Raw genomic sequence first — 115,343 nt, 5'->3', positions numbered from 1 at the left:
TCGTTATTTGTGTGACATTACTCTTGTTCACATGGATAACAAGGGGTTCACTCTGTAAACTCCATATCAAACGAGGTAATACCGAGGTTGCGGCAATCATGGCTTACGAATCCAGCGACAGGTAAGGCAACCTTAGGCGGGAGATTTTTACTCCCGCCCTTTTAGATGTTGTTATAACTTAGTTCTCAGGCACCCTTCATATTTCGGTGGAATTAAACAGTAATTAAAACCACTGAAATTTTAGCATTAATTGATATATACTGGCGTTTACAGATTTGAATAAATATTTGCAATTAGATTTCCCCCTATTTCAATATTAATTTTTTAATATAATTACGCAATTAACTCAAACAACCCATAATATTATAAAAATATCGATAAACTCCATAAACATCTATACTTCTTAAATGTTATTGCAACTCAATTCAATTACCGTAAATAATAACTTTTTCACTTAAATAGTAGGTTATTCTACATCAACAATCTACTTCTAATTTTTTTATATTTTATCCAAGAAAACCTGATATGGTTAGTCAAGAGTAAGAGGATATATACTGATTAACGCAAGACAAAAGCACAAAAAGTTCATCAGAAATACTATTGATGCGAGCTTAGATATACAGGAAAATGGCTCCATCCCCTGAATGAGGACTTCTATTTAATCAATATAATTAATTAAACGCATTAAGAATGCCATTTTATCTATATATTCCATTTTCAACATCCCTCTATATTTTTATTAATAGCTTTACTCGCTGGCTAATTTAAAGGTATTACTTGGCCATAATAAATATTTTCAAGATATTACATCTTATATGAATAAACGTATACTGCCCCCGAGTGCTTGAGATTTTCTGTCTTGAGCATGATATTCAAAGCAAAAATTATGTTTCAGGCAGAAAGAGAAAAGCCCCATCCGATTATTAATCGAAATGAGGCTACTCCTATGCACCAACAACATAAGGTTAGCCTCTTACCTGATAAAAAGCAAGGAGAGAAAAGCCATGAAGCCGCAAAAATCGTAATATTTAGTTTGATCGTTATTTGTGTGACATTATTCTTGTTCACATGGATAATAAGAGATTCACTCTGTAAACTCCATATCAAACGAGATAATACCTAACCATTATGATTATAATATATGAAAATAGAACTTCTATTTAATCGACGCAATTAATTAAACGAATTAAAAAATAATTTAATCTATATATCCCATTTTCAACATTCCTTCCTTTTCTTATTAATAGCTTCACTAGCTGGCTAATTTAATTTGAAGGTATTACTTGACCATAATAAATCTTCTCAAGATATTGCATCCCATATGAATAAACGTATACTGCCTCCGGGTGCTTGAGACTTTCTGTCTTGAGCATGATGTTCTAAGCAAATATTATGTTTCAGGCAGAAAGAGAAAAGCCCCATCCGACTATAAATCGAAATGAGGCTACCCCTAATGCAAGACAACATAAGGCTAGCCTCTTACCTGAAAAAAAGCAAGGAGAGAAGGCGATGAAGCCGCAAAAAATCGTAATATTTAGTTTGATCGTTATTTGTGTGACATTACTCTTGTTCACATGGATAACAAGGGGTTCACTCTGTAAACTCCATATCAAACGAGGTAATACCGAGGTTGCGGCAATCATGGCTTACGAATCCAGCGACAGGTAAGGCAACCTTAGGCGGGAGATTTTTACTCCCGCCCTTTTAGATGTTGTTATAACTTAGTTCTCAGGCACCCTTCATATTTTAGTGGAATTAAACAGTAATTAAAGCCACTGGAATCTTAGCATTAATTGATATATCGGCATTTACAAATTTAAGTAAAATTTTTTAATTAGTTATTTATCTATTCCAATATAGATCTCCTTAATATAATTCAACATTTAAATTCATCGAATATATATAAGAAACTCAAACAACCCATAATATTATAAAAATATCGATAAACTCCATAAATATCTATACTTCTTAAATGTTATTGCAACTCAATTCAATTACCGTAAAAAATAAATTTTTCACTTAAATATCAGGTTATTCCACATCAATAACCTACTTCTATTTTTTTATATTTTATTCAAGAAAACCTGATGTGGTTAGCCAAGAGTAAGAGGATATATACTGATTAACGCAAGACAAAAGCACAAAAATTTATCAGAAATACTATTGATGCGAGCTTTCAGATACACAAGAGAATGACTTTATCCTCGGTATAAGAGTTTCAATTTAATCGACGCAATTAATTAAACGCATTAAAAAACAATTTAATCTATATATCCCATTTTCAACATTGATTACTTTTTTTATTAATAGCTTCACTAACTGGCTAATTTAATTTTAAGGTATTACTTGACCATAATAAATATTTTCAAGATCTTGCATCTGATATGAATAAAAGTATACTGCCTCCGGGTGCTTGAGACTTTCTGTCTTGAGCATGATATTCCAAGCAAAAATTATGTTCCAGGCAGAAAGAGAAAAGCCCCATCCGACTATTAATCGAAATGAGGCTACTTCTATGCGTAAACAACATAAGGCTAGCCTCTTACCTGACAAAAAGCAAGGAGAGAAGGTGATGAAGCCGCAAAAAATCGTAATATTTAGTTTGATCATTGTTTGTGTGACATTACTCCTGTTCACATGGATAACAAGGGGTTCAATCTGTAAACTCCATATCAAACGAGGTAATACCTAACCATTATGATTATAATATATGAAAATAGAATTTCTATTTAATCTAAGCAATTAATCAAACGCATTAAAAACCATTTTATCTATATATTCCATTTTCAATATTCCTTCCTTTTCTTATTAAGAGCTTTACTCGCTGGCTAATTTAATTTGAAGGTATTACTTGACCATAATAAATCTTATCAAGATATTGCATCCCATATGAATAAACGTATACTGCCTCCGGGTGCTTGAGACTTTCTGTCTTGAGCATGATGTTCTAAGCAAAAATTATGTTTCAGGCAGAAAGAGAAAAGCCCCATCCGACTATAAATCGAAATGAGGCTACTCCTAATGCTGAACAACATAAGGCTAGCCTCTTACCTGATAAAAAGCAAGGAGAGAAAAGCCATGAAGCCGCAAAAAACCGTAATATTTAGTTTGATCGTTATTTGTGTGACATTACTCTTGTTCACATGGATAACAAGAGGTTCACTCTGTAAACTCCATGTCAAACGAGGTAATACCGAGGTTGCGGCAATCATGGCTTACGAATCCAGCGACAGGTAAGGCAACCTTAGGCGGGAGACTTTTACTCCCGCCCTTTTAGATGTTGTTATGGCTTAGTTCTCAGGCACCCTTCATATTTCAGTAGAATTAAACAGTAATTAGAACCACTGAAATTTTAGCATTAATTGATATATCGGCATTTACAAATTTAAGTAAAATTGTTCAATTAGTTATTTATCTATTTCAATATTAATTTCCTTAATATAATTCAACATTTAAATTCATCGAATATATATAAGAAACTCAAATAATCCATAATATTATAAAAATATCGACAAGCTCCATAAATATATATACTTCTTAAAGATTATCGCAACTCAATTCAATTACCATAAATAATAACTTTTTCACTTAAATAGTAGGTTATTCCACATAATAACCTACTTTTACTTTTGTTTTATATTTTATCCAGGCAAAACTGATGTGGTTAACCGAGAGGTACAGCACAAATGTTGCCGCTCATCAAAAATATCAATTCGCCACACTTGGTGATTGCGGCCAATATGAAGAGGTTTACACACACCTTTCACTTCACCACTACGAACCGACCGAATATGGTTAGCATTGATTTCCAACCCAACAACTTTTTTCTCACCTTCGGAACAGAGATACCCAGCTAAAGAACCGAGTGATTCTGCCAGCACAACAGATGCCCCGCCATGCAATAAACCAAATGGCTGACGGGTGCGATGATCAACCGGCATTGTGCCTTCAATATAGTCATCACCGATATGCGTGATTTTTATGCCCAGATGGCCCATCATACATTGGCTATTTACTTGATTCAGGCTATCCAGTCCAATATCACGTTTCCAAATCATGGGATTATCTCCAATAAAGCTTGCAACGGATGCTTAAGTAATTGCCCTTCTATCCGCTTAACCTGACTGCGGCAGGAATAACCGGAGCTTAGACAACGCTCCAATGGTAATTTCTGCAAGGCAGGTTGCCAGGATAATTTATAGATACCAATAGAGTGTTCTATGTTTTTGTTTTCATGACCATAGGTTCCAGCCATGCCACAGCAGCCTACACTGATATTATCCAGCTTGCTACCCAACCGATGGAAAATTTTTCCCCACTGTTGACTACTGCCCGGTAGCATAGTCACTTCGGTACAATGTCCAAATAGATACCATTTATCACCGGATCTTTCTTCATGGTCACTTTTCTCCGGTAAGGTATTAATCAACCATTCATGAACAAGCTGAACTTCAAATTTGCCACGCCGCTCTCCCAGAATTTCTTTATATTCGTCCCGGTAGCACAGTACCAGCGCCGGATCGACACCAACCATAGGAATACCCAACTCAGCAACCCGGTTCAGAAAATCTGACGTCTTTTTGGCTGTTTTAGCAAAACGAGATAAGAAACCTTTGATATGTTGTGCTTTACCATTTGGAGAAAATGGCAGCAATACTGGTTTATATCCCAATTTTTCTACCAAACAGGCAAAATCAGCCACAACTTTAGCATCATAATAGCTAGTAAACGGGTCCTGAACGATCAATACATGTCCGTTACGATGGGCTTGATCCATCTTTTCAAGCTGTTCCAATGTGGTCGAAAGCGCATAATGACCCGCCAGTTGTTGGTGCAGCGTCGGGCTGGATAACAAAGGTAAATCCACCATGCCGATAGTCCGGCGACTCAACGCCTGCACCCACGGCTGTTTCAGGAAGAAATTAAAGACTCGAGGGACCTTAGCCATTAATGGTGTGCTACTTTCCGCACTCGCCACGATATGATCACGTAAGGGGCGAAAATAGCGACCATGATATAACTCAAGAAAACGTGCACGAAATGACGGAACATCAATTTTAATCGGGCACTGTGTTGAGCAAGCTTTGCACGCCAGACAACCAGACATTGCCTCTTTCACTTCGTGAGAAAAGTCATATTCCCCGCGCCATGCCTGCCAACTATTGCGAGTCTTCTCAATCAACCCACGCAAACTTGGTCGTTTTTGTTCTAACCCTTGTTTCAGTAACGTCGGGTCCACCCCTTGTTCAGTTAAAAGACGCAGCCATTCACGCACGAGTGCCGCACGTCCTTTCGGAGAATGGATACGCTGCTGACTCACTTTCATTGATGGACACATCGGACTTTTTGCATCGAAATTAAAACAGAGTCCATTCCCATTACACTCCATAGCGCCACGGAATGTATTCCTGACATTTACCGGAATTGTCCGGTCATAAGTTCCTCGCTTAACGGCATCGACTTTCATCATCGGGGCATCAACCCCCATCGGCGGACAAATTTTACCCGGATTCAAGCGGTTATCCGGGTCAAAGGCCACCTTAATCCGGCGTAATTCTTCATACAAAATGCTACCGAAAAACGCTGGACTGTATTCAGCACGAAATCCTTTACCATGCTCTCCCCACAGCAAACCACCATAACGCGCCGTAAGACTGACAATTTCATCAGAAATCTGTTTCATCAGTATCTCTTGCTGAGGATCACACATATCCAACGCCGGCCGAACATGCAGCACTCCCGCATCCACATGACCAAACATACCATAATTGAGATGATGGCTATCCAATAGCTGTCGGAATTCCACAATGTAATCAGCAAGATACTGTGGCGGCACACATGTATCTTCCACAAAAGGAATCGGTTTCGCCGCGCCTTTACTGTTACCTAACAAGCCAACCGCTTTCTTGCGCATTGCATAAATACGCTCAATATCAGCTAACTCTCGGCAAATTTGATAACCAATAACCCCAGCTTGCTTGCTATCCATCAGTTCATCAAGGCGCTGACAAAGTATTTCTACTTGCCGGTCTATCAAAGGTTGATCATCGCCGCTGAATTCAACAATATTCAACCCCTGCATATCTTTGTTAGGAATATCCGTGATCAATTCCTTAACTGAATGCCAGACAATATCCTCACGCGCCAAATTCAGCACCTTGGAATCCACGGTTTCAACCGATAACGCCTTTGCCTCCACCATAAAAGGGGCATTACGCAACGCAGAATCAAATGAATCATATTTCACATTCACCAACCGCCTGACTTTTGGCAGCGGAGTGATATCCAAAACTGCTTCGGTAATAAAAGCTAACGTTCCTTCTGAACCGGTTAAGATACGCCCCAAGTCAAATTTCTGCATATCATCACTGAAAACATGGCGCAAATCATAACCGGTCAGAAAACGATTAAGCTTAGGGAATTTTTCAACAATAAGTTCACGTTGCTCACGGCAACGACTAAGCACCGTGTTATAAATGCGACCGGTAACCGAATCTTCTTGCGCAATCGATTCCGCTTGAGCTATGTCCATAGCGCGAGTATCAAGTAATTCTCCCCCTAATAGAACTGCCCGCAGGCTAAGAACATGATCAGACGTTTTACCATAGACTAATGAACCCTGACCGGATGCGTCGGTATTAATCATACCGCCCAATGTTGCACGGTTACTGGTTGAGAGCTCTGGTGAAAAGAAATAACCATATGGACGCAAATATTGGTTCAGTTGGTCTTTAATCACACCCGCTTCAACTCTGACCCAACCTTGCTCCGGGTTAATCTCAAGGATACGATTCATATAACGGGACATATCCACCACAATACCATCATTAAGCGCCTGACCGTTTGTGCCTGTACCGCCGCCACGTGGAGTAAATGTCAAATTCTGATATTCTTTTTCACCTGCGACACGGGCCAGTAAAACCACATCTGCGCTGGATCGGGGGAAAACAACAGCCTGTGGTAAAAGTTGATAGATACTGTTATCTGTCGCCATTGTCAGACGATCGGCATAACTACTGGCAACATCTCCGGTAAATCCTTGTTCCTTTAATGTATCCAAGAACTTCTGTGCGACCTCACTGACGTGCGGTGCTTGTGATATGCGTGGGATCATTATCGTTTTGACCCTTTTAAAATGAGTGTCCACATTGCTTTATTTATACTATCTTTGCATCAATGCCTTAATCAGCCGTAACCATTTACCACCGTTAACTGATTTGTCTGAGAAGGCAAGCGTTTACCTTATCATAATATTCACCTATTTTGGGTAACCTGTAGATAACATCCTATTTATTCATTATCTTTAGCGCCACTAAATCCCTGAGAGAAATTAACTTATGGACAAATCTCAACCGCATTATGACCTACCAAAGCTCTTCTTTACTTTAATTTTCTTGTCACTGTTAATTGTTACCAGTTTCTGGGTGATAAAGCCCTTTATCTTCGGTTTTGTCTGGGCAGGCATGGTTGTTATCGCCACCTGGCCATTATTAGAAAAACTACAGAACAGTTTATGGGGTAAACGCTGGATTGCCGTCTCCATCATGACGCTACTGCTCATTCTATTGTTTGTGATCCCTGTCGCATTACTGGTGAGTAGCTTATTGGAAAACAGTGCGCCATTAATCGAGTGGGCTAAATCCCCCTCCCATTTTCAGATACCGACAATGACCTGGCTGAATAGTATTCCTCTGGTTGGCGATAAACTTTACAGCGGTTGGAATGCACTCATTACTGATGGTGGAAATGCTCTGATAGCTAAAGTTCAACCTTATATTGGAGAAACAGCAACCTGGTTCTTTACTCAAGCAGCAAATGCCGGTCGCTTCGTATTCCATCTCGGTTTGATGGTGCTATTTAGCGTATTCTTATATCTGAAAGGCGAACAGGTGGCGCTAAGTATTCGCCATTTTGCCATTCGCCTGGCAAATAAACGCGGAGATGCCGCCATTCTGTTGGCAGCGCAATCTATCCGTGCCGTAGCGCTCGGCGTAGTAGTTACCGCGCTGGTTCAAGCCATTATCGGCGGCCTCGGCCTGGCTATTTCAGGCATTCCTTATGCTACTTTGCTGACAGTACTCATGTTTGTCTGCTGTGTCGCTCAGATTGGCCCATTACTGATTTTAGTTCCTGCTGTCGCCTGGCTTTACTGGACAGGTGATACAACCTGGGGAACCGTACTACTGGTCTGGAGCTGCATCGTAACAACAATGGATGGATTTCTTCGCCCATTTTTGATTCGTTTGGGCGCAGATTTACCTATGGCGCTGATATTAATAGGCGTTATTGGCGGAATACTCTCATTTGGCATGATTGGCTTATTTATCGGCCCCGTTGTATTAGCGGTTGCTTATCGTTTATTAGTCGCATGGATGCATGAAGTCCCAGAGCCTAAAAATGATTTAGCCGAAACTGGAAAATATCTGGAACAAGAATTTTCAGAATAATTTGTATGATAATTAATTATTCTGACTTACACAGCGGAAGAGAATTAACTCTTTCGCTAAAGCATAATCTTATATACCCGTCATCTTTCAAGTTGCCTCTTTGTTAGCTGCACTCACTCACCCCGGTCACATAGTTCTCTATGCTCCCGGGGATTCGCTCCCTTGCCGCCGCGATGCATCTTGAAATCCATAGGGTATAAATCTCACCACTCTTCCGAGGTGTTTATTCATTAAATATAATTATTGTGAATAAAATGTTAAAATTCAGTTAAATTTGACTGATTTTAGCCGTAAATAATACGGAAATTAGGACAATTCTTAATGAATAAACCATATAACTAAATTAATATAAACGGGCTATGAACGAGACGTTTATTTCTCCTTTTTATGGTTCTACTTGTTAGAAACACCTATATTGCTGTGTGTAGTCCTTGCCTATCACGCCCATGATAGGCTTTTTTTTTTGCTATTTTTATACCCGTCATCTTTCAAATCGCCTCTTTGTTGACTGCGCTCACCCCGGTCACATAGTTATCTATGCTCCCGGGGATTCGCTCCCTTGCCGTCTCAATGCATTTTGAAATCCATTGGGTATATACTTTTCCACGGAAACTGTAATCAGCAACCTTAATTGTGAAAAAACCCGCCATTATTTTGACGGGCCTTTAATTTCAATTGCGTATTATTCTCAATTAACTCACTTTTGCTAATCCTAACCAAGTTTTTACAACGGTATCTGGATTTAATGACAAGCTATCAATACCCTCTTCCATCAGCCAGTGAGCGAAATCCTGATGGTCTGAAGGCCCTTGACCACAAATTCCCACATACTTGTTTTGACGTTTGGCCGCCTGAATAGCTAATGAGAGCATGGCCTTGACCGCATCATTACGTTCATCAAATAGTTCAGATACCACCCCAGAATCCCGATCCAAACCAAGAGTCAATTGAGTCATGTCATTAGAACCAATAGAAAAACCATCAAAATGTTCAAGGAACTGTTCTGCCAGAATTGCGTTGGACGGAATTTCGCACATCATAATGACTTTTAATCCATTTTCACCACGCTTCAATCCTTGGGACGCCAGTTCAGCAATAACCGCTTCAGCCTGAGCTACCGTGCGAACGAACGGGATCATAATTTCGACGTTGGTTAACCCCATATCATTACGTACACGTTTAACGGCTTCGCACTCCAATGCAAAACAGCGACGAAAACTGTCAGAGACATAACGCCCTGCGCCACGAAAACCTAGCATAGGGTTCTCTTCATCAGGTTCATAAATCTCACCGCCAACCAGATTGGCATATTCATTGGATTTAAAGTCAGACAAACGCACAATAACCCGCTTCGGCCAGAACGCCGCCGCCAGAGTAGCGATCCCCTCAGTCAAGCGCCCAATATAGAATTCAACCGGATTGTCATAACCGGCCATCAGCGATTTTATCTCTTGCTGTAATTCCGGAGTTTGCTGATCAAACTCCAGTAATGCTCGGGGATGTACACCAATCATCCGATTAATAATAAACTCCAAACGAGCAAGACCTACGCCATCATTCGGCAATCGGGCAAAATCAAATGCACGATCTGGGTTGCCGACGTTTAGCATAATTTTTACATCAAGCTCTGGTAACTGATCGACTTGAGAACTTTGTACAGTAAAATCCAGTTGATCCTGATAAACAAAACCCGTATCACCTTCCGCGCAGGAAACTGTCACCGGCTGATTCTCTTTTAAGCGCTCCGTTGCATCGCCGCAGCCAACAACCGCGGGAATGCCCAATTCACGGGCAATAATCGCTGCGTGACAGGTCCGGCCGCCTCGGTTAGTCACAATCGCAGCGGCTTTTTTCATAATAGGCTCCCAATCGGGATCGGTCATATCAGTGACCAGAACATCACCCGGTTGGATGCGATCCATTTCATTTAAGTTGTGAATAACTTTTACTCGACCTGCGCCAATACGATGGCCTATGGCACGCCCTTCCACCAATACCTGACCTTGTTCATTCAGTTGGTAACGCTCCATAACCTGCTGGTTTGAGCGAACAGTTTCAGGACGCGCCTGAACAATGTATAACTTGCCGTTATGACCATCTTTAGCCCATTCAATATCCATTGGCCGGCCATAATGTTTTTCAATTAATAATGCCTGACGCGCTAACGCCTCAACTTCTTCATCAGCTAAAGAGAAACGATTGCGTTGTGATGTCGGTACATCTTCGATACGTACCTGCTTGCCATGTTCTTTATTGTCAGCATAGATCATATGCAATTTTTTAGAGCCCAGGTTACGCCGCACAATGGCCGGTTTTCCCTTATTTAGGGTTGATTTATGAACATAGAACTCGTCCGGGTTCACAGCGCCCTGAACAACCATCTCACCCAATCCGTAAGCAGAGGTAATAAAAACAACCTGATCAAACCCTGATTCAGTATCAATCGTGAACATCACACCGGAAGAGGCGAGATCAGAACGCACCATGCGTTGCACACCCGCTGATAGCGCAACGCCTCGGTGGTCATATCCCTGATGGACACGATAGGAAATAGCGCGATCATTAAACAATGAAGCAAACACATGCTTGATGGCAACCATCACAGCATCAATGCCTTGCACGTTTAGAAAAGTTTCCTGCTGCCCGGCAAAAGAAGCATCTGGCATATCCTCAGCCGTTGCCGAAGAGCGTACAGCAAAAGAGGCTTCTGGCTCTCCTTCAGACAACTGTTGATAAGCATCCTGAATATCTTTTTCCAGTTGTGGCGTAAATGGCGTATCAATCACCCATTGGCGAATTTGGGCGCCGGTTTTAGACAGTTGATTGACATCATCAACATCCGTTTCATCTAGCAAGTCATAAATACGCTGATTGACACCACTTTGTTCCAAGAAATCATTAAATGCCTGTGCTGTCGTAGCGAAACCATTCGGGACAGAAACCCCCAATTCTGATAGGTGAGCGATCATTTCTCCCAGGGAGGCGTTTTTACCACCAACCCGGTCAATATCATGCATACCTAATTGGTTATACCAAAGCACATTACACGGGGTGAGGTCATTATTGGGCATTAAAACAATCCTTTTAACATTCATGAGTACAAATCGGAAAATTGGCGCTGCATAGAGCAGTCATAAATAGACTAACACAATGTTTTCGCACACATAGAAAGGTGAATCGATCAACCCAACACATTATTTTTTTCTTAGGTATACTTTGCAGAAAATCGATACCCGGTTTTATTCAACTACATAATTGGAAAGATAAAAGGTCACTGTAAATATCATGGCAGAATTCAGATTAGAATCATCAGCAAAACGTAATAATAATGTTGAAAGCGTTGAGAATGTTGAACGCACGGTTTTTTTTATTTCAGATGGCACAGCAATTACCGCGGAAGTATTGGGCCATGCTGTCTTATCTCAATTTCCCATCAAAATAACCTCTTATACTCTCCCTTTTGTTGCCAGTGAAACCCGCGCAAAAGAAATAAAGCAACAAATAAACCAGATATATCAGGATACGCGTATAAGACCTTTAGTTTTCTATTCCATTATCTCTTCTGGAGTGAAAAATATTATTACCAGCAGCGAAGGATTTTGTCAGGACATTGTACAAACACTGGTCGCACCATTACAGCAAGAAACCGGATTGGAACCCAAACCCGAACTTAATCGCACCCACGGTCTGACTGAAAAGAATCTCAGTCAGTACGACGCTCGCATTGCCGCTATTGATTATGCCCTGGCGCATGATGATGGTATCTCTTTACGTAATCTTGACCAGGCACAGGTTATCCTACTAGGCGTATCCCGCTGTGGGAAAACCCCTACTAGCCTCTATTTAGCCATGCAATTTGGTATTCAGGCTGCAAATTATCCTTTCACTGCGGATGATATGGATAATTTACAATTACCTGCGACATTAAAACAATTTCAACATAAGTTATTCGGTTTAACTATAAGCCCTGAACGGCTGGCGGCGATTAGGGAAGAACGTCGAGAAAATAGCCGTTACGCATCATTAAGGCAATGTAGAATAGAAATTTCCGAAGTTGAAGCTTTATTCCGTAAAAATAAGATTAATTATCTTAACACCACCAATTATTCTGTTGAAGAAATCTCAACCAAAATAATCGACATGATGAAGCTAAACCGCCGAATGTTTTAAAAATATATCAATAGGAATAATAGAGAAAAATTTATCATATGATTAATTATATCATTTGTTTAACTTAGTCGTTTTCGTTTATTGTAATTTCAATTACCTATAGATATGCCTGCTAATGTGAAACGAACTTTGAGAAAATATATGTACAAAACAGATGGTTTAAGGACTCGCCGTGTCGATAGTTTGGTCACACCTCAAACTCTTGCAATTCAATTTCCCGTATCCGAAAAAATCGCCAACAATGTGACAGCGTCACGGAAACGTATTACAGACATTCTCTGCGGGAATGATCCACGACTTATGGTAATCATTGGTCCTTGTTCTATTCATGATATTGATGCTGCTTTAGATTATGCCCAGCGGCTAAACAGATTGCGTGAAAAATACCAGCACAGACTGGAAATCATTATGAGAACCTACTTTGAGAAACCACGCACAGTGGTAGGCTGGAAAGGTTTAATTTCAGATCCCTATCTCGACGGCTCTTGCCAGATAAATCGGGGTATTACTTTGGCGCGGAAATTACTGGTTGACGTCAACGAGTTGGGTTTACCCACGGCAACTGAATTTCTGGATATGGTAACCGGCCAATATATTGGCGATTTGATCAGTTGGGGCGCGATCGGAGCCAGAACAACAGAAAGCCAGATTCACCGTGAAATGGCATCCGCCCTTTCCTGCCCAGTTGGCTTTAAAAATGGCACGGACGGCAACATCCGTATCGCCATAGATGCAATCCGCGCCGCCAGCGTCTGTCACACATTTCTCTCGCCAGATAAGCACGGTCAGATGACCATCTATCAAACCGAAGGCAACCCATACGGCCACATTATTATGCGTGGAGGCAAACAGCCTAATTACAATGCCAAAGATATTGCGACAGCTTGCGCCCAACTACGTGAATTTAATTTACCAGAACATTTAGTTGTCGATTTCAGTCATGGTAATTGTCAGAAAATACATAAACGCCAACTGACGATAGCAAAAGAGGTGGGACAACAGATTCAAGAGGGTTCTACCGCGATTGTTGGTGTGATGGCTGAAAGTTTTCTGGTTGAAGGCACCCAGAAAATCATTCAAGGGCAACCGCTAAATTACGGTCAATCGATCACCGATCCTTGTCTAAGCTGGCAAGATACAGAACAACTTATTGACATTCTCGCCGAAGCAGTAAGTTACCGTTTCTGAATCCTTATTCCGAGTTGGCCTTTTTCATTCATAAAAGGCTAACTGACGACAAATTAATTAACTTGGATTAATGTATTGATCATGACCACCAAAAATATTGCTTGAAGTCACCTCTTTATATAACGATAATAATTCTCACTATGATAATAGTTAGTATTCGCAAAGTGGTTTTATGACTAAAATATGTCACCAACATTCTTTCATTGCACTTAAAGAACAATGCAACACCTATCCTGCTGAAATTGTGCAAATTGGCTACATTGACAGTAAACAACTATTAGGTGAACTAGGAATTACCAAGATTCGTCACCAAGGAGAATTTTACCAATTGCGCCAAACTAAAGCCGGTAAGCTGATACTAACTAAATAAAATAATAACTCAGCCAGCCACCCAGATCGCGTATCGGGGCAGCCAGCTATATCCATAACTCATAAAATATTATTATGGAGATTCGTCTGATGTCTCAATCTGCAAGATCAACACTTAAACTATCAGCATTAAGCTTAGCGATTATCAGTAGCATTTCGGCTGCTCACGCAGCAACAAAATCGCCCGATTCCGACAATGATAAATCATCCCGTGATGCGATAACTGTTTATGCAACAGGTAATGAAAGGGATAGTTTCGAAGCTCCCATGATGGTGACAGTAATAAATAATAAGTCACCACAAAGTCAGACCGCAGGTAATGCTAACGATCTCATCAAAAAAATACCTGGTATTAACATAGCCGGTACAAATCGCGCTAATGGGCAAGATGTCAGTCTGCGTGGTTACGGTCCACAAGGTGTTTTGACATTGATTGACGGTATTCGCCAAGGTACCGATACCGGTCATATCAATGGTACGTTCCTGGACCCAGCACTCATTAAACAAGTCGAAGTTGTACGCGGGCCTTCTGCCCTACTCTACGGCAGTGGCGCTTTAGGCGGTGTTATCGCTTATCAAACCGTTGATGCCGCAGATCTTCTGCAAGCGGGTCAAGATCACGGATTCCGCGTTTTTGCTCGCGGCGCCACAGGTGACCACAGTATGGGCTTTGGTGGTGCAACGTTCGCAAAATCAGAATCCCTGGATGGCGTCTTTGCCTTCAGTACCCGTGATTCAGGCAATATCCGTCACGGTGGTGGTGTGGTTGGCGATAATGATGAATTTATCAGTAACCTGATGGCAAAAGGCAGTTGGAAAATTGATGACAACCAATCCTTGAGCAGCCAATTACGTTATTACCGCAATGAGGCTAATCAACCTAAAAATCCACAAACACTCACCGGAAAAAACAAAGATCCTAGCACTTGGACGGACCGCACGACAACTCAGCGTGATGCCCAACTTAGCTACCAATTAAATCCGGCGGAATATGATTGGTTAAATGCCAAAACCGACCTTTATTATTCAGATATCACTATCGATGCCCGTACTAAGAAAAAGGGGTTTGAAGGCCGTAAGCAGAAAACCTATGGCATAAAATTGGAAAACCGCTCCCGCTTGTGGACAGACAGCCCGCTGGCGCATCAATTCACTTATGGTGGTGAAACTTACCAACAGAAACAGGCCCCAAGCGGTAACACTGAACTCTTTCCTGATGCTGATATCCGCTTTTATTCCGGCTGGTTGCAAGATGAAATAACTTTACGCGACCTGCCAGTTTCTATTATCGCTGGTACTCGCTATGACAACTATAAGGGAACCAATTCTAAATATAAGGATGTCAGTGCAGATAAGTGGTCTTCCAAAGGTGCTATCAGTATCACGCCAACTGATTGGTCGATGCTGTTTACTTCTTATGCTCAGGCTTTCCGAGCACCGACAATGAAAGAAATGTATAGCGATTCTATGCACTATCCTGGAAACTTCTGGATTCCTAATCAAAATCTCCGCCCAGAAAGTAACGAAACGTGGGAGTCTGGTTTTGGGTTACGTTTCGATAATCTACTGGCAGATAACGACGAACTGAAATTCAAAGCGAGTTATTTTGATACTAAAGCTAAAAATTATATTAAATTAGAACTCATTAACCCGCTTAAGAAAGAATCGGGCGAGATAGTCAAATCAAAATCTGGTAATCCAATATACCTGAACACAACATCTACTAATGTACCCAGTGCCAAGATCTGGGGTTGGGATATTTCTTTAAACTATGAATCTAATCTGTTCTCCTGGGATCTGGCTTACAACCGAACTAAAGGTAAAGATGAAAAAAGCGGTGAATCCCTCGATAACCTCAGCCCAGACACCATCACCAGCATACTGGATATCCCTGTCGCACAAACCGGTTTTTCTGTTGGTTGGATAGGTCAGTTTACTAAGCATACTGATTTTAAAGGGCAGACTAAACAACAAGCCGGCTATGGCGTCAATGATTTCTATGTCAGCTATCAAGGTGAAGGAATGCTAAAAGGTGTGACTACTACAGCAGTTTTGGGTAACGCTTTTGATAAAGAATACTACTCGCCACAAGGAACGCCTCAGGATGGCCGCAACGCCAAACTGTTAGTCAGTTACCAGTGGTAATTAAAATAAATATATTTCAAGGAGTTAAATTGTGAATTCGTCACTTTATGAACGTTACTTGCAAGCCAAAGCTGACAATAAAGCCAAATATGCCCGTGACTTGGCCGCCTATCTGAATGTCAGTGAAGGTGAATTATTGCATAGCCGCGTTGGTATCGATGCCAAACGCCTTAATGTTGACGCCCCAACCTTACTGGAAGAGTTGGCGATTGTTGGTGAAACTAAAGCGATCACCCGTAACGATTTTGCTGTTCATGAACAAATTGGCCGGTATGAAAATACACGTTTCAGCAGCCATGCTGGACTAGTCCTGAATCCTTATGAGCTCGACTTGCGGATATTCTTTGAACATTGGAGTAGTGTGTTTTATCTGGTTGAACCCGCAAAAAATGGTGTGCGCCACAGCATTCAATTTTTTGATCATCAGGGTGATGCGCTGCATAAAGTTTATGCAACAAATAATACTGATATGGCGGCTTGGGAAGCATTGATCGAAAAATATCAAACAGAAGACAACCCCGCACTGGTCATCAAGCCTATAGAAAAAACCACCTATTCGACCATAACAAATGAACTGAAAGCCCAGCTTGATGAAGAGTGGCGAGCAATGACTAACGTTCATCAATTCTTCACATTACTTAAACGCCATAATCTGAGCCGTCAGCAAATCTTCAATGCGGTACAGGATGATCTGGCTTACAAGGTGGAAAATTCCGCGCTGAATGAGCTCATCAACACCGCTTATAACGATCAGAATGAAATCATGATTTTCGTCAGCAATCACGGTTGCGTACAAATTTTCACCGGAAAGCTGGAACGTCTGATGCCATATCAGGAAGAAAACTCAGATCAGAAATGGATTAATATCTTTAACCGCAATTTCACACTACATTTAATAGAGAGTGCTATCGCTGAAAGCTGGGTAACCCGTAAACCAACAGAGGATGGTTTTGTCACTAGCCTTGAGCTATTTGATGCTAATGGCAATCAGATTGCTCAACTGTTTGGTCAACGTACAGAAGGCACTCCTGAACAAACTCAGTGGCGTGAGCAAGTGGCTGCTCTACCAAAACTGCAATTAATACAGGAAGAGAGCGTAGTATGAAACAATGGCTTCTAACATTTGTCCTTGCGGTATCATCGTTCAGTGCTTTTTCCACTGAACGGATCGTCACTATCGGCGGCGATGTATCTGAAATTGTTTTTGCACTTGGTGAAGGTGAAAGAGTTGTCGCCCGAGACAGCACCAGCCAGAAACCAACCGAATTGCTTACCTTACCCGATGTCGGCTATATGAGAATGCTCAACCCTGAAGGTATTCTCTCTATGAATCCGACACTGGTTCTAACCAGTGAGTTGGCAAAACCTTCACTGGCGCTTAAGCAACTCCAGGATTCTGGCGTAGAAGTGATTCAGATAACCGGAAAAGCAGCGTTAGAAGCCGTTCCTGAAAAAATTAAGACCGTCGCTAAGGCGGTCAATCAGGCTGAACGTGGCGAACAACTGATTCAACAATATCAAAAAGCGCTAGCAGGAATACCGACAACTACATTGCCCACCCGTATTCTGTTTGTAATGAGTCACGGAGGCATCATGCCAATGGCCGCCGGGCAAAAAACCGCAGCGGACAAAATGATTCGCGCTGTTGGCGCCACGAATGCCATGCAAGGTTTCAACAATTATCGTCCACTCTCCCAAGAAGGTGTTATTGCCAGTGCGCCAGATCTGTTATTAGTGACGGAAGATGGCGTTAAATCAATGGGCGGTTTGGATAAAATCTGGCAATTACCCGGATTAAAACATACCCCTGCCGGCCAAAAACAACAGGTTTTAATTGTAGATGATATGGGGCTACTCGGTTTTGGCCTCGAAACCCCCTCAGTAATGAAACAACTTAGACAGGCGGCGGAGAAGACTCAATGAGCCGTATGAAGTCTCCGGGATTGGGTTTAGCGTTTCTTTGTTTATTATTGTCCGGGTTGGCTATCGGCTCTGCTAATATTGGCGCATTATCATTATCTTTCAAGACATTATGGGAATCTTCCATCAGTGATCCCCAGTGGCAGATCTGGCTGAACATCAGATTGCCAAGGGTGCTACTAGCTATACTAGTTGGCTGCGCTTTAGCCGCTTCCGGTGCGGTAATGCAAGGGTTATTTCGTAATCCGCTAGCTGATCCTGGCTTACTAGGTATCAGTAGCGGAGCAGCACTGATGGTTGCAATGGCAATTGTTCTACCAGTCAGCCTGCCATCTGCAATTGCTGTGTACGGACATATTATCGCTGCTTTTATTGGCAGCTTATTAATTTCATTACTGATTTTTTCACTCAATAAATATAACTACGGAAATCTGGCCCGTTTATTACTGGCCGGGGTTGCTATCAACGCCCTTTGTATGTCCGCTGTTGGCGTCCTGAGCTATCTCAGTGACGATCAACAGCTACGACAATTCTCTTTATGGATGATGGGTTCACTCAGCCAGATAGAGTGGCCGACGTTAGCAATTGCCGCATCTTTAATTATTCCCGCCACTATCCTAACTTTCAGCCAGGCCCGTAAACTGAATCTGCTGCAATTAGGGGATGAAGAGGCCCACTATCTTGGTATAAATGTCCAACGCACTAAATTCCAGTTATTACTACTCAGCGCCCTGCTTATTGGCAGCGCTGTTGCATTAAGTGGTGTTATTGGATTTATTGGGCTAGTTGTCCCGCATTTGATCAGAATGCGATTTGGTGGTGATCATAATTGGCTGCTCCCCGGCGCCGCGTTAGGCGGAGCTTCTCTTTTGCTTACCGCAGATACACTGGCAAGAACATTGGTCTCCCCGGCAGAAATGCCCGTTGGTCTCATCACTGGTTTAATCGGCGGTCCATATTTCCTATGGTTGATCCTCAAACAACCGGGGAACCGCACATAATGGATGCCATAAAAAATAATATTTCTCTGCAAGCACAGAATTTAAGCTATTCAATTGGCAATCAGAAAATAATTGATAATGTTTCGCTCTCGGTAAATAAAGGCGAGATTGTCGCCATCATTGGGCCAAATGGCGCCGGGAAATCCACATTATTGCGACTATTAACGGGATATATAAAACCTGAACATGGGCAATGTTATTTACATGGAGTCCCCATTGAGCAATGGCCAGCAGAACAATTAGCCCGCACTCGCGCCGTCATGCGTCAACATAGCTCACTCTCCTTTCCTTTCAGTGTGGAAGAAGTGATCGCTATGGGACGCTCTCCTCATGGTATCCATCATAAACAGACAGCAATTGATACTGCTATTGAGCAAACAGATTGCCAGGAATTACGTCACCGTGACTACCGGCAACTCTCCGGAGGTGAACAGCAAAGAGTACAACTCGCTCGCGTCCTTGCTCAACTTTGGTCTCCAACACCAATAGAGTGTTGCTTGTTTCTTGACGAACCCACATCAGCCCTGGATCTCTACCACCAGCAACATACTTTGCGTCTGCTTTATCGACTAACACGGGAGCAGCCTATGGCTATGTGCTGTGTTCTACATGACTTGAATCTTGCTGCCCTTTATGCAGATAAAATCTTTTTGCTACATAAAGGGAAACTTGTCGCTGCGGGCACGCCAGAAGAGGTACTAAATGATCATACTCTGAGAAAATGGTATCAAGCAGATCTTGGCATTACCCGCCATCCTGAAACTCAGCAACCTCAGATTTATTTAAGGCAATAACAGCAAATCTGACAGGCAAATTATTTCAATTTTTTGCCTGTCTTACTTTTTACTTGCGAAATTTTATTGCATCAGGCAGATACCAAAAAGTTGCAATCAGACACAAGCAATAACCCAGAAGTTCACATCCTTCCTCAACCATGTTTTTTACAGCTCGATTAAAATGTTCGAGCATTAAACCTTGCCATAATTCTCCCATACCAAATAAGCGGGAAAAAACGAGTACACACAAAATACCCGCAACCATCATGCCGTAACTTTGATGGCGCGTAAAATGAACAAGCCCAACCAATGTATCCCTGCCTTTATAAGCAGCATAAAAAATACAAATGAGCGCTAACGGAATAGCAATCCACGCCCAGGCGCCATGAAATATTTCATCGAAAATAGAATCCAACTCTCTTATCAATAAACAAGCAAAAAAACCTGATATTAAGACTAACGAGGGACGCAATTGACTATTCTTTTTCGCTTCCAACAGAAATACAGCAGAAATAACAAACAGTATACTCTCCTGAAAGATTTCAGTTAATGAGCTCTCCTTCACTGCATTCTGCAAATAGATAACATCAATAAAGAGTAAGCCTATAACCATAGCGAAAATCAGAGCATAAAAAACAAAAAATGCCAACTTTTTAGTTAAAAAAATCAAGTCCGATTGCATTACAACCTCCATTAAATTAAATAACGAACGATGATACTGTTTTAAATAAATTAGTGAAGATCATTTGATGCTACTTATTGTTAAAACAACGGGAATTTGCATAAATGATAATAATTATCAATTATAAATAGCACTTTTTGCCTATAGATATCCCGGATTTATTTTAAAATACACACAATTAGTCACCATAGTTATTATCATTATGAGAATAACTAACGAAATCTAATGCTTTAGCAACTAGCCCACCATTAGTGGGAGGTGAAAATGTCAGAAAATGTAGTAAATGATATTGTCAGATGGCTCGAAACTCAGCTCCAACGTAACGAAGGTATAAAAATAGCGACCATTGCTGACAAAAGCGGTTATTCAAAATGGCATCTACAAAGAGTGTTTAAAGAAGTGAAAGGCTATACCCTAGGTGAATATGTTCGCAAACGGCGTTTACATGAAGCGGCGAGATCTCTGCGTGAAGAAAACCTACCAATCCTTGATATCGCCTTACAGTATGGTTTTAGTTCTCAGGCAACATTTACCCGGATCTTCAAAAAACACTTTAATACCACGCCTGCTAGATTCAGAGAAAATGGCAATCTCCCTGAATTAAAGTACTTCTTAGGTCATAAGCAATAACCGAGTTCCTAATAACCTTATTGATAGTATTCCCTAATGGTCAATATTTTATTGACCATTTAACTTTTATGCTATCTGAATTCATTAACATCCCAATTATTCAAAAACAAAATAAAGATTTTACAGACAGATTCCAAATTCCAGAGAACAGAGAACAGAGAACAGAGAACAGAGAACAGAATAAATTATTTCAGATAATAATTTTATTAAATAACAATAAAGCCCTTTCGATTCTATTAATCCAAAATGAATAAACCGATTAATATAATTTTAAAACAAAAATATTTTCATACAAATCACAACCATAATATGAGATATTCTTATTTAATCACCAAGATAGTATTTTACTGCCAACAAGCAGATAAAAAATTCAATCAGAAATATAAAAATACCATTTTACTTATTTTTCGCCAATTAATATTAAAAAAGATTATTATTTGTTGACAAATAGTATTAATTCGAATGCCTTATTTAATAATAACCAAGAAAAAACCATACATCAGACATTTATAATCATCTTTTCCTAAAGTTCAGTGTATGCTCAGTTATTAACAAGTAAAAACCCTGAAGATTAAACATCAGGGTTTCTATTCAAAATTAATCCCAATTCACTATTTATCCCAATGGACGTTATTTTTCAGGCAGTTTTAATACTGCCCAAGTTTAAAATGGAAAATAAAATAATTTAATGGGACAAACTTTTAATACCTTTAACGTAAATAATAACGAATAATATTTTCTATAGGAATCCTCACTCCGATCATTCCTAATTTTTACCATCCTTTATCATTCCCAAGTTCCACTACCTGTTCCGCCTCCCTTATCTCCACCTTCCTTGCCACCGCCACCTCCTTTATCTCCACCTTCCTTGCCACCACCACCTCCTTTATCTCCGCCTTCCTTGCCACCACCACCTCCTTTATCCTCCTTAATTAATACACCGTTGATATATCCATGTTTATTATATTCATATCCGGTAGTTCTAATAGTGACTTTCTTTGAATTAAGGTGTGCGAGAATCAAAGCTATTAAACTACCACTCCCTTGATAACCACCAGCAGAGTTATCCAAAAGAAAATCCCGTGAAGCACCTTTGTCATCAACAATGATTACATGAACATTGTCTCTGGCTATTTCTGGAGCAATTTGAATCGAGGATACAGTTACATCAGAAATCGTCACATTAGGGGCAACTATATTATTAGAATTTTTTTGATCAATCATAATATATTATTCCTTATAAGATTAAATTCACATCAAATTATAAATATAGAAATTTATATTACACCAAAAAACTCAACTAATTTATTGACATCCATATTCAACCACCATAATCCATAAACTTATAAAAAATAAAAACACCTTACAACTTTAAAAGTAGTGTAGAACCAATAATGCGTCAATGAAAGACCAAAGAAAATAAAAATCAAAAAAACTAAGCATTCAATATTAATTTATAATAACAAATTAAATTACGGTATACTTTTTTATTTTTAACCTAGCGCTACATCATTCATATATTGTGTTATCTACGTTAAACATATAACAGATAAAAATCTTGCTAATAATAGTAGCTAGTAATTATATAATCAACAGAAAATTCAAGATGAAAAATATAACGGACAGGTAATTAAAAATTCAAACAATCATCACAACAGTGTGAGATTATCCTATGCATATATTTAACTGAATATCAGTTCATTACAAACAATAGATAACGAGGGAACTCTGTTTCGTACTAAAATCCGATCAGACATTAAAAATCACGATAGCCAATTGAATAACAGCCAATACATCAGTAAAAATAATAAAAGACAAGATGAGCCAGATATCTTTAATAAAATAATCTGGCTCATTACTGACTACTTCATAGTAAACTCAACTGACCATGCGTAGGCCGAAAAACTAGTAGAAGTGATAGCTACATGACAAACAGCTCCCCTACTCGGCATTGCTCCCTTATTCAACTTTAGAACTTTAGTATGTATTCACAAAAGTGGTCATAAATTCACTGGCATTAAACCCTATCTTATAATGATAGCGCTTTTTGCAAAGCACTACCGTTTAAATATATTGTATAGGCATGATAATACTCATTGTTATTAATATACCCGTCATCTTTCAAGTTGCCTCTTTGTTGGCTGCACTCACTCACCCCAGCCACATAGTTATCTATGCTCCTGGGGATTCGCTCCATTGCCGTCTTGATGCATCTTGAAATCCATTAGGTATATATTATTTATTCTTTTTTCATAAAAATAATTCTAACCATCAATTAAACTTTTAATTAATAAATCAAACTCCGATGGATTATTATCTAGCAGCCACTGCATAGCCGACTCATGATCAACGAATGGTTTATCCTGAGATAATTTAAAACGACCTTCAATGTATTTCGGTACAACTTTCAGCCCCAAAATTCCAGGTAAATTCTTAACTATACGAGGATCTTCATTATTTGGTCGGAAAGAATCTTTGCTAGTAGCCAAACGTTCACTCGTTTCTAGCAAAATATTTAAATTCGTTGAAGATTCTACGATGACATCAATACTGGCATCCATATGTACTGCCGTATAATTCCACGTAGGCAACTGCCTATTGCTATAAGCTTCAGGAGGAATATAACTGGATGGCCCCATGAATACAATATGAGCTTCAAATGAAACGAGATCATTAACCATAGGATTACGACGATCTGTATGCCCGAATAACATCTTATCAACACATTGGAATAAAGGAATATGGCTGGTAATGAAACCATTGCTCATGTAACGCGTTACTAATGCCAGAGGATATGCATCAATAAATCTCCCTAATAACTCTACATTTTTGCAAATGAATTCATGATAATGGAACGGAAAAGTTTTCATAATATTGATTATCCTTTTAATTATTTTATAAATTTCAAATTCTATTTAAATACTATTTTCACTCTTAATTCCTGATAATAATAATACAATCCACTTTAAGGCTATATATTTTACTCGCAATAGACAGTTCAACCATTTCTAGCACAAAATGTTAGGCTTATTTCTTATACCCATCTGGTTAGAGATAAATGTTGGCTTAACGAATCGACAATTGTTTTAGAACGCAATGCAAGCAAGCTAAATGAACCAGCATCACCCATACCATGAGTCGATTCACACAATCCATTTAAATAAACAGGGGTAAAATCTCCCTTTGTCAAATATCGCACCCTGTAATCTCTTCCTATAGACAATATATCTCTCTGATTGGTCAGTAATTTCTTAATAGGTAATAATAATTTAGGACAAAGCTCCTGGCGTTCTCCGATGCCTAAATCAATGAATCCAGTAGCAAGCACAACTAAATCAAAACACTCTTCAAATTCATTGCTATTAATAAAGTTTCGACTTTTTAGCAGTATACCGTTTGAAATACTCTGGCAATCAACTATTTCATTGCAAGTTAATATCTGCATTGAATTTTGATGCGACAGTTTATTTTCATACTGTTTAATATACAGTTGATTCAAAACATCAATATCTGCCGACGAATAATTCGTATGTACCAATTCTCGACGAAGGCGAGCTTTATTCTCCGGCGTAGCTTCATAGAATGTATCGACAAACTCAGGGAAATAAACCTCATCAGAGAAAGGACTCGTATCTTTCTGCCGAAATCCAAAATTCCGGGTGATTCCAACGAGTCTTTTGATATCATTTTGGGTACTCGCATGTAATAGAATTTCTACTGCGCTTTGACTGCCGCCAATAACCGCAACGCTTAAAGAATTACTGTATTTCTTGGCCTGATCTAATGAAGGCAAATAATGGTTAAGATGAACAACACGCGCATCTTTCAATTGATTAAAAGGTTCAGGTATGAAAGGAGTACGGCCAGGAGCAAGGACAATACTTCTCGCTCTATAGATATCTCCTTTAACGGTATTGACACGATAATGATCTATATATTCATTTTGGCTATCCAGAACAGGCAAAATCTCTGTCGCCTCACAATCGTAATCAACCTGATCATTGAAAAAATTCGCCACCCAACTTATATATTGTGCATATTCTAAACGCAAAGGATAATGCAATGGTAAATTAAAGTGTTGATATAATCGCCCAGTTTCATAAAGGAAATTGGTGAACGAATAATGACTTTTGGGATTTCTTGGCGTAACCAAATCACGCAACGGATGATTTTGAATATCCGATCCTGGCAACATCATTCCTGGCTGCCAACATGCTCTTTGCTGACGTTCAATAAACCGGACTGAAAAATGCGGGGCTAATTCCTCTAAAGCAATAGACAAAGCAATATTAGCAGGCCCAAATCCTATACCCAGAATATCATAAATTGATGAAGAGTTTTTCATAATCTCTCCTTAAATTATTTTGCTTCACGATGGCTGATAATTATAGTTTGAGCAAGCAATAGAAAATGCGCTTCTTAAACGTTCTACAATATTGTTTACGTCTTGAGGAGTAATGATCAAAGGAGGTAACATCCTCAAAACAGCACTTTGCCGTCCTCCACTCTCGATAATTAAACCTGCATCAAAACAACACTTTTTTACCATTTGAGCTAATTTTCCATTAGCTAGAGGATGCCCAAGCGCATCTGGAGGAGAATCTAAATCAATCAATTCTAAACCCAACATGAGCCCCCGACCACGAACATCACCAATAACAGGATAATCATCTTGTAATTCAAGCAATCTATTTTTTAGGAGATTACCTGTATAGTTAATCTGATCGAGAAGATTTTCTCGCTGGATGAAATCTAAGGTAGCAGCGCCACTGACTAAAGCAATCTGATTACCCCGAAATGTACCGGCATGTGCACCCGGCAACCACTGATCATATATGTCTCGATAGAGAAGCACTGCAAGCGGATATCCTCCCCCTATCGCTTTAGAAAGAACAATCGCATCAGGCGTAATATCAGCAAATTCATAAGCAAACATATCACCCGTGCGCCCAATTCCTGTCTGTACTTCGTCAATAACCAGCGGAACATCATGTCGCGCCGTTATTTCCCGAATCTGATGTAACCAATTAGCACTCACCGGAATACAACCACCTTCACCCTGAATAACCTCAACCAGCACCATTGCGGGTTTGGTTATGCCACTTTCTGGATCACTAAGGAGATTTTCCAGGCTTACAAGACTCAAGCGCTCCGTTTCACTGACACTGGTAGTTGCACCAAAGGGGCTACGAAAAGTATATGGATAAGGTAGAAACTGAACTTCAGCAGAGAGCCCTGTCACAAATCTCTTTGGTGTCAAATTACCCATCAAAGAAAGCGCACCATGAGTCATACCGTGGTAAGCCCCCTGAAATACAATAATAGAACGCCTCCCGGTGGCTGTTTTAAATAATTTTAACGCTGCTTCTATCGCATCAGCCCCCGTTGGACCACAAAATTGTATTTTTGCCTGACGAGCAAAGCTTTGAGGCAATATTTGATAAAGCTGTTCAACAAAGTTAATTTTCGCAGGGGTTGCTATATCCAAAGCCTGCTGTAATTGACCAGATTCCAAAAACTCAATAATTTTTTGCTTTACAAAAGGATGATTATGTCCAAGTGGTAAAGCGCCGGCACAAGCTAAACAGTCAATATATTCTTTATTTTCACTGTCATATACATAAGACAATTTCCCTTTACTTAATACCCTGTCTATATTTCGCGAATAAGTACGCGCATTAGATTCGCGATCGACAAGTCGATATAATCTAAAATCATTATTCATTTTAATACCTTTTTTAAATAGAAAATTAAAAATGAGATTCTTTTGTTTCTGAGAGAATGACTTCACGTGCTTTAAGCCCTAATATTTTTAACCATCGTCGATATTCCAACCCCATTCGATCACTACTGAGATGCATTTCTTGCCGAGGGTCAAGCGGCAATCTTGCTGGTCGTTGAGATTCAACAATAATTCTGTCTTGTTCAAATACAGTATCTTGTCTGGAAAGTATCTGCTCTAATGTGAGGTCATGACCAAAATTAATTGCAACAATCAACCATATAATACATTCATCTTCATCAACCGGGGTCGCATTGAAGAAAGTACAAAAACGCTCAACATCCCCTGTCTTTTTCTCAAAATAAGCAGTAGTAGGATTGAGTACTGAGTAGCAATAATGTGCAGTAACCGGTATTCCCCGATGGTCACCATAAGGTTGAAATACGCTAATTTCAGAAGAGTGGAGCCCACGATCATCTTGATTAACAGTATATTTCTTTATCTCCTCTGGAGCATCAGGCAAACCATTAAGATTGGCATGAACAAAAGGAAAATGCGAGGCATCTATAAAGTTTTCCAATGACCTTAACGCATTAGCTTTATAATAATAAGGACCGGCAACCACTTTCCTGAAATTGGACTTATCCCATTCAGGGAAGAAAGGAATAGGACGCAATGGTTCTAACAGGCTGACCCATATAAAGCCATATTTTTCTTCTGCATAGTGACGGAAAATCAATCTTTTTGACGAAGGTGGAATATTATTCGGATGCGCAGGTGTAAAAGTACAATTCCCTTTAGCGTCATATCGCCATCCATGATATGGGCACTCAATATTCCCATTTTTAATACAACCTAATGATAGTTTAGCGCCCCGATGTCCACAATAATCTTTCCATGCATGGATTTTATTCTCACTATCTCGCCAAAGCACCAATTCTTCACCTAATAAACGAATCGCTTTTGGTCGATTATTTTTAACCTCCTTAGAATCTGCAACAACATGCCATTGATTATTTAAAGCACAATAATCAAGTTCCTCTCTATTCCATTTTCCTGAATACAGCATCGTAACCCTCCATTATTAATATATACCCGTTATCTTTCAAGTTGCCTCTTTGTTGGATTCACTCCCTTTCCGCCGCAATGCATCTTGAAACCCATAGGGTATAATAGGACTTTAAATAGTGTAATAATGCTGATAAAAATACGATTTAAATAATATGTCTATAATGTTTTTATATTATTAGGATCAATATTATTAGGATCAAAGTGCCAACCGTTATCCACCCAACCATTCAAATCATAGTCAGATAAACATTGATTCACTAAATCATTACATTGATCCATTATTCCAGTAGCTTCACAATGTTTCAGCATATCAAGACGAATTTGCTCATGATTACCAGCATAATTATGTTCATATAGTTCATGACGCCCGGCGAACTCACTCCCTAATGCATCCCAAAGAAGTTTAATGAGTTTCTGGCGTTCAATAGCGGATTGGTCAGTACCCTGATAATAGCAATCAATCAGTGGTCTAACCTCCGTATTTTCAATATCCAACCAACTTGAAACTTGCATAATAGGCGAGCCTCCTAAGATCGTGTTGAATATAGGTTTTAACTGTGACATGACTTGAGTGCTGAAATATCTCACCGTTGTGGCTGCATCCAATTTAGGTATCACAGAACCATCGTCTCTTTTTTCAGGATTTTGACAAAGGTTTTCTGTTAACGACCACATTAGGTTACGTATAGCAACAATATCAGCCAAATGGCTCCTGACTCCTCTAAATTGATCTGAACCATTGGATTTCAAAACATTAGCAAACAGCCCACATATCAGATCCATTTTAACGGCCAATCTTGTACCTGACTGCAAAGGGTAACGATTAAGAAAACCAGATACCGAATAGAAATTTCGTGCTCTCTCTATATCTCGATAAATCAATACATTTTCCCACGGAACGAAAACATCATTGAAAATCAAGACGGAATCATTTTCGTCAAAACGACTCGATAAAGGATTATCAAATGGGCTTAATGCCGCCAGTTCATAAGATTTTCTACATATTATTTTTAGATTAGGAGAATTCATTGGGACTATAAGACACAGAGCAAAATCCTCTTCCCTGCCCTTCTCATAATGAGTAGCACTGTTTTGTGCAACAAAGGTAGCATTTGAAATTGCCGCACTAGTCGCAACCATTTTTACCCCTTTGACAATGATTCCCGCGTCAGTTTCTTTTTCGACATGCAAATAAATATCTCGCATATCTGAAACATTCTTAGCCCTGCCAACAGGGGGATTAACTAATACATGGTTAAGAAATAGTACTTTCCGAGCACTTTTACGATACCAAGATAGAGCGTTATCACTAAACGAACCATATATTTCAGGAGTCGAACGCAACGTAGCCGTAAACCCGGCTTTATAATCTGGTGTTCTTCCCATAAATCCATAGGTTAATTTTGCCCAATGTGCTATGGCATCTCGTGCTTTTAATAAATCCTTAGCAGACTTGGACGGCATGAAATACCGATGCGTTCGATAGCCATCAGGATCAATATCAGTTAGTATCTCCTGAGAATCTGAATTATGTAACGCATCATAGAGTCTAGATATCGAATAAGCACTATTGCGGAATGCCTGATGCATCGTAACATTACGCACTTTTTTCCCATATATTAATACATCACGCCCATCATCTAAGCTATCGAGATACTCTTCACCGGTCATCATTTCATTTTTATAGACACTTGCCATACTATTTCCTTATATATCCGTTATCTTTCAAGTTGCCTCTTTGTTGGCTGAGCTCACTCACCCCGGTCACATAGTTAGCTATGCTCCCGGGGATTCTCTCCCTTGCCGTCGCGACGCATCTTGAAATCTATAGGGTATAACTCTTGATCTGGAATATTAATAAAAATATTTAATTATTAACATCACACCAGAAACTAATACTACAATATTAACCAGCTTCAAAAATTGCTCACGCGACATTCTCAACGTAATATACCGACCAAATGTGATACCAACTAACATGCCAGGAGCAAGTACCAATACCAACAAAATCAAATCAGTATCGAAATATACGCCAGCCAAACCAAAAATTATTACTCGAGTTAACGTACTGAGACCAATAAGTGTGGTTTGAGTGATACGCATAGCCTCTTTATTTTCAATCCGTCCGCTTAGATAAATTGCATATAGAAAACCACCGCTACCAAATAATGCACTGAATACTCCACCAATTAATCCGAAAGGGAACGAAGCAGTAGATGAAAAATTCCGATTTGGCTTTAAGCCACTCAAAGAGTAGACAGAATACAGAACAACAAATACACCTAAGGCAAGCAAGAGTATTTCAGGTTTAGTTTTAAGTAATATCGCCGCGCCAATAAGGCTACCGAAAATCATCAATGGAACAAGGCGTTTTAATTCCTTCCAATCGGCTTTACGTCCGTCACGACTAACATTAACGATCGCGGCAAACATATCTAGTAATGCCAGCAAGGGAACAATTTTAGCCACAGGAATATATAACGCTAGTACTGGGCTTGCAATTAAAGCCGTACCAAAACCAGCAATTCCAAATATAATGTAAGCAATCAACAGAGCACCGACTATTACGGCATAATTTGAGTAAGTTAAAGCATCCAACATTTTTTTCTTAACCTATCTTATGAGTAGTTAATTAGATCATATTCACACTATAGAAAAGCCCAAACCATATTGTTTCAATTGACTAAGACGGCTGCGTGTACGCGAAATATCTGCCAGTTCAACACCATCAAACATTTTATCATCCAGTGGGTGACAACCGATCAAAAAGAGCTGACAGCGTTGGTCATAAAGCACATCGACCACATTAATAAAACGTTGTTGAGCGGCGCTAGAAACCTGACCTAATTCAGGAACATCCTCAATAATCCAGCACTGATAACGTTCACTTAAAGTAAGGTAGTCCATTACCGCTGTCGGACTGATGCACAGATCCTGGAAAGTCAAATGAATTGTACCATTGGCAGCAGATAACACAGACAACATGCGATAGCCAACTTTTATATTTATAGTAGACATAAGATGTTCTGGCAAAGACAGCTTAATACGTTGCTCTTTATTCCCAGGCCAAACATAAGCACCTTGGCAAAAAGGATCGACATCATTGCCAACCAGACATCGATAATCAATATCTCCCTCCATCGAAACTATCTTCATATTCTTTTCAATAAGTTGAATAGCAGGTAAAAACCGCTCATGATAAAGGGGGTTTGCCAGTAAATCATTAGGAGGATAATTTGAAGTTGTTATTAAGACTATACCACGCTGAAAGATAAAATTTAAAAGCCGGCTAATAAGCATTGCGTCTCCAATATCATGCAGATGAAATTCATCGAAACACAATAATCGGCAGTTTTGTAGCTGAGTATGTAAAGTTGCTTCCATTGTATCCTTCTTTCCTATTTGAAGGTTCATTAATTGATGAAGTTCACGAAAGAAATGGTGGAAATGGACTCTACGTTTATTTTTTATAGGCACAGCCTCGAAAAAAGCATCTAATATAAAACTTTTCCCTCTTCCTACCGGGCCCCAAACATAAATCCCCTTTACATAGGAACGTTTAAACCAAGAGCGACTAAGCATCGTATTAATTAAACACACCATATTTTCGACGACAGATATTTGATATTTATCAAGCGTGTATTTATACAATTGGGCTTTTTTTTGAATGGCTTGTTGTAATTCTATGCCCTTCGCTCGCTTTTCCATATATACCCGTTATCTTTCAAGTTGCCTCTTTGTTGGCTGCACTCACTCACCCCGGTCACATCGTTAGCTATGCTCCCGGGGATTCGCTCCCTTGCCGCCGCGATGCATCTTGATATCTATAGAGTATACAAACCAGCCCCGTAGTGTTTAATTTGTTAAAAATAAAAACTAATAAAATAGTAGTCCATTCTTAGAAGATTCTCCCCTAAAATAAATAAACACCCAAAAAGGGAACTACACAATACCCTAAAGTTGTTTTTATGATTTTTATGATTTCTATCACATATGTATCACATAGGAATAATAATGTCATACCACTATGTTCTTTGACACATTTTTCAATAAATTCACAGGCTTTTGATAATAGTAACAAGTTCTTTTTAAGAATCTGATTATCATCAATTATGCAGCGGGAAAATTAATTAACTGAGAAATAAACCAAGTGAAAAACATGATGAGCCAGATATATCTCATAAGGTATCTGGCTCGCCTCTGCTACTTCATAGTAAATTCAACTGACCATGCGTAGGTCGCAATATTAGTAGAGGTGATAGTTGCATTACAAACAGCGCCTCCACTCGGCGTTGCTCCTTTATTCCATTTTGGAATTTTAACGCCATTAACATATGCGTTCACAAAAGTGGTCATAAATTCGCAAGTTTTAGCCCCTATTTTATATCGCACCATCGCATAGTTTACATCAGGTGAAAGCGGGCTTTGAACCTGATAAATATCGACTCCTCCCGGCCCTACGCTTGGACTAGGTTTAGGTGTTGCATTGACATAGGTACCGGATTCATTATTAGAAATGATGGTGTAAACAGCATCCTCGCTACCAAACGCACCAAGATGTTTAAATGTCACTGTTACAGGCGGGCCTGCATAAGCAATACCTGCGGCAGTTAAGGAAGCAGTTGCAAACAGGGCCAACAACGATTTATGTACTAACATGTTAGATACTCTCCTTTATGTTGTTTCTACCCGTTATCTTTCAAGATGCATCTTGAAAGATAACGGGTATATAGAATGGCTTACTGCGTTTCAATACAACTTTCTTTTCTATAATTTATTTTTACGTACAATATATGCTCAACCTCATAAAGTAAATTTCCACTTTATGTCTCTATAATATAGACCACTTTTTTGCAGAATTTATTTAAATAGCGCACATTAGTAAAGTTTAAGCATTTTTTGAAATGGATGGGGAAGCCCTTCATGTTCACATTTTGATTGACAACTATGGTCGAGATCTTACTTTGCTGTAACGCAAAGGCGGTAACGAAAGATCATCAATTGCAGATTCAAAAATTTAAATATTGTGGCAAATGAACTTCCAATATATAAATTTTCACAATCAGATATTCCACCCAAATTATATTATCTGCTCAATGAGGTTGAATGAATTATTTCTGCACAAGAACTTCAACATAGCCTGCCTCCAACCCGCTCACCTCTACACCTTGAGGAACAGCATGCCCCGGCGTCACCATAATTTGCTGTGTTTGTGCGTTTAATTCACGGCGATAGTTGACGAAAGTTCGTCCATCAGGGCCGGTACGTAATGCCTCGGCGGGCACGGCCAATCCACGTTCATTGCGATACGTGACAATAGCCAGTTTCGCACTCATATTCAGCCGAATGCGCTGCCGCTGTTCAGGAGCAAGAGGATCAATCGCCACTAGCAGATCGTAGGTTACACCCGCTCCTTGCATTTCCTTTGAATTCCCCTGTACGCCAATTGTCTTAATTTTCCCCCGTAGAGATAGCCCGGCAAAACCGTCACCGGTGATCTCAACCGGCATTCCTTCATACACTTGATGAAGGTCGGCCTCTTCAATACGGGCTACCGCCTGGATTTGTTCTAAATTGATTATTCCTAACAGAGGTGTTCCCTGTGTGACACGTGTCCCCTTTTGAATAAATAACCCTTTATCTGATTCCGGTACCTGGGGACGAATAACAATGCCATCAAAAGGAGAAATTAATTCACGTTGGGCTTGCTGGGCCTGAAGCGCCTGATAACGCGATTGAGCATTCGCTAATTCCATATCAGCAATCTGGCGATTCTCCCCTGTGCCTTTATCGAGGGCAACACTCAGATCCACCTTAGCAGCGGCAAGATCAAGCTGTTGAACTTTGACCTGCTGCTCCAATGTATCAACCTCCATGCGGGGAACAATGCCACGCTCGAACAAAGCCCGGGTATCGATTAGCTTGCGTTCGGTATCACTCAAACTTAACTGAGCATTCGTTAAAGTTCTACGTACCCTAGCGACATCAGGACTGTTTTCCCATCCCACCAAATCTTGTACGGTTTTCTGGGCTTTCAACAGTTCAGTAAGCGCCTGCCGCAGTTGAATGTCCAACTGTGTCGTATCAAGGCTTAACAGCGGTTGCCCTCGCTTAACACGCTGGCCCTCAGTTACCATCACTTCGGCAATAACACCATCAAATGGCGCTGCTATTGTCAAACTGGTTGCAGCCTGGATGCGGCCAACTAACCCAAGACGATTTTCCTGTAGTTGCGGTTCAACATGCACCCATCGTTGCGACGATGTCTCAGTTGAGGAAGGAAAGAAAAGATAAGTAATGGCGGTACCAGCGATTAGTGCAATAACAAACGCCGTGAACCAAAGAGTTTTACGTCGAAAACGGGCAAACGCCCTGATTTTAGTCGTTAAGTGCAATATCCCAACTCCCTAACGTGGTACCCAATGTTTCGTCCAACTGTGCTTGTGCATTTAAGTAAGTGATCAACGCATTAAGACGGACATTCTCAGCATTACGCAAATCGGTTTCAAAGCTCAATACCTGAAAGTTACTAGAGCGGCCTACCGTCAATTTCTCACGCTCAATCTCCAGCTTACGCAAAGATAGATCCCTGGCACGCTGAGCGATCTCATATTGACGCCAACGTGTACCAATATCGCGCACCGCATTGCCCACATCGCGTTCTAGTGACTGCTTTGCCTCAGCAAGACGGATGTCTTGGTTCTGAACATCAACCCGCGCCCGCACCTCTGCCTGACGCTGGCTCAAATCGCCAATGGGTATCTCCACCTGAACACCAGCGTAATTTTCCCAATTACGCGAACTGTTTGACCCTGTTCTATCACGTACCTGACTCGCTCCACCAACCAAAGAGACATCCCATAAACGTTCGTTACGGGCAACAGTCAGGTTAATTACAGCCTGCTCCGCAGTAATCAACTGAGTGAGATACGATGGTTGCTGCTCTTGTGCTAAATTCTGCGCCTGAAGCAGGTGAATATCTACACGCTTAGCTTCCAATCTATCAGCAGCTTTTACCTGAGTTTGTAAGTCTAAAGCGAGCAACCGCAGCAATTCTAAACGACTGGTATCCAATTGATTAGCTGCTTCCTCCGCAGATAGTTCCTGCATGGCAACATCAGCCTCCGTCTGGACAATCTCAAAAGCAGCCATTCTGCCTGCGGAGATCATAGCTTTGTTCACTTCCAACAGTTGACGTGAACGTTCAAGAGCATCACGTGCGATTTGTAATTGTTCTTGCGCGCGCAACAATTCACGATAAGCCATAATAATCTGCGTGATAGTCTGGGATACCGTCGCTTTTAGGTTCAAACGATTTGTCTGCTCCATCAATTGCGCGAGACGCACAGGCGCTGTAGCCACATCTTTGCCGGCGCCGCGCAGCAGAGGCTGAATCACTGAAAATGAAACACCATCATTACGGCTACGACCCGCGTTGTCTGCCCATGTCGTCCGATTCGTCCAAGATAAACTGAATCGAGTACCATATTCTCCAAGCAACGTAGATGTGGGTGTAATCTCGCTTTGGCGATAACGATCGCTTTGATTACGGGCAGCGATATAACGGCTATTAATCAGCAATTTTGGCGTAAAGCGATCCTCAGCAACACGTAAATCGAATTTCTGTGCAATCCGATCCAAATAAGCACTGCGAATCGAACGATTATTTCGTAACCCTAAATAGATTGCATCACTGAGTGTCAGACCAATAATTTGCTGATTAAGCGAAATTGTATTCGTTGCCGGCATGGTTGCTTGCGATGGATTCAACTGCTCCGCTAAAACCTGTTTGGCAGATATCGTTATTATCAGGGCAATGATGATGCCAATAGCATGTTGAAAAACTTGGCTAATCATCACGCAGTGCCTCTACAGGTTGTAATTTGGCAGCCGCTAATGCCGGATTGATACCGAAAAACAGGCCGATCACTAATGAACTGGCGATACCCAGAGGCAGAGAGAATAGGGATAACGTAAATACCCAACCCGAAAATTTTACAAATAGGTACCCCGCCGCTACCCCCAATAACGAACCAACCATTGCACCGGCAATTGCCAGAATGGCAGCCTCCAGCATAAAAAGCATACCAATATCGACGGGCCGAGCGCCCAAAGCCATACGAACACCAATTTCACGCCTGCGTTCCGAAACATTCATCAACATGACATTCATCACGCCCACACCTCCCACTAACAACGAAATACCCCCTAACCCCGCGAGCAAATAGGAAAATGTCTTTGCCTGACGCGTCAATCCATCAAGCAATTGTTTCGGGATCTCAACTTCGACGTCACGACCTTTTGATAATGAGACAAGGTAGTCACGTAACGACACCGCGTCACTGTTTAGCGTTGTTGTGTCACGTACTTTGGCAATGACGCTGCCAATTTCTGGCGCAGGCCGCAATCGTCGCATTGCTTCAATGGGCAATATGACGGAATGATCAATCGAGCCGGGGAGTAAAGGGTTTGGCCCCTGAGCAGCGAGAATTCCTATAACTTCAAACAGATATTCCCCAATTTGCAATTGACTACCTATTCGAATTGGTTGATTGGCGACTTTTAATTGTTTGGCAATATCCGCTCCGAGCACCGCATAGGTCGTTTGACGATCATAGTCTGACAGAAAACGCCCCCGCTCAGTCTGTAAATCCAGCACCGCAGCCAGATCAGAGGATGTTCCGGTAATATTCGTATCTATCCCTTGTCCTTGGAAGCGTATGCGGGTTGAGTGTAACGTGATGGGCGCAGCATGTGCGATAGTCGGTATTGTATGAATCAGCGCCTGAGTATCCAGTGTAGATGGCGCGGGTTTGACATCGACACCGGGAATAAAACCAAAATGAGCAACCAAAATATTGCTGCCCATACTTTTAAACGTGCTGATAGCTTCATTAACAGCGTTATGGCCGATGTTTAAAAGTGCAATGACAGAAGCACATCCAACGGCGATACCAAGCAAAGCAAGCAAGGAGCGCCTTCCTAGCAGACGCAAGCTACCCAGTGATTCACGCAGGGCTTGCACGAAGGAAAAACCGTAGCGATCAGAATTCATATTAAGCATCGAGGCTATCCAGCCGCAGATCGGTTTCGGAGAGCCGACCGCCATTAACATAGAGACAACGCTGCATATTTTTGGCTATTGCGTCATCATGTGTAACCATGACGAGCGTAACGCCTTGTTCACGGTTCAGTGACAGAAGAAGCGCCATGATATCGCGAGCCGTGGCACTATCGAGATTACCTGTCGGTTCATCCGCCAGAATCAGAGAAGGCTTGCCGACCAACGCTCTGGCAATAGCGACACGCTGCCGCTGTCCCCCTGAGAGATCTGCCGGACGATGGTGTATACGATCCGCCAAACCAACCAATTCAAGCTGATATTGCGCTTCCTGCCGGGCCAGAGAACGTGAATATCCACGATATAACAATGGCAACGCCACATTATCCAACGCCTGCATTCTGGGAAGTAAATTGAAACTCTGAAACACGAAACCAATTTCCTGATTTCTTATTCTCGCCCGCTTATTAGGAGTGACACTTGTTATATTAACGTCCCTAAACTGAAAATATCCCGAAGTAGGCTGATCCAGTAAACCAAGAATATTAAGTAGAGTACTTTTACCTGAGCCGGAAGCGCCGACAATTGCACAACTTTGCCCGCGCATGATAGTGAATGATATTTCATCAAGCACTGGGTAATATTTTTCCCCCATACGATAAGATCGACAAATATTTTCCATGTAAATCAGGGCTTCCTGACATGGGGAAGTTGTGATTGTCATGTCTGATTTATTCATCGTTTTTGACATCCATTAAACGTATCACTGACTCCACTTGATTGTTTAGCAAGTTTTATATCATGGGAAGATCCTGTTGTAAAAGATTACAGTTTAAGTGAGAAGCAAAAACATCAAACAGCAACAATATATTAGATTTACTTAACATAAATTCAAGTTACCCATTGCATTTTAGGGTTAATCCACCCAAATTACTCCTGCCTACTTTGGCATTGCGTGCAGGCTTTTATAAAAATTCAGAAGATACAGGGCGCGAGATCAAAATGTATATCTAAGCTCTCGCAATAGAGAATTATCAGATATTGGGGTAATGGCTATGAAATTAAAAAAAATATTGGGTATTGGTAGCGCATTATTGTTAACTATGTTCTCACAAACAGCACCTGCGGCAAGTGGCAGCTATCACTCTTCAGTTGTTCTGCCGACAGTGTATTCCAGAAACTTCACAGAAATAGCTTATCTTCCTATCTCCGGATCGCCACCGGCCTCCGGCAGTATTAACAATGTATCTTGGACCTGGAACGTTGTTGGATGGCCTAAAGGACTATCTGTTTATCTTTGCCAAGGAAATACCAACAATTGCCTGGATATATCACGCACTCGAAGAATGTCAACCGCCGCATTCAATAATAGCAGTCCGACGCAGCAATTTTTTTATGCTCTGAGAGTAGCAAATGGTGGAACAGTACCGGTGGCAGGTCAAACCGGAGAAATTACTGTCAGTTGGCAATAATATTTCAATAACTCTCCAAAGATTGCCGCTAATATTATAAGCGGCAATTCTGATTTTCTTTGAATATTGGTATAGCTTGAGAAATATAAATATACCCGTTATCTTTCAAGTTGCCTCTATGAAATAAATACGAGTTTTAATATTACCAGTGCCACTCTTTCAGATTGATTCAGCATGAAATAAAAGCACTGTTAATGAGTATTAAACTCAGACCAAAAATAAAACTCTTCAATTTCTGTATTTGATAGGAATTTATTATTTTTCAATCGAGTACTCATATTAGGGTGCTCCTGACTTCTATACAAATTTTGATGGGTAGCCACATTTCAAGGCGTGAATTATCGTTAGGATCGGCTGGCAAAAATCCATATTGCTGATAAAACGGAATGACCTCTGAGGTCATAGGATCAACAAACAGCCCAATCGCTGAAACTTGCTGTGCGACCAACACTGTCCGATAAATGGCATCAATCAATAGCTGTTCACCTATCCTTTGCCTCTTGTATGAACAATCCACAGCAAGTCGGGCCAATTTTACCGCACTAAGTGGATGAGGATATTTTTTGTAATCCCTGTGGGCAAGCGGAGTTGTCACTGAATATCCGGTAAGTGTGTGATATCCGATAATAGTCATGGGCACGGAATCTCGGCAGGCCACATAAGTTTTTGAAATATGCTTTACGGTTTTCTGCCGAGCTTGCTGTTGTAAAAACTGATTTAATTCACTGACACCGCAATCAAACGCCCTACGATCATGCTGCTGAGTGATTTCTTCAATGATTACGGACATTCACCCTATCCTTATAGTACTCAGCGGCTTTAAGTAGTTTAGAGTTTGCTTTTGGCGGATTTTCCAAAGCTGCCAACAAAGCATCAGCCCCCTCCATCGAAAGATGTAAGGTTTCAGTCCGTTCAATTACGTTACGCGCTTTCTCCATTGCTGATTCAATAAGAAACTGTGAAAGTGTTGCGCCGGAGTAATCAGCCGCCCTTTGTATGATCTCTTGAATCTCTGAGGAGGCTCTTGCAACTAAACGGGTCTCTTTGCGTTCTGTATTAGTAGCCATAATTTCACCTACACTTTTAGTCTATATAAACATGGTGCCATTATGGCATACAAAATAGGCGTTTATCAATATGTATGCCAAAAAGGCACACATGAGCACCTAAGAATGTATTATTTTCTGCCTGATAACAGATGACAGCCTAAGCCGCCATCTTGATATCTCTTAGATAATTAATCCTATGGTAGTTCAACCCCTTTATAACCGGATAAAATCAATTCCCATTCCTGTTGGGCAAACCATGTCTGGGTTTTACCATCATAATGAATACTATCAGGCAGAAAGACACCAAACTCAGTCGCCTTTCCGGTATAGTCAGGAGAATTCCGTGCATCAATCAATGTTCGGTATTGGGGATCATCAGCGATAACGTTATTGATTGCCTCAAGCACATAGCTGGTGTTAATGGGATCAACCACAACCGAAAGCGGATAATACAATCTCCACGGTATACTGCGAGAATCCAAAGCATCATTGATACCCGTAATAATGCGGGTAAAATTCTTCTCTGATGCCTGTGCCGCCAATAAACTTCCGGCTTCTGATTCCCATTGGTTCCAATGGACAGCCAAAATGCGAGGATTTTTGCCTAGCTTACGCAATGATTCGACCGTCATGCGCAAGGTTCTGATCGCACGGGGATAAAGTGATTCCACATCGCTGGGATCACGCTCAGGCGCCCAACGGTTATCCGGCAAATTATCCAGATATATACCCTGACCACCCCAACCCATCAAAATGACATAAAGATCAGGCAAATTAAGCGCATTACCTTGATTTATATGGTCTTGCCAGAGTTTAGCAAAACGGTTGGCAGCATTAACTGAGTGATCTTGATTGCCACTAGGTGAACCGACAGGAGCGCCAATATTGGCATTCCCAAAGCTAGTCAGCCCTGTCCAGTTAATTGCAGGAAAGTCAACACTGTAAACTTCTGACAGAGATAATGTGAATACGTTTTTTAAACCTTGGGTAATTTCTTCATCTGGCGGTAATTGTGTTCCATGACCATAACTATTTGATTGTCCAAGTATGATAAATAGCGGCGCATCATTAGGCGCCCACTGAGAATATTTTATTTCAGGAGAATAAGATTGTTTATCTATCATCAGTTTTCCTCTTAAGATAATTTAAGTTATTAGGTCTATTCTCTTCACCAAAATATAATTGTTTTTTTGCAGATAAAAATTATTTATTTAATCAATCATATTTATAGCGCGCTAATGTAAAACTGTTTTAAATATTAATTTTTTACTCTAAGAAATATAAACCCAATATCTTTTTCATAGGTAAATTATTTATATTTCACAATGTATTTTTCTTTGAAGAAAATATGCTTAAATATAGCAACTGACCTACCCATCACGAAAAATACACCTATTAGTCTAATCGAGCAAATAAAAATATAAACCATAAAAACAAATCGACTTAATAAATAATATTTAAGTTCTTTATCATGAAAACAAATAAAAATATTTTTTTATTGCATCTCGTATTGATTATATTTTATTTATGAAAATAAAACTTATTGAAAATATGTAAAGAATATATTACTACATTTAAAAATATAGTTATATACCCGTTATCTTTCAAGCTGCCTCTTTGTTGGCTGCACTCACTCACCTCGGTCACATAGTTCTCTATACTCCCAGGGATTCGCTCCCTTGCCGTCGCGATGCAACTCGAAATCTATTAGGTATAGATAATAAACCTGTAATCAAAAAATTCATTTAAAAAAGAAATAACGTATCACTACAAATTCCAATAGCGCCACATTATAAATAACAAAATAATACTAAAATAATACTAAAATAATACTAAAATAAATATTTTAACCAATTCGTTGGTAAAAGTGGATCTAAATTCTGCGAGCTTGCCAAAAAGCTTTTTTCCAGTAAACATTATTCATAGATGAACGAGTAACGCCTTTATGGGTCGATGCATGAATAAACTGATTATTAGCATCATAAATGCCAACATGTAATCCATGTTCGCCGCTACCTGTTCTGAAAAAGACCAAATCACCCGGCATTAAATCGCTTTTATCAATGCGGGCCCCTAATTTTATTTGCCCACCGGTAGTACGAGGTAATTGAATATCAAACCGGTCACTGAAAGTGCGGTAAACAAAACCAGAACAATCTACCCCCCGATGATCCATTCCACCATAATGATAAGGTGTACCACGCCATTGATTAAGCTGATCCTTAAGCTGAGCAATTACCATGATTGGATCAGAAAGCGCCGTTTTTAACGCCGGAGCCGGAATCCTGGGGGCGTGACTGGAACAGCCAATAAGTAACAGACTGAGCAACAAGAGCAACTCTTTTGTTCTGATTATCATTACCCCCTCCTCATAAGATCAGCAAAATAAGCTAACTCTATCCGGCACTCAATAAAAAAACAAGGCTGCATTTTAAGTAAAACAGCTAAATATTTATTTTATTCTTCACTCTGGGCGGCTAATCAACCAGACGCCACACAAAATGAAAATCACACCCGCAGTTTTCAATAATGTGATAGTTTCATTAAACCAAGGCAACAAAGCCGCTATTAAATAGACAAAGACATAACTTAAGCTGATTAACGGATAAGCTTTATTTAAAGGTAAATATTTTAGCGTAAATAACCAACATAGCATAGATAACAGATATCCAGCCAAACCAGCCATGACCATCACCAAAGAATGGCGATGACTCCATAGCCACTCAATATCAAACCAATGCAAATCCAGATTCAATGCTGGCAAATTGACAACACCCCATTTCAGTAATAACTGGGCTATTGTCACCAGTAATACGCTAACTAATCCCCAAATATAACCTTTCATTCATTCAAACTCATTAGCAAAATACCCAACATGATAAACGCAACCCCACTCCAATGTTTTCTGCCTGCCTGCTCCTGATAGAAAAACTTACCCGCCAAAGTGACCATAATAAAATTCACACTCAGCATCGGATAAGCAATTCCCAATGGCAATATTTGCAACAAACGAAGCCACAATAACATACCAACAGCCAGCAGAATCACCGCCCCCACCAGCCATTTCAATACAGATGCCCGCCGATAAACATTACGCTGCCAACATATCACCGCTTGTTTCTGACATAACTGACCAGCACATGTCAACAAGCTAACCAGCAACAATAAAGCGAAACTCATCATGGTTGTTTCTCATAAACCAAAATAGCAAAGCGATAATTGCGATTAATATGATCTGCTTTTGGCAAATCAGGTAATTTTTCATTTTTATATAAATGAAAGAGCACTGACACCCGCCCTTCTTTACGCGCTTTCGCCAACCATTGCGGAAAATCTTGATAGCTGATATATCGATATTGGCTATCTGGATAATTCAATCCATATTCCAGCTCTCCCCAACGTTCAAATATATAAATATCACTACGTTTCATCTCCCAAGCGACACTCGTCGCAAGACCAACACTTTCCGATAGAATATAGCGGCTGTCTGCCAGTTCCTGATGATGTAACTTAATAAAATGCTGCGGTAATTTGGAATTAACGGTATTCTCAGGCAAAGCATGACCTATCACTAAACTGACAACAATGGAACAAAATGCCGCCCATAACCAATATTTCCCATTCAGCGCAAAACACAGATAACCAATAATGCCCCAAATGCCAAAAGCAACAATCGCTAAAACCCATTTAAACCATTCTGATGGCTGATATAAAGAATGTTTTGTTACTGCCTCCATAGCAAATAGAACCATTACCGCCAGCAAACCAAGAAATACGTTAACCATTCCATTGATTTTTAGTAATTTCATCTTGCCATCTCTTACACAATCGACACCTAATTTAGCCATCATCATTGCCAATGGCGCCATACAGGGCAGGATATAAGTTGGTAATTTCCCCTTCGCAATACTGAAAAATAACAATGGCACGACAAACCAGCAAAGCAGAAAAAACATTTCAGGATTGGATTTTCTTTCTTTCCAACTTTTCATCACCGCCCCAGGTAATAATCCCAACCACGGGATCACACCAAAAATCAAAATGGGGATGTAATACCAGAACGGCGCAATATGCTGTGCATCATCGGAAGAAAAACGTTTAATATGTTCCACCCAGAAGAAATAGTGCCAATAGTCAGGCTCACGTAGGGCAATCGCAATTACCCACGGTAAACTAATTGCTATCGCCGAAATAATAGCAAGTGGGCCAAAGTAGACCATTTGCAGGACCCGCTTCTGATAAATGACAATGGGCAGCATCGCAATGACCGGAACAGCCAATGCCAGAAACCCTTTGGTCATAAAACCCATACCGCAGCACAAACCAAGCGCCAAATATGCCATTATCCGTTGTTTGATACCGTCTGTTTTTAGCGCCCAGAAGCTACACAACATGGCAGCCGTTATCCACAAAGAAAACATCGGATCGAGTACGCTATAAGTACCAATGGCAAATACCAGAAACATTGAGATGTAGATAAGGCTAGTGGCAAAAGCAATATGCCGGTTATGCCACATCATCATAGCAAGTCGATATAATAAAATTGCGCTGATAAAAATACAGAAAACTGATCCAAAACGGACTGCAAAATTATTATCGCCAAAAATCCATTGGCTAATATTATTAATCCAATAGCCTGCTACCGGTTTTTCAAAATAACGAATATCCAGCAAATACGGAACAATCCAATCTCCTCGTTGCAGCATTTCTCGACTAATTTCTGCATAACGAGTTTCATCAGGCTGCCATAGCAGACGGCCATTAAGGGGTAATAAATAAGTAAGGACAAAAAAAAGAGCCATTAAAAAAGCCCCTACTTTACACGCCCGGTTATTTAACATATATAAGTTAAACCTCTTGTTGGCATCCTAACCATCCTTCTCTGCCGGGAAATTCAGAACGAATAATTCTCCCGACAGGAAGTTGCTGTATATTTTCAGGCAGCAGATGACTCAATGCACAAAATTGTATGTTTTCCTGATGAACCATCTCCAACAGCGTTGCAAATTCTGTGGACTTGGACATCCCTTCAACTTCCGTATGGATGGTATATACCGGAACTCCCTGGCTGTTTTTCATCTTATCAAGGATAAACTGGTTAAAATCTTCATCTTTAACCTGAATGCCTATTACTTCGTCATAAGTTGGCAACGTCACCGGAATTTGCACAGCACCAAGAGTACCATCAGGCAAAATGGGCCTGAATGGATGAGTTCCCCGACAATCGCTGTTGTAATCAAAACCAAATTGTTGCTTTACCGCGAGTACGCGTTCATCCGCTCGCCAACCAGCAACAGCCGAACAAGTTACCCGTTGGCCAATTGCCTGTACCAATGCATCCACCCCCAGTTTAACCTGCTCTGTTAACTGAGTTTCAGACCAACGGCCGACTTTTGCCTGCCAACGCTGATGATCCCAAGCATGCAGACCCACTTCATGGCCTGCATCCCGCGTTTGCTTCATCAAGTAGCCTAAATCCTTAGCAATCTTCTTACCCGGCCATGCAGTCCCCGCCAGTAAAATGTCAAGACCATACAGAGACGCTGCATTTGACCTCAACATTTTCCATAAGAATTTCGGCCGTAAAAGACGCCACAAATGGCGCCCCATATTATCCGGCCCAACACTAAAGAAAAAACTGGCCTGAATCTGATGTTTTGCCAACATTTTGAGCAATTGCGGTACCCCTTCAACGGTTCCTCGATAGGTATCCACATCAACTCTCAAGCCAACTTGTTTCATTAATTTTTCCTTAATTCTTCCACCGCGCCACGTAAGAAGAAATCCAGTGTTTCGTTGATCGTCTGTTTCATGTCAATGGTGGGTTTCCAATCTAATAACCGCTCCGCATTTTTAATACTTGGCTTACGGTGTTCAACATCCTGATAACCTTTGCCGTAGTAACTGCCGCTCTCAATCTTTTTAAATCCAGCAAACGGCGGAAAATAATCTCTCAATTCATGGTTTTCAAAGCTATCTAGTAATGTTTCCGCCAATTGGCGAATACTGGCTTCATTAGTTGGATTGCCAATATTGATAATTTGACCGTCACATAATCCATCCCGGTTTTCAATAATACGAAACAGCGCTTCAATACCATCATTAATATCAGTAAAGCAGCGTTTCTGTTCACCACCATCGACCAGTTTAATCGGGGACCCTTCAACCAAGTTCAATATTAATTGTGTGATCGCTCTGGAACTGCCAATACGTGCAGAGTTCAAATTATCCAAACGTGGACCCATCCAGTTAAATGGACGAAATAGGGTGAATTTGAGCCCTTCTTTCTCGCCATATGCCCAGATAACACGATCTAACAATTGCTTGGATACAGAATAAATCCAACGCTGTTTATTGATTGGACCAACAATCAGACGAGAGTCATCTTCATCAAATTCTTTATCATCGCACATTCCATAAACTTCTGATGTGGATGGGAAAATAATGCGTTTATTGTATTTAACGCAATAACGGACAATCTTTAGATTTTCTTCAAAATCCAATTCAAATACACGCAACGGATTACGGGTATATTCAATTGGAGTCGCAATGGCAACCAATGGTAAAACAACATCACACTTTTTAATGTGATATTCGATCCATTCAGTATGGATATTGACATCACCTTCGATGAAGTGAAAACGCGGATTACCAATAAAACGTTCAATGGCGGAAGAACCAATATCCATACCATAAATATCATAGTTGCCATCACGTAATAGACGTTCTGTCAAATGATTACCGATAAAGCCATTTACACCGAGAATTAATACACGCTTCCGGTGGCTAATTTGAGCAGTTGCCTTTGAACCAACACGTACATCAGTCACAATGCTCATATCGACTGCCAAGCGGCGACCCTGAACATACAAACCCGATTCACTTTGCCCATTGATAATTTCTAATGCGCCTTTTCCACAGGCAATAATTAACGGATCTACCGATAATACCGTTCCTGGCTGTTTATCATGAGTCTCATTTAATGGGGAGGCGCGCCAGATAGTAATCTTACGCTCACCCAAGAAAGTAAATGCCCCTGGATATGGCTCAGTCACTGCCCTGACAAGATTGTTAATTTCAGTAGCTGATCTGTTCCAGTCAATCTCACCATCCGCAGCAGTACGACGGCCAAAGTAAGTTGCCTGACTTTCATTTTGAGGTATGGCTGGATAAGTTCCCGCTTTAATCTGGGGTAATACTTGATCAAGCAGTTTTTCCGCTGCTTCACGCATTTTACCGTGCAACGTTAACGCAGTATCTGTTTCTGCAATAGCAACCTTGTGTTGAGCAATAATATCCCCAGCATCAGGTTTCAACACCATTTTATGCAAGGTTACACCCGTTTCCACTTCACCATTTAAAATCGCCCAGTTAATCGGGGCACGACCACGGTATTTTGGTAACAGTGAACCATGCAGATTAAATGCGCCTGTGCTCGACAGCGATAAAATATCTTCGCTTAACATATCTCGGTAATAAAAAGAGAAAATCACATCAGGTTTCAGTTCCCGAATACGTTCAATCCAAAGTGGATGGTTAACATTCTCTGGCGCAAAAACCGGCAGCGCTAAATCTGCACTTAAACGGGCAACAGAAGAGAAAAAATGGTTTTCATTAGGATCATCTGTATGGGTAAATACCGCCTGAATATCAAAACCAGCTTTAGTTAAAGCATTGATCCCAATACAGCCGATATCATGGTAGGCAAATACAATTGCTTTCATTTATTACTCTTCCTGGTTGTCGTTGGTCTTTTTATTTCCGACCACTTTTTGAATAAAATAACGGGGGCGTGCACGAACATCGTTATAGATACGGCCTATGTATTCACCTAATAAGCCCATTGCGACGAACTGTGCGCCAATAAACATGAAAAGGATGGCAAATAGAGTAAATACCCCTTCTGCTGCCCATATAGCACCGAAAATCAGACGTAAAACCACCAATAATACAGCCAGCAAAAAACCAGAAACTGCAATCACACTGCCTACTACACTCAGAAAACGCAACGGTGCTGTTGTCAGGCAGGTCAGCAAGTCATACATCAGATTAATCAGCTTCATGAAGCTATATTTGGAATCACCAAATTCACGCTCCGCATGAGCGACATCAATCTCAATGGTTTTACGGGCAAAAGTATTTGCCAAAATAGGAATAAAGGTGCTGCGCTCATGACACTGCAACATGGCGTCAACAATATGGCGACGGTAGGCACGAAGCATACAGCCATAATCGCCCATAGAACGGCCTGTTACCTTAGTAATCATCGCATTGATGATTTTTGAAGCTGTTTTACGAAACAGAGAATCCTGCCGATTAGCCCGGCGGGTACCCACGACGTCATAACCCTGTTCAGCCGTTTTAACAAGACGAGGAATCTCTTCTGGCGGATTCTGCAAATCAGCATCGAGCGTAATAATTAAATCGCCATTGACCTGATTAAACCCCGCCATAATCGCTGAATGTTGGCCATAATTACGATTAAGTAAAATTGCAATAACATGATTTTCAGATTGTTCCGCGGCCTGAATCAGAATTTCCGCCGATTTATCACTACTGCCATCATCAACAAGAATAAGCTCATATTCCTGAGTCAATTGTTTACAAGCTGCTAAGGTTCTTTCTAATAAAAGGGGTAAACTTTCTTCTTCGTTATAAACCGGAATAACAACAGAAACTTTTTTAATTTGTTCAAATAACACTTATCTGTGCTCCGAAATAATTTCTTTTAAAGCATCAATAACATAATCCACATCGTCATCACTCATATCAGGAAAGAGCGGCAATGAACAAAGTGTTACTGAATTCCACTCTGATTCGGGTAATGACAATTTCGGATACCGATCCCGATAATATTTTTGTGTATGCACAGCCCTGAAATGCAAACCCGTACCAATATTTTTCTCTTTCAAACGCGCCATTAACGTATCGCGATCAATGCCACAAACATCCTTATCAACCCGCACCATAAATAGATGATGAGCATGCATATGCTCGTAATCAGGCACACTTAACATCTGCAAAGGCGAATCTTTTAATGCCGCTGAATAACGGGCGACAATTTGCCGACGGCGAATATTCATTGATTCCAATTTACTTAATTGCACAACAGCAATCGCAGCATGAATATCAGATAAATTATATTTGTAACCCGGTTCTACAACTTCCGCCTGTGGTCGCCTGCCCTGAATTTGACGATCAAAAGCATCAACACCCAATCCATGAAACTTTAGACACCGAATTCGTTCAACAAGTTCACTATTATCAGTAGCAATTAAACCCCCTTCCGCACAGGTGACATTTTTTATGGCATGAAAAGAGAAAATCGCCGTGCCGTGCTCACCAATCCATTCATTCTTATAACGGGTTCCTAATGCATGAGCTGCGTCTTCAATCAATGGAATACCTGCATCCTGAGCAATCCCACGCAATGCATCTAAATCACAAGGCGCACCAGCATAGTGAACCGGAATAATCGCTTTGGTTTTGGAAGTAATCGCCTTTTTCACTGTCTGCGCGTCAACCATTAAAGTATGACGATCAACATCAATCATGATCGGTTCAGCACCAAGCAAACAGATCATATTTATTGTGGAAACCCAAGTTTGAGATGGTGTGATCACTTCGTCACCAGGGCCAATTCCCAACGCCATGAGTGTCAGATGCATACCCGCCGTTGCAGAGGCCAATGCAACCGCATATTTGCAGCCAAACATGCGGCAAAAGTCCTGTTCCAATTGATGATTTTGAGGGCCTGTTGTAATCCACCCCGAACGAAGAACCTTCTCTACTGCCTGAATTTCTTCATCACCTATCGCAGGACGAGAAAATGGAAGAAAACGATCCATAAAACACAGTCCAATTCATTCATAATATGACAATATATTAGATGACTATATTTGAACGAATCGTAAACACAGGTATGATTTAGCAAATTAAGTGGAAATTACTATAAATCCACGATACGTACAGATTCACGGTAGGTACAGTAAGACTGGACTACATTAAGGCATTAAGGTAAGAAAACCCGCCAATATTTATCTGCCCTTTCTGGTATGCATTTGATCTCAGCAGCAAAAACTCTAGAGAGCGTGTTTTCTTTCATTACTTCATCCGGTTTTCCATTCGCAACCAGTGATCCATTAGCGAGCAACCAGATCCGATCAGCTTTATCATAGCTATGATTTAGATCATGACCACTCATGACTACGGCTCCACCGAGTTCACAAAATTTCTTGATCAACAGATCAAGTGCTGCTACCTGAGTGATATCAAGATTATTCGTAGGTTCATCCAAGAGCAATAATTTGCCCTGCGAATTGATTGATGGCCAAACTTGTAAAAAAACCCCGGTTAATCGCACTCTTTGCCATTCACCACCAGATAGATTGCCTACAGGTGTCTCCAGAAGCTTTCCTAATTTAAAAAAGGAACAAAGTTCTGCCAACACGCCGTCACAATTAACAAGATGGGCAGCTAAGTGCAGTTGTAAATATTGAAAAACCGGCATTATTGGCACAGAAGAAATTTGCTGGCTAAGCCATGCTCTGTGCCTGGCTAATTGGCAGTGACTATATTGATTAAGACACTTTTGTTGCAAATTGATTGCGCCACTATAGGGTAAAATACCGGCCATACAGGCCAATAGTGTACTTTTTCCTGAACCATTCGGCCCAATGAGATGTACCTGTTCACCTTGTTGTACCAACGCTGTCAGAGGCATTAATCGGTTTCTTACTGATACTCGACTGAGAGCCATCAATTGATTGGTCTCTTGCACATTATCCACTTTCTTAACCCCAGTCTCTGACTCTCAATAATAACCAAATGAATACTGGCGCCCCCAATGTTGCAGTTACAACGCCAATCGGTACTTCTGCATTATTCAAGCTAAGGCGAGAAAACAAATCCGCCAGCAATAATCCACAACCACCGGAGAGAACACAGGCAGGCAGTAGTGTTTTATAATCTGTCAGGCCGCATAAACGCAAAATATGTGGAATGACTAAGCCAATAAAGCTGATTGTTCCAGCAAGTGCAACACTTAACCCTACTAATAACCCAACAGCAAAGACAAATAGATTACGCCAATAATAAAGCGAGATACCCAACTGTTGAGCCTGTGTTTCTCCCAGTGAAAGAAAATTAAGCACTTTTCCTTGCCTGCTCAACCAAATGATCAAGGGAAACAAAGCGACTACCAACCATTGCTGCCTCCAGTCTATTCCACTGAAACTTCCCATCATCCAATACATTAACTGACGCAAGTCCAGGCTAGTACTGAAATAAACCATCCAGGTCATTAATGCGCCAGAAACGACGCCAAAAGCAACTCCCACCAACAACAAACGGGCATTATTCAGATAACGCTTTCTTGAAAAAGTCAGCAATATCATTGTGACAGTCAGCGCTCCGAGCACAGCGCTAAGACTTAATAACCAGAATGGCGCAATACCATGAAACATTAACACCAGAAACACCACCACCACGCCAGCGCCATTACTGACCCCCAATAGCCCAGGTTCCGCCAACGGATTCTCAAACAGCGCCTGCATTACGGCCCCCGCCACCGTTAGACTCGCACCCACAGCAACGACAGCTAATACACGGGGAAAACGCAACTGCCACACAAACAATTGACCTGTTTCAGAAAACCATGTATCAGGCCAGATCCAATTTTCTCCGGCACAGAGTGAGAGAAAAAAAACCAATAGAAATAAACACATGAGAATTGCCAGAAAGCGATAATCACGTCTTTTCTGGCGAGTCACTAATTCAGCGATGGAATAAGCGGGTTGCATGGAAGTCAAGCTCATGAGGGCGGATTCGTTTAAGAAAAAGGCCGCTATTGATGCGGCCTTTTTGATTATTCTTTAGGTGTGGCTTTCTCAACCCTGCTTTTTAACTTCTGACCAGGACGGAATGTCACTACTCGGCGAGCTGTAATCGGAATGTCCTCACCAGTCTTAGGATTACGCCCCGGACGTTGGTTTTTATCCCGTAAATCAAAGTTGCCAAATCCAGACAATTTTACCTGCTCACCATTCTCCAAAGAACGACGCACTTCTTCAAAGAATAATTCAACCAGATCTTTAGCATCACGTTTGCTAATTCCCAGTTTCTCAAACAGATTTTCTGACATTTCAGCTTTAGTAAGCGCCATAAGTTCAGTCCCTCAAGGATGCTTGGAATCGCTGTTTCAGCACTGCAACACATTTATTAATTGTCGCAGCAATCTCTTCTTCTTCCAGTGTACGCGCGGTATCCTGCAAGATAAAACTTATAGCAAGGCTCTTATGACCCTCTGCTACACCTTTACCACAATACACGTCAAACAAGTTTATGCCAACTATATGATTTACGCCAACTTTCTTGCACTCAGCCAAAACATCTTCTACAGCAACATTTTCAGGCACCACGATCGCGATATCACGACGGTTTGACGGGAAACGTGAAATCTCTTTCGCGTCAGGAACCACGCGGCTTGCCAGCTTGTTCCAGAGTATTTCGAATACTACGGTGCGACCATTTAAGTCAAGTTTGCTTTCCAATTCTGGGTGAACAACACCGATATATCCGATGTATTCATTTTCCAAATAAATCCCGGCGCTCTGACCCGGGTGCAACGCAGGATTTACATCTGCTCTAAAAGAAATCTTAGATAATTTTCCGGTTAACTCCAGAGCAGCTTCCAAATCGCCTTTCATATCGAAGAAATCAACAGACTGTTTTTCCAGTGACCAATGTTCTTCAAAACGATTGCCGGTAATGACTCCCCCTAACATCAGCTCCTGACGAATGCCCTGCTCCGCATTTTCATCAGGAACAAAACGCAAGCCAGTTTCAAACAAGCGCACACGGTTTTGCTGGCGGTTTTGGTTATATACCACCGTCGTTAGCAAACCAGTCAGTAGTGATAAGCGCATTGCTGACATATCTGCTGAAATTGGGTTAGGTAGCATCAACGCTGGTTGCTGTGGATGTAACAGCGCCTGAATTTTAGGATCAACAAAGCTATAAGTAATCGCTTCTTGATAACCTCTGTCAACAAGCATGGTTTTAACACGTTGCAGGGAAAGATCCGCTTCACGATGTTTTTTCATGATAAGATCTGCACGCATCGGTACATCTGGAATATTGTTGTAACCGTAAATACGGGCAACTTCTTCCACCAGATCTTCTTCCAGCTCCATATCAAAACGCCAGCTTGGCGCAACCGCTTGCCAGCAATTTTCCTGAATAGTGACTTTGCAACCTAAGCGGTTCAAAATGTCACCAACTTGTTCATCAGGTATATAATGACCAATCAAACGATCTAATTTTTCACGACGTAATGTGATTGTCGCAGGCTGTGGCAATTGAGATTCATTAGTAACATCAATAATCGGACCGGCTTCACCACCACAAACATCAATCAACAGTTGAGTTGCTCTCTCTATTGCTTTGTGTTGTAACTGAGGATCAACGCCACGTTCATAGCGGTGAGAAGCATCAGTGTGTAAACCATAGCGACGAGCACGGCCAGCTATCGCTAAAGGGGCAAAAAATGCACACTCAAGTAAAATATTTTGCGTCTCTTCATTCACACCTGAATGTTCGCCGCCAAAAATGCCTGCCATTGCAACAGCTTGTTTTTCATCAGAAATAACTAATGTATCAGCAGAAAGATTAGCTTCTGTGCCATCCAGCAGCACCAATTTTTCACCCTGCTTAGCCATACGCACAGTGATTGAACCATTCAGACGTTCCAAATCAAACGCATGCAACGGTTGGCCCAATTCAAGCAAGACATAGTTAGTCACATCGACAATCGGGTCGATGGAACGAATACCACCACGACGTAATTTTTCACGCATCCACTGTGGTGTTGCTGCTTTTACGTTAATGTTTTTAATTACTCGTCCCAGGTAACGTGGGCAAGCTTCTGTTGCTTCAACACGAATAGGGAAAACAGCATCTGTTGTCGGTTTTACTGCCTCAATTTGCGGCTCAGATAGTGGCATTTTATTAGCAACTGCCACATCACGGGCGACACCTATAATACTCAGGCAGTCAGCGCGATTAGGTGTAATACTGATTTCAATGACTTGATCATCCAGTTTCAGATATTCACGCAGATCAACACCTAAAGGAGCATCTACTGGCAATTCAATAATACCGTCATGGTCCTCAGAAATACCCAGTTCAGAGAAAGAACATAGCATCCCTTCAGAAGGCTCACCTCGCAGTTTTGCCGCCTTGATTTTAAAATCACCCGGTAGCACAGCACCTACGGTCGCTACTGCAACTTTCAGCCCTAAACGGCAATTTGGCGCACCACAAACAATGTCCAGCAGTCGTTCACCACCTACATTCACTTTTGTTACCCGTAGCTTATCCGCATTTGGATGCTGGGCACATTGAACAACTTCACCGACAACCACACCATGAAATTGACCGGCAACGGCTTCAACACCATCAACTTCCAGGCCTATCATGGTGATTTGATCAGATAATGCTTCACTGCTAATGGCTGGATTTACCCATTCGCGTAACCAGAGTTCACTGAATTTCATGAGATATTCCCGCCTTTATTTAAACTGTTTAAGAAAACGCAGATCATTTTCGAAGAACGCACGCAAATCAGTTACACCGTAACGCAACATTGTCAGGCGCTCCACCCCCATGCCAAAGGCAAAACCAGAATAAATTTCAGGATCAAGGCCAACATTACGCAACACATTAGGATGAACCATACCGCAACCTAACACTTCCAACCATTTGCCGTTTTTACCCATTACATCAACTTCCGCCGAAGGTTCTGTAAATGGAAAGTAAGAAGGTCGGAAACGAACCTGCAAATCTTCTTCAAAAAAGTTAGTCAGGAAATCGTGCAACGTTCCTTTCAGATTAGTAAAACTAATATCACGATCAATAATCAAACCTTCTACCTGATGGAACATAGGTGTGTGTGTCTGGTCGTAGTCATTACGATATACACGGCCTGGCGCAATGACGCGAATTGGCGGCTGTTGATTGTGCATAGTGCGAACCTGAACACCAGAAGTTTGAGTACGCAATAGACGTTTAGCATCAAACCAAAAAGTATCGTGATCAGCACGCGCAGGATGATGGGCAGGAATATTTAATGCATCGAAATTATGATAATCATCTTCAATTTCAGGGCCTGATTCTACAGAAAACCCTAATTCACCAAAGAAAGTTTCAATACGCTCTATTGTACGATTAACCGGATGTAATCCACCATTTTCCATACGGCGACCCGGCAATGATACATCAATCTTTTCCGCTGCTAAACGGAAGTTCAGAAGGTCAGTCTCCAGTTTTTCTTTACGGATATTCAGAACTTCCAGGACTTCTTGCTTCGCCTGGTTAATTACCGCCCCTGCTGCTGGGCGTTCTTCGGCCGGCAGATCACGCAGCGATGACATTTGGAGAGTTAAATGGCCTTTTTTGCCTAAATATTCAACACGTACCAAATCCAACGCAGCAACATCCTGGGCATCTTCTACGGCTGCTCTTGCTTTGGCAACCAGTTCAGAGAGATGTGGCATCGTTTTCCTCTTCCTTCGGCCTAACGGCCTGCTAGTAATGATCGTTAATGACCCTATATACCTGTTTCTGTTTTTTTACTGTAATAAAAACAAAAAAGCCTCCACAACGGAGGCTCAGGCGCTACTTTTCGTTTCTTTTCTTACGCGCAAAGCCCCCTGAATTTAGGTGCTAAAGTAAAAAAAGATGCGAAAAAAAGCTAAAGGCATAATGTTGGTTCTCTCGGAAAAAACTCTTCTTTTGGCAACGACGCGCTAGTCAGCCGTTGAAAACAAAGTAAAAGAGGGAGCATGCTCCCTCTTAACTACCCTAACTTATGCCAGAGTGCTCTTCGCTTTTTCAACTAAAGCAGCAAACGCTACTTTGTCAAACACAGCGATGTCAGCCAGGATCTTACGGTCAATTTCAATAGAAGCCTTTTTCAGGCCATTGATGAAACGGCTATAAGACAGACCATTCTGACGTGCAGCAGCGTTGATACGTGCAATCCACAGTTGACGGAACTGACGTTTACGCTGACGACGGTCACGGTAAGCGTACTGCCCTGCTTTGATTACTGCCTGGAAGGCAACACGGTAAACGCGCGAACGGGCACCATAGTAACCTTTCGCTTGCTTTAAAATTTTCTTGTGACGTGCACGGGCGACAACACCACGTTTTACGCGAGCCATATACTTCTCCTATCGTCTCTGAGTTCTAATCTAAAATTGCTTACGCGTATGGCAAGCAAGCAACAACCAGGCCCAGATCACCTTTGGAGACCATGCCCTTTGGACGTAAATGACGTTTACGCTTGGTTGATTTCTTAGTCAGAATGTGACGAAGGTTAGCGCGCTTACGCTTAAAACCACCACTTGCAGTTTTTTTAAAGCGTTTAGCGGCGCCGCGTACTGTTTTAATCTTTGGCATTTTAATTTCCACTTCGCATTGTGAATTACAACGAATTAGTCAGGCGAATAAGCCCCAACCAGATGAACCGACTGGAGCTTATTACTTGATTGCCTAACTATTTCTTCTTAGGAGCGAGCACCATTATCATCTGACGGCCTTCAATCTTCGAAGGGAAGGATTCAACTACCGCCAGTTCATCCAGATCGTCGCGGATGCGGTTAAGCATTTCGACGCCAATCTGTTGGTGCGCCATTTCACGCCCACGGAAACGCAGGGTGATTTTGGCTTTATCGCCATCTTCCAGAAAACGAATCAGGTTGCGTAGTTTGACCTGATAGTCGCCTTCATCTGTACCAGGACGGAATTTGATTTCCTTAACCTGAATAACCTTTTGCTTTTTCTTCTGCTCTTTGATCGACTTACTCTTCTCATAGAGGAACTTGCCGTAGTCCATAATACGGCAAACCGGCGGCTCGGCATTCGGGCTGATTTCAACTAAATCAACATCCGCTTCCTCAGCTTTTTCAAGAGCTTCCCTCAGACTGACAATGCCAATCTGCTCGCCATCTAAACCTGTTAAACGAACTTCAGAAGCGCGAATCTCTCCATTAATGCGATTAGGACGCGCTGTTTGAATTCTTTTTCCGCCTTTAATACCTTATTCCTCCAATTGATGAAGATTGCGACTGCGTATTTCTATCAGCAGTTTTTCGATGAACTCGTTAACATCAATGCTGCCTAAATCTTTACCGCGGCGGGTACGAACGGAAACTTTCCCTGATTCGACCTCTTTTTCACCACAGACAAGCATGTAGGGAACACGACGCAGAGTGTGTTCACGGATTTTAAAGCCAATCTTCTCGTTTCTCAAGTCTGCTTTTGCACGAATGCCTGCATCTTGAAGTTTTTTTACTAATTCCTGTACATAATCAGCCTGATTATCGGTGATATTCATCACCACTACCTGCTGTGGAGCAATCCATGTTGGGAAGAATCCCGCATACTCCTCAGTTAGGATGCCGATAAACCGTTCCAGCGAACCCAGAACCGCACGGTGAATCATTACAGGAACCTTACGTTCATTATTTTCACCTACGTAGGACGCACTCAAACGACCTGGTAGTGAAAAGTCGAGCTGCACAGTACCACATTGCCACGCACGATCCAAACAATCATGCAAAGTAAATTCAATTTTCGGTCCGTAGAAAGCACCTTCACCTGGCTGATATTCAAATTGCACGCCATTTTCTTGTAGCGCTGCCGCCAGAGCTTCTTCCGCTTGATTCCATTGTTCCTCAGTACCAATGCGCTTTTCCGGACGGGTTGACAGCTTAACCACGATCTTTTCAAAACCAAAAGTGCTGTAAACGTCATACACCATCTTAATGCAACTGCTGACTTCCCGGTGAATTTGCTCTTCTGTACAGAAGATATGAGCATCATCCTGAGTAAAACCACGAACACGCATCAAACCATGTAATGCCCCTGATGGTTCATTACGGTGACAACTACCAAATTCAGCCATACGTAACGGCAAGTCACGATAGGATTTTAAGCCTTGATTGAAAATCTGAATATGCCCTGGGCAATTCATCGGCTTAACGCAGTATTCACGGTTCTCTGAAGAAGTGGTAAACATATGCTCACCGTAGTTTTCCCAGTGACCCGTTCTCTCCCACATAACACGGTCCATCATGAACGGACCTTTAACTTCCTGATATTGATATTCTTTCAGTTTAGTGCGAACAAAAGTTTCCAGCTCACGGAAAATAGTCCAACCATCGTTATGCCAGAATGCCATACCCGGAGCTTCTTCCTGCATATGGTACAGATCTAACTGTTTACCAATCTTACGATGGTCACGTTTAGCCGCTTCTTCCAAACGTTGCAGATAAGTATTGAGCTGTTTCTTATCAGCCCACGCAGTACCGTATATTCGTTGCAACATTTTATTGTTGCTATCGCCACGCCAATATGCCCCTGCGACTTTCTGCAATTTAAAATGGTGGCAGAAACGCATATTTGGCACATGTGGGCCACGGCACATGTCAATATATTCTTCATGATTATAGAGGCCCGGACGATCATCGCGGCTGACGTTTTCATCCAAAATCTGTACCTTATAATCTTCACCACGAGCGACAAAGGTATCACGCGCTTCTTGCCAACTTACCTTTTTCTTGATGACGTCATAGTCTTTCTTGGCAAGTTCCAACATACGTTTTTCAAGCAGCTCAATATCTTCCTGCGTCAAAGCACGGCCAATATCAACATCATAGTAAAAACCATTATCAATAATCGGACCAATAGCCATTTTCGTATCTGGCCATAATTGTTTAATCGCATGGCCTAGCAGATGAGCGCATGAATGGCGGATAATTTCCAGCCCTGCATCATCTTTACTAGTGATGATGGCAAGATTTGCATCTGAATCGATTAATTCACAAGCATCCACTAACTCACCATTTACGCGACCAGCAATACAGGCTTTCGCTAAACCTGGACCAATATCACAGGCAACATCCATTACAGAAACGGCACGGTCAAACTGGCGTTGGCTACCGTCAGGAAGAGTAACAACAGGCATTTAAAATCCTTATCTACAGTGGTGACCCACACGAAAGGTCACTTGAAGGAGTTTGATATTCAACTAAAATAACGATTTAAATTATTATCTCGTCAATCCATTAAAGTTTGGTACTAAAATTGGCACACAATGTAAAAAGTGACTACCTTCAATACCGAAACATCGCGAAAATATACCATCAACAACCATTCAGGTCACGGCGATGTTTAGCATAGGTACAATCATTTGCACTTATTTATGCAAATGCACAAACTATAAAAAATAATTTTATAATGAAATAATATGTTTGAGGAAAAACAGATAACACGCTCTTTAAAACACACATAGAAAAAATCCGGCATAAGTTATATATGCCGGATTATCATACGGATATAAGATCGTTTAGTCTCTTTGAACCTCCTCGTCACAACTGACTGCCAACGCCATATTTAAAGCTCGAACTAAAACGACTTTATCCTCATTATTTTCCAACAGACTAAAATGGTTACCCGAAATTGGAATTAACCGAAGCGAAGAATCAGGCAATACCTGCGCCCAACCTAACGACAGATCCCTATTTAAAGACTGTGGTTCAACATCCATAACTTTAGTTTCCATAACAACAGGGGCAGGTGGAGAAAGTTCCGTTGCATAGAATTGATGCAGCGTTATCGCCAATACTTGCGGCTCATAGTTTCTGACTATTTGTGCATAATTTTCTATCTGCTCCCAACGCCTTGCGATTAAATCAGCACGCGGATTTGCCGGATATAACGACAATTTCTGCGCCGTTTCGATAAGCTGCACCAAATTTAACTTATCAATTCGCTGGTACAATGCTGCAATTTCTTCAATATCTCCATCCTCTGCCTGCCTTGCCAACTCAATAAGAAATTGAAGTTTTGGCGGCGTTATCTGCTGCCTGTAATAATGAGGAGCAGGCGTGTCTATCAGACCGAGGAAATTAACCTCTTCACCGGAATACAGAAGTTGCTGGGCAATCGCATAAGCTAATATGCCGCCGGAAGAGTAACCGCATATCTGGTATGGACCTTCCGGTTGAACCACTTTCATAAAGTTGATCATTCTTGCTGCCTGCTCTTCCATCGTTGACATCGGTTCTCCACTAATGGACGGCCAAGGCAACGCATAAATCGGGTAGCCTGAATGAAGCTGCTGAGACAACCCGAACACATAGGAATAATCACTCATCCCGCTGGGCACAAAGAATAACGGTAGACCTGTTCCATCAGATCGCACCGATATTGCTCGGTTTTGCGGTCGAGATAGCTGATCTGATGTCATTTTTGTTGCCAGGTCAGACAGCACAGGGAATTGAAACAGATCATTCAATGTGCAAATAAGACCATGATTAGCTGCAAGGTTTATCATCCGCATAGCGAACAGTGAGTGACCACCCAAAGCGAAGAAATTGTCATGCCGACTGACCTGCTCAACGCCCAATAATTCACGCCAGATAGCCGCTAATATGGTTTCCTTTTCTCCTTTCGGCGTTTCATAAACCTGACGAACAAAAGCTTCATTGCCCGGGGCTGGTAGCGCGTGACGATCTAATTTACCGTTAGGAGTCAACGGAAAATCATCCAGACGCACAAAAGCCGACGGCACCATGTAATCCGGTAAAATGGCACTCAGGTAAGTACGCAAGCTATTAGCCAGTCCTTTATCTTCCTGTGCCACCACATAAGCGACCAAACGTTTGTCCTGTCCATCACCCAGTACCAACACAGTAGCCTCTTGTACCGTTGGGTGTTCTACCAATCGAGCCTCAATTTCACCCGGTTCAATACGGAAACCACGGATTTTAATTTGCTGATCGTTACGGCCAAGGAACTCCAAATTACCATCCGGCAGGTAACGGGCCAAATCCCCAGTTCGATACATGCGGGCATTAGGTGAATCACTAAATGGATCAACAAGGAAGCGTTCTGCCGTTAGCTCAGGACGATTGAGATAGCCACAGGCAACCCCATCTCCGCCGATATAAATCTCACCGGTTACTCCCTGCGGCACCGGCTGACCATCGGCATCTAGCAGATAAACCCGCGTGTTAGCTATCGGTCGACCAATAGGGATTTGGGCCATTTCCGGTGATAATGCCGTGATGCGGTAGGTAGTGGTAAAGGTAGTTCCCTCACTCGGCCCGTAACCATTCAATAACTGTTGAGGAGGGCTATCACGCAGAACTTGCGCCATCACATGCGGATCAAGTACATCGCCGCCGACAATCAGGATTTTGAGCTGCACAAGAGCTGGAGACAACTCTGTCGCCAACCGGTTAAACAACCCGACACTCAACCACATAACCGTGATTCGATAGGTCTGCAATGTCTGGACAAACTCCTGCGGCGTCAACACGGTAGCGTGATCAATCACCACCAATGCACCGCCATTGAGCAACGGCGCCCAAACTTCAAAGGTGCTGGCATCGAAAGCCGGGTTAGCCTCAAACGCCACTCGATCATCCGGCCCGATTTCAGCGTACCCGTTATTAATCACCAGCCGAACCACCGCCCGATGCGGCACCATTACCCCTTTTGGTGTGCCAGTTGAGCCGGAGGTGTACATGATATAAGCCAGATCAGCACTGGAGCGAGGTAAATCAGGATTGAGGCAACCTTCTTCCTCAATGTCGTCCACCTCATCGGCAAAGCAAAACAGGGGAATCGTTAGGTCAACCGGAATATCCGTAAGCAACAATTTGGCTTCACAATCGCTTATCAGCCAACGCTGCCGTTCGCCCGGCATACGGGGATCGATAGGCACATAAACAGCCCCGGTCTTGAGGATAGCCAATTGAGCCGCCACCAGTTCAACAGAACGCTCTAACAGCACAGCCACGCGATCGTCTGGCCGGATCCCCAGCCCGATTAACCGGCGAGCCAGCCGATTAGCGCGGGCATTTAATTCCGCATAGCTGAGAATATGTTCTCCATGCATCAACGCTATCGCATCAGGTTTTTTTTCTGCCTGTTGTTCAAACAGTCGGTGAATACAACACTGGTCAGGATACCGCGCCTGGGTTGCATTCCAGGTCTCCAACAACAGCTTTTTCTCCGCTGCCGGTAAGATATTCAGCGACCGTACCGGTGTCTCTGGCCGTTGTTCAAGCGCCTCTGCCAGGCTTTCCAGCGCCTGTTGCATATAACCACATATCCTCTCCGGATCAATCGGTTGAACGATTTGCGCCGTCAGTCCCAGTGCATTACCAAAATCTTCCACTGATAAGACAAACGGATAGTTAGTGCGCTCTCGACCGCCCAAGGATTCAATGCCGCTGATAATTTCATCCGCGATGACCGTCGGCGCATTATGCCGGTAGTTCAACAAGGCACTGAAGAGTGGAATTTCATTTTGCACCCCACTGCAACGTTGAGCCAGCGCCAGTGACGCATGTTCATGCTCCAGCAATCCGGCTAACCGGGTATGCGCTGCCCGTACACTGTCCTGCACCGGAATGTCATCCATATCCAGTCGTAACGGCAAGGTATTGATGAACAGTCCCATGCCGTTGTCAGCCCCTTCTCCTGCCTGCATCCGTCCAAATAGCACGGTGCCGAACACCGCTTTCGCCTGTCCGCTGGTACGTGACAATACCTGTGCCCAGGCCAGATGACATAACGCCGCCAAACTGACGCCCAAACGCCGGGCCTGATGACGTAAACGGTCATTCAACGTAGCGGGCAACATTCGGTGCGATTCCGCTACCTGTGAACCATCCCGATGTATTTCCGTCAACCCGAATGGCAACGTCGGTTGATCCACCTCTGCCAACATATCGGTGAAGAAGCGGGTATGTTCGGCCTGACTCATCCCCAACCGGGCCTGAGCCACCAAATTGCGGAAAGGAACCGGAATAGGCAAACTCTCCCCCTGTCCGGCAAGGTACGCCTGAACGTCTCGGCTCATCACCTCCATTGCGGTATGGTCGCCAATCAAATGATGCTGCAATTGCAGTACAATCCAGCGACCATCCGTTTCCTGTGCAATAACAAAACGTAACAGCGGCGCCTGGCTCAAATCAAGACGATGCTGACGCGGATCAAAACGCTGAATCAGTTGTTCATAAACCGGTCCATCTGCGGGATCCAACGTCAATTCAATCACTGATAACGGCGCTTGACGCCAGACTACCTGGGCCGGAACGGATAGTCCTTGCCAGACAAAAGCGGTACGCAGAATGTCATGGCGATCAACCACTTGTTGCACCGCCGCCAAATAACAATCTAGTAAAAATCGATCAGCAAAGGCCATAGGATAAGCCAATAGATACGGATCGCCTTTGTTCGCCAGTAAATGGTGGAACAGAATACCGTCCTGCAATGGAGACAAGGCATAGATATCCTGAATATTGGCAATACCACCCGGTACTTGTTTCACAATATGGTCAATCTCAGATTGGTCCAACTCAATCAACGGCAACATCTCTGGTGTGAGTGTTATGGTCACCGGGGTGATGACATTTGTCGGCACCGTCACCGCCCGAGCCTGCCCTACTGTTTGGGCGAATGCGGACAACACCGGGGATTGGAACAGATCACGTACCGCCAGCGTTAGTCCTGCATTACGCAGACGCTCAATCATCCGCACCGCTAACAATGAATGACCACCCAACGCAAAGAAGCTATCGTGCCGACTCACCTGTTCAATGCCTAACAACTCGCTCCAGATAGCGGCCAAGAGGATTTCTGCTTCTCCCTGCGGTGCTTCATAAATTTGCCGGGCAAAGGCTTCTTCCCCCGGTGCCGGTAATGCTCGACGGTCCAGTTTGCCGTTTGGCGTCAACGGGAAGGTATCCAGACGTACAAACGCTGCCGGTACCATATAATCCGGTAAAATGGCGCTCAGGTGAGTACGCAGATGGTTAGCCAATTCTTCATTCGCTTCTGCCGCCACATAAGCCGCCAATCGTTTGTCCTGCCCGTCACCCAGCACCAACACAACCGCTTCATTCACCGCCGGATGATCCATCAACCGGGCTTCGATTTCCCCCGGCTCAATACGGAAACCACGGATTTTAACCTGTTGGTCATTACGACCCAGGAACTCCAGATTGCCATCTGGCAGGTAACGGGCCAAATCCCCTGTGCGGTACATCCGTGCTCCCGGTTTACCGCTAAAGGGGTCCGCAAGAAAGCGTTCCGCCGTCAGTTCGGGACGATTGAGATAGCCACAGGCAACTCCATCCCCGCCGATATAAATCTCACCGGTTACTCCTTGCGGCACTGGCTGACCATAGGTATCCAACAGATAAGCCCGCGTATTGGCTATTGGCCGACCAATGGGGATACGAGTCACTTCTGGTAATACTTCTGCGATACGGTAGGTGGTGGTAAAGGTGGTGCCCTCACTCGGTCCATAGCCATTCAATAACTGTTGAGGCGGACTGTCACGCAGAACCTGTGCTATCACATGCGGATCCAGCACATCGCCGCCGACAATCAGGGTTTTGATTTGTGGCAGCGCCGGGGACAACTCTGCCGCCAGTCGGTTAAACAGCCCGACACTCAGCCACAGTATGGTAATGCGATAAGTCTGTAGTGCCTGAACAAACTCTTTAGGCGTCAGCAACGTGGCGTGATCAATCACTACCAGTGCGCCGCCATTAAGCAATGGCGCCCAGACTTCAAAAGTGCTGGCATCGAAAGCCGGGTTTGCCGCAAACGCCACCCGATCATCCGGCCCGATGTCGGCGTACCCGTTATTGATGACCAGTCGAACCACCGCACGATGCGGTACCATGACCCCTTTTGGCGTGCCGGTCGAGCCGGAGGTATACATAATATAGGCCAATTCGGTACTGGAACGAGGTAAGTCAAGATTGCGGTGATCGTCTTCCTCAATAGTGATCATCTCATCGACCAGACAAAACTGGGGGATAGCCAGATCAACCGGGATATCGGTGAGCAATAATTTGGCTGAACAGTCGTTTATCAGCCAGTTTTTCCGTTCGTCCGGCACATGGGGATCGATCGGCACATAAACGGCTCCGGCCTTGAGGATAGCTAACTGAGCCACTACCAGCTCAACAGAACGCTCTAACAGTACTGCAACCCGGTTATCCGGCTGGATACCCTGTTCGATTAACTGGCGGGCCAGTCGATTGGCACGAGCATTTAATTCGGCATAACTGAGAATGCGTTCTTTATACACCAGCGCTACTGCATAAGGGGTTTTCTCTGTCTGTTGTTCAAACAACCGGTAGATGCATGTCTGATCAGGATATGGCGTCTGGGTTCCATTCCAGGTTTCCAGTAACAGCTTGCGTTCCGCCACGGTCAGGATATCAATTTTCCCGACTGGCTGTTGAGGGTTAGCCGCCATCTCTCGCAGTACGGTATGGAGATAGCCCACCTGCCGCTCAATGGTCGGTTGATCAAATAGGGCGGTAGCATAATTCAGATAACCGACAATCCGGCCGTCCACCTCAGACAGGCTCAATTCAAGATCAAACTTAACCATATCAAAAGCTTGCCCGACGGGTGAAATGGTCAGTCCGGGTAACATCCAGTCTTTATTTTCATTGCTCTGCCAGGCAAACATCACCTGGAACAATGGGGTATGCGCCAGTCGGCGCGGCGGTTGCACAATTTCCACCACCTGTTCAAACGGTAGGTCCTGATGTTCCTGTGCCGCCAGCGCGGTTTGCCGCACACGCGCCAACAATTCCGCCACATTCGGCGCACCGGATAAATCCATACGTAATGCCAGTGTATTCACAAAGAAGCCAATCAGAGATTCCACTTCTTGCCGACTGCGGCCCGCGCTTGGGGTACCGATAATCAGATCCTCTTGACTTGACAGGCGCGACAGAACCGTCGCCCACGCGGCCAACAGGGTCATAAATAACGTGACACCCTGCTGTTCACTCAGGCGTTTGAGGGATTGGGTTAACTCCGCATCCAGACTGACGGGTAAGATATTCCCGGCAAACGACTGCTGAGTTGGGCGTGGCCGGTCAGTGGGCAAATCTAACAATACCGGTGCGTCAGCCAACCTCGTGCGCCAATAATCAGATTGGGACTGTATGCGTTCAGCCGATAGCCACTGGCTCTGCCAAGCGGCGTAATCAGGATACTGAATTGTCAACGGTGATAACGGATCTGACTGCCCCGCCTGAAAAGCGGTATAAAGAGTATTCAATTCACGTATCAACACGCTGACAGACCAACCATCGAAAATAATATGATGCAGGGTCAGCAAGAAAACGTGTTCATCATTAGCCAGTTGTACCAGACTGGAACGAATTAAGGGGCCACGGGTAAGATCAAACGGCACATTGGCTTCCTGAGCAGAGAGAGACGCAAGCTGCGCATCCACATCAAGCGCCTTACGCAGATCATATTTTTTCATCGGCAGGCCTAATGCCGCTGGCAGCAACTCCACCTGCGGCTGGCCGTCAACAACAACGAAGACAGAACGTAACGCTTCATGGCGGGCAAACAGTGTATCAAGCGCCTGTTGCCAGGCAGTGATATTCAGCCGACCACGTAAACGCAGGGCTAACGGAATATGATAGGTCTCACTCACCCCGTCAAACTGCGTCAGGAACCACAGGCGTTGTTGAGCAAATGACAACGGTAATTGATCCTTACGGGATAGTGGAACGATGGCGGGCAATACCTCGCCAGATTCATTAAACCGGGCATGCATCGCCTCAGCAAAGGCTATCAAAGACGGGAATGTAAACAGTGTAGACAGCGGTAATTCAATTCCCAACGCCGCTATCCGGTTCATCATCCGCACTGCCAACAGCGAATGACCACCCAGAGCGAAAAAGTTGTCATATCGGCTAATTCGCTCAACACCGAGTAATTCACACCAAATAGCGGCTAATGTGGTTTCCATTTCCCCTGACGGCGCGGCGTAAATCTGCCGGGCAAAAGCCTCTTCCCCCGGTACCGGTAATGCCCGACGGTCCAGCTTACCGTTCGGGGTCAGCGGGAAGGCATTCAGGCGTACAAAAGCGGCTGGCACCATATAATCCGGTAAAATGGCGCTCAAGTGTATACGCAGATGGTTAACCAGCGTCTCATCCTCTTCTGCCACGACATAAGCTACCAGCCGTTTGTCCTGCTCATCACCCAGCACCAATACCACAGCCTCTTGCACAGTTGGGTGTTCCATCAATCGGGCTTCGATTTCCCCCGGCTCAATACGGAAACCGCGGATTTTCACCTGTTGGTCATTGCGACCCAAGAATTCCAGATTGCCATCTGGCATGTAACGCGCCAAATCCCCGGTCCGATACATCCGCGCATCCGGCATCTCACTAAACGGGTCAGCTAAGAAGCGTTCAGCGGTCAGTTCAGGACGATTAAGGTAACCACGCGCCACACCTGCACCACCAACATACAACTCACCCACTGCCCCCAAAGGCACTGGCTGGCCGTAGGTATCCAGCAAATAAATCTGGGTGTTCGCGGTCGGATGGCCGATAGGCACTAACGTATCCGTGTAGTCTGGCGGACAACGCCAAGTCGTCGCACACACCGTGATTTCTGTCGGTCCATAGGCATTAAACACCGTTGCCCGACGACTCAGTGCTTGAAGCAGCATTGCGCTGGGCGCCTCACCACCGAGTATCAGAGTCGGTCTTATCGTCATTTCCGGTAAATCGGTCTTTTCCCGGAGCAAAGCCGGGGTCAGACAGGCATGGGTCACTGCCTGTTGCTCCAGATAATGCCAGAGACGAAGCGGGTCCTGACGGATGATATCGGTAGCTATAATCAAACTGGCCCCACTTCCCAATGCCATCATGATTTCCCAAACACTGGCATCAAAACTCAATGAGGCAAACTGCAACAACCGGCTACCCGAATGAATGCCAAATTGGACGATTTTATCCTGAATAAGATTAACCAGCCCACGATGCTCAACCATCACGCCTTTTGGTGCGCCAGTGGAACCGGAGGTGTAAATTACATACGCCAGATGCTGTGCAGTCAGTGCCGTCACTTGCGGGTTACTGTCCGGCTTATCAAGCAGCATATTCGGATCAAGTACCGTCAGCCCTACCAAAGCGCTCTCACTCAGAACGACACATCCAACATTATCTGCCAGCAAAATAGCCGGGGCTGCATCGGTCAAAATATATTCCAAACGTTCCACCGGATAAGACGGGTCCAATGGAACATAGGCGCCGCCCGCTTTCAACACCGCCAGTAAGCCCACAACCATCGTCAATGAACGTGTAACACAAATCGCTACTCGCTGGTCTGGCGCAATGCCCAGCGCAATCAGTTGGTGGGCCAGTCGGTTAGCTCGGGAATTCAGTTCCGCATAACTGTATGTCTGTTCTTCATACACCAGTGCCGTAGCGTCAGGATTTTTCTCCACTTGTTGTTCAAATAACTGATGGATACATAACTGCTCAGGGTAGACAGTTTCAGTCGCATTCCAGGTTTTTAATAACAATGTGCGTTCAGTTTCAGGCAAAATTTCCAACGTCCGCACTGGCGTTTCCGGCGCCTGTTCAAGTGCTTCCACCAAACTTTCCAACGCCTGTTGCATATAGCCGCATATCCGTTCCGGATCAAACGGTCGCACCATCTGGGCGGTCAATCCCAAAGCGTGACCAAAATCCTCCACCGACAGCACAAACGGATAGTTGGTACGTTCCTGCCCGCTAAAGGATTCTATACCGCTGATGGTTTCATCTACGATGATTGGCTGCGCACTATGCCGGTAGTTCAGCAAAGCACTAAACAGGGGCGTTTCCCCTGGCACTCCGCTGCAACGTTGAGCCAGCGCCAGTGAAGCATGTTCATGCGCCAACAGTGCGGCTAACCGGGTATGTGCTAATCGTACACTGTCCTGTACCGGGGTATCATCCATATCCAGTCGTAACGGCAAAGTATTGACAAACAGTCCCATGCCGCTGTCAGCGCCTTCCCCAGCCTGCATCCGTCCAAACAGTACAGTGCCAAACACCACTTTCGCCTGTCCGCTGGTACGCGATAAGACCTGTGCCCAAGCTAGATGACACAATGCCGCCAAACTGACGCCCAGACGTCGGGCTTGACTACGCAAGCGGTTATTCAGTATGGCGGGCAACATCCGGTACAATTCCGTCACCTGCGAACCATCTCGATGTACTTCTGTCAATCCGAATGGCAATGTCGGTTGATCCACCTCTGCCAACATATCAGTAAAGAAGCGGGTATGCTCGGCTTGGCTCACGCCCAACCGGACTTGAGCCACCAAGTTGCGGAAAGGAACGGGTGCCGACAGGCTCTCTTCCTGCCCGGTGAGGTACGCCTGAACTTCGCGGTTCATCACTTCCAGCGTCGTGTGGTCGCCAATCAGATGATGCTGCAATTGCAGTACAATCCAGCAACCATCCGTTTCTTGTGCCACCATAAAGCGCAGTAAGGGGGCTTGGCTCAAGTCGAGACGATGATGACGCGGGCCAAAACGTTGAATGAGTTGTTCATAAACCGGTCCATCAGCGGAATCCAATGTCAATTCAGTCACTGATAACGGCGCTTGACGCCAGACCACCTGAATCGGCGTTGATAATCCTTGCCAGATAAAAGCAGTACGCAAGATGTCATGGCGGTTAATCACCTGTTGCACTGCCGCCAAATAGCTGTCCAACAGAGATCGGTCAGCGAAGGCTGTCTGACTAACCAATAGGTACGGATCGCCTTTATTCGCCAGCAGATGATGGAACAGAATACCGTCTTGTAACGGCGACAGGGCATAAATATCCTGAATATTAGCCATTCCACCCGGCACTTGTGCAACGATATGGTCAATCTCAGACTGAATGAGATCAATCAATGGCAACATCTCAGGGGTGAGTATCGTGGTTGCTGGGGTGATGACATTTGCCGGCACCACCACCGCTTGTGACTGTCCTACTGTTTGGGCAAATGCGGACAACACTGGGGACTGGAATAAATCACGCACCGCCAGCGTTAACCCCGCATTACGCAGACGTTCAATCATCCGCATTGCCAGCAACGAATGGCCGCCCAGAGCAAAGAAGCTGTCGTGCCGACTGATTTGTTCAATACCTAGCAACTCGCCCCAGATAACAGCCAATAGGGTTTCCACCTCGCCTTGCGGCGCTGCATAAACCTGACGAGCAAAGGCATTCTCTCCCGGTACCGGCAGCGCCCGACGGTCCAGCTTACCGTTCGGGGTCAACGGGAAGGTATCCAGACGCACAAAAGCGGCCGGCACCATATAATCCGGTAAAATCCCACTCAGATGAGTACGCAGGTGGTTAACCAACGCCTCATCCGCTTCTGCCACCACATAAGCCGCCAAGCGTTTGTCCTGACCATCATCCAGCGCCAGCACGACCGCTTCTCTCACCGCCGGGTGTTCCAGCAATCGGGCTTCGATTTCTCCCGGCTCAATACGGAAACCACGAATTTTCACCTGCTGGTCATTGCGACCTAGAAACTCCAGATTGCCGTCTGGCAGGTAGCGGGCCAAATCCCCAGTGCGGTACATCCGGCCATCCTGTTCACTACTGAACGGATCAGATAGAAAACGCTCCACGGTCAGTTCAGGACGATTGAGATAACCCCGTGCCACACCCCCTCCGCCAACATATAATTCACCCACGGCGCCTAACGGTACTGGCTGACCATATTTATCCAGCAGATAGAGGGTTAAGTCCGAGATCCGCGTGCCAATAGGACTTGTGGTCTGTTCCACATCATGGCGATTCAGTGCCCGGTAAGTGACGTGAACGGTGGTTTCCGTGATACCGTACATATTCACCAACTGAGGCAATGTCTCTTCACGCAGGGCATACCACGGCTTCAAAATACTCGGATCGAGCGCTTCCCCGCCAAAGATGACATAGCGCAAACAGTCAGGCAATGGATTGGCGATATAACTGGCAATCAAGGCTTTGAAGGCGCTGGGAGTCTGATTCAATACGGTGATACCGTGCTGACACACGAATTGATGCAGCTCCTGGGGTGAACGAGCAATCGCGTGCGGAACCAACACCAATTTAGCGCCGTAGCGTAAGGCTCCCCATAATTCCCATACCGAGAAGTCAAACGCAATGGAATGGAACAGGCACCAAATATCTTGCCGGTTGAAGTGATACCAGGATTCAGTGGCGTCGAACAAACGCAGGATATGACGATGCTCCACCATCACCCCTTTCGGCGTGCCGGTCGAACCCGAGGTGTAAATCACATACGCCAGATGCTGTTCCGTCAATGCCGGCACTTGTGGGTTACTGTCCGGCTGATCAGGCGGACTGTTCGGGTCAAGTACCGTCAGCCCTGCCAGCGTGTCCTCTCCCAGCGCATCCCGCCCGATGTTATCCGCCAGTACAATAGCGGGAGCAGCATCGGTCAGGATATGTGCCAGACGCTCACCGGTATAGACCGGATCTAACGGCACGTAGGCCCCCCCGGCTTTCAGCACTGCTAATACTCCCACCACCATTGCCGGTGAACGTGACACGCAAACCGCCACTCGTTGGTCCGGCTCGACTCCCAACGCTATCAGTTGATGCGCCAGCCGGTTAGCGCGGGCATTAAGCTCGGCATAGTTTAGGATGCATTCTTCATATATCAGCGCTATCGCATCAGGAGTTTTCTCCACGTGTTGCTCAAACAGCCGGTGAATGCATGATTGGTCAGGATGCGGCGCCTGAGTTGCATTCCAGGTTTCCAGTAATAGCTTGCGTTCCGCCACGGTCAGAATATCGATTTTGCCGACCGGTTGTTGAGGATTAGCCATCATTTCCCGCAATACGGTATGGAGATAGCCCACCTGCCGCTCAATGGTCGCTTGATCAAACAGAGCGGTGGCATAATTCAGATAACCGACAATACGGCCCTCCACCTCAAACAAATTCAGCTCAAGATCGAACTTAACCATATCAAAAGCTTGCTCGACCGGTGAAACTGCCAGTCCCGGCAGCCGCCATTCCGTATTCTCATTGTTTTGCCAGGCAAACATCACCTGGAACAACGGCGTATGCGCCAGTCGGCGTGGCGGTTGCATTATTTCCACTACCTGTTCAAACGGTAGATCCTGATGTTCCTGTGCCTCCAGCGCGGTTTGTCGTACGCGCGCCAGCAATTCCGTCACATTGGGTGAACCGGATAAGTCCATACGCAACGCCAGCGTATTCACAAAGAAGCCAATTAGGGATTCCACTTCTTGCCGACTGCGGCCGGCACTCGGTGTACCGATAACCAGATCTTCCTGACCTGACAGACGCGATAGAACCGTTGCCCAAGCAGCTAACAGGGTCATAAATAACGTGACGCCCTGTTGCTCACTCAGGCGTTTAAGGGATTGGGTTAACTCCGCATCGAAACTGACGGGCAACATATTTCCAGCAAATGATTGCTGAGGCGGACGTGGCCGGTCAGTCGGCAAATCCAGTAAAACTGGCGCATCAGCCAGCTTAGTGCGCCAGTAGTCAGATTGAGACTGTATCTGTTCTGCCGACAGCCATTGACGCTGCCAGGCGGCGTAATCAGGATATTGAATCGTCAATGGTGGCAATGGATTTGGCTGTTGGTTCAAGTAAGCCGAATAAAGCGCCTCCAGTTCTGATTTCAGTATTCCTAAAGACCAACCATCGGAAACAATATGATGCTGGGTCAGCAAGAAAACATGATCATCGTCAGCCAGTTGTACCAGACTGGAACGAATTAATGGGCCGCGGGCAAGGTCAAACGGCGCATTGGCTTCTTGAGCGGAGAGAGACGCAAGCTGCGCATCCACATCAAGCGTGTCATGCAGATCATATTTTCTTATCGGCAGGCCCGATTCCGCCGGCAACAACTCCACCTGCGGCTGGCCGTCAACAGCAACAAAAACAGAGCGCAACGCTTCGTGACGGGCAAACAGCATATCAAGCGCCTGCTGCCAGGCAGCGATATTCAGCCGACCACGCAAACGCAGGGCCAGCGGAATATGATAAGTATCACTCACCCCCTCAAACTGCGCGAGGAACCACAGGCGTTGTTGCGCAAATGACAGCGGCAATTGGCCCTCACGGGATAGCGGAACAATAACGGGCAATATCCTGCCCGGTTCTCCAAACTGAGTACGCATCGCTTCAGCAAAGGCCATCAAAGACGGGAATGTAAACAACGTGGACAGCGGTAATTCAATCCCTAATGCTGCTATCCGGTTCATCATCCGCACTGCCAGCAACGAATGGCCGCCCAAAGCGAAAAAGTTGTCATACCGGCTAATCCGCTCAACGCCCAGTAATTCACGCCAGATAGCCGCCAATGTGGTTTCCATCTCCCCTGATGGTGCGGTGTAAATTTGCCGGGCAAAATCCTCTTCCCCCGGTGCCGGTAGTGCCCGGCGATCCAGTTTGCCGTTCGGCGTCAACGGGAAATCATCCAGACGCACAAAAGCCGAAGGCACCATATAATCCGGTAAAACCATACTTAAATAAGTACGCAGACGGTTAACCAACGCTTCATCCGCTTCTGCCACCACATAAGCCACCAGCCGTTTGTCCTGTCCGTCGCCCAACACCAGCACAACCGTTTCATTCACCGCCTGATGTTCCATCAACCGGGCTTCGATTTCCCCCGGTTCAATACGGAAACCACGGATTTTCACCTGCTGGTCATTACGGCCCAAGAATTCCAGATTACCGTCCGGCAGGTAACGGGCTAAATCTCCGGTACGGTACATCCGGGCATCCGGCTCATCACTAAACAGATCCGGCAGGAAACGTTCTGCGGTCAGTTCAGGACGATTAAGATAGCCACAGGCAACCCCATCTCCGCCGATATAAATTTCCCCTTCTGCCCCCAACGGTACTGGTTGACCATTGCGATCCAGTAGATAGACCCGCGTATTGGCTATCGGTCTGCCAATGGGGATCTTCGTCATCCTCGCAGGCAACGCAGTGATACGATATGTCGCGGTAAAGGTGGTACCCTCACTTGGTCCATAGCCATTCAATAACTGTTGCGGCGGGTTATTACGCAGAACTTGCGCCATCACATGCGGATCAAGTACATCGCCGCCGACAATCAGGATTTTGAGTTGTGGGAGAACCGGGGACAACTCTGTCGCCAGCCGGTTAAACAGCCCGACACTCATCCACATAACCGTGATTCGATAGGTCTGCAATGCCTGGACAAATTCTTTAGGCGTCAGCAATGTGGCGTGATCAATCACTACCAGCGCGCCGCCATTGAGCAACGGCGACCAGACTTCGAAGGTGCTGGCATCGAAAGCCGGGTTAGCTTCAAACGCCACCCGATCATCCGGTCCAATGTCGGCGTACCCGTTATTGATGACCAGTCGAACCACAGCCCGATGCGGCACCATCACCCCTTTAGGCGTACCGGTTGAGCCGGAGGTATACATGATATAGGCCAGTTCAGTACTGGAGCGAGATAAGTCAGGGTTGTGGTAATACTCCTCACTGATAGCGGCCAGTTCAACCGGGATATCTGTAAACAACAATTTAGCTGCACAGTCGTTTATCAGCCAATGCTTCCGCTCGTCCGGCACTCGGGGATCGATAGGCACATAAACGGCCCCGGCCTTGAGGATAGCCAACTGAGCCGCCACCAGTTCAACAGAACGTTCTAACTGCACAGCGACACGGTCATCCGGCTGGACCCCCTGCCCAATTAACCAGTGGGCCAGTTGGTTAGCGCGAGCATTTAATTCGGCATAGTTGAGAACGTGTTCTCCATACACCAGCGCTATCGCATCAGGCGTCTTTTCTGCCTGTTGTTCAAACAGCCGGTGAATACAACACTGGTCAGGATACCGCGCCTGGGTTGCATTCCAAGTCTCTAGCAACAGCTTCTTCTCTGCCGCTGGCAAGATATTCAGCGACCATACCGGTGTCTCTGGCCGTTGTTCAAGTGCCTCTGCCAGACTTTCCAGCGCCTGTTGCATATAACCGCATATCCGCTCCGGATCAATTGGTTGAACGATTTGCGCCGTCAGTCCCAGTGCATTACCAAAATCTTCCACTGATAAGACAAACGGATAGTTAGTGCGCTCTTGGCCGCCCAAGAATTCAATGCCGCTGATAATTTCATCCGCGATGACCGTCGGCGCATTATGCCGGTAGTTCAACAAGGCACTGAAGAGTGGTATTTCATTTTGTACCCCACTGCAACGTTGAGCTAATGCTAGTGAAGCGTGCTCATGTTCCAGTAATCCCGCCAGCCGGGTATGCGCTGCCCGTACACTGTCCTGCACCGGGGTGTCATCCATATCCAGTCGTAACGGCAAGGTATTGATGAACAGTCCCATGCCGTTGTCAGCCCCTTCTCCTGCCTGCATCCGTCCAAATAGCACGGTGCCGAACACCGCTTTCGCCTGTCCGCTGGTACGTGACAATACCTGAGCCCAAGCCAGATGACATAACGCCGCCAAACTGACGCCCAAACGCCGGGCCTGATGACGTAAACGGTCATTCAACGTAGCGGGCAACATTCGGTGCGATTCTGTTACCTGTGAACCATCCCGATGTACTTCCATCAACCCAAATGGCAGCGTTGGTTGATCCACTTCTGCCAGCATATCGGTGAAGAAACGGGTATGTTCGGCCTGACTCATCCCCAACCGGGCCTGAGCCACCAAATTGCGGAAAGGAACCGGGATAGGCAAGCTTTCCCCCTGTCCGGCAAGGTACGCCTGAACGTCTCGGCTCATCACCTCCATTGCAGTATGGTCGCCAATCAAATGATGCTGCAATTGCAGTGCAATCCAGCGACCATCCGTTTCCTGTGCAATAACAAAACGTAACAGCGGCGCCTGGCTCAAATCAAGACGATGCTGACGCGGATCAAAACGTTGAATCAGTTGTTCATAAACCGGTCCATCTGCGGGATCCAACGTCAATTCAGTCACTGATAACGGCGCTTGACGCCAGACTACCTGGGCCGGAACGGATAGTCCTTGCCAGACAAAAGCGGTACGCAGAATGTCATGGCGATCAACCACCTGTTGCACCGCCGCCAAATAACAATCCAGCAACGAACGATCAGCAAAACTCATAGGATAAGCCAGCAGATATGGATCGCCTTTGTTCGCCAGTAAATGGTGGAACAGAATACCGTCCTGCAATGGAGACAAGGCATAGATATCCTGAATATTGGCAATACCACCCGGCACTTGTTCCACAATATGGTCAATCTCAGATTGGTCCAACTCAATCAACGGCAACATCTCAGGTGTTAGTGCTATGGTCGCCGGGGTGATGACATTCGCCGGCGCCACCACTGCCCGAGCCTGCCCTACTGTTTGGGCAAACGCGGACAACACCGGGGATTGGAACAAATCACGTACCGCCAGCGTTAGTCCTGCATTACGCAGACGCTCAATCATCCGCACCGCTAACAATGAATGACCACCCAACGCAAAGAAGCTATCATGCCGGCTCACCTGTTCAATGCCCAGCAACTCGCTCCAGATAGCGGCCAATAGAATTTCTGCTTCTCCTTGCGGCGCGGCATAAACCTGACGGGCAAAGGCTTCTTCCCCCGGTGCCGGTAACGCCCGACGGTCCAGCTTGCCGTTTGGCGTCAACGGGAAGATATCCAGACGTACAAACGCTGCCGGTACCATATAATCCGGTAAAATGGCGCTCAGGTGAGTACGCAGGCAGTTAATCAATTCTCTATTCGCTTCTGCCGCCACATAAGCTACCAACCGTTTGTCCTGCCCATCATCCATCGCCAACACAACCGCTTCATTCACCGCCGGATGATCCATCAACCGGGCTTCGATTTCCCCCGGCTCAATACGGAAACCACGGATTTTCACCTGTTGGTCATTACGACCCAGGAACTCCAGATTGCCATCTGGCAGATAACGGGCCAAATCCCCGGTGCGGTACATCCGAGCTCCCGGTTTATCGCTAAAGGGGTCCGCAAGAAAGCGTTCCGCCGTCAGTTCGGGACGATTGAGATAGCCACAGGCAACTCCATCCCCGCCGATATAAATCTCACCGGTTACTCCTTGCGGCACTGGCTGACCATAGGTATCCAACAGATAAACCCGCGTATTGGCTATCGGCCGACCAATGGGGATACGAGTCACTTCTGGTAATACTTCTGCGATACGGTAGGTGGTGGTAAAGGTGGTGCCCTCACTCGGTCCATAGCCATTCAATAACTGTTGAGGCGGACTGTCACGCAGAACCTGTGCTATCACATGCGGATCCAGCACATCGCCGCCGACAATCAGGGTTTTGATTTGTGGCAGCGCCGGGGACAACTCTATCGCCAGCCGGTTAAACAGCCCGACACTCAGCCACAGTATGGTAATGCGATAAGTCTGTAATGCCTGAACAAACTCTTTAGGCGTCAGCAACGTGGCGTGATCAATCACTACCAGAGCGCCGCCATTAAACAATGGCGCCCAGACTTCAAAGGTGCTGGCATCGAAAGCCGGGTTGGCCGTAAATGCCACCCGATCATCCGGTCCGATGTCGGCGTACCCATTATTAATCACCAGCCGAACCACCGCACGGTGTGGCACCATGACCCCTTTTGGCGTGCCGGTCGAACCGGAAGTGTACATAATATAAGCCAGCTCGGTACTGGACCGAGGCAAGTCAAGATTAAAGTAATCCTCCTCCCTGATAGCACCCATCTCACCAGCAAGGCAATATAAAGGAATCGTCAGATCAACCGGGATATCGGTGAGCAATAATTTGGCTGAACAGTCGTTTATCAACCAGTTTTTCCGTTCATCTGGCACTCGGGGATCGATCGGCACATAAACAGCACCGGCTTTGAGAATAGCCAACTGAGCCACAACCAGCTCAATGGAGCGCTCTAACAACACTGCAATCCGATCATCCGACCGTATCCCCTGCTCGATTAACTGGCGGGCCAACCAATTGGCACGAGCATTTAATTCCGCATAACTGAGAATATGTTTTTTATACACCAGTGCTACCGCATCAGGAGTTTTCTCTGCCTGTTGCTCAAACAGTCGATGAATGCATAACCGGTCAGGATACGGCGTCTGAGTTGCATTCCAGGTTTCCAATAACAACTTGCGCTCCGCCACGGTCAGGATATCGATTTTCCCGACTGGCTGTTGAGGGTTAGCTGCCATCTCTCTCAGCACGGTATAAAGATAGCCCACCTGCCGCTCAATGGTCGCTTGATCAAACAGGGCGGTGGCATAATTCAGATAGCCGACAATCTGGCCGTCCACCTCAGACAAGCTCAATTCAAGATCAAATTTAGCCATATCAAAAGTTTGTCCGACAGGTGAAACAGTCAATCCGGGTAACGTCCAGTCCTTACCTTCATTGCTCTGCCAGGCAAACATCACCTGGAACAGTGGGGTGTGTGCCAAGTGGCGTGGCGGTTGCACAATTTCCACTACCTGCTCAAATGGTAGGTCCTGATGTTCCTGTGCCGCCAGCGCGGTTTGCCGTACACGCGCCAGTAATTCCGCCACACTCGGCGCACCGGATAAATCCATACGTAATGCCAGAGTATTGACAAAGAAGCCGATTAAAGATTCTACTTCCTGCCGACTGCGGCCCGCGCTTGGCGTCCCGATAACCAGATCTTCCTGACCTGACAGACGCGATAGAACCGTTGCCCAAGCCGTCAACAGGGTCATAAATAGCGTGACGCCTTGTTGTTCACTCAAGCGCTTGAGGGATTGGGTTAACTCCGCACCTAGGCTGATGGGCAATAAGCCCCCGGTAAATGACTGCTGAGGCGGACGCGGCCGGTCAGTGGGTAAATCCAACAATACCGGTGCGTCAGCCAACTTCGTGCGCCAATAATCAGATTGGGACTGTATACGTTCAGCCGATAACCATTGGCGCTGCCAGGCAGCATAATCAGGATACTGAATGGTCAATGGTGGTAACGGATCTGACTGCCCGGTCAGAAACGCGGTGTAAAGAGTGCTCAATTCACGCATTAACACGCTGACAGACCAACCATCGAAAATAATGTGATGCAGAGTCAGCAAGAAGACGTGATCATCGTCAGCCAGTTGTATCAGACTGGAACGAATTAAGGGGCCACAGGCAAGATCAAACGGCGCATTGGCTTCCTGAGCAGAGAGAGACGCAAGCTGAACATCCACATCAGGCACGTCATGCAGATCATATTTTCTCATCGGCAAGCCAGATGCCGCCGGCAACAACTCTACCTGCGGCTGGCCGTCAACGACAATAAAGACAGAACGCAACGCTTCGTGACGGGCAAATAGCGTATCAAGCACCTGTTGCCAGGCAGCGATATCCAGCCGGCCATGTAAACGTAAGGCCAACGGAATATGATAGGTCTCACTCACCCCGTCAAACTGCGTCAGGAACCACAGGCGTTGTTGCGCAAATGACAATGGCAATTGGCCTTCACGGGATAGTGGAACAATAGCGAGCAATATCCTGTCCGATTCATCAAACTGGGCACTTATCGCTTCAGCAAAGGTCATCAAAGACGGGAATGTAAACAGCGTGGACAATGGCAATTCAATGCCTAAAGCCGCTATCCGGTTTATCATTCGTACCGCCAACAACGAATGGCCGCCCAGTGTAAAAAAGTTGTCATACCGGCTAATCCGCTCAACACCCAGTAATTCACGCCAGATAGCGGCTAATAGGGTTTCCATCTCTCCTAATGGCGCTGCGTAAATCTGCCGGGCGAAATCTTCTTCCCCCGGCATTGGTAATGCCCGGCGATCCAGTTTACCGTTTGGCGTCAACGGAAAGGCATCCATACAGACAAAAGCGGCTGGCACCATATAATCCGGTAAAATCGTACTTAAGTGAGTACGCAGACCATTAACCAATTCTTCATCCGCTTCTGCCACCACATAAGCCACCAGCCGTTTGCCCTGACCGTCGTCCAATGCCAGCACAGCCGCTTCAATCACCGTCGGGTATTCCATCAACCGGGCTTCGATTTCCCCCGGCTCAATACGGAAACCACGGATTTTCACCTGTTGGTCATTGCGGCCCAGGAATTCCAGATTACCATCTGGCAGGTAACGGGCTAAATCCCCGGTGCGATACAGGCAGGCATCGGGCTTATCACTAAACGGATCTGGCAGGAAACGTTCTGCGGTCAGTTCAGGACGATTAAGGTAACCACAAGCAACTCCATCTCCGCCGATATAAATCTCACCGGTTGCTCCCTGCGGCACCGGCTGACCATTGGCATCCAACAGATAAACTCGTGTATTGGCTATCGGTCGACCAATGGGGATCTTCGTCATCCCCGCGGATAACGCAGTGATACGGTATGTCGCGGTAAAGGTGGTTCCTTCGCTCGGTCCATAGCCATTCAATAACTGTTGCGGCGGGTTATCACGCAGAACTTGTCTAATCACATGTGGGTCCAATACATCGCCGCCGACAATCAGAATTTTGAGCTGCGGGAGAGCCGGGGACAACTCTGTCGCCAGCTGGTTAAATAGCCCGACACTTAGCCATAGCACGGTAATGCGATAAGTCTGTAATGCTTGAACAAATTCTTTAGGCATCAGCAATGTGGAATGTTCAATCACTACCAGAGTGCCGCCATTGAGTAATGGCGACCAGACTTCAAAGGTGCTGGCATCGAAAGCCGGGTTAGCTTCAAACGCCACCCGATCATCCGGTCCGATGTCGGCGTACCCGTTATTAATCACCAACCGAACCACGGCACGATGCGGTACCATCACCCCTTTGGGCGTACCCGTTGAGCCGGAGGTATACATAATATAGGCCAGCTCAGTACTGGAGCGGGGTAAGTCAGGATTGCAGTAATCTTCCTGCCTGATAGCGGCCAATTCAACCGGGATACCCGTAAGCAACAATTTGGCTGCACAGTCGTTTATCAGCCAATGCTGCCGGTCGTCCGGCACACGGGGATCGATCGGCACATAAACGGCCCCGGCCTTGAGGATAGCCAATTGAGCCACCACCAGTTCAACAGAACGCTCTAACCGCACAGCGACCCGGTTATCCGGCTGAATCCCTTGCCTAATTAACCAGTGAGACAATTGGTTGGCGCGAGCATTCAATTCAGCATAGTTGAGAATGTGTTCTCCATACATCAGCGCTATCGCGTCAGGCGTCTTTTCTGCCTGTTGTTCAAACAGCCGGTGAATACAACACTGGTCAGGATATGGCGCTTGGGTTGCATTCCAGATCTCCAATAGCAGCTTCTTCTCTGCCGCTGGCAAGATATTCAATGCCCGTACCGGTGTCTCCGGCCGTTGCTCAAGCGCCGCTGCCAGACTTTCCAGCGCCTGTTGCATATAACCACATATTCGCTCTGGATCAATCGGTTGAACGATTTGCGCCGTCAGCCCCAGTGCGTGACCAAGATCCTCCACCGACAAGACAAACGGATAATTGGTGCGCTCTTGTCCGCTAAGGAATTCAATACCACTGATAGTTCCATCCGTGGTAACCGGCTGCGTACTATGCCGGTAGTTCAGTAACGCGCTAAACAGGGGAGCTTCCCCCGGTACTCCGCTGCAACGTTGAGCCAGCGCCAATGAAGCATGTTCATGCGTCAGCAATCCGGCTAATCGGGTATGGGCTAATCGCACACTGTCTTGCACCGAGGTATCATCCATATCTAATCGCAACGGCAAGGTATTAATAAATAGGCCCATGCCATTGTCAGCTCCTTCTCTGGCCTGCATCCGCCCAAACAGCACGGTGCCGAACACCACTTTCTCCTGTCCGCTGGTACGTGACAACACCTGTGCCCAGGCTAGATGACACAACGCTGCCAAACTGACGCCCAGACGCCGGGCCTGACTGCGCAGACGATCATTTAACGTAGCGGGTAACATCTGGTGCGATTCCATTACCTGTGAACCATCCCGATGTACCTCCGTTAACCCGAAAGGCAGCGTCGGTTGATCCACCTCAGCCAACATGTCAGTAAAGAAGCGGGTATGTTCGGCCTGACTTACCCCCAACCGGACCTGAGCCACCAGATTGCGGAAAGGAACCGGCGCAGGCAAGTTCTCTTCCTGTCCGGCAAAATAAGCCTGAATCTCACCATGCATCACTTCCATTGCGGTATGGTCGCCAATCAGATGGTGCAGCAATTGCAGTACGCTCCAACGGCCATCGTCCTCCTGCGCCACCGCAAAGCGCAACAGTGGCGCTCGTTGCAGATCAATACGATAGAGACGCGGATCAAAATGTTGAGCTAACTGGTCACGGGCCGGCCCATCAACCGGGTCTAATGTCAGTTCAGTGACTGACAATTGCGCCTGACGCCAGACCACCTGAACTGGCGTTGATAATCCTTGCCAAACAAAGGCGGTACGTAGAATATCGTGGCGATTAACCACCTGTTGTACTGCCGCCAGATAATTGTCCAATAGGGCGCGGTTAGCAAAGACTATCTGACCGGCCAGCAGATACGGATCTCCTTTATTCGCCAGCAAATGGTGGAACAGAATGCCATCCTGCAACGGTGACAGGGCATAAATATCCTGAATATTGGCAACCCCACCCGGTACTTGTGCAATGATATGGTCAATCTCAGGCTGAGTGAGATCAATCAATGGCAACATCTCGGGGGTAAGCTCCGTGGTCGCCGGGGTGATGACATTCGCCGGCACCACCACCGACGGTGATTGCCCAACTGTTTGAGCAAATGCCGATAACACCGGGGATTGGAATAAATCACGTACCGCCAGCGTTAACCCCGCATTACGCAGACGTTCAATCATCCTCACCGCTAACAGCGAATGACCGCCCAAGGCAAAGAAGCTGTCATGCCGACTCACCTGTTCAATACCCAACAACTCGCTCCAGATAGCGGCTAGCAGAGTTTCTGTCTCCCCTTGTGGTGCTGCATAAACCTGCCGGGCAAAAGCATCTTCCCCCGGTGCCGGTAACGCCCGGCGATCCAGTTTGCCGTTTGGTGTCAACGGGAAAGCATCCATACAGACAAACGCGGCTGGCACCATATAATCCGGTAAAATTCCACTTAGATGAGTACGCAGACGATTAATTAACTCCTCGTCTACTTCTGCCACTACATAAGCCACTAACCGTTTGTCCTGACCATCACCCATCACTTGCACAACTGCTTCATGCACTGCCGGATGTTCCATTAGCCGGGCTTCGATTTCCCCCGGCTCAATGCGGAAACCGCGAATTTTCACCTGCTGGTCATTACGGCCCAGGAACTCCAGATTGCCGTCTGGCAGGTAGCGGGCCAAATCCCCAGTGCGATACAGGCGGGTATCGGGCTTATCACTAAACGGATCTGGCAGGAAACGTTCTGCGGTCAGTTCAGGGCGATTGAGATAACCCCGTGCCACACCAGCCCCGCCAATATATAACTCACCTACGGCGCCTAACGGTACTGGCTGACCATATTTATCCAGCAGATAGAGGGTTAAGTCCGAGATCCGCGTGCCAATAGGACTTGTGGTCTGTTCTACATCATGGCGACCCAGTACCCGGTAAGTGACGTGAACGGTGGTCTCCGTGATACCGTACATATTCACCAACTGAGGCAATGTCTCTTCACGCAGGGCATACCACGGCTTCAGAATACTCGGATCGAGTGCTTCTCCGCCAAAGATGATATAGCGCAAGCAGTCCGGTAACGGATTGGCGATATAACTGGCAATCAAGGCTTTGAAAGCGCTGGGGGTCTGATTCAACACGGTGATACCATGCTGACACACGAATTGATGCAACTCCTGGGGTGAACGGGCAATCGCGTGCGGGACCAGCACCAGTTTAGCGCCGTAGCGGAAGGCTCCCCATAATTCCCATACCGAGAAGTCAAATGCAATGGAATGAAACAGGCACCAAATATCTTGCCGGTTGAAGTGATACCAGGATTCAGTGGCGTCGAACAAACGCAGGATATGACGATGTTCCACCATCACCCCTTTCGGCGTGCCGGTCGAACCCGAGGTGTAAATCACATACGCCAGATGCTGCGCCGTCAATGCCGGCACTTGTGGGTTACTGTCCGGCTGATCAGGCGGACTGTTCGGGTCAAGTACCGTCAGCCCTGCCAGCGCGTCCTCTCCCAGCGCATCCCGCCCGATGTTATCCGCCAGTACAATAGCGGGGGCCGCATCGGTCAGGATATATGCCAGACGCTCACCGGTATAGACCGGATCTAACGGCACGTAGGCCCCCCCGGCTTTCAGCACTGCTAATACTCCCACCACCATTGCCGGTGAACGTGACACGCAAACCGCCACTCGTTGGTCCGGTTCGACTCCCAACGCTATCAGTTGATGCGCCAGCCGGTTAGCGCGGGCATTAAGCTCGGCATAGCTGAGGGTGTGTTCTTCATACACCAGTGCTGTGGCATCGGGACTTTTCTCTGCCCATTGTTCAAACAGTTGATGAATACAACCATAATCTAGATACGATGTTTCGATTGCATTCCAGGTTTCCAGCAGCAGCTTTTTCTCCGCTGCCGGTAAGATATTCAGTGCTCGTACCGGTATCTCCGAACGCTGTTCAAGCGCCGCTGCCAGACTTTCCAGCGCCTGTTGCATATAATCACATATCCGCTCTGGATCAATCGGTTGAACAATTTGCGCCGTCAATCCTAAAGCGTGACCAACATCCTCCACCGACAAGACAAACGGATAGTTCGTGCGCTCTTGCCCGCCCAGGGATTCAATACCGCTGATGGTGGCATCCGTGGTAACCGACTGCGCACTATGTCGGTAGTTCAATAAAGCACTAAACAGGGGCGCTTCCCCGGGTACTCCGCTGCAACGTTGAGCCAACGCCAATGAGGCGTGCTCATGCTCCAGCAATCCTGCTAACCGGGTATGCGCTGCCCGTACACTGTCCTGTACTGGGGTATCATCCATATCCAGTCGCAACGGCAAGGTATTGATAAACAGCCCCATACCGCTGTCAGCGCCTTCTCCGGCCTGCATTCGCCCAAACAGCACGGTGCCGAACACCACTTTCGTCTGTCCGCTGGTACGTGACAACACCTGTGCCCAGGCTAGATGACACAACGCTGCCAAACTAACCCCCAGACGTCGGGCCTGACTGCGCAGGCGATCATTTAACGTAACGGGTAACATCCGGTGCGATTCCGTCACTTGTGAACCATCCCGATGGACCTCCGTCAACTCAAATGGCAGTGTTGGTTCATCCACGTCAGCCAACATATCAGTAAAGAAGCGGCTATGTTCAGCCTGACTCACCCCCAGACGAACCTGAGCTACCAGATTGCGGAAAGGGACCGGCGTCGGCAAATTGTCTCCCAGTCCGGTAAGGTACGCCTGAACTTCGCGGTGCATCACTTCCATTGCGGTATGGTCGCCAATGAGATGATGCAGCAATTGCAATACGCTCCAACGGCCATCGTCCTCCTGAGCCACCGCAAAGTGCAACAGTGGCGCTCGTTGCAGATCAATACGATAGCGACGCGGATCAAAATGTTGAGCTAACTGGTCACGGACCAGTCCATCAATCGGGTCTAGCGTCAGTTCAGTGACTGACAATTGCGTCTGACGCCAAACCACTTGTACCGGCGTTGATAATCCTTGCCAAATAAAAGCAGTACGTAGAATATCGTGGCGATTAACCACCTGTTGCATTGCCGCCAGATAACGATCCAGCAATGAACGATCAGCAAAGGTCATCTGGCTGAACAATAGATACGGGTCACCTTCATTCGCCAGTAGATGGTGGAACAGAATACCGTCCTGCAACGGCGACAGGGCATAGATATCCTGAATATTGACCATCCCACCCGGTACTTGTGTAATGATATGGTCAATTTCTGATTGAGTCAGATCAATCAACGGCAACATTTCGGGTGTAAGCGCCGTGATCGCTGGGGTGATGATATTCTCTGGCACCACCACCGTCGGTGATTGCCCTACTGTTTGAGCAAATGCCGATAACACCGGGTATTGAAACAGGTCACGTACCGCCAGCTTTAGCCCAACATGGCGCAGACGTTCAATCATCCGCACTGCAAGCAGAGAATGGCCGCCCAAGGCAAAGAAACTGTCGTGCCGACTGACCTGTTCAATACCTAACAATTCGCTCCAGATAGCGGCCAATAGAGTTTCTGCTTCTCCCTGCGGTGCTTCATAAATTTGCCGGGCAAAAGCTTCCTCCCCCGGTGCCGGTAATGCCCGACGATCCAGTTTGCCGTTCGGCGTTAACGGGAAGGTATCCAGACGTACAAAGGCTGCCGGTATCATATAATCCGGCAGAATAGCACTCAGATAGGCACGCAAGCTGTTAACCAACAGGTCATCCTCTTCTGCCGCCACATAAGCCACCAACCGTTTGTCTTGCCCATCATCCAACGCCAACACAACCGCTTCATTCACCGCCGGGTGTTCCATCAGTCGAGCTTCAATTTCCCCCGGTTCAATACGGAAACCACGGATTTTCACCTGTTGGTCATTACGGCCCAAGAACTCCAGATTGCCGTCTGGCAGGTAACGGGCCAAATCCCCGGTCCGATATAGACGGGCATCCGGCTTATCACTAAATGGATCTGGTAGAAAACGTTCCGCGGTCAGCTCGGGGCGATTGAGATAACCACAGGCAATCCCATCTCCACCGATATAAATCTCACCAATTACTCCCTGCGGCACTGGCTGACCATAGGTATCCAACAGATAAACCCGCGTATTGGCTATCGGTCGACCAATAGGAATCCGAGTCACTTCTGGCGGTAATTCTGCGATACGGTAGGTAGCGGTAAAGGTAGTTCCCTCACTGGGTCCATAGCCATTCAATAACCGTTGAGGCGGGCTATCACGCAGAACCTGGGCAATAACATGTGGATCAAGAATGTCGCCGCCGACAATCAGGATTTTGATTTGCGGCAGCACTGGAGACAACTCTGCCGCCATTCGGTTAAACAGCCCGACACTCAGCCACAGCACGGTAATGCGATAAGTCTGTAGTGCCTGAACAAACTCTTTAGGCGTCAGCAATGTGGTGTGGTCAATCACCACCAGCGTACCGCCATTGAGTAATGGCGCCCAGACTTCAAAGGTACTGGCATCGAAAGCTGGGTTGGCCTCAAACGCCACCCGATCATCCGACCTGATTTCAGCATATCCGTTATTGATGACCAGTCGAACCACCGCACGATGCGGCACCATTACTCCTTTTGGCGTACCGGTCGAGCCAGAGGTATACATAATATAGGCCAAATCGGTACTGGAGCGGAGTAAGTCCAGATTACGGTGATCTTCTTCCCTGATGGAGAGCATCTCATCGGCCAAACAAAACTGAGGGATCGCCAGATCAACCGGGATATCGGTGAGCAATAATTTGGCTGAACAGTCGTTTATCAGCCAGTTTTTCCGTTCGTCCGGCACATGGGGATCGATCGGCACATAAACGGCTCCGGCCTTGAGGATAGCTAACTGAGCCACTACCAGCTCAATAGATCGTTCTAACAGCACCGCAATCCGATCATCCGATTGTATCCCCCGCTTAATTAACTGGCGGGCTAGTCGATTGGCGTAGGCATTTAATTCGGCATAGCTGAGAATGCATTCTTCATACACCAGCGCTATCGCGTCAGGGGTTTTCTCCGTCTGCTGCTCAAACAACCGATGAATGCATATCTGGTCAGGATATGGCGTCTGGGTTGCATTCCAAGTTTCCAGTAGTAGCTTGCGTTCCGCCACGGTCAGAATATCGATTTTCCCAACCGGCTGTTGAGGGTTAGCCGCCATTTCTCGCAGTACGGTATGGAGATAGCCTACCTGTCGCTCAATGGTAAATTGATCAAACAGGGCGGTGGCATAGTTCAGATAACCGACAATCCGGTCGTCCACTTCAGACAGGCTCAATTCAAGATCAAATTTAACAATATCGATAGGTTGATCGGCGGGTGAAACGGTTAATCCCGGTAACTGCCATTCCATGCTCTCATTGTTCTGCCAGGCAAATATCACCTGGAACAATGGCGTATGTGCCAGGTGGCGTGGCGGTTGCACGATTTCCACTACCTGTTCAAACGGCAAGTCTTGATGTTCCTGGGCCGCCAGTGCGGTTTGCTGCACACGTGCAAGCAACTCCTCCACATTTGGTTCCCCCGATAAGTCGATACGTAAAGCCAGTGTGTTGACAAAAAAACCGATGAGGGATTCTATTTCTTGACGATTTCGGCCCGCACTTGGGGTACCGATCACCACATCATCCTGACCTGACAGGCGCGATAGCACAGTAGCCCAGGCTGATAATAGGGTCATAAATAACGTACTTCCCTGCTGTTCACTCAGACGTTTGAGAGATGTCGTTAATTTTTCATCCAAATTGATGGGCACCGCATGCCCGGCAAATGACTGCTCAGACGGACGTAGCCGGTCAGTCGGCAAATCCAGCAGGACGGGCGCATTCGCCAGCCTTATGCGCCAATAATCGGATTGAATTCGTAACCGCTCCGCCGATAGCCACTGACGTTGCCAAGCGGCATAATCAGGATACTGAATTGCCAGTGGCGGCAACGGATCGGGCTGCCCCGCTGAAAAAGCGGTATAGAGGGTGCTCAACTCATGCATTAGCACGCCAGTTGACCAGCCGTCTGACACAATATGATGTTGAGTCAGCAAAAAGAGATAATCATCGTCAGCCCGTTGTATCAGACCTGCTCGGATTAACGGACCACCCGCAAGATCAAATGGCGCCTCTGCTTCCTGTGTACACAAAAGCTCAAGCTGTTTATCCGCATCAGACACTTTACGCAGATCGTGTTTGCTCATCGGCAAACCCAAGTCAGCCGGCAACAATTCGACCTGAGGTTGACCCTCCATCGTGATAAAAATGGAACGCAAAGCCTCGTGACGGGCAAACACGCGATTCAGTGCTTGCTGCCAAGCATCAATATCCAACTGACCACGTAAACGCAGGACCATTGGGACATGATAAGTCTCGCTAACTCCCGCAAACTGGGCCAGGAACCACAGACGCTGTTGCGCAAATGACAACGGTAATGCCCCCTCACGGGATATCGGCAGCATGGCAGACGCGTTATTGCTCTGCTCACCAAACTGAGCCCCCATGACCTCAGCAAAGGCTGCCAATGTCGGTGATTTAAACAACGCAGTCAGCGGCAATTCAATGCCTAAAGCCGCTATTCGGTTCATCATCCGCACCGCAAGCAGAGAATGGCCGCCCAGAGCAAAGAAACTGTCATACCGCCCTACCTGCTCAATCCCCAGTAATTCACGCCAGATAGCCGCCAGCGCTATCTCTGTTTCGCCTTGTGGCGCTGCGTAAACCTGACGGGAAAATGCTTCTGCATCCGGTGCCGGCAATGCCAGACGGTTCAGTTTTCCATTCGGCGTCAACGGTAGGGTATCCAAACGGACAAAAGCCGCCGGTATCATATAATCCGGCAAAATTGCGCTCAGATGAGTACGCAAGTTATTCACCAACTCAGCGTTTTCTTCTGCCGCCACCCAAGCCACCAGACGCTTATCGTGCTCCTCACCCAGCGCTAACACTACCGCTTCACGCACCGCCGGGTATTCTGTCAACCGGGTCTCAATTTCACCCGGTTCAACCCGGAAACCCCGGATTTTAATCTGCTGGTCATTACGACCAACAAAGACTAAATTGCCATCTGACAGATAACGGGCCAAATCCCCGGTCCGATACATCCGCGCATCCGGCATCTTACTAAATGGGTCAACTAAGAAGCGTTCAACAGTCAACTCAGGACGATTAAGGTAGCCACGCGCCACCCCTGCGCCGCCGATATACAATTCACCCACGGCCCCCAACGGCACTGGCTGGCCGTAGGTATCCAGCAAATAAACCTGGGTATTCGCCGTCGGATGGCCGATAGGCACTAACGTATCTGTGTAGTCTGGCGGACAACGCCAGCTCGTCGCACACACCGTGATTTCTGTCGGGCCATAGGCATTGAACAGTGCCGCTCGACTACAGAGTGCCTGACATAACGTTGCACTGGGTGCTTCACCGCCTAATATCACTGTCGGTGTTATCGTTAGCGCCGGTAAATCGCCCCCATCCCGAAGCAAAGCCGGGGTCAGACAGGCATGGGTCACTGCCTGTTGCTCCAGATAATGCCAGAGACGATGCGGGTCCTTACGGATGATATCGACAGCAATAATCAGACTAGCACCACTGCCCAACGCCATCATGATTTCCCAAACACTGGCATCGAAATTCAATGAGGCAAATTGCAACAGCCGGCTGCCTGAATGAATGTCAAACTGGGCGATTTTATCCTGAATAAGATTAACCAGCCCACGATGCTCAACCATCACGCCTTTTGGTGCGCCGGTGGAACCGGAGGTGTAAATGACATACGCCAGATGCTGTGCAGTCAGTGCGGGCACTTGCGGGTTACTGTCCGGCTTATCGGGCAGCGTATTCGGATCCAGTACCGTGAGTCCTGCCAGAGCGTCCTCACCCAGTGCGACACATCCGGCATTATCCGCCAGCAAAATAGCTGGTGCTGCATCGGTTAAAATATGTACCAAACGTTCCCCCGGATAAGATGGGTCCAATGGAACATAGGCGCCGCCCGCTTTCAACACCGCCAGTAAGCCCACAACCATCGTCAGTGAACGTGTAACACAAATCGCTATTCGCTGGTCTGGCACAACGCCCAACGTAATCAGTTGATGGGCCAGTCGGTTAGCTCGGGAATTCAATTCCGCATAATTGAATGTCTGTTCTTCGTACACTAGTGCCGTGGCATCCGGGTTTTTCGCCACTTGTTGTTCAAATAATTGATGGATACACAACTGCTCAGGGTAAACAGTTTCAGTCGCATTCCAGGTTTTTAATAACAATGTGCGTTCAGTTTCAGGCAAAATTTCCAACGTCCGCACTGGTGTTTCCGGGGCCAGCTCGAGTGTTTCTGCCAAACTTTCCAGCGCTTGTTGCATATAACTGCACACCCGTTCCGGATCAAATGGCTGGACAATTTGCGTTGTTAGCCCCAGTGCATGACCAAAATCCTCCACCGATAGAGTAAACGGATAGTTGGTACGTTCCTGTGCGCCAAGAAATTCAATGCCATTCATGATTTCATTCGAAGTCGCGGATAACGTACTGTGCCGGTAGTTCAACAAAGCACTAAAGAGTGGAACTTCTCCTTGCACTCCACTGCAACGTTGAGCCAGTGCCAGTGAAGCGTGTTCATGCTCCAGTAATTCGGCTAGCTGAGCATGTGCTGCCTGTACACTCCCCCGTACTGGGGTATTATCTATATCCAGCCGTAACGGCAAAGTATTAATAAACAGCCCCATACTGCTGTCAGTCCCTTGCCCTGTCTGCATCCGCCCAAACAAGACGGTACCGAAGACCACTTTCGCCTGTCCGCTGGTACGCGACAATACCAGTGCCCAGGCCAGATGGCATAGCGCTGCCAGACTGACACCCAGACGCCGGGCTTGACTACGCAAGCGGTTGTTCAGCATAGCGGGCAACATTCGGTACGATTGGGTCATCTGAGAACCATCCCGATGTACTTCCGTCAATCCGAACGGCAGCGTCGGTTCATCCACCTCAGATAACATGTCAGTAAAGAAGCGAGTATGTTCGGCTTGGCTCACCCCCAGACGAACCTGAGCTACCAGATTGCGGAAAGGGACCGGTGCAGGCAAATTGTCCCCTAACCCGGCAAGGTACGCCTGAACTTCGCGGTGCATCACGTCCATTGTGGTATGGTCGCCAATCAAATGATGCTGCAATTGCAATGCAATCCAGCGACCATCGGTTTCCTGTGCAATAACAAAACGTAACAATGGCGGCTGGCCTAGATCGAGACGATGTCGGCGCGGATCAAAACGTTGAGCTAATTGCTCATAAACTGGCCCATCGGCAGGATCTAACGTCAGTTCGACAACGGATAATGACGCCTGACGCCAGACTACTTGGGCCGGAACGGATAATCCTTGCCAAACAAAGGCAGTACGCAGGATGTCATGGCGATTAATCACCTGTTGCACCGCCGCCAGATAACAATCCAGTAAGGATCGATCAGCAAAAGCCATAGGATAAGCCAATAGATACGGATCGCCTTTATTCGCCAATAAATGATGGAACAGAATACCGTCCTGCAACGGCGACAAAGCATAAATATCCTGAATATTAGCCATTCCACCCGGCACTTGTTCCACAATATAGTCAATCTCAGTTTGGGTCAGCTCAATCAACGGCAACATCTCAGGTGTGAGTGCCGTGGTCGCCGGGGTAATGACATTCTCCGGCACCACCACTGGTGACTGCCCTACTGTTTGGGCAAATGCAGACAATACCGGGTATTGGAACAGATCATACACCGCCAGCGTTAACCCCGCGTTACGCAGACGTTCAATCATCCGCACTGCAAGCAGAGAATGGCCGCCTAGGGCAAAGAAACTGTCGTGCCGACTGATCTGTTCAATACCTAACAACTCGCTCCAGATAGCAGCCAACAGGATTTCTGTTTCCCCTTGCGGCGCTGCATAAATCTGACGAGCAAAGGCATCCGCCCCCGGCGCTGGCAGTGCTCGGCGATCTAGCTTGCCGCTTGGGGTCAGTGGGAAGGCATTCAGGCGTACAAAGGCCGTTGGCACCATATGATCAGGCAAAATGGCACTCAGATATTCACGCAAACTCGCCGTCAATCCGTCATCTGGCTCTGCCACCACATAAGCCACCAGCCGTTTGTCCTGCCCGCTACTTAACGCCAGTACTAATGCTCCGCTTACCGCAGGATGCTCCGTCAGCCGCGCTTCAATTTCTTGCGGCTCAATACGGAAACCCCTAATTTTAACCTGCTGATCGTTACGGCCAATAAATACCAGATTACCGTCCGGCAGGTAACGGGCCAAATCCCCGGTGCGGTACATCCGGGCACCGGGTTCATTACTGAACGGATCAGTTAGGAAACGTTCAGCGGTCAACTCAGGATAATTGAGATAACCACGCGCGACACCCACACCACCGATATACAACTCACCTATTGCCCCCAACGGTACCGGCTGACCATAAGTATCCAGCAGATAAACCCGTGTGTTGGTTGTTGGGCGCCCAATAGGAACCCACGTATCCGTATAGTCTGGTGGGCAAGACCAAGAGGTGGCGCAAACTGTGATTTCCGTTGGGCCATAATCATTGAACAGATTTACCCGATCACATAACGCCCGGAACAGGGTTGAACCCGGCGCTTCTCCTGCAAATATCAACGTAGGCTTTATCGCTATTACCGGTAAATCGCTTTCTTCCCGGAACAGAGCTGGTGGCAGGAAAGCGTGCGTCACTGCTTGTTTTTCCAGATAAGACCAAAGACGACGCGGGTCTTGGCGAATGATATCGGTAGGAATAACCAAACAGGACCCGCCACTTAACGCTGTCATGATTTCCGAAACACTGGCATCAAAACCCGATGAGGCAAATTGCAATATCCGACTGGTTTCATCAACACTAAACCGGGTAATTTGAGCCAGAGCTAGGTTAACTACCCCACGATGTTCCACCATCACCCCTTTCGGTGTGCCAGTAGAACCCGAAGTGTAAATCACATAGGCCAAATGTCGTTCAGTCAATTCAGGTATCTGCGGATTACTGTCCGCCTGGTCAAACAAGATATTCGGATCGAGCATAATCAAGTCTGTAAGCGCCTTCTCACCCAATGCAGCACGTCCGGTATTATCCGCCAACAAAATAGCCGGCTCGGCATCCGCTAGAATGTGTCCCAGACGCTCGCCAGAATAAGTCGGATCCAGCGGCACATAGGCTCCACCAGCTTTCAGTACCGCTAACAACCCGGTTATCATTGCTGGTGAACGTGCCACACAAATCGCTACTCGCTGATCCGGCACCACACCCAACATAATCAGTTGATGTGCTAGCCGATTAGCACGCGCATTTAATTCGGCATAACTGAGGGCTTGCCCCTCATACACTAGTGCCGTGGCATCCGGATTTTTCTCTGTCCATTGCTCAAACAGTCGGTGAATACAACTGTGATCTGGATACGACATTTTAGTCGTGTTCCAAGTTTCCAATAACAGCTTGCGTTCCGCCACGGTCAGGATATTGATTTTCCCGACCGGCTGTTGAGGATTAGCCGCCATCGCCCGTAGTACGGTATGGAGATAACCCACCTGCCGCTCAATGGTCGGTTGATCAAATAGAGCGGTGGCATAATTCAGATAACCGACAATGCGGCCATCCACCTCTGACAGGCTCAATTCAAGATCAAATTTAGCGATATCGATGAGTTGCTCGGCAGGTGAAACTATCAGCCCCGGCAACTGCCATTCTGTGTTCTCATTGTTCTGCCAGGCAAACATCACCTGGAACAACGGGGTATGCGCCAGTCGGCGCGGTGGTTGCACGATTTCCACCACCTGTTCAAACGGCAGATCCTGATGCTCCTGTGCCGCCAGTGCGGTTTGCCGCACATGCGCCAGCAATTCCGTCACATTCTGTGCACCGGATAAGTCCATCCGCAAGGCTAGCGTATTGACAAAGAAGCCGATTAACGATTCTACTTCTTGCCGACTGCGGCCGGCACTCGATGTACCGATAACCAGATCTTCCTGATTTGATAGGCGCGCCAGAATCGTCGCCCAAGCCGCCAACAGGGTCATAAATAATGTGACGCCCTGCTGTTCACTCAGGCGTTTAAGGGATTGGGTTAATTCCGCATCCAAACTGACGGGCAATAGGGCCCCGGCAAACGACTGCTGAGGCGGACGTAGCCGGTCAGTCGGCAAATCCAGTAAAACTGGCGCGTCAGCCAGTCTCGCACGCCAATAATCAGATTGGGATTGTATGCGTTCAGCCGACAGCCATTGGCGCTGCCAGGCGGCATAATCAGGATACTGAATTGTCAACGGTGGTAACGGATCTGACTGCCCCGCCTGAAAAGCGGTATAAAGGGTATTCAATTCACGCATCAACACGCTGACAGACCAGCCATCGAAAATAATATGATGCTGGGTCAGCAGGAAAACGTGTTCATCATTAGCCAATTGTGCCAGAGCGGAACGAATTAAGGGGCCACGGGTAAGATCAAACGGCGTACCGGTTTCCTGAGCGGAGAGAGAGGCAAGCTGCGCCTCTATATCAGGCGTGTCACGCAGATCATATTTTCTCATCGGCAGGCCTAATGCCGCCGGTAACAATTCCACCTGTGGTTGGCCGTCAACAGCAACAAAAACAGAGCGCAACGCTTCATGGCGGGCAAATAGGGTATCAAGCGCCTGTTGCCAGGCAACGATATCCAGTCGGCCATGTAAACGTAAGGCCAACGGAATATGATAGGTCTCACTCACCCCCTCAAACTGGGTCAGGAACCACAGACGCTGTTGCGCAAATGACAACGGCAATTGGCCTTCGCGGGATAGCGGGACGATAGCGGGCAATGCTTCGTCTGACTCATCAAACCTAGTACGCATCACTTCAGCAAAGGCCATCAAAGACGGGAATGTAAACAACGTGGACAGCGGTAATTCAATCCCTAATGCCGCTATCCGATTTATCATTCGCACCGCCAATAGCGAATGTCCGCCCAGTGCGAAAAAGTTGTCATATCGGCTAATCCGCTCGACACCCAGTAATTCACGCCAGATAGCCGCCAATGTGATTTCCATCTCCCCTGACGGCGCAGCGTAAATTTGCCGGGCAAAATCCTCTTCCCCCGGTGCCGGTAGCGCCCGACGGTCCAGCTTACCGTTCGGCGTCAGTGGGAAAGCATCCAGACGCACAAAAGCGGCCGGTACCATATAATCAGGTAAAACCGTACTTAAGTGAGTACGCAGACGGTTAACCAATTCCTCGTCTGCTTCTGCCACCACATAAGCTACCAACCGTTTGTCCTGCTCATCACCCGTCACCTGTACAACCGCTTCATTCATCGTCGGGTGTTCCATCAGCCGGGCCTCAATTTCCCCCGGCTCAATGCGGAAACCGCGGATTTTCACCTGCTGGTCATTACGGCCCAGGAATTCCAGATTACCGTCCGGCAGGTAGCGGGCTAAATCCCCGGTGCGGTACATGCAAGCATCCGATTGATCACTAAACGGATCAGCCAGAAAACGTTCAGCCGTCAATGCGGGACGATTAAGATAACCACGGGCAACCCCATCCCCACCCACATAAATCTCCCCGGTCACCCCCAATGGGACCGGCTGACCATAAGAATCTAGCAGATAAACACGTGTATTAGCGATTGGTCGGCCAATGGGGATCCGGTTCACTCCCTGCACTAACTCCTTGATAGGGTATATCGTGGTAAAGGTTGTTCCCTCACTCGGACCATAGGCCTGTAATAATTGCTGTGGCGGATGATTACCAAGAACTTGAGCAATCACATGTAAATCGGGTATATCTCCTCCGAAAATCAGGATCTTAATCTGAGGAAGAACCGGAAATAACTCTGCCGCCAGCCGGTTAAACAACCCGATAGTCAACCACAGAACCGTGATGCGGTAAGCCTGTAAAACTCGTACTAATTCCGGGGGCGTCAATAACGTGGCGCGGTCAATCACCACCAGAGCGCCACCGTTAAGTAATGGCGCCCAGATTTCAAACGTGCTGGCATCGAAAGCGGGGTTAGCCGTAAAAGCAACCCGATCATCCGGTCCGATTTCAGCATAGCCATTATTAATAACCAGCCGGACCACAGCACGATGCGGCACCAAGACTCCTTTGGGTGTACCGGTAGAACCAGAGGTGTACATAATATACGCTAACTCGGTGCTGGAGCGAGGTAAGCCAGGGTTGCGGTAATCCTCCTCACGGATAGCGCCCATTTCATCGGCTAGTTCAACCGGGATATCCGTAAGCAACAATTTGGCTGCACAGTCGTTTATCAGCCAATGCTGCCGCTCATCCGGCACCCGGGGATCGATCGGCACATAAATGGCCCCAGCCTTGAGGATAGCCAACTGAGCCACCACCAATTCAACAGAACGTTCTAACTGCACAGCGACACGGTCATCCGGCTGGACGCCCTGCCCAATTAACCAGTGAGCCAGCCGATTGGCGCGAGCATTTAATTCGGTATAGTTGAGAATGTGTTTTCCATACATCAGCGCTATCGCATCAGGCGTCTTTTCTGCCTGTTGTTCAAATAGCTGGTGAATACAATTCTGGTCAGGATACGGCGCCTGAGTCGCATTCCAAGTCTCCAGCAACAACCTTTTTTCCGCTGCCGGCAAGATATTCAATGCCTGTACCGGTGTCTCTGGCTGCTGTTCAAGCGCTTCTGCCAGACTTTCCAACGCCTGTTGCATATAACTACATATTCGCTCCGGATCAATCGGTTGAACGATTTGCGCCGTCAATCCCAAAGCATGACCAAAATCTTCCACCGACAAGACAAACGGATAGTTCGTACGCTCTTGACCGCTAAGGATTTCAATACCGCTGACGATGGCATCCTTGGTAACCGGCTGCGCACTATGCCGGTAGTTCAGTAATGCGCTAAACAGAGGCGTTTCCCCTGACACCCCACTGCAACGCTGAGCCAGTGCCAGTGATGCATGTTCATGCGCCAGCAATCCGGCTAACCGGGTATGGGCTAACCGTACACTGTCTTGCACCGGGGTATCATCCATATCCAGCCGTAACGGCAAGGTATTGATAAACAGCCCCATGCCGCTGTCAGCGCCTTGCCCGGCCTGCATCCGCCCAAACAGCACAGTACCGAACACCACTTTCGCCTGTCCGCTGGTACGTGACAACACCTGCGCCCAAGCCAAATGGCACAAAGTCGCCAAACTGACGTCCAGACGCCGGGCCTGACTGCGCAAGCGGCCATTCAACGTAGCAGGTAGCATCCGGTGCGATTCCGTCACCTGAGAGCCGTCCCGATGTACCTCCGTCAACCCGAACGGCAACGTTGGTTCGTCCACTTCAGCCAGCATATCAATAAAGAAGCGGGTATGTTCGGCCTGACTTACCCCCAACCGGGCCTGAGCCACCAAATTGCGGAAATGGACCGGTGCAGGCAAGTTATCTTCCTGTCCAGCAAGATAAGCCTGAACCTCGCCATTCATCACTTCCAGTGTCGTATGGTCGCCAATCAGATGATGCAGCAATTGCAGTACGCTCCAGCGGCCATCGTCCTCCTGCGCCACCGCAAAATGCAGTAAGGGAGCTTGGCTCAAGTCGAGTCGATACTGACGTGGGTCAAAATGTTGGGCTAACTGATCACGGACCGGTACATCAACCGGGTCTAGTGTCAGTTCAGTGACTGACAATTGCGCCTGACGCCAAACTACTTGTACCGGCGCGGATAACCCTTGCCAGATAAAAGCGGTACGCAAAATATCATGGCGGTTAATCACCTGTTGCATTGCTACTAAATAGTTGTCTAACAGGGCACGGTCAGCAAAAGTCATCTGGCTGACCAATAAATACGGGTCACCTTTATTCGCCAGTAGATGGTGGAACAGAATACCGTCCTGCAACGGTGACAGGGCATAGATATCCTGAATATTGGCCATCCCACCCGGTACTTGTGTAATGATATGGTCAATTTCTGATTGAGTCAGATCAATCAACGGCAACATCTCGGGGGTGAGTGCCGTGGTCGCTAGGGTAATGACATTCGCCGGCACTACCACCGCCTGTGACTGTCCTACTGTCTGGGCAAATGCGGACAATACCGGGGATTGGAATAAATCACGTACCGCCAGCGTTAGCCCCGCGTTACGCAGACGTTCAACCATCCGCACCGCCAACAGTGAATGACCGCCCAGAGCAAAGAAACTGTCGTGCCGACTGATTTGTTCAATACCCAACAACTCGCTCCAAATAGCGGCTAGCAGAGTTTCTGTCTCCCCTTGCGGCTCTGCGTAAACCTGTCGGGCAAAGGCTTCCACCTTCGGTGCTGGCAATGCTCGGCGATCCAATTTGCCGTTTGGCGTCAACGGGAAGGTATCCAGACGTACAAACGCTGCCGGCACCATATAATCCGGCAAAATGGCACTTAAATGAGCACGCAGATGGTTAACTAACTCCTTATCCGCTTCTGCCGCTACATAAGCCACCAACCGTTTATCCTGATCGTCGCCCAGAGCTAGCACCAGTGCTTCGCTCACTGTCGGGTATTCCATCAACCGGGCTTCGATTTCCCCCGGTTCAATACGGAAACCGCGGATTTTCACCTGCTGGTCATTACGGCCCAAGAATTCCAGATTGCCATCCGGCAGGTAGCGGGCCAAATCTCCGGTGCGGTACAGGCGGGCATCCGGCTTATCGCTAAATGGATCTGCCAGAAAACGTTCCGCCGTCAAATCAGGTCGGTTGAGATAGCCTCGCGCCACTCCCACGCCGCCAATATAGAGCTCTCCAACCGTGCCTAACGGCACTAGCTGGCTGTCAGTATTCAGCAAATAAACCTGTGTGTTTGCTGTCGGACGCCCAATAGCAATAATGCCCTCAGTGTAGTCTGACGGACAACGCCAGGCGGCCGCACACACCGTGATTTCCGTCGGGCCATAAGCATTAAACACCGTTGCTCGACGACTCAGTGCCTGAAGCAGCGTTGCGCTGGGCGCTTCACCACCGAGTATCAGCGTCGGTCTTATCGTCATCTCCGGTAAATCGGTTCCTTCCCGGAGCAGGGCCGGGGTCAGGCAGGCGTGAGTTATCGCTTGCTCTTCCAGATAATGCCAGAGATAACGGGGTTCCTGACGAACCGTATCGGCAGGGATCGCCAAAATGGCCCCACTGCACAATGCCATCATGGTTTCCCATACGCTGGCATCGAAGCCAAATGAGGCAAACTGCAACATCCGGCTACCCGGCTGGATATCAAACTGAACGATTTTTTCCTGAATAAGATTAACCAGCCCACGATGTTCGACCATCACGCCTTTTGGTATGCCGGTTGAACCGGAGGTGTAAATCACATACGCCAGATGGCGTGGGGTTAATGCCGATACTTGCGGGTTGCTGTCCGGTTGGTCGGGCAATGAATTCGGATCCAGTACAGTTAACGCCGCTAACACTTTTTCGCCTAACGCGGTACGTCCAGCAACATCCGCTAGCACAATAGTCGGCGCAGCATCAGTTAAAATATGAATCAGACGTTCCCCCGGATAAGCCGGGTCTAACGGTACATAGGCTCCTCCGGCTTTCAGTACTGCCAGCAGCCCCACTATCCGTGCCGGCGAACTGGCGACACAGATTGCTACCCGCTGCTCTAGTACGACTCCCGAGGTAATCAGTTGATGCGCCAGCCGATTAGCACGGGCATTTAATTCGGCATAACTGAAAACCTGCTCCGCATACACCAGAGCCGTGGCATCCGGGTTTTTCTCTGCCTGTTGCTCAAACAATCGGTGAATACAACCATGATCTGGATACGATGTTTCGGTCGCGTTCCAAGTTTCCAATAACAACTTACGTTCCGCCACGGTCAGGATATCGATTTTCCCAACCGGCTGTTGAGGGTTAGCCGCCATCTCTCGTAGTACGGTATGGAGATAGCCCACCTGCCGCTCAATGGTCGGTTGATCAAATAGAGCGGTGGCATAATTCAGATAACCGACAATCTGCCCTTCCACTTCAAACAAATTCAGCTCAAGATCGAACTTAACCACATCAAAAGCTTGCTCGGCTGGTGAAACCGCCAGTCCCGGCAACTGCCATTCCGTGTTCTCATTGTTCTGCCAGGCAAACATCACCTGGAACAGCGGGGTATGTGCCAGTCGGCGCTGCGGTTGCACGATTTCCACCACTTGCTCAAATGGTAGGTCCTGATGTTCCTGTGCCGCTAGTGCGGTTTGTCGTACACGCGCCAGCAATTCCGCTACATTCGGCACACCGGATAAATCCATACGCAACGCCAGTGTGTTCACAAAGAAGCCAATCAGAGATTCCACTTCCTGTCGACCGCGACCGGCACTTGGCGTACCGATAACCAGATCTTCTTGACCTGATAGACGTGACAGAACTGCCGTCCAAGCCGCTAACAGGGTCATAAATAACGTGACGCCCTGTTGCTCACTCAGGCGCTTAAGGGATTGGGTTAACTTTTTATCCAGATTAATGGGCAATAAGGCCCCAGCAAACGACTGCTGAGGTGGACGCGGCCGGTCGGTCGGCAAATCCAGTAGAACCGGTGCATCAACTAGTCTCGAACGCCAATAATCAGATTGGGACTGTATGCGTTCAGCCGACAGCCATTGACGCTGCCAGGCGGCGTAATCAGGATACTGAATGGTCAACGTTGGCAACGGATCCGGCTGTTGGTTCAAGTGAGCCGAATAAAGCGCCTCCAGTTCTGATTTTAGTATCCCTAAAGACCAACCATCGGAAACAATATGATGCTGGGTCAGCAAGAAAACGTGATCATCATTAGTCAGTTGTATCAAGCTGGAACGAATTAAGGGGCCACGGGCAAGATCAAACGGCGCACTGGCTTCCTGAGCAGAGAGAGAGGCAAGCTGCGCATCCACATCAAGCGTGTCACGCAGATCATATTTTCTCATCGGCAAGCCGGATGCCGCTGGTAATAACTCCACCTGTGGCTGGCCGTCAACAACAACAAAAACAGAGCGCAATGCTTCATGGCGGGCAAATAGCGTATCAAGCGCCTGTTGCCAGGCGGCGATATCTAGTCGACCACGCAAACGCAGAGCCAACGGAATATGATAGGTCTCACTCTCCCCGTTAAGTTGGGCCAGGAACCACAGACGCTGTTGCGCAAATGACAACGGTAATGGGTCTTTACGGGATAGTGGAACGATGGCGGGCAATATCTCGCCAGACTCATCAAACCGGGTACGCATCGCTTCAGCAAAGGCCATCAAAGACGGGAATGTAAACAGCGTGGACAGCGGTAATTCAATCCCTAACGCGGCTATCCGGTTCATCATCCGCACCGCCAACAGTGAATGGCCGCCTAAGGCGAAAAAGTTGTCATACCGGCTAATCCGCTCAACGCCCAGTAATTCACGCCAGATAGCCGCCAATGTGATTTCCATCTCCCCTGACGGCGCAGCGTAAATCTGCCGGGCAAAATCTTCTTCCCCTGGAGCTGGTAATGCCCGCCGGTCCAGTTTGCCGTTTGGCGTCAACGGAAACGCATCCAGACGCACAAAAGCGGCCGGTACCATATAATCCGGTAACACCATACTTAAGTGAGTATGCAGATGGTTAACCAATGCTGGATCTGCTTCTGCCACGACATAAGCCACCAGCCGTTTGTCCTGACCATCATCCAGCGCCAGCACGACCGTTTCACTCACCGCCGGGTGTTCCAGCAATCGGGCTTCTATTTCCCCCGGCTCAATGCGGAAACCGCGGATTTTCACCTGCTGGTCATTACGGCCCAGGAACTCCAGATTGCCGTCTGGCAGGTAGCGGGCCAAATCCCCAGTGCGGTACATCCGGGCATCAGGAATATGACTAAATGCGTCTGTCAGGAAACGTTCCACGGTCAGCTCAGGGCGATTGAGATAACCCCGTGCCACACCAGCACCGCCAATATATAACTCACCTACGGCGCCTAACGGTACTGGCTGACCATATTTATCCAGCAGATAGAGGGTTAAGTCCGAGATCCGCGTGCCAATAGGACTTGTGGTCTGTTCTACATCATGGCGACCCAGTGCCCGGTAAGTGACGTGAACGGTGGTCTCCGTGATACCGTACATATTCACCAACTGAGGCAATGTCTCTTCACGCAGGGCATACCACGGCTTCAGAATACTCGGATCGAGTGCTTCTCCGCCAAAGATGATATAGCGCAAGCAGTCCGGTAACGGATTGGCGATATAACTGGCAATCAAGGCTTTGAAAGCGCTGGGGGTCTGATTCAACACGGTGATACCATGCTGACACACGAATTGATGCAACTCCTGGGGTGAACGGACAATCGCGTGCGGGACCAGCACCAGTTTAGCGCCGTAGCGTAAGGCTCCCCATAATTCCCATACCGAGAAGTCAAACGCAATGGAATGAAACAGGCACCAAATATCTTGCCGGTTGAAGTGATACCAGGATTCAGTGGCGTCGAACAAACGCAGGATATGACGATGTTCCACCATCACCCCTTTCGGCGTGCCGGTCGAACCCGAGGTGTAAATCACATACGCCAGATGCTGCGCCGTCAATGCCGGCACTTGTGGGTTACTGTCCGGCTGATCAGGCGGACTGTTCGGGTCAAGTACCGTCAACCCTGCCAGCGCGTCCTCTCCCAGCGCATCCCGCCCGATGTTATCCGCCAGTACAATAGCGGGGGCCGCATCGGTCAGGATATATGCCAGACGCTCACCGGTATAGACCGGATCTAACGGCACGTAGGCCCCCCCGGCTTTCAGCACTGCTAATACTCCCACCACCATTGCCGGTGAACGTGACACGCAAACCGCCACTCGTTGGTCCGGTTCGACTCCCAACGCTATCAGTTGATGCGCCAGCCGGTTAGCGCGGGCATTAAGCTCGGCATAGCTGAGGGTATGTTCTTCATACACCAGTGCTGTGGCATCGGGACTTTTCTCTGCCCATTGCTCAAACAGTCGGTGAATACAACAGTGGTCTGGATATGACGTTTCGGTTGCATTCCAGGTTGTCAGCAGCAACTTTTTTTCCGCTGCCGGCAAGATATTCAATGCCTGTACCGGTGTCTCCGGTCGTTGTTCAAGCGCCGTTGCCAGACTTTCCAGCGCCTGTTGCATATAACCACATACTCGTTCCGACTCAAACGGCTGTACCACTTGAGCAGTTAATCCTAAACTAGCACCACCGTCCTCCACGCACAGCACAAACGGATAGTTAGTTCGCTCCTGTGCGCCAAGAAATTCAATACCCGGCACCACTTTATTTGAAATCGTCAGTTGTTCGTTATGTCGATAGTTCAGCAAAGCACTGAAGAGCGGAATTTCCCTTGGCACCCCACTGCAACGCTGGGCCAATGCCAGTGACGCATGTTCATGAGCCAGCAATTCCGCCAGCCGGGTATGCGCAGCCTGTACACTGTCCTGTACTGAGGTATCATTTATATCCAGCCGCAACGGCAAAGTATTGATAAACAATCCCATACCGCTGTCAGCGCCTTGTCCAGCCTGCATTCGTCCAAACAATACGGTGCCGAACACCACTTTCGCCTGTCCGCTGGTACGTGACAGCACCTGCGCCCAGGCTAAATGGCACAAAGTCGCCAAACTGACGCCCAGACGCCGGGCCTGACTACGCAGGCGGTCATTCAACGTAGCGGGTAACATCCGGTGTGACTCCGTCACCTGTGAACCATCCCGATGTACCTCCGTCAACCCGAATGGCAGCGTCGGTTGATCCACCTCCGCCAACATATTAGTAAAGAAGCGGGTATGTTCAGCCTGACTCACCCCCAACCGAGCCTGAGCCACCAGATTGCGGAAAGGGATCGGCACAGGCAAATTCTCTTCCTGTCCAGCAAGGTAAGCCTGAATTTCGCCGTTCATCACTTCCAGCGTCGTATGGTCGCCAATCAGATGATGCAGCAATTGCAGTACGCTCCAGCGGCCATCGTCCTCCTGCGCTACCGCAAAGTGCAACAAGGGTGCTTGGTTCAAATCGAGGCGATGGTGATGTGGGGAAAAATATTGAGCTAACTGGTCACGGACCGGTCCATCAATCGGGTCTAATGTCAGTTCGGTGACTGACAATTGCGCCTGACGCCAAACCACTTGTACCGGCGCGGATAATCCTTGCCAAACAAAGGCGGTACGCAGAATATCATGGCGATTAACCACCTGTTGCACTGCCACTAAATAGCTGTCCAACAGAGCGCGGTCAGCAAAGGTCATCTGGCTAACAAACAGATACGGGTCACCTTTATTCGCCAGCAGATGGTGGAACAAAATGCCATCCTGCAATGGTGACAAACCATAAATATCCTGAATATTGGCAACCCCACCCGGTATTTGCGCAATGATATGGTCAATCTCAGACTGAGTGAGATCAGTCAACGGCAACATTTCGGGGGTAAGCGCCGTGGTTGCCGGGGTCATGACATGCGCTGGCACCACCGCCGCCGCTGATTGCCCTACTGTTTGGGCAAATTCAGATAACTCTGGGGATTGGAATAAATCACGCACCGCCAGCGTTAACCCCTCATTACGCAGACGTTCAACCATCCGCACCGCCAGCAACGAATGACCGCCTAGGGCAAAGAAACTGTCGTGTCGGCTGACCTGTTCAATACCTAACAACTCGCTCCAAATGGCAGCTAACAGAGTTTCTGTCTCCCCTTGTGGTGCTGCATAAACCTGCCGAGCGAAGGCATTTTCCCCCGGCACAGGTAGCGCCCGGCGATCCAATTTTCCGTTCGGCGTCAACGGGAAGGTATCCAGACGTACAAAAGCCGCCGGCACCATATAATCCGGCAAAATGGCGCTCAGATAGGCACGCAAGCTGTTAACCAGCCGGTCATCCTCTTCTGCCGCCACATAAGCTACCAACCGTTTATCCTGACCGTTCCCCAAAGCCAGCACCAGCGCTTCGCTCACCGCTGGATGTTCCAACAATCGGGCTTCGATTTCTCCCGGTTCAATGCGGAAACCACGGATTTTCACCTGTTGGTCATTACGGCCCAAGAATTCCAGATTGCCATCCGGCAGATAACGGGCCAAATCCCCAGTACGGTACAGGCGGGCATCCGGCTTATCGCTAAACGGATCTGCCAGAAAACGTTCCGCCGTCAAATCAGGGCGGTTGAGATAGCCTCTCGCCACCCCCACGCCGCCAATATAGATCTCTCCAACCGCGCCTAACGGCACCGGCTGGCCGTCAGTATTCAGCAAATAAACCTGTGTGTTCGCTGTCGGACGCCCAATAGCAATGATGCCCTCAGTGTAGTCTGACGGACAACGCCAAGTGGCCGCACACACTGTGATTTCTGTCGGGCCATAGGCATTAAACACCGTTGCCCAACGACTTAGTACTTGAAGCAACGTTGCACTGGGTGCTTCCCCACCGAGTATCAACGTCGGTCTTATCATCATTTTCGGTAAATCGGTCCCCTCCCGGAGCAGGGCGGGTGTCAGACAGGCGTGAGTTATCGCCTGTTCTTCCAGATAATGCCAGAGATAACGGGGTTCCTGACGAACCGTATCGGCAGGGATCGCCAAAGTGGCCCCACTGCATAATGCCATCATGGTTTCCCAGACGCTGGCATCAAAGCCAAATGAGGCAAACTGCAACATCCGGCTACCTGAATGAATATCAAACTGAACGATTTTTTCCTGAATAAGGTTAACCAGCCCACGATGTTCGACCATCACGCCTTTTGGTATGCCGGTAGAACCGGAGGTATAAATCACATACGCCAGATGGCGTGGGGTTAATGCCGATACTTGCGGGTTGCTATCCGGCTGATCAGGCAGGATGTTCGGATCCAGTACAGTTAACGCCGCCAGCACTTCTTCACCTAACGCGGCATATCCGGCATTATCCGCCAGCACAATAGCTGGCGTAGCATCGGTTAAAATATGAATCAGACGTTCCCCCGGATAAGCCGGGTCTAGCGGTACATAAGCGCCCCCGGCTTTCAGGACTGCCAGTAGCCCCACTATCCTTGCTGGCGAACTCGAGACGCAAATTGCCACCCGCTGCTCTGGTGCGATTCCCAACGTAATCAGTTGATGCGCCATCCGATTAGCACGGGTATTTAATTCGGCATAACTGAGAATGAGCTCTTCATACACCAGCGCTATCGCGTCTGGAGTTTTCTCTGCCTGTTGCTCAAACAACCGGTGAATACATGTTTGGTCCCGGTATCGTGTCTGGGTTGCATTCCAAGTTTCCAGCAATAGCGTGCGTTCAGATTCAGGCAACAAATTAAGTTGCCAGACGGGAATGCCATCCTTTTCTTCTGCCGATGATGCCAACACCTGTAAATGTTCACTCATCCGATGAATCGTTTCCGCTTTCAAGCGGCACGTGTCGTAGATCCAGCGAAAGCCACCCTGAGCATTAATCTGGAGTGTCAGCAATTCACCTAACGCATTCCGCTCCCACGGTTTATCATCCGGTATGAAAGAGACAGCAACCCGCCACGGGCGGCTTGTTGTTAATGCCGGAATAGCACACAACGAAGGAGAACGAGAAAGGAGATCACGGCAAAATGTACGATGCTGCGCCAGCCGTGCAAGCTCATCATTCATCCAGTTCGCTACCGCATACCACGGCTGATCAAATTCTACTTTAACAGTCATTGGCACTACTGGTGCTAAACCAGACAACATATCTGGTTCATCTTTTACTCTATCCACACACCAACCGATTTGGAATTCGGTCTGATGAGTTAAACGTGCAAGATAAATAGCAAATGTTTGTAACAACGTTTGCAATGGGGCTTTTTCATCATTCTTTAACAACGGAGGTTGCCAAGCACTTAATTCCCATTTAGGTGTTGTTGACTTTCCGGCAGTTTCGAAAGGTAATTGCAGTGGAAGTAAAGAGGCAAGACGCTCACGCCAGAATGATTCACTGGGCGCGAGTGCCTGGAGGGTATCTTTTACATTTTGAGCCTGCTGTGGGGTGAGCAGAGGCAACTGCTTACCTGGCTGGAGTTTTGAGATATCGGCAAGTTCCCCGGCGGACAGTAATTTACCCTCAAGTGTGGCAAACCCTCCGATCCGAACATCCTCGCTTCCGGTTGCTACCTGCCAGGCATCTTCTTCTACCGCAATCAGCGTACCGGGTGCTTCCTCAGAGTAGTGATTCAGCCATTGAAGCCAAGAAATCCGCACTGTACCCCATTTCAGTAACAGTTTCGGACAACCCAGTGGATTTAAATAATTTTCGCCAAAATCTAACGCCCGTACTAAAGCTGAAAGTTCCTCACCCGGCTGCTGCCAACACAGATACCCCCCACCATCGGGACGACGAGATTGAGTATAAAAATTCCGTTGTGTCAGATCTTGCGGATAAGTCACCAACTCACCCTGATCAAGATCCCGAAGCAGTTTAATAAATCCTTCCTGAGCCGCCTGATAGCATTTCAGATTTAATGAAAACGCATTATCGTGCTCCTCAATAGATACCGGCCATTGTACGGCGATATCACCGGTATCCACTCCTTCCTCAATGCAATGCCACGAAACGGCATAATGTATCTCCCGCGCTAACAGTGCCCAAGAAGTTGCATGACTGCCCGCATAACGTGGTAGTGGGCTATTGTGATAATTAAAAGCACCGCCGCGAATCTGCCCAATCAGCGACATAGGCAAGATAATCGAGTTAACGATTGAGAAAAGCCAGTCCACAGGGTGTTGCGCAATTTGCGCTTGTAATGCCTCAACAGAACTCACACAAACTATCCCTTGCCGGGCAGCCCATGTTTGCAGAACGGTATCGGTAGTCAGCATTGCTTGTATCGTATGCCCAGCCGCCTGAATTTGTTCGGCACAAAATACTGCGAGGGTCGTTCCCCCGACCACGACACAACTACGTGACAGAGCAGGTATATTTTTTACGTTATCGGTTATATTTTCTGGTGTTTGAGAGAGAAGTTCGTCTTTAAGGATACTTTCCGCTTTTTTAGTAATGCTATCTTTCATTTACTACCTCAATAAATCTGTTAGATATTTGGTAACTATCATTCTTGGCAATCATCACAAGTATGTTTTTATTTTTCCCCACTTACTCCTAGACGGAATAAAAACGGGCACGTTAAACATCAATTAAAATATTCAGGCAACGTTTTCTCTCTGGAATTGGATGTAAATAACTGCTTTATTAGCAATTCTGTAATGATAACTTTCTCAATAACGGGAAATGGTCACTCATGAAATGTAAATATATGTTCTATTTCATCCTTATTTTTCGGATAAGCACTTTTGATTGATACTTAATTCCATAACTTAGACTAAAGCCATCAACGACTATATGATACGAGCTTACTTTGATAACTTATTGCAAAATAAGACTTTCCCTTCGAATAATGAGCAGGTAGCATGCCACATCAAATACAACTTATTAAACATTTACAAAGATATCCCATATATTTAATTACTTTAAAATATAAGTTCAGGCTAAAATCAATTTCAGCATATGTTATTTCATGATAACAAATCGATATAATTAATATAAAAGTTAATTACCTTTAACTCCATAAGTAAATAATTTCTAATTAGAATCAATCTAACTATATTATCTTGTTATAATATAGCTGAGATCAACATTGGTGAAATACCGAATTGATCATCAGACAACATATTCTAAGAGAGCCCTTCTTTAGACATGAATTATCGGATATCAAACGATATTTACCATCGCATGATGTAAATTGAAATGAGGTCTTATACCTTTTAGCTTGTAAACACCAGTGAACACATATATTAAAGCCCCCTCCTCCACAATCAGTACCAAAGGAGGGATTATTCTATCTCCCAACATCCACTATCGATTGAGGGCAAGTCTTTCGCAGTTAAATTTAACAAAAACCACCGTAAACCCTCACCCAATGCGAAGCTGTCGCAAATGGAATCGTCACTTTTATCAACAACTCAATCTGCCATTACTAACGAACGATAAGCCTTTTTTACCTTCCATAAATAGCGTGGAGCCTGAGGTGCAGGATGATTATCCTGAACATACTGATAAAACTCATCCGGCGTCATGCGGTTTATTTTATTAACGGCTAATTGACGATCTACATTAAAAGTACGCAAAAGAGCACCCGCACCATTTACGTAAGCAACAATAGTGGCATAGTAGAGAGTCTCAGGGTTATCAATACCTGCCAGATGTTGTTCTTTCAGGATACTGATATAAGCAGTGCCAAGATCAATATTGGTTTTAGGATCTTTCAACTCACGCGTTGTCGGCTGACCAAGACGCCCCTTTTGTCGATACACATCCCGCCCTGCTGTCGATGCTTTAATCTGCATAAGACCAATTGCATTCGATTTACTGACTGCATCAGGGCGAAAACCGGATTCAACTTGAATAATAGCTCTGATAAGCGTTTCATCAACACCATACCGATTGGATGCCTGTTGAATAAATATGTCAAAAGGCGTTGGCGGGAAAGAAGAAATTCTAGCTGCGTTGGCAGTATTGCTAAGCATACGTTGCTGACCGGACTGTTTACCCGCATTTATTTGCTGAGCATTTCTCTCAGCACAACCGACTAACAGCACGACCAGTGCCACAAAGCTCAGTCTTAATTTCACCCTATAATCCTCTGGATCAAATTTTACTAAAGCGCAGCATATACAATTTCGTTTACAATCTAAAAATATTTTTACTTAACTTTTCACTGTATTCGTGTTCATATCATATGGGATGACTATTGTAACAATCGCTATTCCAAAATTTTATAATCTTGACTTTACTTAAATGATATTGATAATCGTTATCATATATATACTTATAACAAGTAAGGCTTGAATTGATGAAGAAAAAACTTTCTCTGCTTTTGCTTTCCCCTCCTATACTGGGAATTACATTGATTCTCTTATCTATAGTTTTATTTAGTCAGCAGGTATCTGCCGCCAAACAATTCAAAGTTGTCACTACCTTTACTATCATCCAGGATATAGCACAAAACGTAGCAGGCGATGCGGCAATTGTTGAATCAATTACTAAACCCGGGGCGGAAATCCACGATTACCAACCTACCCCAAAAGATATTATAAAATCTCAACATGCTGATTTAATCCTTTGGAATGGGCTAAATCTGGAACGCTGGTTTGAACGTTTCTTTGAAAATCTCAAAGATGTGCCTGCCGTTGTTATTACTGACGGCATTGAACCACTCCCCATCCGTGAAGGGCCTTACAACGGGAACCCTAATCCTCACGCCTGGATGTCACCCACAAATGCTTTGGTCTATATCGAGAATATCCGCCAAGCATTTGTGAAACACGATCCTGAAAATGCAGAAATTTATAATAGGAATGCCAAAGCCTATGCTGAAAAAATCGCTCAACTAGATTCTCCATTGAGAGAACGTCTTTCCCGTATTCCACAGGATCAACGTTGGTTAGTCACCAGTGAAGGGGCTTTTAGCTATTTGGCTAAAGATTACCAATTCAAGGAAGTTTATCTATGGCCAATTAATGCGGAAGAACAAGGTTCACCACAACAAGTTCGTCATGTCATTGATACTGTAAGAGCAAACAAAATCCCAGTTGTGTTTAGCGAAAGTACCATTTCAGATAAACCAGCGAAACAAGTCAGTAAAGAAACAGATGCCTGTTACGGTGGCGTTCTTTATGTAGATTCACTCTCCGGCAGTGACGGCCCAGTACCAACCTATATTGATTTACTGAACAAAACTGTAGATACAATCGCAAAAGGATTTAATCAATGAATAGCAATATGCTGTTTGAACGTCCTCATTTAGTCGTCGATGACGCTACTGTGACTTATAACAACGGTCACACAGCTATTTATGATGCAAGTTTTTCTATCACTGGCGGCTCTATTTGTGCGTTGGTGGGTATTAACGGTAGTGGTAAATCCACATTATTTAAGACCATCATGGGGCTGGTAAGCCCATCTCAGGGAAAAGTAACGCTGAGTGATATGCCAGTCAAAAACGCTTTGAAGAAAAATATTATTGCGTATGTCCCTCAGACAGAAGAAGTCGACTGGAATTTTCCAGTATTGGTTTCTGATGTCGTTATGATGGGCCGCTACGGAAAAATGGGATTCCTGAGAATCCCAAGTAAACGAGATCACCAAGCTGTCAATGAAGCACTTGAACGTGTTGGCTTAACAGCCCTGCGCAACCGGCAAATTGGCGAACTCTCAGGAGGGCAAAAAAAACGGGTTTTTCTTGCAAGAGCGCTAGCTCAAGAAGGCAAAGTTCTATTACTGGATGAGCCTTTTACTGGCGTTGATGTAAAAACAGAAAATGCCATCATTGACCTGTTATGTGGTTTACGTGATGAGGGCCATCTGGTTCTGGTTTCCACACATAATCTTGGTAGCGTGCCTGAATTTTGCGATCATGTCATCCTAATCAACCGAACCGTTCTGGCAAGTGGCCCAACAGAAACAACGTTCACCCAAAAAAATTTAGAGATGACTTTTGGTGGAGTGCTTCGTCATATTAATTTATCCGGTTCGGAATTACATGATGATGATGACCCACGTTCCTTGACTGTTATTACTGATGATGAACGCGCTGCGGTATTTTATGGTCATGATCATCATGTTCCGCCGCGGCAAAGTCAGCATAAGGAGAAACGTCAATCATGACAGAACTTTTGCTGCAACCGTTTAACTATAATTACATGGTAAAAGCAATTTGGGTTAGCGCCATTGTCGGCGCCGTCTGCGCTTTTCTTTCTTCCTACCTGATGTTAAAAGGCTGGTCATTGATGGGAGATGCTCTCTCTCACTCAGTTGTGCCCGGCGTCGCTGGTGCTTATGCACTGGGTCTTCCCTATGCAGGCGGCGCTTTTTTTACCGGAATGCTGGCCGCGCTGTCTATGACGTTGGTTCGTCATATCACTCGCTTACGTGAAGATGCGGTAATCGGGTTCATATTTTCCACTTTCTTTGCGGCCGGCTTATTAATCGTTTCTCTCAATCCTACATCCGTTAACGTACAAACCATTATTTTCGGCAATATCCTTGGCATCGCTGATGAAGATGTTCTCCAAGTTGAAATCATTATTGCGATTTCATTTATTGTGCTCATGTTTATCTGGAAAGATTTGCTCATTGTATTTTTTGATGAAACGCATGCGCGCTCTATTGGCTTATCTCCCTTACGGATGAAAATTATTTTTTTTACTTTATTGAGTGCCTGTACTGTCGCAGCTTTACAAACTGTCGGCGCTATTCTGGTGATTGCAATGGTAGTCACTCCAGGCGCGACAGCTTATTTATTAACCGATCGTTTTAAGCACCTGCTGATCATTGCCGTTGCTATTGGTTCCCTAACCAGTGCATTTGGCGCTTACCTAAGTTTCTTCCTTAACGGCGCTACTGGTGGTGTCATTGTCACATTGCAAACCGTTATTTTCCTACTTGCATTCTTCTTTGCACCAAAACATGGACTATTCGCTTCACGTATACGTGCCAAAAAAGAATCCTCAGCATTGGCTCAGGAGACACAACCATGAATGAGTTGATACAATTACTCACTGAGCCGTTTACATTTCCATTTATGCAACGGGCGATATTCGCCGCGATTGTAACAGGCGCAGTATGTGCAATGCTCTCTTGTTATCTGGTTCTTAAAGGCTGGTCGTTAATGGGTGACGCCATTTCTCACGCGGTATTGCCAGGTATTGTGCTGGCTTTCGCTGCCGGTATACCGCTGGCTATTGGCGCATTCCTTTCCGGTATCTTTTGTGCTGTTGCGACTGGATATCTGAAAGAACATAGCCGGATAAAAGAAGATACTGTCATGGGAATTGTCTTTTCAGGCATGTTTGCCTTTGGTTTAGTTCTTTTTGCCCGCATGGATACCGACCAACATCTGACTCATATTTTGTTCGGAAATATACTCGGGATCACTAAAGATGAGTTGAATCAAACGTTATGGATTACCTGCATCACTATGGTGGTAGTACTGCTAAAGCGCAAAGACTTCATGCTTTATTGCTTCGATCCGAACCAAGCGCGCGTAATAGGATTACCTGTTAAACTTTTGCATTACGGTTTGCTTTGCCTACTGTCCATGACCATTGTCGCTTCCCTGCAAGCAGTGGGAATGATTTTGGTTATTGCAATGTTGATATCACCGGGCATTATCGCTTTCATGTTATGCCGAAGTTTTGACCGAATGTTAATTGTCGCGATTATTGCATCAGTCAGTTCCTGTGTTCTCGGTACTCTGATCAGTTTCCACATTGATGGAGCAACAGGGCCATGCATTGTTATTGTTCAAGCTATCTTCTTTACACTGGCTCTGGCTTACAATCAGATAAAACTGGTAAGAACAAAATCTAAACGTAAAACGTATCAAGCTGCTCTACAAATCTCTAACGAACCCAATCAGTAACAAAAAGGGTTATATCTGTTTTGAGATATAACCCTGTTAATCATCTTTTTTACCTGATCATATGTTTTCTCTGACTATAATTGTTCATAAAGTAATTGACGACGTAGAGAGGTGAACCATGTGGCAGGCAGTAAATCGTTTGTTAAACGAACATTTCGGTGTTGCTGAAATTCACGATAAAACTGAGTTAGCCGGAGGGGACATCCACCAAGCTTGGCGAGTCACTCATGGAAAACGACAAGTTTTTGTCAAATCAAACCTGCGGGAAATGCTCCCTGTCTTCAAAGCAGAATCAGAACAGCTTGAACTCCTGGCACGCAGCCAAACAATCCGTGTTCCATCTGTTTATGGTATTGGCAACACCCGTGACCATAGCTTTCTATTGCTTGAATTTCTGCCTTTAAAATCTTTTGATCCTCACAGTGCCTATCGTTTCGGTCAACAACTGGCAAAACTTCATCAATGGAGTGAGCAACCTCAATTCGGCTTTGATTTTGACAATATGCTGGCAACAACACCACAACCTAATGGTTGGCAACGACGTTGGCACCAATTTTATGCGGAAAAGCGAGTCGGTTGGCAATTACAAATCGCAGCAGAAAAAAACATGATATTTGGTGATATTGATAATATCGTCCAAGCCATAAGTAACAAACTTCAACACCATCAACCACAGCCCTCTCTCTTACATGGCGATCTCTGGCCGGCTAATTGTGCTTCGTTAGATGATCAAGCCGTTGCTTTCGACCCAGCCTGTTATTGGGGAGATCGTGAATGTGATTTCGCTATGTTACCGTTATACCCCGATTTACCAATGCAAATTCTTGATGGCTATCAGAGCATATGGCCACTCCCTGCCAACTTTATTGAACGACAACCTGTGTATCAGCTCTATTATTTGCTTAACCGGTGTAATTTGTTTGGTGGTGACAATCTTATTGTGGTTCAAAATATTATTGATAATATTTTGACTGAAAATAGCTAATAAGTGGCTAATCAAGCTGCGAAACCCTTATTCCGCAGCTATAGCCAACCGGAGAATCTACCAGCCTAAAATTTTCAATAGAAAATAAAAAATTGCACCGATAATTACCGGTGAAATATATAAGATATAAATCTGACTGAACAATGTATGACGAGGAAGTTTAATTTTTAATTCAATCTGCTCTCTTGTCAGGCCATCATTGCCTTTAGCTTTTTCAATAATAAGCTGATCTTCAATGTTTTCGCGTATAAATTTCACTTGCCTGTACATCCGTTGACCTGACGCACTCATAGCAAGGCCGAAAAAAATAAGAAAATAGATAGTCAGGAAACCAAGCGTTGAGCTGGTAAAATCAACCAGATGCTCAGGTGTTGGCGAATTTTTCCAGAAAAAATCCAGAAATGGAGTATTAAAACGCACCATTTCAGCCATCATTTTCAGCAAATCATCCAAAACAGCATTGATACCATCACCTTTAATACCATGTAACCAAGCAAGATTGATCACAGAAACAATGGTCGATAAAAGTGCCGGAATAAAAATCACCCAACCTAAAACTCGCTTAATAATAGCGATGTATCCGGCTTTTTGGTAAGTCATCGATACCCCTCATAGCAATAAGCAGATTCTATTTTTGGCTAATCATAGCCCATCAATCACCAAATTTAACTTTATATTTAATTAACTAAGGATTTCTTACCATGTTCCCGATCAGGAAAAGATTTCATCCACTGAGGTTGTTACAATCAGCTTTCGCTAACTGTCTGACCAGAGAGATAC

61 protein-coding genes, 1 other RNA gene and 1 other annotated feature (1 of these 63 running past the window's edge) are annotated in these 115,343 nt (G+C 45.9%); of the genes, 22 read left to right on the top strand and 40 right to left on the bottom strand.

Features of this window, described 5'->3' with window-relative positions; all coding sequences use genetic code 11:
• From OO184_RS00310 to OO184_RS00290, 5 genes are all read left to right on the top strand, one after another.
• Positions 1-125, top strand: the 3' portion of a protein-coding gene (locus OO184_RS00310) for a Hok/Gef family protein (protein WP_075262240.1). 34 nt of this gene lie to the left of the window's left edge; only the last 125 of its 159 coding nucleotides appear in the window; its start codon lies off the left edge, out of view; its stop codon occupies positions 123-125.
• Between the two features lie 740 nt (positions 126-865).
• Positions 866-1,123, top strand: coding sequence for a Hok/Gef family protein (locus OO184_RS25135; protein WP_376712531.1), 258 nt, complete (start codon positions 866-868; stop codon positions 1,121-1,123).
• 386 nt (positions 1,124-1,509) lie between these two features.
• The gene (locus OO184_RS00300; protein ID WP_075262240.1) at positions 1,510-1,668 is read left to right on the top strand and encodes a Hok/Gef family protein; all 159 of its coding nucleotides are present in this window, start codon (positions 1,510-1,512) and stop codon (positions 1,666-1,668) included.
• Positions 1,669-2,434: 766 nt separating this feature from the next.
• Entirely contained in the window at positions 2,435-2,692 is a 258-nt protein-coding gene (locus OO184_RS25130) for a Hok/Gef family protein (protein ID WP_376712532.1), read from the top strand.
• A 386-nt stretch (positions 2,693-3,078) separates the two neighbouring features.
• Positions 3,079-3,237 carry a Hok/Gef family protein gene (locus tag OO184_RS00290; RefSeq protein WP_265377493.1) on the top strand — a complete coding sequence of 53 codons (159 nt, stop codon included), beginning with the start codon at positions 3,079-3,081 and terminating at the stop codon, positions 3,235-3,237.
• A 404-nt stretch (positions 3,238-3,641) separates the two neighbouring features.
• Here OO184_RS00290 and menI read toward each other — a convergent pair whose 3' ends face one another.
• Positions 3,642-4,058 carry a 1,4-dihydroxy-2-naphthoyl-CoA hydrolase gene (gene menI, locus OO184_RS00285; RefSeq protein ID WP_036805375.1) on the bottom strand — a complete coding sequence of 139 codons (417 nt, stop codon included), beginning with the start codon at positions 4,056-4,058 and terminating at the stop codon, positions 3,642-3,644.
• Complete coding sequence (gene ydiJ / locus OO184_RS00280; RefSeq protein WP_265377492.1) at positions 4,055-7,114, bottom strand: D-2-hydroxyglutarate dehydrogenase YdiJ; 3,060 nt, start codon at positions 7,112-7,114, stop codon at positions 4,055-4,057. Before ydiJ ends, menI begins: the two co-directional genes overlap by 4 nt.
• 223 nt (positions 7,115-7,337) lie before the next feature.
• Between ydiJ and ydiK the strand changes: the two genes are divergently transcribed.
• Positions 7,338-8,447 carry an AI-2E family transporter YdiK gene (gene ydiK / locus OO184_RS00275; RefSeq protein WP_265377491.1) on the top strand — a complete coding sequence of 370 codons (1,110 nt, stop codon included), beginning with the start codon at positions 7,338-7,340 and terminating at the stop codon, positions 8,445-8,447.
• 332 nt (positions 8,448-8,779) lie between these two features.
• Positions 8,780-8,912, top strand: an RNA gene (gene rprA / locus OO184_RS00270) — antisense sRNA RprA.
• Positions 8,913-9,139: 227 nt separating this feature from the next.
• Here the strand turns inward: rprA and ppsA are convergent.
• Positions 9,140-11,518, bottom strand: coding sequence for a phosphoenolpyruvate synthase (gene ppsA, locus OO184_RS00265; protein WP_265377490.1), 2,379 nt, complete (start codon positions 11,516-11,518; stop codon positions 9,140-9,142).
• A 214-nt stretch (positions 11,519-11,732) separates the two neighbouring features.
• Between ppsA and ppsR the strand changes: the two genes are divergently transcribed.
• The 8 genes from ppsR to OO184_RS00225 all read left to right on the top strand — a co-directional run bounded on the left by ppsR (position 11,733) and on the right by OO184_RS00225 (position 20,034).
• Positions 11,733-12,617: a posphoenolpyruvate synthetase regulatory kinase/phosphorylase PpsR gene (ppsR, locus tag OO184_RS00260; protein WP_074524861.1), complete on the top strand. Its 885-nt coding sequence runs from the start codon at positions 11,733-11,735 to the stop codon at positions 12,615-12,617.
• 141 nt (positions 12,618-12,758) lie between these two features.
• A complete protein-coding gene (locus OO184_RS00255) occupies positions 12,759-13,805 on the top strand; it encodes a 3-deoxy-7-phosphoheptulonate synthase (protein ID WP_265377489.1) in 1,047 nt (348 codons plus the stop codon).
• A 172-nt stretch (positions 13,806-13,977) separates the two neighbouring features.
• Positions 13,978-14,175 (top strand): hemin uptake protein HemP, encoded by a 198-nt coding sequence (gene hemP, locus OO184_RS00250; RefSeq protein ID WP_132347908.1) that lies wholly within the window; start codon positions 13,978-13,980, stop codon positions 14,173-14,175.
• Positions 14,176-14,264: 89 nt separating this feature from the next.
• Positions 14,265-16,319, top strand: a complete 2,055-nt coding sequence (locus OO184_RS00245; protein ID WP_265377488.1) for a TonB-dependent hemoglobin/transferrin/lactoferrin family receptor — start codon at positions 14,265-14,267, stop codon at positions 16,317-16,319.
• Between the two features lie 31 nt (positions 16,320-16,350).
• On the top strand, positions 16,351-17,424 hold the full coding sequence (locus tag OO184_RS00240; RefSeq protein ID WP_265377487.1) for a hemin-degrading factor: 1,074 nt from the start codon (positions 16,351-16,353) through the stop codon (positions 17,422-17,424).
• Complete coding sequence (locus tag OO184_RS00235; RefSeq protein WP_265377486.1) at positions 17,421-18,242, top strand: heme/hemin ABC transporter substrate-binding protein; 822 nt, start codon at positions 17,421-17,423, stop codon at positions 18,240-18,242. Before OO184_RS00240 ends, OO184_RS00235 begins: the two co-directional genes overlap by 4 nt.
• Positions 18,239-19,240, top strand: a complete 1,002-nt coding sequence (locus OO184_RS00230) for a FecCD family ABC transporter permease (RefSeq protein ID WP_049581293.1) — start codon at positions 18,239-18,241, stop codon at positions 19,238-19,240. Before OO184_RS00235 ends, OO184_RS00230 begins: the two co-directional genes overlap by 4 nt.
• Entirely contained in the window at positions 19,240-20,034 is a 795-nt protein-coding gene (locus tag OO184_RS00225) for a heme ABC transporter ATP-binding protein (RefSeq protein ID WP_088374466.1), read from the top strand. Before OO184_RS00230 ends, OO184_RS00225 begins: the two co-directional genes overlap by 1 nt.
• 49 nt (positions 20,035-20,083) lie before the next feature.
• On the opposite strand, the gene OO184_RS00220 is transcribed toward OO184_RS00225, so the two are convergent.
• Positions 20,084-20,698, bottom strand: coding sequence for a hypothetical protein (locus tag OO184_RS00220; RefSeq protein ID WP_265377485.1), 615 nt, complete (start codon positions 20,696-20,698; stop codon positions 20,084-20,086).
• A gap of 264 nt (positions 20,699-20,962) precedes the next feature.
• On the opposite strand from OO184_RS00220, the gene OO184_RS00215 reads away from it, so the two are divergent.
• Positions 20,963-21,328: a helix-turn-helix domain-containing protein gene (locus OO184_RS00215; protein WP_049581290.1), complete on the top strand. Its 366-nt coding sequence runs from the start codon at positions 20,963-20,965 to the stop codon at positions 21,326-21,328.
• Between the two features lie 786 nt (positions 21,329-22,114).
• Here the strand turns inward: OO184_RS00215 and OO184_RS00210 are convergent.
• The 13 genes from OO184_RS00210 to OO184_RS00150 form a co-directional block, all read right to left on the bottom strand.
• Positions 22,115-22,552 carry a hypothetical protein gene (locus tag OO184_RS00210; RefSeq protein ID WP_265377484.1) on the bottom strand — a complete coding sequence of 146 codons (438 nt, stop codon included), beginning with the start codon at positions 22,550-22,552 and terminating at the stop codon, positions 22,115-22,117.
• Positions 22,553-23,592: 1,040 nt separating this feature from the next.
• Positions 23,593-24,198 (bottom strand): FMN-binding negative transcriptional regulator, encoded by a 606-nt coding sequence (locus OO184_RS00205; RefSeq protein ID WP_265377483.1) that lies wholly within the window; start codon positions 24,196-24,198, stop codon positions 23,593-23,595.
• Positions 24,199-24,362: 164 nt separating this feature from the next.
• Positions 24,363-25,673, bottom strand: coding sequence for a SidA/IucD/PvdA family monooxygenase (locus tag OO184_RS00200; RefSeq protein WP_265377482.1), 1,311 nt, complete (start codon positions 25,671-25,673; stop codon positions 24,363-24,365).
• 24 nt (positions 25,674-25,697) lie between these two features.
• Entirely contained in the window at positions 25,698-27,053 is a 1,356-nt protein-coding gene (locus tag OO184_RS00195; RefSeq protein WP_265377481.1) for a diaminobutyrate--2-oxoglutarate transaminase family protein, read from the bottom strand.
• A 25-nt stretch (positions 27,054-27,078) separates the two neighbouring features.
• Positions 27,079-28,119 carry an aromatic ring-hydroxylating dioxygenase subunit alpha gene (locus OO184_RS00190; protein ID WP_265377480.1) on the bottom strand — a complete coding sequence of 347 codons (1,041 nt, stop codon included), beginning with the start codon at positions 28,117-28,119 and terminating at the stop codon, positions 27,079-27,081.
• 158 nt (positions 28,120-28,277) lie between these two features.
• A complete protein-coding gene (locus OO184_RS00185; RefSeq protein WP_265377479.1) occupies positions 28,278-29,819 on the bottom strand; it encodes a 4-hydroxyphenylacetate 3-hydroxylase family protein in 1,542 nt (513 codons plus the stop codon).
• A gap of 156 nt (positions 29,820-29,975) precedes the next feature.
• Entirely contained in the window at positions 29,976-30,722 is a 747-nt protein-coding gene (locus OO184_RS00180; protein ID WP_265377478.1) for a sulfite exporter TauE/SafE family protein, read from the bottom strand.
• 42 nt (positions 30,723-30,764) lie between these two features.
• Entirely contained in the window at positions 30,765-31,829 is a 1,065-nt protein-coding gene (zapE, locus tag OO184_RS00175; RefSeq protein WP_265377477.1) for a cell division protein ZapE, read from the bottom strand.
• 495 nt (positions 31,830-32,324) lie between these two features.
• Positions 32,325-32,780 carry a hypothetical protein gene (locus OO184_RS00170; protein ID WP_265377476.1) on the bottom strand — a complete coding sequence of 152 codons (456 nt, stop codon included), beginning with the start codon at positions 32,778-32,780 and terminating at the stop codon, positions 32,325-32,327.
• 452 nt (positions 32,781-33,232) lie between these two features.
• A complete protein-coding gene (locus OO184_RS00165; RefSeq protein ID WP_265377475.1) occupies positions 33,233-34,516 on the bottom strand; it encodes an efflux RND transporter periplasmic adaptor subunit in 1,284 nt (427 codons plus the stop codon).
• Positions 34,500-35,978, bottom strand: a complete 1,479-nt coding sequence (locus OO184_RS00160) for a TolC family protein (protein ID WP_265377474.1) — start codon at positions 35,976-35,978, stop codon at positions 34,500-34,502. The genes OO184_RS00165 and OO184_RS00160 overlap by 17 nt, the downstream gene beginning before the upstream one ends.
• The gene (locus tag OO184_RS00155) at positions 35,971-37,176 is read right to left on the bottom strand and encodes an ABC transporter permease (RefSeq protein ID WP_265377648.1); all 1,206 of its coding nucleotides are present in this window, start codon (positions 37,174-37,176) and stop codon (positions 35,971-35,973) included. Before OO184_RS00155 ends, OO184_RS00160 begins: the two co-directional genes overlap by 8 nt.
• Position 37,177: 1 nt before the next feature.
• On the bottom strand, positions 37,178-37,921 hold the full coding sequence (locus tag OO184_RS00150) for an ABC transporter ATP-binding protein (RefSeq protein WP_265377473.1): 744 nt from the start codon (positions 37,919-37,921) through the stop codon (positions 37,178-37,180).
• Positions 37,922-38,237: 316 nt separating this feature from the next.
• On the opposite strand from OO184_RS00150, the gene OO184_RS00145 reads away from it, so the two are divergent.
• On the top strand, positions 38,238-38,654 hold the full coding sequence (locus tag OO184_RS00145) for a flagellar protein FlhE (protein WP_265377472.1): 417 nt from the start codon (positions 38,238-38,240) through the stop codon (positions 38,652-38,654).
• Positions 38,655-38,928: 274 nt separating this feature from the next.
• Here the strand turns inward: OO184_RS00145 and OO184_RS00140 are convergent, their stop codons facing one another.
• The 22 genes from OO184_RS00140 to OO184_RS00035 form a co-directional block, all read right to left on the bottom strand.
• Positions 38,929-39,444 carry a GNAT family N-acetyltransferase gene (locus tag OO184_RS00140; RefSeq protein ID WP_265377471.1) on the bottom strand — a complete coding sequence of 172 codons (516 nt, stop codon included), beginning with the start codon at positions 39,442-39,444 and terminating at the stop codon, positions 38,929-38,931.
• A complete protein-coding gene (locus OO184_RS00135) occupies positions 39,428-39,721 on the bottom strand; it encodes a type II toxin-antitoxin system TacA family antitoxin (protein ID WP_118986169.1) in 294 nt (97 codons plus the stop codon). The genes OO184_RS00140 and OO184_RS00135 overlap by 17 nt, the downstream gene beginning before the upstream one ends.
• Positions 39,722-39,897: 176 nt before the next feature.
• Positions 39,898-40,827, bottom strand: coding sequence for a sialate O-acetylesterase (locus OO184_RS00130; protein ID WP_265377470.1), 930 nt, complete (start codon positions 40,825-40,827; stop codon positions 39,898-39,900).
• 749 nt (positions 40,828-41,576) lie between these two features.
• Complete coding sequence (locus tag OO184_RS00125; protein ID WP_265377469.1) at positions 41,577-42,062, bottom strand: C40 family peptidase; 486 nt, start codon at positions 42,060-42,062, stop codon at positions 41,577-41,579.
• Between the two features lie 105 nt (positions 42,063-42,167).
• Positions 42,168-42,548, bottom strand: a complete 381-nt coding sequence (arnF, locus tag OO184_RS00120) for a 4-amino-4-deoxy-L-arabinose-phosphoundecaprenol flippase subunit ArnF (RefSeq protein WP_265377468.1) — start codon at positions 42,546-42,548, stop codon at positions 42,168-42,170.
• Positions 42,545-42,886, bottom strand: coding sequence for a 4-amino-4-deoxy-L-arabinose-phosphoundecaprenol flippase subunit ArnE (gene arnE, locus OO184_RS00115; RefSeq protein ID WP_265377467.1), 342 nt, complete (start codon positions 42,884-42,886; stop codon positions 42,545-42,547). The genes arnF and arnE overlap by 4 nt, the downstream gene beginning before the upstream one ends.
• The gene (gene arnT / locus OO184_RS00110) at positions 42,883-44,544 is read right to left on the bottom strand and encodes a lipid IV(A) 4-amino-4-deoxy-L-arabinosyltransferase (RefSeq protein WP_265377466.1); all 1,662 of its coding nucleotides are present in this window, start codon (positions 44,542-44,544) and stop codon (positions 42,883-42,885) included. The genes arnE and arnT overlap by 4 nt, the downstream gene beginning before the upstream one ends.
• 7 nt (positions 44,545-44,551) lie before the next feature.
• Positions 44,552-45,445, bottom strand: coding sequence for a 4-deoxy-4-formamido-L-arabinose-phosphoundecaprenol deformylase (gene arnD / locus OO184_RS00105; protein ID WP_265377465.1), 894 nt, complete (start codon positions 45,443-45,445; stop codon positions 44,552-44,554).
• Entirely contained in the window at positions 45,445-47,427 is a 1,983-nt protein-coding gene (gene arnA / locus OO184_RS00100; protein WP_265377464.1) for a bifunctional UDP-4-amino-4-deoxy-L-arabinose formyltransferase/UDP-glucuronic acid oxidase ArnA, read from the bottom strand. Before arnA ends, arnD begins: the two co-directional genes overlap by 1 nt.
• Positions 47,428-47,430: 3 nt before the next feature.
• The gene (gene arnC / locus OO184_RS00095; RefSeq protein WP_265377463.1) at positions 47,431-48,405 is read right to left on the bottom strand and encodes an undecaprenyl-phosphate 4-deoxy-4-formamido-L-arabinose transferase; all 975 of its coding nucleotides are present in this window, start codon (positions 48,403-48,405) and stop codon (positions 47,431-47,433) included.
• Complete coding sequence (gene arnB, locus OO184_RS00090) at positions 48,406-49,551, bottom strand: UDP-4-amino-4-deoxy-L-arabinose aminotransferase (RefSeq protein ID WP_265377462.1); 1,146 nt, start codon at positions 49,549-49,551, stop codon at positions 48,406-48,408.
• A gap of 164 nt (positions 49,552-49,715) precedes the next feature.
• Positions 49,716-50,462 (bottom strand): vitamin B12 ABC transporter ATP-binding protein BtuD, encoded by a 747-nt coding sequence (gene btuD / locus OO184_RS00085; protein ID WP_283256180.1) that lies wholly within the window; start codon positions 50,460-50,462, stop codon positions 49,716-49,718.
• Positions 50,463-50,496: 34 nt separating this feature from the next.
• Complete coding sequence (gene btuC / locus OO184_RS00080) at positions 50,497-51,504, bottom strand: vitamin B12 ABC transporter permease BtuC (protein ID WP_265377647.1); 1,008 nt, start codon at positions 51,502-51,504, stop codon at positions 50,497-50,499.
• Positions 51,505-51,569: 65 nt separating this feature from the next.
• A complete protein-coding gene (gene ihfA / locus OO184_RS00075; protein WP_011146885.1) occupies positions 51,570-51,866 on the bottom strand; it encodes an integration host factor subunit alpha in 297 nt (98 codons plus the stop codon).
• A 4-nt stretch (positions 51,867-51,870) separates the two neighbouring features.
• Positions 51,871-54,258: a phenylalanine--tRNA ligase subunit beta gene (pheT, locus tag OO184_RS00070; protein WP_265377460.1), complete on the bottom strand. Its 2,388-nt coding sequence runs from the start codon at positions 54,256-54,258 to the stop codon at positions 51,871-51,873.
• A 15-nt stretch (positions 54,259-54,273) separates the two neighbouring features.
• Complete coding sequence (gene pheS / locus OO184_RS00065; protein WP_265377459.1) at positions 54,274-55,257, bottom strand: phenylalanine--tRNA ligase subunit alpha; 984 nt, start codon at positions 55,255-55,257, stop codon at positions 54,274-54,276.
• Positions 55,258-55,345: 88 nt separating this feature from the next.
• Positions 55,346-55,470, bottom strand: a sequence feature (Phe leader region).
• Between the two features lie 99 nt (positions 55,471-55,569).
• Positions 55,570-55,926: a 50S ribosomal protein L20 gene (rplT, locus tag OO184_RS00060; RefSeq protein ID WP_265377458.1), complete on the bottom strand. Its 357-nt coding sequence runs from the start codon at positions 55,924-55,926 to the stop codon at positions 55,570-55,572.
• A gap of 40 nt (positions 55,927-55,966) precedes the next feature.
• Positions 55,967-56,164, bottom strand: a complete 198-nt coding sequence (gene rpmI / locus OO184_RS00055) for a 50S ribosomal protein L35 (protein WP_011146889.1) — start codon at positions 56,162-56,164, stop codon at positions 55,967-55,969.
• A 97-nt stretch (positions 56,165-56,261) separates the two neighbouring features.
• Positions 56,262-56,801 (bottom strand): translation initiation factor IF-3, encoded by a 540-nt coding sequence (gene infC, locus OO184_RS00050; RefSeq protein WP_071647077.1) that lies wholly within the window; start codon positions 56,799-56,801, stop codon positions 56,262-56,264.
• A gap of 3 nt (positions 56,802-56,804) precedes the next feature.
• Positions 56,805-58,733 carry a threonine--tRNA ligase gene (thrS, locus tag OO184_RS00045; RefSeq protein WP_265377457.1) on the bottom strand — a complete coding sequence of 643 codons (1,929 nt, stop codon included), beginning with the start codon at positions 58,731-58,733 and terminating at the stop codon, positions 56,805-56,807.
• Between the two features lie 381 nt (positions 58,734-59,114).
• Entirely contained in the window at positions 59,115-108,170 is a 49,056-nt protein-coding gene (locus OO184_RS00040; RefSeq protein ID WP_283256176.1) for a non-ribosomal peptide synthase/polyketide synthase, read from the bottom strand.
• Positions 108,171-109,118: 948 nt separating this feature from the next.
• A complete protein-coding gene (locus tag OO184_RS00035) occupies positions 109,119-109,787 on the bottom strand; it encodes a transglycosylase SLT domain-containing protein (RefSeq protein WP_265377456.1) in 669 nt (222 codons plus the stop codon).
• Positions 109,788-110,008: 221 nt separating this feature from the next.
• Between OO184_RS00035 and OO184_RS00030 the strand changes: the two genes are divergently transcribed.
• The 5 genes from OO184_RS00030 (at position 110,009) to OO184_RS00010 (ending at position 114,563) form a co-directional block, all read left to right on the top strand.
• Positions 110,009-110,929 (top strand): metal ABC transporter substrate-binding protein, encoded by a 921-nt coding sequence (locus OO184_RS00030; RefSeq protein ID WP_283256175.1) that lies wholly within the window; start codon positions 110,009-110,011, stop codon positions 110,927-110,929.
• A complete protein-coding gene (locus tag OO184_RS00025; RefSeq protein WP_265377455.1) occupies positions 110,926-111,822 on the top strand; it encodes a manganese/iron ABC transporter ATP-binding protein in 897 nt (298 codons plus the stop codon). The genes OO184_RS00030 and OO184_RS00025 overlap by 4 nt, the downstream gene beginning before the upstream one ends.
• The gene (locus OO184_RS00020; RefSeq protein WP_265377454.1) at positions 111,819-112,694 is read left to right on the top strand and encodes a metal ABC transporter permease; all 876 of its coding nucleotides are present in this window, start codon (positions 111,819-111,821) and stop codon (positions 112,692-112,694) included. The genes OO184_RS00025 and OO184_RS00020 overlap by 4 nt, the downstream gene beginning before the upstream one ends.
• Entirely contained in the window at positions 112,691-113,578 is an 888-nt protein-coding gene (locus OO184_RS00015; protein ID WP_265377453.1) for a metal ABC transporter permease, read from the top strand. Before OO184_RS00020 ends, OO184_RS00015 begins: the two co-directional genes overlap by 4 nt.
• A gap of 118 nt (positions 113,579-113,696) precedes the next feature.
• On the top strand, positions 113,697-114,563 hold the full coding sequence (locus OO184_RS00010; RefSeq protein ID WP_265377452.1) for a fructosamine kinase family protein: 867 nt from the start codon (positions 113,697-113,699) through the stop codon (positions 114,561-114,563).
• A 57-nt stretch (positions 114,564-114,620) separates the two neighbouring features.
• Here OO184_RS00010 and OO184_RS00005 read toward each other — a convergent pair whose 3' ends face one another.
• On the bottom strand, positions 114,621-115,163 hold the full coding sequence (locus OO184_RS00005) for a YniB family protein (protein ID WP_265377451.1): 543 nt from the start codon (positions 115,161-115,163) through the stop codon (positions 114,621-114,623).
• Positions 115,164-115,343: the final 180 nt, after the last annotated feature.

This window comes from Photorhabdus aballayi, assembly GCF_026153155.1.
GTDB classification, from domain to species: Bacteria; Pseudomonadota; Gammaproteobacteria; order Enterobacterales; family Enterobacteriaceae; genus Photorhabdus; species Photorhabdus luminescens.
Note: the sequence above shows the minus strand (reverse complement) of the source record. Positions and strands in the feature narration are given on the sequence as shown.

Coding starts and splice junctions, on each gene's coding strand:
- OO184_RS25135 (WP_376712531.1), top strand. CDS start 866: ATGATATTCAAAGCAAAAATTATGTTTCAGGCAGAAAGAGAAAAGCCC.
- OO184_RS00300 (WP_075262240.1), top strand. CDS start 1,510: ATGAAGCCGCAAAAAATCGTAATATTTAGTTTGATCGTTATTTGTGTG.
- OO184_RS25130 (WP_376712532.1), top strand. CDS start 2,435: ATGATATTCCAAGCAAAAATTATGTTCCAGGCAGAAAGAGAAAAGCCC.
- OO184_RS00290 (WP_265377493.1), top strand. CDS start 3,079: ATGAAGCCGCAAAAAACCGTAATATTTAGTTTGATCGTTATTTGTGTG.
- menI (WP_036805375.1), bottom strand. CDS start 4,058: ATGATTTGGAAACGTGATATTGGACTGGATAGCCTGAATCAAGTAAAT.
- ydiJ (WP_265377492.1), bottom strand. CDS start 7,114: ATGATCCCACGCATATCACAAGCACCGCACGTCAGTGAGGTCGCACAG.
- ydiK (WP_265377491.1), top strand. CDS start 7,338: ATGGACAAATCTCAACCGCATTATGACCTACCAAAGCTCTTCTTTACT.
- ppsA (WP_265377490.1), bottom strand. CDS start 11,518: ATGCCCAATAATGACCTCACCCCGTGTAATGTGCTTTGGTATAACCAA.
- ppsR (WP_074524861.1), top strand. CDS start 11,733: ATGGCAGAATTCAGATTAGAATCATCAGCAAAACGTAATAATAATGTT.
- OO184_RS00255 (WP_265377489.1), top strand. CDS start 12,759: ATGTACAAAACAGATGGTTTAAGGACTCGCCGTGTCGATAGTTTGGTC.
- hemP (WP_132347908.1), top strand. CDS start 13,978: ATGACTAAAATATGTCACCAACATTCTTTCATTGCACTTAAAGAACAA.
- OO184_RS00245 (WP_265377488.1), top strand. CDS start 14,265: ATGTCTCAATCTGCAAGATCAACACTTAAACTATCAGCATTAAGCTTA.
- OO184_RS00235 (WP_265377486.1), top strand. CDS start 17,421: ATGAAACAATGGCTTCTAACATTTGTCCTTGCGGTATCATCGTTCAGT.
- OO184_RS00230 (WP_049581293.1), top strand. CDS start 18,239: ATGAGCCGTATGAAGTCTCCGGGATTGGGTTTAGCGTTTCTTTGTTTA.
- OO184_RS00225 (WP_088374466.1), top strand. CDS start 19,240: ATGGATGCCATAAAAAATAATATTTCTCTGCAAGCACAGAATTTAAGC.
- OO184_RS00220 (WP_265377485.1), bottom strand. CDS start 20,698: ATGCAATCGGACTTGATTTTTTTAACTAAAAAGTTGGCATTTTTTGTT.
- OO184_RS00215 (WP_049581290.1), top strand. CDS start 20,963: ATGTCAGAAAATGTAGTAAATGATATTGTCAGATGGCTCGAAACTCAG.
- OO184_RS00210 (WP_265377484.1), bottom strand. CDS start 22,552: ATGATTGATCAAAAAAATTCTAATAATATAGTTGCCCCTAATGTGACG.
- OO184_RS00205 (WP_265377483.1), bottom strand. CDS start 24,198: ATGAAAACTTTTCCGTTCCATTATCATGAATTCATTTGCAAAAATGTA.
- OO184_RS00200 (WP_265377482.1), bottom strand. CDS start 25,673: ATGAAAAACTCTTCATCAATTTATGATATTCTGGGTATAGGATTTGGG.
- OO184_RS00195 (WP_265377481.1), bottom strand. CDS start 27,053: ATGAATAATGATTTTAGATTATATCGACTTGTCGATCGCGAATCTAAT.
- OO184_RS00190 (WP_265377480.1), bottom strand. CDS start 28,119: ATGCTGTATTCAGGAAAATGGAATAGAGAGGAACTTGATTATTGTGCT.
- OO184_RS00185 (WP_265377479.1), bottom strand. CDS start 29,819: ATGGCAAGTGTCTATAAAAATGAAATGATGACCGGTGAAGAGTATCTC.
- OO184_RS00180 (WP_265377478.1), bottom strand. CDS start 30,722: ATGTTGGATGCTTTAACTTACTCAAATTATGCCGTAATAGTCGGTGCT.
- zapE (WP_265377477.1), bottom strand. CDS start 31,829: ATGGAAAAGCGAGCGAAGGGCATAGAATTACAACAAGCCATTCAAAAA.
- OO184_RS00170 (WP_265377476.1), bottom strand. CDS start 32,780: ATGTTAGTACATAAATCGTTGTTGGCCCTGTTTGCAACTGCTTCCTTA.
- OO184_RS00160 (WP_265377474.1), bottom strand. CDS start 35,978: ATGATTAGCCAAGTTTTTCAACATGCTATTGGCATCATCATTGCCCTG.
- OO184_RS00155 (WP_265377648.1), bottom strand. CDS start 37,176: ATGAATTCTGATCGCTACGGTTTTTCCTTCGTGCAAGCCCTGCGTGAA.
- OO184_RS00150 (WP_265377473.1), bottom strand. CDS start 37,921: ATGAATAAATCAGACATGACAATCACAACTTCCCCATGTCAGGAAGCC.
- OO184_RS00145 (WP_265377472.1), top strand. CDS start 38,238: ATGAAATTAAAAAAAATATTGGGTATTGGTAGCGCATTATTGTTAACT.
- OO184_RS00140 (WP_265377471.1), bottom strand. CDS start 39,444: ATGTCCGTAATCATTGAAGAAATCACTCAGCAGCATGATCGTAGGGCG.
- OO184_RS00135 (WP_118986169.1), bottom strand. CDS start 39,721: ATGGCTACTAATACAGAACGCAAAGAGACCCGTTTAGTTGCAAGAGCC.
- OO184_RS00130 (WP_265377470.1), bottom strand. CDS start 40,827: ATGATAGATAAACAATCTTATTCTCCTGAAATAAAATATTCTCAGTGG.
- OO184_RS00125 (WP_265377469.1), bottom strand. CDS start 42,062: ATGATAATCAGAACAAAAGAGTTGCTCTTGTTGCTCAGTCTGTTACTT.
- arnF (WP_265377468.1), bottom strand. CDS start 42,548: ATGAAAGGTTATATTTGGGGATTAGTTAGCGTATTACTGGTGACAATA.
- arnE (WP_265377467.1), bottom strand. CDS start 42,886: ATGATGAGTTTCGCTTTATTGTTGCTGGTTAGCTTGTTGACATGTGCT.
- arnT (WP_265377466.1), bottom strand. CDS start 44,544: ATGTTAAATAACCGGGCGTGTAAAGTAGGGGCTTTTTTAATGGCTCTT.
- arnD (WP_265377465.1), bottom strand. CDS start 45,445: ATGAAACAAGTTGGCTTGAGAGTTGATGTGGATACCTATCGAGGAACC.
- arnA (WP_265377464.1), bottom strand. CDS start 47,427: ATGAAAGCAATTGTATTTGCCTACCATGATATCGGCTGTATTGGGATC.
- arnB (WP_265377462.1), bottom strand. CDS start 49,551: ATGGATCGTTTTCTTCCATTTTCTCGTCCTGCGATAGGTGATGAAGAA.
- btuD (WP_283256180.1), bottom strand. CDS start 50,462: ATGGCTCTCAGTCGAGTATCAGTAAGAAACCGATTAATGCCTCTGACA.
- btuC (WP_265377647.1), bottom strand. CDS start 51,504: ATGCAACCCGCTTATTCCATCGCTGAATTAGTGACTCGCCAGAAAAGA.
- ihfA (WP_011146885.1), bottom strand. CDS start 51,866: ATGGCGCTTACTAAAGCTGAAATGTCAGAAAATCTGTTTGAGAAACTG.
- pheT (WP_265377460.1), bottom strand. CDS start 54,258: ATGAAATTCAGTGAACTCTGGTTACGCGAATGGGTAAATCCAGCCATT.
- pheS (WP_265377459.1), bottom strand. CDS start 55,257: ATGCCACATCTCTCTGAACTGGTTGCCAAAGCAAGAGCAGCCGTAGAA.
- rplT (WP_265377458.1), bottom strand. CDS start 55,926: ATGGCTCGCGTAAAACGTGGTGTTGTCGCCCGTGCACGTCACAAGAAA.
- rpmI (WP_011146889.1), bottom strand. CDS start 56,164: ATGCCAAAGATTAAAACAGTACGCGGCGCCGCTAAACGCTTTAAAAAA.
- thrS (WP_265377457.1), bottom strand. CDS start 58,733: ATGCCTGTTGTTACTCTTCCTGACGGTAGCCAACGCCAGTTTGACCGT.
- OO184_RS00040 (WP_283256176.1), bottom strand. CDS start 108,170: ATGAAAGATAGCATTACTAAAAAAGCGGAAAGTATCCTTAAAGACGAA.
- OO184_RS00030 (WP_283256175.1), top strand. CDS start 110,009: ATGAAGAAAAAACTTTCTCTGCTTTTGCTTTCCCCTCCTATACTGGGA.
- OO184_RS00025 (WP_265377455.1), top strand. CDS start 110,926: ATGAATAGCAATATGCTGTTTGAACGTCCTCATTTAGTCGTCGATGAC.
- OO184_RS00020 (WP_265377454.1), top strand. CDS start 111,819: ATGACAGAACTTTTGCTGCAACCGTTTAACTATAATTACATGGTAAAA.
- OO184_RS00015 (WP_265377453.1), top strand. CDS start 112,691: ATGAATGAGTTGATACAATTACTCACTGAGCCGTTTACATTTCCATTT.
- OO184_RS00010 (WP_265377452.1), top strand. CDS start 113,697: ATGTGGCAGGCAGTAAATCGTTTGTTAAACGAACATTTCGGTGTTGCT.
- OO184_RS00005 (WP_265377451.1), bottom strand. CDS start 115,163: ATGACTTACCAAAAAGCCGGATACATCGCTATTATTAAGCGAGTTTTA.